The sequence below is a fragment of the Streptococcus sp. 1453 genome, from assembly GCF_013276955.1.
In the GTDB taxonomy this organism is placed as follows: domain Bacteria; phylum Bacillota; class Bacilli; order Lactobacillales; family Streptococcaceae; genus Streptococcus.
The window spans coordinates 1-115,343 of record NZ_VMLZ01000005.1 but is presented as its reverse complement, the minus strand read 5'-3'; the positions used below and the strand labels follow the sequence as shown (position 1 = coordinate 115,343).

Here is a 115,343-nt window from a genome sequence, read left to right as displayed (position 1 = left end):
GGCAGAACATGGTTTACAGGCTTTGCGCTTATCTATTTCTTGGGTTCGTATATTTCCTGATATAGATGGGGAGCCTAATATATTGGCTGTTCAGTATTACCATAGAGTCTTTCAGTCCTGCTTAAAACATAATGTGATTCCGTTTGTTTCTTTACATCATTTTGATTCGCCTCAGAAAATGTTAGAAACAGGGGATTGGTTAAATAGAGGAAATATTGATCGTTTCATACGATATGCTCGTTTTTGTTTCCAAGAATTTACAGAAGTCAAGCATTGGTTTACAATCAATGAACTGATGTCTCTTGCCGCAGGTCAATATATAGGAGGTCAGTTTCCTCCGAATCATCATTTTCAATTATCTGAAGCAATTCAATCGAATCATAACATGTTGTTGGCGCATGCTCTTGCAGTCCTCGAATTTCATCAATTAGGGATTGAGGGAAAGGTAGGTTGTATTCATGCCTTAAAGCCAGGCTATCCTATTGATGGGCAAAAAGAAAATATTTTGGCAGCTAAACGGTATGATGTTTATAATAATAAATTTCTATTAGATGGAACTTTTTTGGGCTACTACAGTGATGACACACTTTTTCACTTAAATCAAATATTGGAAGCTAATAATTCTAGCTTTATTATTGAAGATGGTGATTTAGAAATTATGAAAAGAGCTGCACCTCTTAATACGATGTTTGGGATGAATTATTATCGTTCAGAATTTATTCGTGAATACAAAGGTGAAAATAGACAAGAATTTAATTCAACAGGAATAAAAGGACAGTCCTCTTTTAAATTAAATGCTCTAGGTGAATTTGTAAAAAAGCCTGGTATTCCGACAACAGATTGGGATTGGAATATTTATCCTCAAGGCTTATTTGATATGTTGCTTCGTATCAAAGAAGAATATCCTCAACATCCAGTCATTTATTTAACGGAAAATGGTACAGCCCTTAAAGAGGTTAAGCCAGAGGGCGAGAATGATATTATTGATGACAGTAAAAGAATCCGTTATATTGAGCAACATTTACACAAAGTTTTAGAGGCTCGAGATAGGGGAGTCAATATTCAAGGCTATTTTATATGGTCTTTGCAAGATCAATTTTCTTGGGCGAATGGCTACAATAAGCGATATGGTCTTTTCTTTGTTGATTATGAAACACAGAAGAGATATATTAAGAAAAGTGCTCTTTGGGTAAAAGGGCTAAAACGGAATTAAGGTTAGCGATTTGAATGATGTTCAATATGTTTTAACTATGAGGTTGAATTTTTTATAGGAGGAGTTTTATGGATAAGCTAGTCGCTGCCATTGAAAAGCAACAAGGGAAATTTGAAAAAATTTCTACTAATAACTATATGATGGCTATTAAAGATGGATTCATTGCTACTATGCCTTTAATTATGTTTTCAAGCTTTTTGATGATTATTATTATGATTCCTAAAAATTTCGGAGTAGAGTTACCGAGTCCAGCTATTGCCTGGATGAGGAAAGTGTATATGCTAACCATGGGAGTTTTGGGGGTTATTGTTTCAGGGACAGTTGCAAAGTCATTGGCTGGAAATGTTAATAGAAAAATGCCTCCTGGAAAGGTAATAAATGATACTTCTGCAATGTTGGCAGCCATATGTAGTTATCTGGTATTAACTGTAACGCTTGTAGTTGATGAGAAGACGGGATCTACAAGTTTGTCGACAAACTATTTAGGATCTCAAGGATTGATAACTTCGTTTGTCAGTGCTTTTATTACTGTAAATGTTTACCGGTTTTGTATTAAGCGAGACATTACTATTCATTTACCTAAGGAAGTTCCTGGGGCTATATCACAAGCTTTTAGAGATATTTTTCCTTTTTCTTTTGTTTTACTTATTAGTGGTTTGTTAGATATTGTATCTCGGTTTAGTTTAGATGTTCCTTTTGCCCAAGTATTTCAACAACTATTGACCCCTATTTTTAAGGGTGCAGAATCATATCCTGCTATGATGTTGATTTGGTTTATGTGTGCTTTGCTTTGGTTTGTTGGAATTCATGGACCATCTATTGTCTTACCTGCTGTTACAGCTTTACAACTGAGCAATATGGAAGAGAATGCTCAACTTCTTGCAAGTGGGCAGTTCCCTTATCATTCTTTAACACCTAATTTCGGGAATTATATCGCTGCTATTGGAGGAACGGGGGCTACCTTTGTTGTACCATTTATTTTGATTTTCTTTATGCGGTCTAAACAATTAAAATCGGTAGGTAAAGCTACAATTACTCCTGTTTTATTTGCGGTAAATGAACCTCTTCTATTTGGTATGCCAGTTATTTTGAATCCCTATCTTTTTGTCCCTTTTTTGCTTACTCCACCAGTGAATGTATTTCTAGGAAAGGTCTTTATTGATTTCTTTGGAATGAATGGATTTTATATCCAGTTACCTTGGGCCTTTCCTGGTCCCTTGGGATTGTTAATTGGAACGAATTTTCAACCTATCTCCTTTGTATTTTTATCTTTGATTTTAGTTGTCGACATATTGATTTATTTGCCATTCTGTAGAGCGTATGATAGACAGTTACTGATGAAAGAAGATGTTGCAAGCTCAAATGATATTATTTTAGAGGAGGATACAAGTGAAATAATGCCTGGTGAGTTAGATGTAATAAAAAGTAAGGAGTTGAAAGTACTGGTTCTTTGTGCTGGGTCTGGAACAAGTGCGCAATTAGCCAATGCAATTAACGAGGGCGCTCAATTAGCAGAAGTTAGAGTGATTGCGAATTCAGGAGCGTACGGAGCTCATTATGATATTATGGGTGTTTATGATTTAATTATTCTGGCTCCACAAGTTCGGAGTTACTATAGAGAGATGAAGGTGGATGCAGAAAGATTAGGTATTCAGATAGTTGCTACCAGAGGAATGGAATATATTCATTTAACAAAGAATCCAAGTAAAGCCTTACAATTTGTATTGGAGCATTACCAAGCTGTGTAGTCAGTTTTTCCATCTTTTATTTGAGTAAGGACTTTGCTTACAGACAGGCTTGGATTTAAAAACGTTCCCCCTTTTTAATATAAAAATCCCTCTTTCACAATTGTAAAAAGAGGGATTTTATATTTTATCTCTTAGACCAAGTCCTCTTCATAAAGAGAAGGAGGATTGGATAAATCTCCAATCGTCCTGCAATCATCGCAAAGGAGAGGAGAATTTTTGAGATAGGACTAAAGATTGAGAAGCTAGAAGTTGTTCCTAGAATAGGCCCGATGTTATTGAAACAGCTAAAGACAGCACTGGTCACAACCAGAAAATCATTGCTATCTAGGCTGACAATAAAGATAAGGGATAGCAAAATCATAGCATAGATGACAAAGTACTTGAGAATCTTATGCTGGGTATCCTTATCAATCACCGTTTTATTCACATGGAGAGTCAAAACACGGTGGGGGGATAGAATTGACAAAATTTGATTTTTGGCAATTTTTGAAAGGATAAGACCTCGAATAATCTTGAGTCCACCTGCAGTTGATCCAGCAGAGCCACCGATTACCATGAGGAAGAGGAGGATAAACTGGGAGAAGAGGGGCCAGTTGGTAATATCTCCATATCCAAAACCAGTTGTTGTAATGATGTTGGAAACTTGGAAGAAGGCCATTTCAAAGCTCTTTGAAAATCCTGGGTAGAGATAGAGGGTATTAAGGCTAATCAAGCCTGTAGAAACCAGCACGATGACCAAGTAAGCCCTAAGCTCTTCATCTCTAAAGAAGGCCTTGATGCGACGGAGCATAAGGAAGTAGTAGAGATTGAAATTTACCCCAAAAACCAAAACTCCGATACTAACCAGATAGGTAATCAGTGAGCTACCATAGTGAGCAATTCCGTCGTTATAGACGGTAAATCCTCCTGTACCTGCTGTTCCCATGGCAATGACAAAACTATCAAATAGGGGCATACCAGCTAGATAATAGATGATGACAAAGAGGGAGAAGAGAGCTAGATAAAGGAGATAGAGAATCTGGGCAGTGTTTTTTAGTTTGGATACAACCTTACCGAAGACGGGACCAGGAACCTCAGCCTTCATCACTTCTAGGTGGCTATTCTTGGTATTATCCATAATAGCCAGTGCGAAAACGAGCACTCCCATCCCTCCAATCAAGTGGGTAAAACTTCGCCAAAAGAGGAGGGAACGGCTGAGAACCGAAATGTCGTTCAAGATACTTGCTCCAGTAGTTGTAAACCCAGAACTGATTTCAAAAAAGGCATCGATAACGCTAGGGATTTGTCCAGAAAAGACAAAGGGGAGACCACCAAAGAAAGACCAAAGAATCCAACAGAGGGCAACAATCAAGACTCCCTCCTTGGCATAAATCCGTTGATTTTTGGGCTTTTGTAAAATTCCTGAACCACCTAGTAATACGAGAATCCCAATGGTCGAAAAGAGGGCTGTAAAGACTTGGCTCGATTCGTGGTAATAGACAGCTACAGCTACAGGAACCAAGAGGAGAACAGCTTCAATCAAAAGTAACTTTGAAAGGAGGTAACGAATCATACTTTTATTCATTTCTTACCTCGCAATTAAGTCATAAATCTTGGTGATGTTTGGCAACAAAGTTGTTACTAGGAGCTTGTCTCCAACTTCCAACATATCCTCCCCAGTTGGGAAAATAGTCTTGCCCTTTCGAATGATGGCTGCAATAAGAACCTCTTTTTTTAATTTCAGTTGAGAAAGAGGTTTGGCAGTCATTTTATTGGATTCCTTGATATGGAATTGCAGGGTTTCGATTTGGCCATTGGCTAGATGGTGCATGGCTTGAAGGTCTGAATACTGGGCATTAACACGACCACGAATAAAGTGCATAATCGTATCTACAGCGATACTTTTAGGTGTGATGATACTTGAAAAATCAGGCGCATTGATGATCTCGAGGAGACTGGTACGATTGACCTTGGTAATATTTTTCTGTACACCTACCCTGTCAAGGAACATCGAAGTAATCAGATTTTCCTCATCGACTCCTGTTAGAGTCGCAACGGCATCATAGTGTTGAGCACTTTCTTCTAGCAGGATATCTTTTGCAGTACCATCTCCTTGGACGATATGAAGATTTGGAAATTTCTCGCTAAAGAAGCTAGCGATTTCGGGATTGATTTCAATGACCTTGGTATCGATACGACTGTCTTTGAGAATACCTAGTAGATAATAGGCAATTCTACCTGCGCCGACGATGAGAAGGCTCTTCACGGCACGAGACTTGAAATAATTATGGAAGAGCATCATGTCAACACGGTTACCAGTGACAAAGATTCTATCTTTATCCTGTACAGTCATGTCACCGCTTGGAATGATAATTTGATGATCCCTCTCTATCGCACAGACAATGACATTGCCAAATTTTTTCCGAAAATCAGAAATGGGCATTTGGCAAAGACCGCTGGAGGATTTAACAGTGAATTCCATCAAGCTTACCCGTCCACCAAAGAAACGTTCGACAGACAGGGCGTTGGGGAAGTCAATGATATTGGCGATAGCGCGGGCAGCCAAGAGCTCAGGGTTAACGATAAGAGAAAAACCGAGAATATTCTTTTCCTTGAAATAAGAGTTAGAATATTCAGGGTTCCGCACCCGAACGATGGTCTCTTTAGCTCCCATTTTTTTGGCTAGAACGGCTGCAATCATGTTCACTTCATCATATTCAGTCAGGGCGATAAAGATATCACAATCCTGGACACTGGCTTGCTCAAGGATGGTAAAATCGGCCCCATTACCAAGGATACCCATAATATCAAAACGACTGACGATATGATTGAGAACAGCTTCGTTTTGTTCAATCAGTAAAACATCATGCTTTTCTGCAACCAAGGAGCGACAGAGGGCAAAACCAACTTTTCCCCCTCCGACAAGGATAATTTTCATAATAAAACCTACTTCTTCATTATGTAACTATCATACCTTTTTTCAAGAAAAAATGCACCTACTAGCCAATAAGGGAGAACTTTTAGCGGAAATCTGCTATAAGGTAAAACTATACCCTAACCAATTGAAATAGCTATTAGCACCTTTCTCTGAAATATGGTATGATAAAGGATATACAAGGAGATAAAATGAATAATAATTTACTGGTATTACAATCAGACTTTGGTCTGGTTGATGGTGCGGTATCGGCTATGATTGGAGTGGCTTTAGAAGAATCTCCAACCTTAAAAATTCATCACTTGACGCACGATATCACGCCTTATAATATTTTTGAGGGGAGCTATCGTCTCTTTCAGACAGTGGATTACTGGCCTGAGGGAACGACGTTTGTATCGGTTGTTGATCCAGGTGTTGGCTCAAAACGTAAAAGCGTGGTTGCTAAGACTGCAAAAAATCAATACATTGTCACGCCAGACAATGGGACGCTTTCTTTTATCAAGAAACACGTTGGGATTGTAGCTATTCGTGAGATTTCTGAGGTGGCCAATAGACGTCAAAATACAGAGCATTCTTATACCTTCCACGGTCGTGATGTCTATGCCTATACTGGCGCTAAACTAGCCAGTGGTCACATTACTTTTGAGGAAGTGGGGCCAGAGCTCAGTGTGGACCAGATTGTAGAGCTTCCAGTCGTAGAGACCATCATTGAAGATCATCTGGTCAAGGGAGCTATTGATATTCTGGATGTGCGTTTTGGTTCGCTCTGGACCTCTATCACGCGAGAAGAATTTTACAAGCTGGAACCAGAATTTGGTGACCGTTTTGAAGTAACAATCTATCATGCAGATATGCTGGTCTATCAAAATCAGGTTGTCTATGGCAAATCATTTGCAGATGTGAGAATTGGGCAACCCATCCTTTACATCAACTCTCTCTATCGTTTAGGTCTGGCTATCAACCAAGGTTCTTTTGCCAAGGCTTATAATGTGGGTGTCGGTTCATCTTGGACCATTGAAATAAAGAAAATAGAAGGATAAAATAGGAGAATATAGATGAAAAATCAATCAATTAAACAAGTTGTTGCTATCGGTGTTGGAGCTGCGCTCTTTGTTGTTATCGGGATGATTAGTATTCCGACACCCGTTCCAAATACAAGTATCCAGCTTCAGTATGCGTTACAGAGCCTCTTGTCTATCATTTTTGGCCCTCTAGTAGGACTACTTGTTGGTTTAATTGGGCATGCAGTGAAGGACTCGCTTGCTGGCTACGGTCTATGGTGGACTTGGATTATTGCTAGCGGGCTCTTTGGTCTAGCCGTGGGGCTATTTAGAAAGTACGTTCGCGTGATCAATGGTGTCTTTGACTGGAAAGATATTCTTATTTTTAACCTCATTCAACTACTTGCAAATGCCCTTGTTTGGGGTGTCTTGGCACCACTTGGAGATGTTGTGATTTATCAAGAAGCTGCAGAAAAAGTATTTGCCCAAGGGATTGTTGCGGGAATTGCTAATGGTGTATCTGTAGCTATTGCAGGAACTCTTCTCTTGCTTGCCTATGCAGGAACTCAAACTCGTGCAGGAAGTTTGAAAAAGGATTAAAATGATGGGGAAGGCTGGGCAACCAGTCTTTTTCGATGTTTATAGATTAGTTAGGCAAGTAAGCTAGGATAGGAATTTTTTTGGCGCTAAGATTTTAAGAGAAGAGACTGCAAGAAGGGTTCGATTTATGATAAAATAGAAGTCTAAGAAGCGAATGAAGAGAGTAAGATGAAAGAAGCTATAATTGAGTGGAAGGATTTCTCTTTCCGGTATGAAACACAACAAGAACCGACCTTGCAAGGGATGAATTTGACCATTTACAAGGGAGAGAAAGTCTTAATTGTTGGCCCATCTGGATCAGGTAAATCTACCTTGGGTCAGTGTTTAAATGGAATCATTCCAAATATTTACAAGGGTCAGATGTCTGGAGAATTTTTGATTAAGGGGCAAGCGGCCTTTGATATGAGCATCTACGATAAATCTCATTTAGTCAGTACAGTTTTGCAGGATACAGATGGGCAGTTTATCGGCCTGTCTGTGGCAGAGGACTTGGCTTTTGCTCTGGAAAATGATGTAACAGGACTAGAAGAGATGAAAAGCCGTGTTCATAAATGGGCTGAAAAGCTGGACCTTCTTCCTTTACTGAATCAGCGTCCCCAGGATTTGTCAGGTGGACAAAAGCAGCGGGTCAGTCTGGCTGGTGTCTTGATTGATGAAAGTCCGATTCTTTTGTTTGATGAGCCGCTCGCCAATCTGGATCCCAAGTCAGGTCAGGATATTATCGAATTGATTGACCAGATTCATAAGGAGGAGGGGACGACGACCCTTATTATTGAGCACCGTTTGGAGGATGTTCTGCATCGCCCTGTCGATCGGATTGTCTTGATAAACGATGGTCGTATCCTCTTTAATGGGAGCCCTGACCAGCTACTGGCGACTGATTTATTGACACAAAATGGAATTCGAGAACCTCTTTATCTAACGACTCTCCGTCAATTGGGTGTGGATTTAAAGAAGGAAGAACAATTAGCAGATCTGGATAACTTGTCTATCTCAAAAGGTCAGGTTCAGTTGCGGACAGAACTGGTAAAAGAAACCCCAGAATTGCAGTCACTCTTTAGACTAGAGGACGTGTCGTTTTCTTATGATGATAGACCGATTTTAAAATTCATTCATTTAGATATTAAAAAGGGTGAAAAAATTGCCATTGTCGGAAAAAATGGAGCAGGGAAGTCAACTCTAGCCAAGGCCTTAAGTAGCTTTATCCAGACTGAAGGCCACTATCTTTGGGAAGGACAGGATATAAAAGGAGATTCTGTTGCAGAGCGGGCGGAACGAGTAGGCTATGTACTACAAAATCCCAATCAAATGATTTCGACCAATATGATTTTTGATGAGGTGGCTCTGGGACTTCGTTTGCGAGGTGTGGAAGAGCAGGAAATTGAAACGAGAGTCTATGAAACTTTGAAAATCTGTGGTCTCTATGAATTCCGTAATTGGCCTATTTCTGCCCTGTCATTTGGGCAGAAAAAACGTGTGACTATTGCATCGATTTTGGTCTTAGGGGCTGAAATTATCCTCTTAGATGAACCGACTGCAGGTCAAGACCAGAAGAACTATACTGAGATTATGGAATTTCTCGAAGAGTTACATCAAAAAGGGCATACCATTGTCATGATTACTCATGATATGCAATTGATGCTGGATTATTCAGACCGAGCCCTTGTTATGGTGGATGGGGAATTGATTGCTGATACTGATCCAGCTAGTCTTTTGAGCAATCCTGAGCTGTTAGTAAAAGCCAATCTAAAAGAAACTTCAATCTTCAACTTGGCTAAAAAACTAGACGTGGATCCACTCGCTTTAACGGCATTTTACAAAGAAAGGAGAGAAGGATGCAAGCTAAATTAATTGGTTACCAGCATAGAGATACTGTGATTCATCGCTTGTCAGGAGCTGGGAAACTTCTCTTTTTCATCCTCGTGTCATTGGCGGCCATGATTAGCTATGATACCAGACTGCTTGTTCTGATTGCCATCTTTTCGGTCTTTCTCCTCTATTTGTCAGAAATCCGTTTTAAAGATGTTTCCTTTGTAGCCGTTTTTGCGACGGTATTTGCCGTTTTAAACGTCTTGATGGTCTATCTCTTTTCTCCCGAGTATGGGGTTGGACTTTACGGAGAGAGAAGTGTGATTTGGCAGGGAATCGGTGCCTACACTCTGACCAGTCAAGAGCTCTTTTATCTGCTAAATTTGGCTATTAAGTACCTTTGCACCATTCCTCTGGCTATTATCTTTTTGATGACAACCCATCCTAGTCAGTTTGCTTCCAGTTTAAATCAAATTGGTGTGCCTTACAAGATTGCCTATTCAGTCAGCCTGACTTTGCGCTATATTCCAGATTTACAGGAAGAATTCTTTACCATCAAGATGTCTCAGGAAGCGCGTGGGATGGAATTATCCAAGAAAGCTTCTCTTATGCAACGAATCAAAGGCAATCTGCGCATTATCACTCCCTTGATTTTTAGCTCGTTAGAACGCATTGATACCATCGCGACCGCCATGGAGCTTCGCCGCTTTGGGAAAGAGAAAAAACGCACTTGGTATAGTTATCAAGCCTTGAAAAAAGGAGACTATCTTACCTTGTTCTTGGCAGCTGTGTTTTTAGTAGCTAGTTTACTACTTATCTTGCAGAATCAGGGACGATTTTACAACCCTTGGAAATAGCTTGAAAAAATTGAAAAAAATCAAGTCGTTTCTATTGACAATGATTCTGAAAGTGTTATACTAAGAAAGTAGTTTCGCTGATTTACTTCAAACCTGTTGTGAGGTAAGTTAACGATGCCTTAACCACGCTGTTTGCTGAGCTTGACTCCGGGCAGTGTGGCTATTTTTTTGCAATGGTGAAAGGAAGCAAGTCATGATAAATCACATTGTATTATTTGAACCACAAATTCCACAAAATACAGGCAATATCGCGCGTACTTGCGCTGCGACCAATTCTCCCCTCCACATCATCAAGCCAATGGGCTTTCCTATTGATGACCGCAAGATGAAGAGAGCTGGATTGGATTATTGGGATAAGCTAGAGATTTATTTTTACGAGAGTTTGGAAGATTTTATGTCTCAGATGAAGGGCAAACTCTATCTGATTTCGAAATTCGCGGAAAAAGTCTATTCTGATGTGGATTTATCGACTGACGAGGACCATTATTTTCTCTTTGGACGTGAAGACAAGGGCTTGCCGGAGGACTTTATGCGAGAACATCCTGAAAAGGCTCTCCGTATTCCTATGAATGATGAACATGTCCGCAGTCTCAATGTGTCTAATACCGTCTGCATGATTGTCTACGAAGCCCTCCGCCAGCAGAACTTTGCAGGTCTTGAGCTCGTTCATACCTATGAAGCAGATAAATTGAAATAAAAAATGAAAATGAAAATGAACAAAATGCTTGCGCTTGCAAGCGTTTTTTGTTATGATAAAAGAGTCTTCAGGGCAGGGTGTGATTCCCGACCGGCGGTAAATTTGACTAGCTATTTTAGCATTCTCGTCGTTGTCTTGTCTCGATATACTTTAAGTATTATCTTCGACTGCGACGCCTAGATAAATCTAAAATATCTTAGCCAAATAAGTCCGCGAGCGCAAGCTGATGTGGTGAGATTCCACAACCGACAGTATAGTCTGGATGGGAGAAGACGAAAGAATAGCTTTGTCTGTTCTGATAGATTTATAGCTAAATTGTAACCGCTTGCTTTTGTTTTCTTTAATAGAGTGAGAGGGAACTTTTGGGATATAAAATTGAGAATAGATAGAGGAATCCTTTCTAACTTCTTCTGATTTTATAGAAAATTGGAGGAACCTGTTATGACAAACACACGTCGACTTTCGACCATTGCAATCTTATCAGCCATCTCATTTGTGCTGATGTACTTTGACTTTCCGCTTTTGCCAGCGGCGTCCTTCCTCAAGATCGAATTTAGTATCTTGCCAGTCCTTGTGGGCTTGGTGGTCATGGATTTGCCTGCTGCTCTAGGAATTCTCTTGCTTCGCTCACTCTTGAAATTGCTTCTTAATAGTCAAGGAGTGAATACTTACATTGGTTTGCCGATGAATATCGTAGCTTTGGGAGTTTTTGTCATCGTATTTGCTTTGATTTGGAAAAAGGAACGGACAACCCTTCGTTTCCTACTAGGCTCTCTAGCTGGGACTATTGGTTTAACCGTGGCTATGTTGGTTCTCAACTATGTTTACGCTGTTCCTTTGTACGCTAAGTTTGCTAACTTTGATATTGGAAAAATTTTGGGACTTTCCAACTACCTAATGACTATGGTGTTGCCTTTTAACTTGATTGAGGGTGTAATCTTTTCCGTTTCATTCTGGTTGTTGTATGTCCTTTTGAAACCAACCTTAAAACATTATGAAAGATAAACAAACATTTTTAATGAAGGGCAGTTTTGCCCTTTTACTTTTCGTTATTCTTGGCTACATGGTCAAATTTTACCCTGAAACGCTGGTCGGTTTTGACCAATCGATTCAGACTGCCATTCGAGGAGACTTACCAGATTACTTGACTATTCTTTTCCGAGCCATCACACGCTTGATTGATATTCCAGTGATTATCACTTGGGTTGCCATCGTAGCCTCTATCTTTTATCGTAAGCGATGGAAGATAGAAAGTTTCTTCATGCTGGGAAATCTGGCTTTAGCAGGACTTTTAATCGTGACTTTTAAAAACATCTACCAGCGCCCACGACCAGCTATTTTACACTTGGTTGAGGAGAAGGGATTTTCCTTCCCAAGTGGTCATTCTCTGGCTGTAACCTTGATGGTCGGCTCTCTGATTGTCATTCTCAGTCAACGGATGAAAAATCCGGTCTGGAGAAAAATCATGCAAATTGTGCTAGGTCTCTACCTAGTCAGTGTGCTGGTATCAAGGGTCTATCTGGGAGTTCATTATCCATCAGATGTCCTTGCCAGTCTCTGTGTGGGCTTGGGAGTCTTGTTTATCGAATTTCCCTTCTATGACAAGCTACGCTTCCAATGGCGATTTAAAGGCAAGCAGAAGTGATGAAAAAGATAAAAGATTATATAAATACAAACAGAAGGACATAAAATATATACTTGAAACATGTTTTGGAACTTGATATACTTTAATACATAAAGCAAGGAGGAAGAAAGTGTGGATATGTTGTTAGCGACACGCTTAAAAAATAAGAGAAAGGAATTAAAATTATCTCAAAAGGAATTGGCTGAGGGGATTTGTGAGCAAGGACAGATTAGCCGTATGGAGCAAGGTAAATACTCACCCGGGTCAGAATTACTCTTTCAGCTATCTAAGCGATTGAAGGTGAGTATGAATTATTTCTTTGAAGAGACTGAGGTTTCTAGTTTAGAAAATATTGACAAGTTTAAAGAACTATCTAAGAAGTTTTTGGATGAGAGGGAATATGAATCTCTCAAATACATTTATGAACTTGAAAAATCTAAACGTGCTCGTTTATCTGCTAAAGACCAGATTTATTTAGACTGGATTGATACGTTAGTTCAATTCCGTTATCTAAATCATCAAACAGAGGCAGTTGCGAAATTGGAAAAAATACTGTTATCTCTGAAAAAATCTGATTTTTACTATCTACAACTGGGAAATACCTTGGCTAATTTTTATTTTGATATGGGGCAGGAAGACACATATCAGGAGCTCTATCAACTTTTAAAAGAGAACATCCAGTCATTATCTGTCCATCATTTGGAACAATTAGAACTGATGATTAAATTCCGATATAACTATTGTAGATATTTGTGGTTGAATGAACGAACATCTGAAGCTATAGAAGAGATTACAGCAACAATAGCTATTTGTAAAAGATATAATAGCAGTTATCGATTAGCAGATTTGTATTGTTTATTGGGAAATATAAGCGTGGGCTTTGCTGAAAAGGATAGGATACTAGGTTTTTATCAAGTATCTTACCAGCTTTACAAGCATGAAGACAACCAGAGAATGATGCTGGAAATTGAGAAGGAAATGAAATTATTGGAAAGTGAAGATTAAGAAAAAGATTTGTATTTTTAGATAACTTTAATCCATATTTCTCAAAAAATAAGAAAATGATATAAAACTATTGACAAACTAAAATTGATGTGTTAGAATACCATCAATAGTTAAGGAGGTTTAGAAGATGAAAAGATCCCAAGTTGTCAAGCGATGTATATTAATTGCTTTATTGCTTCTATTTCTATTTAATGTGTTAAGTGGTTCTTTATCTGTAACAACTAGAGGAGTTGATCCAGGACCAGCATATGGAATTTCACTTTAAAGATATCCAATATATCGCTTCATAAACAGGATTGAGTTTTACTTTCAAAAATAAATCAGATTCTGATGGAGGATTTAGCCCTTAAGTGTTGTATTAGTGTATTGAGACTTCATTTATCTGGATGTTGAAGTTTTGCTTGTGAGATTTATCTAAAAAACTTTTTAACTATATTTATAAAGGCTTTATAGAATTTTCCTTTCCGGAAAAAGAATTCTAAATAAAATTAGGAGAATTACCATGGAAACATTGTCAAATCTTGAGATGTTACCAGTTGCACCTCTTCCTACGCAAGTAGAAAGATTATGTGACTTTACATGCTCGGTTACAGTCGGTTAGTCTTAAATGCTTTTAGAACCTCTTCTTATTGAAATGTTGATGTCTGCATATAAAATATTTCATAATTCTTTATAGTTTGACAGTTCATTTTTAAGAAGTTCAAGTTTAACAGGTGCTTTCATGTATTTAATCAATTGTAGATTATTTACGAAAGTTTAAGATAGTTTAAGATAGTTTAAGATAGTTTAATTATATAGGAGAGGTGGGTTAGTCTACTTCTCCTTCTTTATATACGAGGAGTAATTAATGGATGTTCTTGAGAATTCAATACAACAATTTGATTCTAAAGTTAAGTATGTTTCTTCTGACTGGGTTTATTTTAGCTATAATAAGAATTTATCAGATTCGGGATGGAAAATTCACATAAGTTCACAAATGAAAGATGCGGTTAGTATCTTTACACTAGTAGCATCTTTTTTACGCGAAATTGAATGTTCATTTAAAGTTGTTAAGGATATTGAAAGTTTAAAAAAGATTAACTCTCCACGAGAAACGTCACCTATAGCCAATAAATTTATGGCAATTTATCCTGCAAATGACAAGCAAGCTCGTGAAATAATATTAGCGTTACGTGAGAAACTTGCTATATATTTTTCTCCAAGAATATTGTCTGATTTTCAATGTGGAAAATATTCACCACTGCACTATAGATTTGGTTCATTTAAAAAAATACAAGAATATGATGAAAAAAATCACAAAATTATTTATTTGTTGAAAAACGAGGAGGGGAATTGGGTAGAAGATGTTCGTAAAAATTTTCCTGTGATACCTGATTGGAAGGAGGATCTTTTTACTCCAGAAGAGAAGCAGGAGTTATTTGGAGAGATAGGGAAAATACCTGAGAATCATTTAATAAATAACTATAAATTTGAAATAATATTAAAAAAATCTAACAGAGGGAATGTATATAGAGCTAAAAAGAAAGATACTGGGGAAAAAGTTATTGTGAAACAAGTGCGCCCTTTTGTCAGCAACGATGTTGAGGGGAAGCATTTTGCTATCGATGAGATAAAAAATGAAGTTAATATGTTGAAGACATTAGATTCTCAGCTTTATACGGCAAACTTTATAGATGAGTTTGAAGTTGATGGAGACTATTTTGTTGTTCAAAGTTTTATTGAAGGATATAGTTATTTTGATTTAATTGGGGAAGAAAGGTTTTCTTATAGAACAAAATTAAAATTAATAGATAATTTAATATCAATTGTTAATTCTATTCATAGTTTAGGATATAAGATTGTAGACTTATCGCCTACAAATTTTATTTATAGAGAAGATGGTTCTATATTTTTAATAGATTTAGAGAATGTATCTCTGATAAAAGATGTACGACGATATGTAAAAACCCCTTTTATGGTAAATCCAGATAATGACCTATCTGAGAGTTCGATTAATCAAGATTATTTTGCTGTAGCCATGACTAGTTTTGCTATTTTGGTTGGTAGAACATTAGTTTTTTCGTCGGGAGACAATCTATACGATATTAGTTGTATTGATAAAATAAAACAAGCGTTACGAATCGCTAAAAATATGGAATATATATCAGAGAGTGTGTATTACTGGTTGATTTATCTGTTGAATTTAAGTGAAGCGAAAGAATCTACTAATATAATAAAGAAAATTAATGAAATTGAAATTTTGAATATTGATATGTCAGAGGTGGATTTTAATGTTAGTTGTTATGATTTTAAAAAGGAATCTGAGAAAGTAGCACATTTTATTTTATCACAAAATATTGATAGCACAGGTCGTCTTTTACCTTCAAATGAATTTGGAGAATTTGTTAACCCGATATCTTTTCAGCACGGACTGTCTGGTTATATAATATTTGTTACTCAATGTTTATCGTCTTCTGAACTGAAGTTAGTTAAGCAATGGGTTCAAAAGATAGAAATAACAAGAGGTAGCAAGAGTTATCTGTATCAAAATTCATTGTATTTTGGTGTGTCAGGATTTTTATGGGCTTTAATATTATTGTTTGAAAGAACAGGTGATATTTTTTATAAAAATAAAGCTACTAGTCTAGTAAATGAGATATTGTTAGATTATGACAACATTGGTAAGCAGGATTTTGTTTTAGGAAAGGCAGGTGTTTTGCTATCTCTTATGAGGTATTATGAGTTGGAAGAAACCGCCTATCTCGAAGAATTTATCCATACTGCAATTTTTGAACTTGAAGAGGAAATCGGTAAGGATTTTTCACAATATAATTCCTTGTTTGATTATAGTTTTGCTCATGGAAAAGCAGGAATAGCATATGTTTTGAATGAATATAAAATTTTATTTGATAGTAAGAAATATGATTCCATAATAAGTATTTTTACAGAAGAAATTGCAAAAATATTGTCACAAGAAATTTTGAAAAATAAAAATAGCTATAATAATTTAGAGCTATCTTGGTGTGATGGACTATCAGGATTGATTCTATATCTTTGTTTGGTCGAACCTCTAAAATACTCCAAGTTAATTTCGGAGGCTAGAGTGGTGATTCTTAACCACCACCTGAGTATGGAAACATGTTATTGCCATGGCATTGCTAGTCTGTTACAAACTTATGCGTATGTATTTGGATATAAAGATAAGAATGATATAGTTCAGTTGCTTCTTACTAAGTCTTTTAGAAAGTATGATGAACTTCTTGTTTTTCAAAGTGAGAATCGAAATTACGATTATTTTGATTTTGGTATTGGAACTTTGGGAATATATTGGGCACTGTTAGGATTTCAATTTCCTTTTGAACTGAAGAAGGAGGCAAACCAATGAATACTTTTTTGACCAATAAAAGTTATCGAATGTTGCTGATTAATCAATGGGTTTCGTCATTTGGTGATACGCTGTTTTATATTTCCTTTATTTCGTATGTATCGGAATATAAATTTGCTTCATTAGCTGTTCTTTGTATAACAGTTTCGGAGACTTTGCCACAGATTTCTCAGTTGTTCACAGGTGTTATTGCCGATTTTCAAAAAAATCGTGTCGCAAAATATATTGCTATATTGGCAAGTAAGTTTCTGCTTTATACTCTATTGACACTGTTTGTAGCGGATAAGAACTTCTCTATGGGGATGGTTCTCCTTATTTGCGGAATCAATCTTTTATCAGATACCATGAGTTATTTTGCGGGTGCTATGATTTCTCCTTTGTATGTGAGGATTATCGGAGATGATATGACAGATGCTATGGGGTTTAGACAGGCAACTGCTGGTGTAGTTAATATTCTCAGCAACCTTATAGGTGGAGTTTTGATTGGGGTTATCAGTCTTCAGATGTTTGTAGGTTTGAATGCTTTGACCTTTCTTTTTGCACTGTTGGGTGTGGTGCTTATTCGTACTTCTTTGAGAGATATTGAGGGACAGATGGAGGTTGGTAAAAGATTAACCGCAAAATCTTTTGGAGAGCATTTCCTCCATTCAATGAAGATATTGTCAAGTTTTCCAGCAATCATCAAATTAATATTCATTGCAGCTATGAACCAAGTGATTTTAAGTATTATTACCCCTTTAACGACCTTGATGTTGATCCATCATCCATTTATCTTCCTTGACACTGGGCAATCCATTGCAGTCTTGTCCGTGGTTATTTTTTCAGGAACGATTGTGGGAAGTTTTCTGAGCGGAAGTATCTTAAAAAATATTCCCATAAAAATGATTGCTTACTTTGAAGAAATTATGCATCTCTGTATTCTCTTTTCTTGGTTGACCAATCAGTTTCTCCTTTTATTGGCAGTTGTCTTCTTATGCGCAGTTGCTGTAGGAATGATGGGACCTCGGATTTTCAACCTTGTATTTTCGATGGTTCCAGAGGAAGTTATGGGAACCATACAGTCAGTGCTTGGAGTGTTTAATGTTGTTGTACCAGGAATTCTTAGTATGCTCATCGTTGCATTAGCGAGTGCTACAAACCTAAAAACCACAGTGATTCCACTTTTTATTTTTGTGTTGACTGCCTTAGCGATTGTGAGAGCAATGAAAATAGAGTAATAGTAGTATGAACTATTGTCTCTTTTGTGGATGGGAGTCCTGTTTATCGAGTTTCCCTTCTATGACAAACTCCGCTTCCAATGGCGATTTAAAGGCAAGCAGAAGTGAGTATCAAATTCCTTTGAGGAGAAAGAAATGAAAGTCAATATAGCAGATCTTCATCCGACTCAACTATACTTATCAGAAAAGAAGTTGCAAGATATTCAGATGCTTTATCAGTCGGTAGAACTAAACAATGTTGATCCAATTAGTATTCTTGCATTTGGAAATTGCTTGTTGATTACAGATGGGCATCATAGGGCTTATCAGGCTTTATTGGCAGGTTGGGATACGATTTCTGCTGAGTGGGATAGAGATGGTGGTGATGAACTATATCATTTCTATGCGCAAGCCTGCGAAGAAAGAAAAATCTACTCTGTTCTGGATTTAAAAAATCATATCTTAGCTCAAGATGAGTATGAAGCAAAATGGTATAACTGGTGTGATGGTTTTAATCAAGCAGTAACTCTCTTATTGAAAAGGAAAGCAGATGAAACAGATTTTACAAATAGATAATTCACTACGTCTCGTTCCTTATTGTAAGGTCAATCATTGTGAGGAAGCTTTTGCTTGGTATCAGAATGTGGACTTGGTTTACCTCGTAGATGGGGTGAAGCTTCCTTATAGTCAAGAAACTTTGGAAGCCATGTATTCCTATTTGGATCAGCATGGTGAACTTTTTTGGATTGAAGTCAAGGAGAAGGGAGAATGGTTTCCAATTGGGGATGTTACACTATCTCAGGATAATCTCCCCATTGTGATTGGGAATTCCGCTTACCAACATCGAGGACTTGGAAAAAAGATTCTAAGTGCTTTGATTGAATTGGCTCGAGTAAAAGGATGGAAAGAATTGAGAGTCAAGGAAATCTACACCTACAATTATGCTTCTAGGAGGTGTTTCAAGTCGCTTGGATTTGTGGAAAATGGAGCAACAGAAAAAGGAATGAGTTTTATACTGAAATTAGTCTAATCCTGCCACTTTCTCCCCCTTAACCTTTGACTATTCCGCAAAATTATCGTAAAATAAAGAGTAAATGATAAAATGAGGTCAGAGTCTGTTCACTCTGGCGATAGTAGTATAAATGAGGAGAAACGCTTTGGAATTAGAAGTATTTGCTGGGCAAGAAAAAAGTGAACTATCTATGATTGAGGTAGCGCGTGCTATCTTGGAACTTCGTGGTCGCGACCATGAGATGCATTTTAGCGATCTTGTAAACGAAATTCAAAACTACCTTGGAACATCAAACAGCGATATCCGCGAAGCCTTGCCTTTGTTCTACACAGAGTTGAACTTTGACGGTAGCTTCATCTCACTTGGAGACAACAAATGGGGGCTTCGTTCATGGTATGGTGTGGACGAAATCGACGAAGAAATCATCGCTCTTGAAGAAAATGACGACGATGAAGTAGCACCAAAAGCTAAGAAAAAACGTGTCAATGCCTTCATGGATGGCGATTCAGATGCTATTGACTACAATGCAGATGATCCAGAAGACGAAGATGCATACGAAGCAGATCCAGCTCTTTCATATGATGATGAAAATCCAGATGATGAGAAAAATGAAGTGGAAGCTTATGATGCAGAAATCAACGAAATCGCCCCAGATGACTTGGGTGAAGACGTGGATCTCAACGAAGAAGATGACGAGTTCTCAGAAGATGATGCTGAAACCAGCGAGGAATAAAAGTTAGCTATTGACAATTATCCTATTTTTAGGTATCATATTGTTCGGGCACCTCTTTTAGAGGTCGGGGCTCCCTAGTTCTTAGGGAGCTATTTTTGTTTTTTTCAAGAAGTTATCTTCTTGTGTTTTATACTCAATGAAAATCAAAGAGCAAACTAGCCGCAGGTTGCTCAAAACACTGTTTTGAGATTGTAGATAAGACTGACAAAGTCAGGAACACATATCTACGGCAAGGCGACGTTGACGCGGTTTGAAGAGATTTTCGAAGAGTATTAGTTGTGAATCTGGTGCAGTTGTCCCAGATTATTCTTATTAGTAGGGTCTTGTTTTCTATCTCCCCTCGTAGTTAACAAGGCCTTGAGCATTTTAGAAAGAGGAATCTATGTCTACGAAATATATTTTTGTAACTGGTGGTGTGGTATCGTCTATTGGGAAAGGGATTGTTGCAGCGAGTCTAGGCCGTCTCTTGAAAAATCGTGGTCTCAAAGTAACCATTCAAAAGTTTGACCCTTATATCAATATTGATCCGGGAACTATGAGTCCTTACCAGCACGGGGAAGTTTTTGTGACAGATGACGGAGCTGAGACAGATTTGGACTTGGGTCACTATGAACGTTTCATCGATATCAATCTTAACAAATATTCCAACGTGACAACTGGTAAAATTTATAGTGAAGTTCTTCGTAAGGAACGCCGTGGAGAATACCTTGGGGCAACTGTTCAGGTTATTCCTCATATCACAGATGCTTTAAAAGAAAAAATCAAGCGTGCCGCTCTAACGACCGACTCTGATGTCATTATCACAGAGGTTGGTGGAACTGTTGGGGATATTGAGTCCTTGCCATTCCTAGAGGCCCTTCGCCAGATGAAGGCAGATGTTGGTGCGGATAATGTCATGTACATTCATACAACCTTGCTTCCTTACCTCAAGGCTGCTGGTGAAATGAAAACCAAACCAACCCAACACTCTGTCAAAGAATTACGTGGCTTGGGAATCCAGCCAAATATGTTGGTTATTCGTACAGAAGAGCCAGCTGGTCAAGGAATTAAAAACAAACTAGCCCAGTTCTGTGATGTGGCACCAGAAGCTGTCATCGAATCATTGGATGTTGAGCATCTCTACCAAATTCCACTGAACTTGCAGACACAAGGTATGGACCAAATTGTTTGTGATCATTTGAAATTAGACGCACCAGTAGCGGATATGACAGAATGGTCAGCCATGGTGGATAAGGTCATGAACCTCAAGAAACAAGTTAAAATTTCCCTTGTCGGTAAGTATGTGGAATTGCAAGATGCCTACATTTCTGTGGTTGAAGCCTTGAAACACTCTGGTTATGCCAATGACGCAGAAGTTAAAATCAATTGGATCAATGCCAATGATGTGACAGCAGAGAATGTGGCAGAGCTTTTGTCTGATGCGGACGGAATCATCGTACCAGGTGGTTTTGGCCAGCGTGGTACGGAAGGTAAAATCCAAGCCATTCGCTATGCGCGTGAGAATGATGTTCCAATGTTGGGAGTCTGCTTGGGAATGCAGTTGACATGTATCGAGTTTGCTCGTCACGTTTTGGGTCTTGAAGGTGCCAATTCTGCAGAGCTTGCACCAGAAACAAAATACCCTATCATTGATATCATGCGTGATCAGATTGACGTTGAGGATATGGGGGGAACCCTTCGTTTGGGACTTTATCCATCTAAGTTGAAACGTGGCTCTAAGGCAGCGGCTGCTTATCACAATCAAGAAGTGGTGCAACGCCGTCACCGTCACCGCTATGAGTTTAACAATGCCTTCCGTGAGCAGTTTGAGGCAGCAGGCTTTGTCTTTTCAGGAGTTTCTCCAGACAATCGTTTGGTCGAAATCGTGGAAATTCCTGAAAATAAATTCTTTGTAGCGTGTCAGTATCACCCTGAACTGTCAAGCCGTCCAAATCGTCCAGAAGAACTCTACACTGCCTTTGTCACTGCAGCAGTTGAGAACAGCAATTAGCAAAATCAGAACCTTTGAGAAGAATCTCAGAGGTTTTTTGCATACGATGGATATTGCAGTATATCTGAGGTAGGAGTCCTTTGTATGTGCCTGCTACCCTTGAAATCAATAGCGACTCCCTCTTGCCCTGTGCTAGTGAATGGATTTATCAGTATATTGAAATAAGATGTGAACATCTCTATCAGGAAAGCCAAATCAATTTATAGAAATATTTTAGCAGTCAAGGTGTACTGTTATAGATTCAATACACTATACTTTTTTAATTTAATCCACTATATCTGCAGAATACTCTCTCAGTTTCATTCATCCTAGTCTTACTTAGGAAAAAAGTAAAAAGCCATCCCATTCAGGATAGCTTCTTGGTTCTTAGATTTGTTCTGCAAAAACCTTTTCGGCAAGGTTCATAGCGTGGTCTGATACACGGGTGTAGTGTGAGATGATGTCGATAAAGTTGACCCCAGCTTGTGTTGAACATTCGCCCTTGTTGAGGCGTTTGATGTGGGTTTTTCTGAGAACACGCTCTATGTTATTGATTGCTTCATGACGTTCTACAAGACTGCGTGCTTTTTCAATATCATTGTTTTCCACACTGTACAGAGCATCTTTGATAAAGTCACTAGTTTGACGGTAAACTTCCTCTAATTCTTTCAAGGCGGCATCAGAAAATTCAACATTTTTCCGTTGAAGATAGTCAGTCAGATTGAGTAGAGCCTCCGCGTGGTCTCCAATCCGTTCCAAATCACGGGAGGAATCAAGGATATTGGTGAGCACTTCGCTTTCTTTTTGACTGAGAGCTTCGCTTGAAAGGGCAATGAGATAACGTGTTAATTGCTCATCGATGGTGTTAATGGCTTCTTCGGTTTTATGCCCTTTTTCAGCAACTTTTTCATCCAAGTCAATGATATACTTATAGGAAAGGTCAAAGGCTTTGGCAGCGTAGTTTCCTAAGTGCAAGAGCTCTTTCTTAGCATTTCCGAGAGCGATAGATGGGGCTTGTTTGATGAAATGCTCATCAAGATATAAGGGTTCGTATTTGACAACCTCGTCCTCTCCAGGAATAATCTTGGTTACAAAGTAAGCCAGAGCTCCGATAAATGGAAATTGGACAATGGTGTTGGTAATATTAAAGGTTCCGTGAGCAAAGGCGATGGTCATTTCTGGTGCTAGATTTAGCGTAGATTCAAACCAATGAATCAGGGCTGTAAAAGGAACTAGAAAAATAACGCAGACGACTGTTCCGATAACGTTGAAGGCAACATGAGCTCCTGCTACCCGTTTAGCTGCAATATTAGCACCTAAAGAGGCAATGATGGCTGTAATGGTTGTCCCGATATTGTCACCAAATAGAACTGGCAAAGCTCCTTGCAGGTCAATGAGATTGCTGGCGTAGAGGTTTTGTAAAATCCCGATGGTAGCCGAGGAAGCTTGAATCAGTAAGGTCAAGCCAGTACCGACAAAGACACCCAAAACAGGATTCTTACTTAGCTCAATCATATAGTCCTTAAAGACCTGTAAATCTTTGAGTGGAGCCATTGCACCGCTCATGAGATTGAGGGCAAAAAAGATACCACCGACACCAAAGAGGATGCGTCCGATATTATTGACTGTCCGATTTTTCGTAAAAAAGAGACAGACAGCACCGATAAAGAGCATAGGCAGGGCATAGTCACCTAGTTTAAATCCAATAAGAAAGGATGTGACTGTTGTCCCAATATTAGCTCCCATGACAATCCCGATAGCCTGACGTAAGGTTAGGAGACCGGCACTGACCAGGCCGACTGTGATAACTGTTACACCAGAACTAGACTGAATTAGAGCAGTCATCCCAATACCAACCAGAACTCCAAAGAAAGGATTACTAGTATATTTGTCAATGTAAAAACGAAGGCGATCTCCAGCAGCTTGTTGCAAACCGTCTCCCATGGTCTTGATACTATATAAGAATAGTCCCAGACCACCTAAAAAGTGAAATAAAATTTCCTGCCAATTAATGGACATTTCTTTTTCCTCCGAAAAATAATAACGGAATATCTCCTATTCTATTTTAAAGGATAAAAGTAAATCTAACAAGTGTTAAGCTAAGATTTTAGAAAGAAAATTCGTGAGAAAAAGTAAAAATAATAGACTCTAGCATGGCATGAAGATTAAATATCGAAAAATCTTGTGAAATCTTTCCTTATATTTCCAAAGTGTGATATAATAGTTTCGAATAAAATAAATAAAGGGGTTTTTGTAACATGGCAAAACTTACTGTTAAAGACGTTGACTTGAAAGGTAAAAAAGTCCTCGTTCGTGTTGACTTCAACGTACCATTGAAAGATGGCGTAATCACTAACGACAACCGTATCACAGCAGCTCTTCCAACTATTAAATACATCATCGAACAAGGTGGACGTGCAATTCTTTTCTCTCACCTTGGACGTGTGAAAGAAGAAGCTGATAAAGCTGGTAAATCACTTGCTCCTGTAGCAGCTGACTTGGCAGCAAAACTTGGTCAAGATGTTGTTTTCCCAGGTGTCACTCGTGGTGCTGAATTGGAAGCAGCAATCAACGCTCTTGAAGATGGACAAGTTCTTTTGGTTGAAAACACTCGTTACGAAGATGTTGACGGCAAAAAAGAATCTAAAAATGATCCTGAACTTGGTAAATACTGGGCATCACTTGGAGATGGTATCTTCGTAAACGATGCATTCGGTACAGCTCATCGTGCACACGCATCTAACGTTGGTATTTCAGCAAACGTTGAAAAAGCAGTTGCTGGTTTCCTTCTTGAAAACGAAATTGCCTACATCCAAGAAGCAGTTGAAACTCCAGAACGTCCATTCGTAGCTATCCTTGGTGGTTCAAAAGTATCTGACAAGATTGGTGTTATCGAAAACTTGCTTGAAAAAGCTGATAAAGTCCTTATCGGTGGTGGTATGACTTACACATTCTACAAAGCACAAGGTATCGAAATCGGTAACTCACTTGTAGAAGAAGACAAATTGGATGTTGCGAAAGCTCTTCTTGAAAAAGCAAACGGAAAATTGATCTTACCAGTTGACTCTAAAGAAGCTAACGCATTTGCTGGTTACACTGAAGTGCGTGACACTGAAGGTGAAGCAGTTTCTGAAGGCTTCCTTGGTCTTGACATCGGTCCAAAATCTATCGCTAAATTTGACGAAGCTTTGACTGGTGCCAAAACAGTTGTATGGAACGGACCTATGGGTGTATTTGAAAACCCAGACTTCCAAGCTGGTACAATCGGTGTGATGGACGCTATCGTGAAACAACCAGGCGTTAAATCAATCATCGGTGGTGGTGATTCAGCTGCCGCAGCAATCAACCTTGGACGTGCAGACAAGTTCTCATGGATCTCTACTGGTGGTGGAGCATCAATGGAACTTCTTGAAGGTAAAGTATTGCCAGGTTTGGCTGCACTTACAGAAAAATAATTTCAGCCCGTTAGTCTCTACAAAATCCTGATTTTGTAGAAAAAGGGGCTCTTTGTCAACTGTAGTGGGTTGAAGAAAAGCTAAGATCTAGAAAGGACGAAATTCGTCCTTTCTTTTTTGATGTTGAGAGCGATAAAAATCCTTTTTTTGAAGTTTTCAAAGTTCCGAAATCCAAAGGCATTTCGTTTGATAAGTTTGATGAGATTATTAGTTGCTTCTAATTTGGCATTAGAATAAGGTAGTTGAAGGGCATTGACAATCTTTTCTTTATCCTTGAGGAAGGTTTTAAAGACAGTCTGAAAAAGAGGATGAATCTGTTTAAGATTGTCCTCAATGAGTCCGAAAAATTTGTCTGGCTCCTTGTTCTGAAAGTGAAAGAGTAAGAGTTGATAGACATTGTAGTGGTGTTTCAAGTCTTCTGAATAGCTCAAAAGCTTATCTAGAATTTCTTTATTCGTCAAGTGCATACGAAAAGTAGGGCGATAAAATCGTTTATCACTCAATTTACGACTATCCTGTTGAATGAGTTTCCAGTAGCGTTTAATAGCCTTATATTCATGGGATTTTCGCTCAAATTGATTCATGATTTGAACACGGACACGACTTATAGCACGGCTTAAGTGTTGCACAATATGAAAACGATCTAGAACAATTTTAGCACATGGAAAAAGCTGTTTAGCCAAGTCATAATAAGGACTAAACATATCCATCGTAATGATTTTCACCTGACAACGAACGACTCTATCGTAGCGCAGAAAGTGATTTCGTATGATAGCCTGTGTTCTGCCTTCAAGAACAGTGATGATGTTGAGATTATCAAAATCTTGTGCAATGAAACTCATCTTTCCCTTAGTGAAGGCATACTCGTCCCAGGACATAATCTTAGGAAGACTAGAAAAATCAGGCTTAAAACGGAAGTCATTAAGCTTGCGAATGACAGTTGAAGTTGAAATAGCCAGTTGATGAGCGATATCGGTCATAGAAGTCTTTTCAATCAACTTTTGCGCAATTTTTTGGTTGATAATACGAGGGATTTGGTGATTCTTCTTGACGAGAGGGGTCTCTGAGACCATTATTTTAGAGCAATGATAGCACTTAAATCGACGCTTTTTAAGAAGTATTCTAGTAGGCATACCAGTCGTTTCGAGGTAAGGAATTTTAGACGGTTTTTGAAAGTCATATTTCTTCATTTGACTTTCGCAATCAGGACAAGAGGGGGCCTCATAATCCAGTTTAGCGATAATTTCCTTGTGTGTATCCCTATTGATGATATCCATAAATTGGATATTAGGGTCTTTGATATCGAGCAGTTTTGTGATAAAATGTAATTGTTCCATATGAATCTTTCTAATGAGTTGTTTGGTCGCTTTTCATTATAGATCTTATGGGACTTTTTTTCTATACAAAAATAGGCTCCATAATATCTATAGAGGATTTACCCACTACAAATATTATAGAGCCGAAAAAGGAAGAAAACTGAAACGTTAACAAAAAGGTGGCTATGTCACCTTTTTGTGTTAGTGTAGGTATTTGTGACGCGGTGGTGGGGCATCAATGGAGCTTCTTGAAGGTAATACTCTTCGAAAATCTCTTCAAACCACGTCAACGTCGCCTTGCCGTACTCAAGTACAGCCTGCGGCTAGTTTCCTAGTTTGTTCTTTGATTTTCATTGAGTATAAAGTTCTTCCAGGACTTGCAGCCTTGACAGAAAAATAAGATTAACTAAATGAATCAAAGAAGAGAGGGATGAAAGTTCCTCTTTTCTTTTGCTCAAAATAAAAACGCTTCCTCTCAACTATTCCTCATAAAATCACCCAAATTATGATAAAATGGAAATAGAAAGTTGAGATTATGAGTTATTTTAAAAAATATAAATTCGATAAATCCCAGTTTAAACTTGGTATGCGAACTTTTAAAACAGGTATTGCTGTTTTCCTAGTTCTCTTGATTTTTGGCTTTTTTGGTTGGAAAGGTCTTCAAATTGGTGCTTTGACAGCTGTTTTTAGCTTGAGGGAGAGTTTTGATAAGAGTGTCCATTTTGGGACTTCGCGTATTCTAGGAAATAGTATCGGTGGCCTCTATGCCTTGGTTTTCTTCCTAATAAATAGTTTTTTCCACGAAGCCTTTTGGGTAACCTTGGTTGTTGTTCCGATTTGTACCATGTTAACCATTATGACAAATGTAGCCATGAATAACAAAGCAGGGGTTATTGGTGGTGTAGCGGCTATGTTAATCATTACCCTGTCAATTCCGAGTGGTGAGACGATTTTGTACGTGTTTGCGCGTGTATTTGAAACTTTCATGGGAGTTTTTGTCGCAATTCTCGTAAATTACGATATTGATCGCATTCGGCTCTTTTTAGAGAAAAAAGAAAAATAATGTTACATTTTATAACATTATCAATTGACGTTTGTCTTTTTTTAGACTATAATAGACAGAAAGAAGGAAATTGTAAATGAAGGAAAAAGAATTTCGCCGAAATATGGCTGTTTTTCCTATCGGCAGTGTTATGAAGTTGACCGATCTATCGGCGCGTCAGATTCGTTATTATGAAGATCAAGAGTTGATTAAGCCTGATCGAAACGAAGGGAACCGTCGCATGTATTCCTTGAATGACATGGATCGTCTGCTTGAAATCAAAGATTACATCTCTGAAGGTTATAATATCGCTGCCATTAAGAAAAAATATGCTGAACGTGAAGCGAAATCCAAGAAAGCGGTGAGTCAGACTGAGGTGCGCCGTGCACTTCACAATGAACTCCTCCAACAGGGTCGCTTTGCTTCAGTACAGTCACCTTTTGGTCGCGGTTAGGCAACCGCAAGTAGTCATACATTAAGGAGAAAACTCATGCCAATCACAGCTGCAGATATTCGTCGTGAAGTCAAGGAAAAAAATGTTACCTTTATTCGTCTCATGTTTTCAGATATTTTGGGAACCATGAAAAACGTCGAAATTCCTGCTACAGATGAACAGTTAGATAAAGTCTTGTCAAATAAGGCTATGTTTGATGGATCTTCTATTGAAGGTTTTGTACGTATCAATGAGTCAGATATGTACTTGTACCCTGACTTGGATACATGGACAGTCTTCCCTTGGGGAGATGAAAATGGAAGTGTTGCAGGTTTGATCTGTGATGTCTATACAACAGAAGGTGAACCATTTGCAGGTGACCCTCGTGGCAATTTGAAACGAGCTCTTCGTCACATGGAAGAAGTAGGATTCAAATCCTTCAACCTTGGACCAGAGCCAGAATTCTTCCTATTTAAACTGGATGAAAATGGGGACCCAACACTTGAAGTAAATGACAAGGGTGGCTACTTTGATTTGGCACCTACTGACCTTGCGGACAATACACGTCGTGAGATTGTGAATGTCTTGACCAAAATGGGATTTGAAGTAGAAGCGAGTCACCACGAGGTTGCGGTTGGACAACACGAGATTGACTTTAAGTACGATGAAGTTCTCTGTGCTTGTGATAAGATTCAAATCTTTAAACTTGTTGTTAAAACCATTGCTCGCAAACACGGACTTTACGCAACCTTTATGGCCAAACCAAAATTTGGTATTGCTGGATCAGGTATGCACTGTAATATGTCCTTGTTTGATGAAGAAGGAAACAATGCCTTCTTTGATCCAAATGATCCAAAAGGAATGCAGTTGTCAGAAACTGCCTACCATTTCCTTGGCGGTTTGATCAAGCATGCCTACAACTATACTGCCATCATGAACCCAACAGTTAACTCATACAAACGTTTGGTTCCTGGTTATGAAGCACCTGTTTACATTGCTTGGGCTGGTCGTAACCGTTCGCCACTTGTGCGCGTACCTGCTTCACGTGGCATGGGAACTCGTCTTGAGTTGCGTTCAGTGGATCCGATGGCAAACCCATACATCGCTATGGCTGTTCTTTTGGAGGTTGGTTTGCATGGTATTGAAAACAAAATCGAAGCACCAGCTCCTATCGAAGAAAATATCTACATCATGACAGCAGAAGAACGCAAGGAAGCTGGTATTACAGACCTTCCATCAACCCTTCACAACGCTTTGAAAGCTTTGACAGAAGATGAGGTTGTCAGAGCAGCTCTTGGAGAACATATCTATACTAGTTTCCTTGAAGCCAAGCGAATCGAATGGGCTAGCTATGCAACCTTCGTTTCACAATGGGAAATTGATAACTATTTAGACCTTTACTAATCATAGACGAAAGATTGCCTGAGGGCGGTCTTTTTTTCTTGTGTTTTATATCGAGGTGTGATATATTTTATATAACGAAGTGCGATATATCGAACTGAATAGGAGGTGGCTATAAATGGAATTAACAGATAAGATTCGTCGAGTTTATCTTCCCATGACGGAAACAGGTTTTTATATCTTGTTCTGTCTGCAAAAGGAAGGTCATGGTTATAGCATTACGCAAAAGGTCAAGGAGATGACAGATTCTCAAGTTTCGATTAGTCCTGGGACTATGTATGGAACCTTGTCAAAGATGGAAAAGGATGGTTTGATTTCCTTTGTCCGAGAAGAGGAAAAACGGAAAATCTATCAAATCACAGACTTGGGACGAAAAGTCTTAGATATTGAATTGAAACGTATTGAACGGCTCTATAGAAACAGTCGGGAGGAAGGATGATGGAAAAGAAAATTGTTTATCGAATTGCTACCATTGCGGATTATGATAGAGAGGCTTTATATCTTAGAAAAATGCATGCTGAGGGCTGGAAGCTCAAGGAAGTAACCTACTCTAACTTAGTAGTTGCGGTTAAGTATACTTTTGAAAAGTGCCAACCGGAGCAGGTGTCTTATCAGTTGGACTTCTATCCTATGAAAAAATCTGATAGAGCCACCTATTTACAATTGTTTAAAGACTGTGGCTGGGAGCATATTACAGACTTTAATGGGTTTTCCTACTTTAGAAAGCTTCATTCTGGAATTGAGTCGGATGCTTCCTATTTTGCTTCTCTTTTTAGCTCTACTACCGGTTTTCTCAAAGTTTGTCACTGGAGGTAGTTCTTTCAGTTGGGAAATGTTTTTGATTGTTATAATAGATGGTGTTTTATTGATAGTTCATGCGATTCAGATTTCTTATATTTTTTAGAGATTGGGTCAAAAGTGGAAAGAATTATCTAATAAATAACGCCAGGCATGTTTTCTAATTTTGGGGTAAGACAATGAATAGCAGAGTAGAATTTCGGATTTTTACCATTGTTGATTTGGACAAGGAAGAAGAATATTTACATGAGATGCATTTGAAGGGTTGGAGATATAGAACGAGTCGTTTTGGTTTGTTCTATTTTGACCAATGTCAACCAGACGATGTCATCTACTGTATCTATGATTCTAGATTTCTTAAAAAATATAAGCATGAACTGCAAGATTTTAGAAATAGAGGTTGGGAATTGATAGAAAGAGGTTTTTGTTCGATTCTTCGTAAATCGTCTTCTAATTTACTTCCAGAGGATCAAGTCTATATGAGTAAGGGGCTCAGATGGGAAGTTATGCGATATAGATTTCGTTCATGTACAGTTGCTTTCTCAGGCGGTCTTGTTGTTTGTATGAGTTTGTTTCGAGAAGAACTGTCGCAATCTTTCTTTGTCATTTTTGCTCTATATTCCTTTATGATTTCTTATCTAATCCATAGTTTTTTCAGACTTAAAAGGAAATACCAAGTAGATGGGAGGTAGGGTTCTAGGTCTTTAGACTGATTTTTAGCACTCTTGATAAAAGAGTGCTAATTTTTTGAGTTTTTGTCTTGACATTCTCTTTTAAGGGTGTATAATAGAATCATAAGTTAGCACTTGAGTGTGTCGAGTGCTAATCGATCAGACAGAGAGGAGTGATGAGGTGGTTACAGAGCGTCAGCAGGATATTCTAAATCTGATTATTGACATCTTTACCAAAACGCACGAACCTGTCGGATCCAAAGCCTTGCAAGAGTCTATTAACTCTAGCAGTGCAACCATTCGTAATGACATGGCGGCTCTAGAAAAGCAAGGTTTGCTTGAGAAGGCTCATACTTCAAGTGGTCGGATGCCAAGTGTTGCTGGTTTTCAGTACTATGTAAAACACTCACTGGATTTTGACCGACTGGCTGAAAATGAGGTTTACGAGATTGTCAAAGCCTTTGATCAGGAATTCTTCAAGCTAGAAGATATTCTGCAAGAAGCTGCTAATCTACTGACAGACCTGAGTGGCTGTACGGTAGTAGCACTGGACGTTGAGCCGAGCAGACAACGATTGACAGCCTTTGATATCGTTGTTTTGGGGCAACATACAGCCTTGGCGGTATTCACCCTAGACGAGTCTCGAACGGTTACCAGTCAATTTCTGATTCCAAGGAACTTCTTGCAGGAGGATTTGCTGAAACTGAAGAACATTATTCAGGAACGTTTTCTCGGCCACACCGTGCTAGATATTCACTACAAGATTCGGACGGAGATTCCGCAGATTATCCAGCGTTACTTTACAACAACGGACAATGTTATCGATCTCTTTGAACATATCTTTAAGGAAATGTTCAACGAAAACATTGTGGTGGCGGGCAAGGTTAATCTCTTGAATTTTGCCAATCTAGCAGCCTATCAGTTCTTTGATCAACCGCAAAAGGTGGCTCTGGAGATTCGTGAGGGTTTGCATGAAGATCAGATGCAAAATGTTCGTGTTGCGGACAGTCAAGAGTCCTGTCTAGCTGACCTAGCGGTGATTAGTAGCAAGTTCCTCATTCCTTATCGGGGAGTTGGAATTCTAGCCATTATCGGTCCAGTCAATCTGGATTACCAACAGCTAATCAACCAAGTCAATGTGGTCAACCGTGTTTTGACCATGAAGTTGACAGATTTTTACCGCTACCTTAGTAGTAATCATTACGAAGTACATTAAGATTGAAATCATTAAAGGAGGCGAAAATGGTCCAAGATATAAAAAATGAAGAAGTAGAAGAAGTTCAAGAAGAGGAAGTTGTGGAAACAACTGAAGAAACGACTCCTGAGAAGTCTGAGTTGGACTTGGCAAATGAACGTGCAGATGAGTTCGAAAATAAATACCTTCGCGCTCATGCAGAAATGCAAAATATCCAACGCCGTGCCAATGAAGAGCGTCAAAACTTGCAACATTATCGTAGCCAGGACTTGGCAAAAGCGATTCTCCCTTCTTTGGATAACCTTGAGCGTGCACTCGCGGTTGAAGGATTGACAGACGATGTCAAAAAAGGATTGGAGATGGTGCAAGAAAGCTTGATTCACGCTTTGAAAGAAGAAGGAATCGAAGAAATCGCAGCTGACGGTGAATTTGACCATAACTACCATATGGCCATCCAAACTCTCCCAGCAGACGATGAACATCCAGCAGATACCATCGCCCAAGTTTTCCAAAAAGGCTACAAACTCCATGACCGCATCCTACGCCCAGCAATGGTAGTGGTGTACAACTAGGCAATTCTGACGGCAGCTAAAGCAACTCGTCAGAAAACGGCAATCGCTATGGCGTTTGCCTAGCCTCCTTACTAACTCGTCGTCGAAATAAAATCGATTTCGACTCCTCGTGTCGCAATTTACATAATAGAAAACTTGTCCGAAACGACAATAAACTATGAAGAAAGATAAGAGGCAAGCCGGAGGCTTGCAAGGAAGATATTTCCTACCGTGGTGAAAGTTTCAGTAGCAAAAGCTACTGAAACAGGGGATTTTTGAGACAATAGGCTCAAAAATAAGTGATGAAATCCCGTAGGGAGTTGCTCACGTCCCCACCACTTAAGGGAAATATCAAAAAGAAAAAAAGATAAATTTAAGGAGAAAAACACATGTCTAAAATTATCGGTATTGACTTAGGTACAACAAACTCAGCAGTAGCAGTTCTTGAAGGAACTGAAAGCAAAATCATCGCAAATCCAGAAGGAAACCGCACAACTCCATCTGTAGTCTCATTCAAAAACGGCGAAATCATCGTTGGTGACGCTGCGAAACGTCAAGCAGTTACAAATCCAGATACAGTTATCTCTATCAAATCTAAGATGGGAACTTCTGAAAAAGTTTCTGCAAACGGAAAAGAATACACTCCACAAGAAATCTCAGCTATGATTCTTCAATACTTGAAAGGTTATGCTGAAGACTATCTTGGTGAAAAAGTAACCAAAGCAGTTATCACAGTTCCTGCTTACTTCAACGACGCTCAACGTCAAGCAACAAAAGACGCTGGTAAAATCGCTGGTCTTGAAGTAGAACGTATTGTCAACGAACCAACTGCAGCCGCTCTTGCTTACGGTTTGGACAAGACTGACAAAGAAGAAAAAATCTTGGTATTTGACCTTGGTGGTGGTACATTCGACGTCTCTATCCTTGAATTGGGTGACGGCGTCTTCGATGTATTGTCAACTGCAGGGGACAACAAACTTGGTGGTGATGACTTTGACCAAAAAATCATCGACCACTTGGTAGCAGAATTCAAAAAAGAAAACGGTATTGACTTGTCTACTGACAAGATGGCAATGCAACGTTTGAAAGATGCAGCTGAAAAAGCGAAGAAAGACCTTTCTGGTGTAACTTCAACTCAAATCAGCTTGCCATTTATCACTGCTGGTGAGGCTGGACCTCTTCACTTGGAAATGACTTTGACTCGTGCGAAATTTGACGATTTGACTCGTGACCTTGTAGAACGTACAAAAGTTCCAGTTCGTCAAGCCCTTTCAGATGCAGGTTTGAGCTTGTCAGAAATCGACGAAGTTATCCTTGTTGGTGGTTCAACTCGTATCCCAGCCGTTGTCGAAGCTGTTAAGGCTGAAACTGGTAAAGAACCAAACAAATCAGTAAACCCTGACGAAGTAGTTGCTATGGGTGCTGCTATCCAAGGTGGTGTGATTACTGGTGATGTCAAAGACGTTGTCCTTCTTGACGTAACACCATTGTCACTTGGTATCGAAACAATGGGTGGAGTATTTACAAAACTCATCGATCGCAACACTACTATTCCAACATCTAAATCACAAGTCTTCTCAACAGCAGCAGACAACCAACCAGCCGTTGATATCCACGTTCTTCAAGGTGAACGCCCAATGGCAGCAGATAACAAGACTCTTGGACGTTTCCAATTGACAGACATCCCAGCTGCACCTCGTGGAATTCCTCAAATCGAAGTAACATTTGACATCGACAAGAACGGTATCGTGTCTGTTAAGGCTAAAGATCTTGGAACTCAAAAAGAACAAACAATTGTTATCCAATCGAACTCAGGTTTGACAGACGAAGAAATCGACCGCATGATGAAAGATGCCGAAGCTAACGCTGAAGCAGATAAGAAACGTAAAGAAGAAGTTGACCTTCGTAACGAAGTAGACCAAGCTATCTTCGCAACTGAAAAGACTATCAAGGAAACTGAAGGCAAAGGTTTCGACGCAGAACGTGACGCTGCCCAAGCTGCCCTTGATGATCTTAAGAAAGCTCAAGAAGACAACAACTTGGACGACATGAAAGCAAAACTTGAAGCATTGAACGAAAAAGCCCAAGGACTTGCTGTGAAACTCTACGAACAAGCCGCAGCAGCTCAACAAGCTCAAGCAGGAGCAGAAGGCGCACAAGCAACAGGAGACGCAGGTGATGACGTCGTAGACGGAGAGTTTACTGAAAAGTAAGATGAAAGTATTAACAGAAGAGTATCTAAAAAGTACAAGAAAAGTTTATAATGATTTTTGTGATAAAGCTGATAGTTATGAATCTGCAAAAGATTTTATAGATAATATTCCAGCAGTATATTTGGCTAGATATAGAGAAATTATATTAGCTGAACATGAGAGTTGTGTCAAAAATGATGAAGCGGTAAGGAATTTTGTTACTTCAGTATTGTTGTCTGCATTTGTATCGGCGCTGGTATCAGCTATGATATCATTAGAAATACAAACATATAAATTTGTAATACCGTTCATAATTGGTATGATTTGGACAGTAGTTGTATTTCTTATGATCAATTGGAATTATATAGCAGATACTAAGAAGAGACAAAAATATATAAATATTTGTGTGCTTATTGGATATTTAAAATCAAAATAAATTTGATTTAAGTTACTTCACTCATCCACAGAGGTTGCAACCCAGCCTCTGTTTTTCGATAAAAAGGGACGGAACCTGATTTATTTGGGGTTTGTCTCATCAATATGAAATACAGGAATTGAACCCGGACTAAATCGAGGTTTGATTCAAAATATAAATAGAAAGGAACAAATGTGTTCGTAACTGAACACGGGTTCCCAAATTTCTTACTAAATATAACAGAAAGGAATTGAACCCGACCTAAATTCTTGGAAAAAAGATAAATCTGTCGAGGAGCATCGCTCCAGCGTCAGATTTCCTATTTTTCAGTCGAATTTTACGGTCTTGGTATCTTGTATGAACAATACTGAATTTTATGATCGTCTGGGGGTGTCAAAAAACGCTTCGGCAGACGAGATCAAAAAGGCTTATCGTAAGCTTTCGAAAAAATATCACCCAGATATCAATAAGGAGCCTGGTGCTGAGGAAAAGTACAAGGAAGTTCAAGAAGCCTATGAGACTTTGAGTGACGACCAAAAACGGGCTGCCTATGACCAATATGGTGCTGCAGGCGCCAATGGTGGATTTGGAGGCTTCGGTGGTGGAGCTGGCGGTTTCAATGGGGCAGGTGGCTTCGGTGGTTTTGAGGACATTTTCTCAAGTTTCTTCGGCGGAGGCGGTGCTTCACGCAATCCAAATGCTCCTCGTCAAGGAGATGACCTCCAGTATCGTGTGAACTTGACCTTTGAAGAAGCTATTTTCGGAGCTGAAAAAGAAGTTAAATACAACCGTGAAGCAAGCTGTCGTACATGTAATGGCTCAGGTGCTAAGCCAGGAACCAGTCCAGTCACTTGTGGACGCTGTCATGGTGCTGGTGTCATTAACGTCGATACGCAGACTCCGCTTGGTATGATGCGTCGCCAAGTAACCTGTGATGTCTGTCATGGTCGCGGAAAAGAAATCAAAGATCCATGTACAACATGTCACGGAACAGGGCATGAAAAACAAGCTCATAGCGTACATGTCAAAATTCCTGCTGGTGTGGAAACTGGTCAACAAATTCGCCTAGCTGGTCAAGGTGAAGCGGGATTTAACGGTGGACCTTATGGTGACTTGTACGTGGTTGTTTCTGTGGAAGCCAGCGATAAGTTTGAACGTGAAGGAACTACTATCTTCTACAATCTCAACCTCAACTTTGTCCAAGCAGCTCTTGGTGACACAGTAGATATTCCAACTGTTCACGGTGATGTTGAATTGGTTATCCCAGAGGGAACTCAGACTGGTAAGAAATTCCGCCTACGTGGCAAAGGAGCTCCGAGTCTTCGTGGTGGTGCAGTTGGTGACCAATATGTTACCGTTAATGTCGTAACACCAACAGGCTTGAACGATCGTCAAAAAGCAGCCTTGAAAGAATTTGCAGCTGCTGGTGATTTAAAAGTCAATCCAAAGAAAAAGGGCTTCTTTGACCATATTAAAGATGCCTTTGAAGGAGAATAAAAGTAAAAAGAGCCGTTGGGCTCTTTTTTGTTTATAGATTTTTTAAGACTTTCCTTAAGTAATGACGGACGGTAGCGACCTTCTTCGAAGTTCCATACCTAAACTTTGAGCCTAGGTCTCAAAGTTTCCGAACACCTTAAACCAAGCTGTTTCAGGTGTTTTCATTACTGCGGAAAGCCTGAGAAAGTCTTCGATTTAGTTATGAAACGGTGAATAATACTCTTCAAAAATCTCTTCAAACTACGTCAGCGTCGCCTTGTCTACAACCTCAAAACCGTGTTTTGAGCAGCCTGCGCCTAGCTTTCTAGTTTGCTCTTTGATTTTTATTGAGTATGAGTTGCCTAAATTATGATGTATAGTTGATGGGATATAACTTGTTTACGTTTTAAAAAGAGCCGTCGGCTCTTTTTACTTATCTTCGATTTCCTGTGTTTCTTTGATCACAGCTAGTCTAGTCTGGATATCTTTTTCTAAGACTTTAAATTTGTAAGTCAGGTCTTCTTGGTATTCCTTGATGAGTTCTTTTTGCTGGTCGATGATTTGCAGGCTGTTTTGGATAATATCCACATCATCCTTGATAGCTTGAACGCGGTCAGTGGTATTCAAGACTTCATCTGTGATGGTTTGGCGATTTTTTGTGACCAGATAACTTCCGGCTGCAGCTCCTGCAAATAGCAGTAGATTAGATAATTTCATGGCAACTCCTTAGGCATTTTTGATGGTTTCAGCGACTTGAGCGAGTTTGTCAAAGTCTGGTTCGTGGGCGATAAAATCAATCTTGAGGTCATCGTTCGCACTGTAGCGAGGTACGAGGTGAACGTGGGTATGAAAGACTGTTTGCCCTGCGACTTCTTCACAGTTGGCAATGATATTCATACCAGCGGCCTTAGTAGCTTTCATGACTTTTTGAGCCACTTTTGGCACTTGGGCAAAGAGTTGGCTGGCGCTAGTAGCGTCCATTTCCAAAAGATTGCGATAGTGTTCCTTTGGTACGACCAAGGTGTGTCCTGGTGTCACTTGAGAAATATCCAGAAAGGCAAGAACCTGCTCATCTTCATATACTTTTGAAGCAGGAATTTCCCCTGCGATGATTTTACAAAAAATGCAATCTGACATAAAATCTACCTCTACTGTATTGAATTTTGATATAATATAGCTACATTATACCAGATTTGGAGAAAATATGTTAGAAATTAAAAACCTGACAGGTGGCTATGTTCATGTCCCTGTCCTGAAAGATGTGTCTTTTACTGTTGAAAGTGGGCAGCTGGTCGGTTTGATTGGTCTCAATGGTGCTGGGAAATCAACGACGATCAATGAGATTATCGGTCTCTTGACACCTTATAGTGGCTCCATCAATATCAATGGCCTGACCCTGCAAGAAGATGCGACAAGTTACCGCAAGCAAATTGGCTACATTCCTGAGACACCTAGCTTGTATGAGGAATTGACCCTCAGAGAGCATATCGAAACGGTTGCTATGGCTTATAGTATTGAGCAAAAGGTGGCTTTTGAGCGAGTAGAACCTTTGTTAAAAATGTTCCGTCTGGATCAGAAATTAGATTGGTTCCCTGTTCATTTTTCAAAAGGGATGAAGCAGAAAGTCATGATTATTTGTGCTTTTGTGGTGGATCCGAGTCTTTTTATCGTGGATGAGCCTTTCCTTGGTCTTGATCCATTGGCGATTGCGGACTTGATTCAGCTTTTGGAAGTGGAAAAGCAAAAGGGCAAGTCTATTCTCATGAGTACTCACGTGCTGGATTCAGCGGAAAAGATGTGTGATGCCTTTGTCATTCTTCACAAGGGAGAGGTGCGTGCCAAAGGCAATCTCCTGCAACTGCGCGAAGCCTTTGATATGCCTGAGGCTAGTTTGAATGATATTTACTTGGCTCTGACCAAAGAGGAGGAGCTATGAAAGACTTGTTTTTAAAGAGAAAGCAGGCTTTTCGTAAGGAGTGTGTCGGTTATCTGCGCTATGTTCTCAATGACCACTTTGTCTTGTTCCTGCTTGTCCTGCTGGGCTTTCTAGCCTACCAGTACAGTCAACTCTTGCAACATTTTCCTGAAAATCATTGGCCTATCCTTTTATTTGTAGGAATTACCTCTGTTTTACTTTTGCTTTGGGGAGGAATTGCCACCTATATGGAGGCTCCAGACAAGCTCTTTCTCTTGGTCGGAGAAGAGGAAATCAAACTCTATCTCAAGCGTCAAACTGGCGTTTCCCTAGTCTTTTGGCTCTTTGTCCAGACCCTTTTCTTGCTTTTATTTGCGCCCTTATTTTTAGCCATGGGTTATGGCTTGCCTGTTTTTCTGGTCTATGTACTTTTAGTGGGGGTAGGTAAATATTTCCTCTTTCGTCAAAAGGCCAGCAAATTTTTCACTGAAACTGGACTGGACTGGGACTATGTTATTTCTCAAGAAAGCAAGCGCAAGCAAGTCTTGCTTCGTTTCTTTGCCCTCTTTACGCAGGTAAAGGGAATTTCAAACAGCGTCAAGCGCCGTGCTTATCTGGATTTTATCCTAAAGACTGTTCAGAAGGTGCCTGGAAAGATTTGGCAAAATCTCTATCTGCGTTCTTATCTGCGAAATGGAGACCTCTTTGCGCTCAGTCTCCGTCTGCTCTTGCTTTCTTTGCTGGCGCAGGTCTTTATCGAGCAAGCTTGGATTGCGACAGCAGTGGTGGTTCTCTTTAACTACCTCTTGCTCTTCCAGTTACTGGCCCTCTATCATGCCTTTGACTACCAGTATTTGACCCAACTTTTTCCACTGAACAAGGGGCAAAAGGAAAAAGGCTTACAGGTTGTAGTCCGAGGATTGACCAGTTTTGTTTTACTTGTGGAATTAGTTGTTGGGTTGATTACCTTCCAAGAAAAACTGGCCCTTCTAGCCTTACTGGGAGCTGGTTTGGTTTTACTAGTCTTGTACTTACCTTATCAGGTAAAACGTCAGATGCAGGACTAAAACTTGCTTATATGATATTAAAAAAGAAGTTGAGTTCAGTTTGTCTCAACTTCTTTTATTTTCTACAGGATAATGGTTGGTCCGTAGAGACTCAACTTGGTCTTGACTTGGTCAAAGTGGAAGCGGTCATAGGCCCGCCAAGCGGCGCGAGTAGGAGCATCTGGATCAAGAGCGCTGAGTCCCATAAGAAGACTGGAAGTCTGGTAAAATTTTTCCAGTTCAATCAAGACTCGATTATCCATTGTCTCAGCCTTGGCTAGAAAGCCAAGAATAGAGTTTAATTGCTCCTGGAAGCGGACGTCGTCAGCGGTTGCCTGTTTGCATGCTTGGTAGGCTTTGTTTAAGTCAGTTATCAGTGCCTGAGCAGTTTTAATTGGGTCTGTCATTTACGTGACCTCCTATATAATTTATGTTTTAAGGTAAGGGATTGTGTAAATCTCCTAGTGAGGCACCTATATTATTAGCAACATTGCCAACTATGTTGCCCCAATCAATGATACATTTACCATTATCAAGATTAGCTTTATTATATGAATATCCATTTCTACATAGTACATTATCGCTAATCATATGAAACGGAGAATACCATCCATATGGAATACTACCGCCATTTATATGAGAAAGTTCGATTGATGTTAATTGTTTTGTTTTATTTGACTTGGCCATAATTTTCTCCTTGTTATATTTACGTCAATTGCAATAGAGTATATTTATAGGGTGTTAATCATGGTGGATGTGAATAAATCATATGCACCCCTCCTTTTTTGATGATTTTTAAAGTTGTTGCAAACATAGTCTTTCTATAATCATAGTCTATCACTTTTATCTCCTTTTTCACCATCAAATCTTTAATTGTTCTTGAAATTTCCTGAATGGTACTGTTAAGATTTTATGATAAAATAGTGGTAAGCCCATCATGATGTTGTAGAAAAATAATCCTTTTAGGAGCTTTCAAAGACTGTTTAGGATTGGGTGTGCTTGTGCTAGACCTTTTCTGTTATTCTTTTCTTAGGAGGAGAATCCAATGAAACATATGATTATTCAGACACAGAAAACAGTCTATAAAGTAAACGTCGACGATATCTACTATATCCAAACACATCCAACTAAAGCCCATACCGTACAGATTGTTACAGAAGAAGCTAGCTTTAATATGGTTCAAAATTTAAGTAATCTTGAGAACCAATATGGGGAAACCTTGATGAGATGTCATCGAAATTGTTTGGTTAATCTTGATAAATTAAAATCGATTGATTTTCAAGAAAGAATCCTTTTTCTCGGAGAAGAAGGTCAATACGCTGTCAAGTATGCCAGACGTCGCTATAGAGAAATTCGTCAAAAATGGTTGAAAGAAGGAGAGTAAGAAGATGAGAATATTTGTTTTAGAAGATGATTTTTCCCAACAGACTAGGATTGAAACGACGATTGAGAAACTTTTGAAGGAACATCATATCACTCCCAGCTCTTTTGAGGTCTTTGGTAAGCCAGCTCAACTGCTGGCAGAGGTGCATGAGAAGGGGGCGCATCAGCTATTCTTTTTGGATATTGAGATTCGAAATGAGGAGATGAAGGGGCTGGAAGTGGCTAGAAAGATTCGGGATCGGGATCCTTATGCCCTGATTGTCTTTGTGACGACTCACTCGGAGTTTATGCCCCTGTCCTTTCGCTACCAAGTGTCAGCTTTAGACTATATTGATAAGGCCTTGTCAGCAGAGGAGTTTGAATCTCGTATTGAGACAGCCCTTCTCTATGCCAGTAGTCAAGACAGTAAGAGTCTGGCGGAAGATTGCTTTTATTTTAAATCAAGATTTGCTCAATTCCAGTATCCTTTTAAAGAAGTTTACTATCTCGAAACGTCCCCAAAATCTCATCATGTCATTCTCTATACCGAGACGGACAGACTGGAATTTACAGCGAGTTTAGAGGAGATTCTCAAGCAGGAGCCTCGTCTCCTGCAGTGTCATCGCTCTTTTCTCATCAATCCAGCCAATGTGATACATTTGGATAAGAAAGAAAAACTGCTTTTCTTTCCCAATGGTGGAAGTTGTCTAATCGCGCGTTATAAGGTCAGGGAAGTGTCTGAGGCTATCAATAACTTACACTTAGTGAGGTGATGGAATGGAAATAGTTTGGAAAATAGTTTATACATTTTTGGTATCTGGATTGGAGTTGTTTATATTTTTTAAGGTAGATGGAATTGCTCTCACTTTGGAGCGAGTTTTTAAGTCCTTTCTTTTTAAGATACTGTTGGCAGTTGCTTTTGTAACGATTAGCTATATAGTAGGAAATAATTACCTATCTTATTTTGTGGACCCCTTGTACGGCATCGGCTTATCTTTCTTATTATTAAAAGGGCTTCCTAAAAAACTCCTTTTCTTTTATGGTCTCTTTCCAATGATATTGGTGAATCTCTTTTATAGAGGTCTTTCTTATTTTGTGCTTCCATTTTTGGGACAAGGGCAATTACATGATGATTACTCTTTGATTTGGTTGTGTATAATAATTTTCAATTTCTTCATTTCTCTAGCCTTTTTGAAATGGTTGGATTATGATTTTACTAGTTTGAGAAAGGAGATTCTCGATAAAGCATTTCAAAAGTCCCTTACTAAGATTAACTGGATAATGGGGGCCTACTTTCTAGTCATGGAAAATCTGTCTTACTTTGAATATGCATACGATATCCAATCAAAGACTGTTCGTCATCTTATTCTGGTGTTTTACCTGCTCTTTTTTATGGGGGTTATCAAGAAATTGGATACCTATTTGAAACAAAAACTTCAGAAGAAACTGAACCAAGAGCAGACCTTGCGCTACAGAGATATGGAACGCTATAGTCGGCATATAGAGGAACTTTACAAGGAAGTACGGAGTTTTCGCCATGACTACACCAACCTCTTGACCAGCTTACGTCTGGGCGTTGAAGAGGAGGATATGGAGCAGATAAAAGAGGTCTACGACTCGGTCTTAAAGGATTCTAGTGAAAAATTGCAGGACAATAAATATGACCTTGGACGATTGGTGAATGTTCGGGACCGTGCCCTCAAGAGTCTCCTAGCTGGAAAATTTATAAAAGCTAGAGAAAAGAACATTGTTTTTAATGTTGAAGTTCCTGAGGAGATTCAGGTTGAGGGGATGAGCCTGCTTGATTTTCTAACCATTGTGTCTATCCTTTGTGACAACGCTATTGAAGCGAGTATAGAGGCTAGTCAACCTCATGTTTCAATCGCTTTTTTTAAAAATGGGGCACAGGAGACCTTTATCATTGAAAACTCCATCAAAGAAGAGAGCATCGATATTTCTGAAATCTTCTCCTTTGGAGCAAGTTCTAAAGGGGAGGAAAGAGGAGTTGGTCTCTATACCGTTATGAAAATTGTGGAAAGTTATCCTAATGCTAGTCTCAATACCACCTGTCAAAATCAAGTTTTTCGTCAGATGCTTACTGTGATACATACAGCATGATAAAAAATAAGACCGAGAGTACGTTCTCTTGGTCTTGTTTTTTTATAGTTGTATTGGCTGATGAAATCCTTGTGTGATGTGAAGAGGATATCTACGAATGTTATATAAAAGCTCTTCCCACCATCCTCCACCTGTAATCTGGTTGAGTTCGGTAGTTGTTAGTTCTTGAAATGAAGTTAGGTTTTGTTTCTTATCCATGTTATGATTCTCCTGTTTTATAAGATAATAAATAGTTATAGAGTGTTATCTGAAAATTAATCAGAATGGGTTAAAATTTTATCTTTGAAATAATCAAAATATGTTTTCTTTGCAGTTACACTAGTGACGCGACCTTGTAAGCCATATTGGATGAGTTTACTATCCTCATTAGATAGTTTTGCAAGAGCGCTTAGTTTAAAGAGATTGCCTTGCTCTGTTCTGGTAGGAGTTTGATCAATTGTCTGAAGTTGGCCGATGATGGTGGTGCCGTGATTTCCAATCTTCTCCAGTTTTAATCTTACAGTTTGTCCTTTATCTAGTAGAGGTAGATAGTCAGAAGATACGTAGTAAGTGATTAGTACTTCTCTTGTATCTGTGATGATAGGGAATATTTGAGCAATTTCTGTACCAGTTGGAATTCTATTTTTACCTTCAAATTCGCTGTTCAGATGAATGATACCTTTATTTGGGGCGGTTAAGGTATTGTTTTCTAAGCGCTGTGTCGCTTGATCTAGCTGTACTTTTAATTCTGTTAATTGGTTCTCCATGGTTAGTTGTTGCTGAGAAGCTGTTTGTAAAAATTGAGTACGGAGTACTTCAATTTTGGTTGCTAAACTATTATCATAAGTTGCTACACTTCCGATACCAGCTTGCTGAATTTTGAGGCTTGCGATAGATGATTCAAGACCTGCAATACTTTGATTAATTTGAGATAAAAATGGCTCCTCTGCAGTTCCTTGTGTTTGTCCTTGTGAGGCTACAAGATAACGATTCAAAATTGACTGGTGCGGATTGCCAGTTGGTAAGCGAGCCCTTTTATTTATGATAGCATCTCTCAGCTCTTGATATTCTCCAATTTGTTGTTGAACTTTTGTAATTTCTTGTTCGATGGCTGATGAACTGCTATTGGCAAGATTGGCTTGATTTGAAACTTCGGTGTTAGTCTTTGAGATACCTAGCTCAATATCATGAGCTTGTTTAGTAAAATTCCTAAAGGTATTATGGTAGCCAAACTCATCCTCACTAGAAAAAAGATCAGTCGCTTTTTCTAAGCTTTGTTTCAAAATTCCAAGTCCTTCTTTTTGCTTCTCAAGTCTTTGTAATTGAGTTGCTAAGGCAGTTTTCTGACTTTCTTCCATTGTTTCAGAGTATTTGATGAGTAAGTCCCCTTTTTCAACTACTTGATTTGCCACTAAATGATTAGCAAGGATAGGATTATCACTGGTTGACTGAATAGATGAAATGACACTTGTAGGGGCGATTTCTCCTTGGGAAGTAACAGTAATTTCTTTTGTGGCAACAAGGGAGAAAATCAAGATGAAAGTAAATAGTAATGAAAGAGGTATAATTAACATTGTCGCATAGTTATGGTAACGTCTCTGATAAAACTCGACGCTTCTAAAAAGATTAGGATTCATGACATTCTCCTTATTTATTGAATAGATGATGGTAGAAACCTTGCGCCTGCATTAACTCTTGGTGACTACCAACTTCAATGATTTTCCCCTGGTCAAGAACAATGACACGGTTGGTTCGTTCGGCTATACTGAGACGATGGGCTACAAAGAGAATGGTTTTATCAGTGAGGGACATAAGATTATCTATAACCTTTTTCTCAGTCAAGACATCAAGACCGCTAGTAGCTTCATCTAGTATTAAAACAGGAGCTTTAGTTAAAAGAGCACGAGCGAGGGCTATTCGTTGCTTTTGTCCTCCTGATAGACCAGCTCCATCAGAGAGCTGAGTTTGATAGCCCATAGGCATTCTTTCAATGTCTTGACGGATTTCAGCTAATTCACAAGCTCTTAGAATATCTTCTTGGCTAATCATATTATTACCGCCCAAGGTTAAATTTTCCAAGATAGAGCCATTAAAGATATAGGCTTGTTGGGGTAGGTAATTGATATGGCGGCGCAAAACTTTTTTATCAATGTTTTTAATATCCTGATGATTGATGGAAATATGTCCTTTGTAGGGTTCAAAGAAATTGACAATCATTTTGGCTAAAGTTGTTTTACCAGAACCACTGACTCCAACTAGGCTAACCTTATCTCCTTGTTTAATCGTGAGATTAATATCTGTTAAGGTATCTCGTCCAAAACCATACTTATAAGAAAGGTCATCAAATTCAATATCGCCCATCAAAAAATGTGAATGAACAGGGTTTTCTTGAACTTGAAATTCAGATTCGACTAGATAGACTTCGTTCAAACGGTTATTAGCAACCTTCGCAGATTGGAGTTTGGTTTGGAGGTTGATAATATTTTCCATAGGAGTTGTAAAGTAAGAAAGAAGTGTGTTAAAGGTAATCAACTGACCGATAGAAATTTTACTCGACATGACTAATTGAGCGCCAAACCATAGGATAAGGATATTCAGAACTAATTTTGTTCCCTGCTTTAAACTCGTTTGTAAAATAGAATACTTACTGAGCTTAAAGGATTTTTCCAAATAATCTACAAATTCGCTGTCTATATTTTGATAGCGATTTTCTTCACTCGTGAGCGACTTGATAGTTTCAATCCCGTTGATATCTTCGATAATGGCAGAGCTAACCATAGAATTACTTTGCATGACATCATGGTTCATTTTTTCGAAAGGCTTCATAAAAGAAAAGATGATGAACATGTATATAGGAATGGAAATAAGAGAAAGAAGGAAGAGATTAGGGTTTTGTGCCAGTAAGACTCCCCCTACAAGAATCAGAATGGAAACATCCAGAAAAAGAGATAGAATGGTAGAAGCCAAGGCATCTATAATAGAGTTAGCATCTGTGAACCGTGAAATGATTTCTCCTGTACGACGTGTCGCAAAGAAAGACATAGGAAGTTCAAAAATATGGCGAATATAGGATAAAATCACATCGATACTTAATCTCTGACTCAGAACGGTTAGGAGATAATCTCTGGAGAAGCTCATGACTTGTTGGAGGATATAGGTGATAACCAGACCAACTGAGATGATTCCTAAAGTTGATTTCATCTGATTTGGGATGTATTCATCCAAGATTCCTTGGAGATAATAAGAACCACCGATATTGATAATAGTGATCAATAAGCTTGAGAGAACAATGTAAGCAATGAGAGATTTTTGTTTGAAAATCAGAGGAAGGAAGCTTAGTAGACCATTCTTTTTATCTTTATGGGGTTGATAGCTAGGTTTGGGAGCTAGAAAAATAGCTACTCCAGTCCATTCAGAGAAAAAGCGTTCTTTTGACATTTTGGTGATTTTTACAGAAGGGTCAGGATCACCAATAACCAGATAGTCTTTCTTTGTTTGATAGACAACATAGTAATGTTGGAGTTTTCCTTCTTTGTTAACGTGAACGATAAATGGATAGGGGACATCACTCATGTCAAAGAGCGTTTTATCTGCTTGAACAGGTCTTGTTTCAAAGCCCATTTCATCAGCGGCTTTTACAATGCCAAGAGCAGTCGTTCCTTCTTTATTGGTCTTTGCAAGTTCTCTCAAGTGAGCTAGAGAAAAATCTGAACCATAGAATTTAGCAATCGAGGCTAAGGCAGCAACACCGCAGTCTCTAGCATCTATTTGAGGAACAAATGTACGTTTATAAGAAGTCATTGGCAATTCCTTTCATATAGTAGATAGGTATATTATGCCATAAAAATAAGTTCATATTTTATGAAATCTTGAATAGTCATTGAAACTTCCTGAATGGTAAAAAAGTGATTAGAAATTATCTTTTAAAAAAATTTTAGAGGTGGTTTTAAATAAAAAAGCTAATTTAAGACGTTTCGATGACAATTCAAGATTTGGATGAAAAATTTTAAAAAACAATGATATACTAAACTTGTCAAAGTTGCAACAAGACAAAAATTAAAAATAAAAAAGGAGTATTTATCATGAATACAAAAATGATGGAACAATTTGAGATTATGGATACTGATGTGCTTGCTTGTATTGAAGGTGGCGGTTGGATAAGATGTGGACTTGGTGTGGTTGGAGGGGCAGTGACTACAGGAATTGCTGGTAGCGCCTTAGGAACTGTAACGCTACCTATCATTGGTACTGTATCTGGAGCTACTGTTGGTTTTTGGGGCGGAGCGGCAGCTGGTGCTGCTAAATACTGTTAAAAATAGCTCTTCATTACTAAGCTGAATTTAGTTGGAATGGAGTAAATAATTATGAACAAGAAAAAGATAGTTTCAACTATAGTATTTTTAGTATTTATTATAATGTCAGTGGATAATTTTTTTAGAGACTTAACCCCATTGCTATTCATTTTGAATATTATTGGCCTAACTTGTTTTTTAGTGTTAACATACATTAGCATAAAAGACATGATCTTAAATAGAAGTAATAGAAGTAAATGATGATTTGGTTAGTCCTAGAACCAATCAACTTATGTATATCGGCTTGACAGGTTTTATGTCTATTATCTATTTGTATAGAGGTATCACAGTAGCAGAATCCTATCAACAACTAATCGCTTATATTGGCGCTATTCTCTGCTCAACCATCATGCTTCTGCTCATTTGGGGCTTGAAGTATTATAAAAAGTAGAGCTTAATGAAGTATAAAAGAAAAGGGTAAGTGTTTTCGCAATACTTACCCTTTTATAATGAAGTTTTTGCAATTCAAGATGTTTCGATGACCATTTAAGATTTAGATGAATTTGTAATCTTAAATAAGGTAAGATAAAGATAACAAATGTAAAGGAGTATTCTTATGAAGAAACAAAATATAAAATCGCTATTACTTGTACCACTTGTATTTGCATCTATTACTACGGGTGTTGTATATGCAGAAGAACAGCCTACTACTTCATCTATTCGGGCGAATGACAGTTCTCTTGTGGCACCAGATTTGCAATCGGTTAAGGAAAAGATGGAGCATAAACCTTCTGTTGTAACCCCAGAAGAGTATGAGAAGAATGTTACGGACTTTAAAAAGATAGATATTGAAGCTGTTCGTCAATCTTTTACAGAGGATCAATTGGAACATACTATTTATTTTGGTAGAAAAACTTGCTCTCATTGTCGTCAATTTTCTCCTGAATTGAAAGAATTTAATAACTTGATTGAAAAGAAGTTAGAGTATTATGATTTGGATGGTAAGGATTTTGATGGGGAAGCGAGAGAGTTTCTATTTAAAAAAGTCGGTATTCCAGGAACACCAACAATTTTGTATTTAAAAAATGGACATTCGATATCTGGATGGGTTGGTGGCGGAGCAACTGCACAACAGGTGTATGATTATATCTACTCAAGAAACTCACCTAAGCAAACGGAGACAGTGAAATCTTCTGAGGAAACAGTAACTGAAAGTGTCCGTGATGAGAATACTAGAAGTGACAGCATGAATATTAGTGATAAAGTTGTAAGTGACAGCAAAGGTATGAGTGATGAAAAAAGAACTGAAATGAAAATATCCAATGTTAATCCCAATTCTAATAGTGAAAATAGTGGGAAAGTGAAGAGTACAAACTCAACTTCTGAAGCTAAAACTACTCAATCTGACAATTTAGCAATGTTAGACAATAAGAATCAATTGGAAACTCCCAAACCTATTTTTGATGTTGCTCAAGAAAATAAAACTCCTCCAACTGATGTTAAGGGGACTGATTATGTAAGCGAATCTATTACTTCGAATGAAAAATTATTACCGAAAACAGGAGAGGAAGAAAGTTACCAACTGATTTGGCTAGCTGTCGCGTTTTTTATGGCTTCTATAATGATTAAAGTGAAACAAAAAATTCATAAATAAAAATAGATGGTAAACAGGTGAAATGGTACTATTTGTTTGTAATAACATATGGCTAGAATTTTCCTATAGACAAGAGTGAAAGGGCAAGCATGTTTTTAATGCTTGCTTTTTAAATTTTTTAACAATTCAAGACGTTTCGATGACAATTCAAGATTTGGATGAAAAAAATTAATAAACGATGATATACTAAACTTGTCAAAGTTGCAACAAGACAAAAATTAAAATTAAAATTAAAAATAAAAAAGGAGGTATTCCTCATGGAAACAAAAACAACGACTCAATTTGATGTTTTGGATACTGAAATGCTGGCTAGCATTGAGGGAGGAACTGATTGGGGAACAGTAGGAAAAGGGGCTATCTATGGAGCAGGTATCGGAGTTGCTATGTGTGGGGTAGGAGGACTCCTTACTGGTGGTTCCACATGGGCTATGACTGCTGGCTGTGCTTGGGCTGGAGCTAAAATTGGTGGTTCTATTACTGCAATTGCTGATAATATTTGGCCTTAGAAGGGAATAGAAATTATGTTTAATTACAAAATAGTAGATAATCAAGAATTAAGTAATATTTCTGGAGGTGGATTGGGAGGAGATGTAGTTGTAGGAGCCTTGTCGGGTGCATTTCAGGCAGGACAATCTTGTATTGCTGGAGGCCCCCAAGCTTACTTGATTTGCGCAACAGGAGGCGCTATAGTAGGTGGCTTTTTAGCTTATGGATTGAGACCACCAAAATAGTTTTAAAAAGGAACGAGTGTTAATATGTTAAATGAAACTATGATTCAGCTTATACTCATTGCAATTTGTTGTGTGTACATTATTTTTAACACCAAGGCTGATAAAAACCAAAAGAGAGGATATCGTACAGCTTTGTACCTTTTCGTTATGGCTGGTATTATATCCTATATTATGAATTATCTGAACTGGTTAGATTTTTTCTTACTGATAACTCCGATAATGTGCCTATTTAAATTTGAAGATCAATGGAGTTAGCAACGTTTGACACTTCAATAGGTTATTAGCTATCCTTTGGCTCATTGTCAACTGTAGTGAGTTGAAGAAAAGCTAAGATCAAGAAAGGACGAATTTCATCCTTTCTTTTTTGAATACGACGGGCATGTCGTATATCTGAGGTGTAAGTCCTCGGTGGACACCTGCTACTGGTGAACCCAATAATGATTCCCAGGCCTGACTATCGTGAGGTAGCGGGGAAAAGAAGGCATAGCGAAATCGTGGCTTAAAGAACAGGAATGTTATAGTAAGACACGTTTAGAGGATAAAGTGGCTTCACACTCTAAAGCACAAATAGGTATACCTAATCCATATATTTAAATCACGAGAGTGTACGAGAAAAGATGTACGACTTATCTATTGATGTGAGGTTCTGATGAGAGCTGAAAGCATGGTAACAACGAATCATGAGAAGTTAGTCAATCCTACATGCATGGACCTTCTAATGTCCCTTCGTTTATTTTTTATCTACTTGGGGGCTTGTTGCTGGGCTTTGCTTATAAAAAGAGCCAAAACTTATGGGTTTCTACTCTAGTCCACATGTTTTACAACAGTTGGCCACTCTTATATTATTTATAAAAATTATGAAAAGGTAAGCAGAAGACGGTGCTTATCTTTTTCTTTCTATAATGATACCCAAGCCAATCCAGAGGCTTTTCTTTGAGAATTGGGTGTGGAGCGGTTGACGAATAGGTCAAAAACTAGTAGAATAGTAAGGAAACTTTATACGGAGGAAAGAAATGGATTTGGGTGATAATGAGCTAACACTGACTCCCATACCTGGGAAAAGTGGCAAGGCTTATATGGGTAGCTATCCTGATGGGAAGCGCATCTTTGTAAAAATGAACACCTCTCCAATCCTACCTGGTCTAGCTAGAGAACAAATTGCTCCACAATTATTATGGAGTCGCCGTTTGGCAGATGGGCGTGATATGTGTGCTCAAGAATGGTTGACAGGCAAGATATTGACCCCCTATGATATGAATCGTAAGCAAATCGTCAATATTTTAACCCGTCTTCATCGCTCACGTCCTTTGATGACACAGTTAAGTCGTTTGGGCTATGCCATGGAAACACCTGTAGATTTACTACAGTCTTGGCAAGAAACGGCTCCAGATGCTTTGCGTAAAAATCATTTTATCAGTGAAGTGATGGCTGATTTACGTCAGACTATTCCAGGGTTTAGAGAGGACTATGCGACCATTGTCCATGGAGATGTACGACATAGTAATTGGATTGAGACAGATAGTGGCTTGATTTATTTGGTAGATTGGGATTCGGTTCGCTTGACCGATCGCATGTTTGATGTGGCCCATATGCTCTGCCATTATATTCCAGAACATCAGTGGAAGGAATGGTTGACCTACTACGGTTACAAGTACAATCAAACGGTATTAACTAAATTGTATTGGTACGGTCAATTGTCTTACTTGAGCCAGATTTCCAAGTATTATATGAACCAAGATTTAGAAAATGTCAACCGGGAGATTCATGGCTTGCGTCACTTCCGAGACAAGTATGGAAAGAGAAGATGAGAGTTAGAAATCGTAAAGGGGCGACAGAATTACTAGAGGCAAATCCCCAGTATGTGGTCCTCAATCCCTTGGAAGCCAAGGGGAAATGGCGGGACTTGTTTGGCAATGACAATCCCATTCATGTGGAAGTTGGAAGTGGAAAGGGTGCCTTTGTTTCAGGTATGGCCAAGCAAAACCCTGACATCAACTATATCGGGATTGATATTCAAAAGTCTGTTTTGAGCTACGCTTTGGACAAGGTGCTTGAAGTTGGAGTACCTAACATCAAGCTCTTGTGGGTAGATGGTTCTGACTTGACTGACTACTTTGAAGACGGTGAGATCGATCGTTTGTATCTGAACTTTTCAGATCCATGGCCTAAAAAACGCCATGAAAAGCGTCGTTTGACCTACAAGACCTTCTTGGATACCTTCAAGCGTATCTTGCCTGAAAATGGTGAAATTCATTTTAAGACGGATAACCGTGGCTTGTTTGAGTACAGCCTAGTGAGCTTTTCTCAGTATGGCATGAAGCTCAATGGTGTCTGGCTTGATTTACATGCCAGTGATTTTGAAGGCAATGTCATGACAGAATACGAGCAAAAATTCTCCAACAAGGGGCAAGTTATCTACCGAGTTGAGGCAGAATTTTAAGAAAAAGCTTAAAATCAAGCCTTCTGAGTACTTATACTTTACATAAGTAGTAAAAAGTGCTATACTAAGAGTAAGAATATGAAAAGTGAGGCGGGGAAATATCTTCGCCTCTTGCTTATGAGGAGGTGGACGCAATCGCAACAATTGTAGAATTAGTCAGAGAAGTTGTAGAACCTGTCATCCAAGCACCTTTCGAACTTGTAGATATCGAGTATGGAAAGATTGGCAGTGACATGATTCTCAGTATTTTTGTAGATAAACCTGAAGGAATTACCTTGAACGACACGGCAGACTTGACAGAAATGATCAGTCCTGTCTTAGACACCATCAAGCCAGATCCCTTCCCAGAACAATATTTCCTAGAAATCACCAGTCCAGGCTTGGAACGTCCTTTAAAAACCAAGGATGCCGTTGCTGGAGCGGTTGGGAAATACATCCATGTCGGGCTCTACCAAGCCATTGATAAGCAAAAGGTCTTTGAAGGAACCTTGTTGGCCTTCGAAGAGGACGAGTTGACTATGGAATATATGGACAAGACGCGTAAGAAAACTGTCCAAATTCCATACAGTTTAGTATCAAAAGCACGTTTAGCAGTAAAATTATAGAAAAAGAAAGGATAGCTTTTGAGGATTCAAAAGTGAAGAAAACATGAGTAAAGAAATGCTAGAGGCCTTCCGCATTTTGGAAGAAGACAAGGGAATCAAAAAAGAAGACATCATCGACGCAGTAGTAGAGTCGCTTCGTTCCGCTTATCGCAGACGCTATGGTCAATCAGACAGCGTAGCTATTGACTTCAACGAAAAAACAGGTGACTTTACAGTTTATACTGTCCGTGAAGTTGTTGATGAAGTATTTGATAGCCGTTTGGAAATCAGCTTGAAAGATGCTCTTGCCATCAATTCAGCCTATGAACTTGGTGACAAAATCAAGTTTGAAGAAGCGCCTGCTGAGTTTGGTCGTGTAGCAGCCCAATCTGCCAAACAAACCATCATGGAAAAAATGCGCAAGCAAACACGTGCCATTACTTACAATACTTACAAAGAGCATGAGCAAGAAATCATGTCTGGTACAGTAGAACGCTTTGACAACCGCTTTATCTATGTCAACCTTGGTAGCATCGAAGCCCAATTGTCAAAACAAGACCAAATTCCTGGAGAAGTTTTTGCTTCTCATGATCGTATCGAAGTGTATGTCTACAAGGTTGAAGATAACCCTCGTGGCGTCAACGTCTTTGTTAGCCGTAGCCATCCAGAAATGATCAAACGTTTGATGGAGCAAGAAATTCCAGAAGTTTATGATGGAACTGTTGAAATCATGAGCGTGGCCCGTGAAGCTGGTGACCGTACGAAGGTTGCCGTTCGTAGCCACAATCCAAACGTGGATGCTATCGGTACAATCGTTGGACGTGGTGGTGCTAATATCAAGAAGATTACTAGCAAATTCCACCCAGCTCGTTACGATGCTAAAAATGACCGTATGGTGCCAATCGAAGAAAATATTGATGTTATCGAGTGGGTAGCAGATCCAGCTGAATTTATATACAATGCCATCGCTCCTGCTGAGGTTGACCAAGTTATCTTTGATGAAAACGACAGCAAACGTGCCTTGGTGGTTGTTCCTGATAACAAACTTTCTCTTGCTATTGGTCGTCGTGGGCAAAACGTTCGCTTGGCAGCTCACTTGACTGGTTACCGTATCGATATCAAGTCTGCTAGTGAATTTGAAGCCATGGAAGAGGTTGCTTCAGTAGATTTGGAAGCAGAAAACGATACTGTAGAAGAATAAAAGCTGCCAGAGGAGGGAAAGATGAAAACGAGAAAAATCCCTTTGCGCAAGTCTGTTGTGTCCAATGAAGTGATTGATAAGCGTGATTTGCTCCGCATTGTCAAAAACAAGGAAGGACAAGTCTTTATCGATCCGACAGGCAAGGCCAATGGCCGTGGCGCTTATATCAAGCTAGACAATGCAGAAGCCCTAGAGGCGAAAAAGAAGAAGGTCTTTAACCGTAGCTTTAGCATGGAAGTGGAAGAAAGCTTTTATGACGAGTTGATCGCTTATGTGGATCACAAAGTGAAAAGAAGAGAGTTAGGACTTGAATAAGCAAAAGATAAGCAATCTCTTGGGACTTGCTCAGCGAGCAGGGCGGATCATATCGGGTGAAGAATTGGTTGTCAAGGCCATTCAAGACGGCAAGGCCAAGTTGGTCTTTCTAGCTCATGATGCTGGACCTAATCTGACCAAGAAGATTCAAGATAAAAGTCATTATTATCAAGTAGAAATTGTAACCGTGTTTTCAACACTGGAATTAAGCATAGCAGTCGGAAAATCAAGAAAAGTTTTGGCTGTGACAGATGCTGGATTTACAAAGAAAATGAGGTCTCTTATGGAATAGAAGAGGAGGACATGATTTGTCTAAGAAAAGATTGTACGAAATCGCGAAAGAGCTTGGAAAAGAAAGTAAAGAAGTTGTAGCGCGTGCAAAAGAGTTGGGCTTGGATGTGAAAAGCCACTCATCAAGTGTGGAAGAAGCTGTCGCTGCAAAAATCGCTGCCAGCTTTCAGCCTGCAGTTGCTCCGAAAGCAGAAGCAAAACCTGCAGCCCCAAAAGCAAGTGCAGAAAATAAAGCCGAAAAATCTGAGCCAGTTAAACCAGCTGTAGTCAAGGAAGAGGCAAAACCAGCAACACCAAAAGCAAGTGCAGAAAATAAAGCCGAAAAATCTAAGCCAGCTAAACCAGCTGTAGCTAAGGAAGAGGCAAAACCAGCTGAGCCAGTCGCTCCGAAAGCAGAAAAAGTAGCAGCTAAACCGCAAAGCCGTAATTTCAAGGCTGAGCGTGAAGCACGTGCTAAAGAGCAGGCAGAACGACGCAAGCAAAATAAGGGCAATAACCGTGACCAACAACAAAACGGGAACCGTCAGAAAAACGACGGTCGCAATAGTGGAAAACAAGGTCAAGGTAATCGCGACAATCGTCGCTTTAATGACCAAGCTAAGAAGCAGCAAGGTCAGCAAAATCGTAGAAATGAGCGCCGTCAGCAAGAGGATAAACGTCCAAATCAAGCGGCTCCACGTGTTGACTTTAAAGCCCGTGCAGCAGCCCTAAAAGCAGAGCAAAATGCAGAGTACGCACGTTCAAGCGAGGAACGCTTCAAGCAGTATCAGGCTGCCAAAGAAGCCTTGGCTCAAGCTAACAAACGTAAGGAACCAGAGGAAATCTTTGAAGAAGCGGCTAAGTTAGCTGAACAAGCGCAACAAGCACAGCAAGTTCAAGCAGTGGTTGAAGTCGTCCCTGATAAAACAGAACCTGCAGTGGATACACGTCGTAAAAAACAAGCTCGACCAGACAAAAATCGTGACGATTATGATCATGAAGAAGATGGTCCTAGAAAACAACAAAAGAATCGAAGTAGTCAAAATCAAGTGAGAAATCAAAAGAATAGTAACTGGAATAACAACAAAAAGAACAAAAAAGGCAATAACAAGAACAACCGTAATCAGACTCCAAAACCTGTTACGGAGCGTAAATTCCATGAATTGCCAACAGAATTTGAATATACAGATGGTATGACCGTTGCGGAAATCGCAAAACGTATCAAACGTGAACCAGCTGAAATTGTTAAGAAACTTTTCATGATGGGTGTCATGGCCACACAAAACCAATCCTTGGATGGGGAAACCATTGAACTCCTCATGGTGGATTATGGTATCGAAGCCAAACAAAAAGTTGAAGTGGATAATGCCGATATCGAACGTTTCTTTGTCGAAGATGGTTATCTCAATGAAGATGAATTAGTAGAGCGTCCACCAGTTGTAACTATCATGGGACACGTCGACCACGGTAAAACAACACTCCTAGATACCCTTCGTAACTCTCGTGTTGCGACAGGTGAAGCGGGTGGGATCACTCAGCATATCGGTGCCTACCAAATCGTGGAAAATGGTAAGAAGATTACCTTCCTTGACACACCAGGACACGCGGCCTTTACATCTATGCGTGCGCGTGGTGCTTCTGTTACCGATATTACTATCTTGGTCGTAGCGGCAGATGACGGGGTTATGCCTCAGACTATCGAAGCCATCAACCACTCAAAAGCGGCTAACGTTCCAATCATCGTAGCCATCAACAAGATTGATAAACCAGGTGCCAACCCAGAACGCGTTATCGGTGAATTGGCAGAGCATGGTGTTATGTCAACAGCTTGGGGTGGAGATTCTGAATTTGTTGAAATCTCAGCTAAATTCAACCAAAATATCGAAGAATTGTTGGAAACAGTCCTTCTTGTGGCTGAAATCCAAGAACTCAAGGCAGACCCAACAGTGCGTGCGATCGGTACAGTTATCGAAGCGCGCTTGGATAAAGGAAAAGGAGCGGTCGCAACCCTTCTTGTTCAACAAGGTACCTTGAATGTTCAAGACCCAATCGTTGTCGGAAATACCTTTGGTCGTGTCCGTGCTATGACCAATGATCTTGGTCGTCGTGTTAAGGTGGCTGGACCATCAACACCAGTTTCTATCACAGGTTTGAACGAAGCGCCGATGGCGGGTGACCACTTTGCTGTTTACGAGGATGAAAAATCTGCGCGTGCAGCAGGTGAAGAACGTGCTAAACGTGCCCTTATGAAACAACGTCAAGCTACCCAACGTGTCAGCCTTGAAAACCTCTTTGATACCCTTAAAGCTGGTGAACTCAAATCAGTTAACGTTATCATCAAGGCCGACGTACAAGGTTCTGTTGAAGCCCTCTCTGCCTCACTTCAAAAGATCGATGTAGAAGGTGTCAAAGTGACCATCGTCCACTCAGCAGTCGGTGCCATCAACGAATCTGACGTGACTCTTGCCGAAGCTTCAAATGCCTTTATCGTTGGTTTCAACGTACGCCCTACACCACAAGCTCGTCAACAAGCAGAAGCTGACGATGTGGAAATCCGTCTCCACAGCATTATCTACAAGGTTATCGAAGAGATGGAAGAAGCTATGAAAGGAATGCTTGATCCAGAATTTGAAGAAAAAGTTATTGGTGAAGCAGTTATTCGTGAAACCTTCAAGGTGTCTAAAGTGGGAACTATCGGTGGATTCATGGTTATCAACGGTAAGGTTACCCGTGACTCTAAAGTCCGTGTTATCCGTGACGGTGTTGTTATCTATGATGGTGAACTCGCAAGCTTGAAACACTACAAAGACGACGTTAAAGAAGTTACAAACGGCCGTGAAGGTGGATTGATGATCGATGGCTACAATGATATCAAGATGGATGATGTGATTGAGGCCTATGTCATGGAAGAAATTAAAAGATAAGATTTTTGCTCCTTTCTTAGGTGGTGAGGGACGCAAGCAAACCGATGGTTTCATTGCTTATTTTTGAGCCCTAGGGTCTCAAAAATCCCCTGTGATGGGACTGATAAATCAGTTCCATCACTTTCACCACGGCGAAAGAAGCAGATGATTTCAAATTGAACTTCGTTTCAATTTGAATTAAAAATCAAGAAGTTTAAAAATAGCTAGGTCTGCTGGCCTAGCTTTTGGTTCAAAGTAGAGAAAGGAATATCATGGCAAATCATTTCCGTACGGATCGTGTGGGCATGGAAATCAAGCGTGAAGTCAATGAGATTTTGCAAAAGAAAGTCCGTGATCCGCGTGTCCAAGGCGTGACCATCACAGATGTTCAGATGCTGGGTGACTTGTCTGTAGCCAAGGTTTACTACACCATTTTGAGTAACCTTGCTTCAGATAATCAAAAAGCTCAAATCGGGCTTGAAAAAGCAACTGGTACCATCAAACGTGAACTTGGTCGCAATTTAAAATTGTACAAAATCCCAGATTTGACCTTCGTCAAAGACGAATCCATCGAGTATGGAAACAAGATTGACGAAATGCTACGCAATCTGGATAAGAACTAAAGAAGAGGGGCAACCCTCTTTTTTGGTGGGGAAATAAGTGGAATTTGAAATGGAAAAATATTCTTTTAAAAAAGGGATTCTGTATTTTTTAATGTTTATCTAATTAGAAAATGCTTTTTTTTTTAGGAAATATGATATGATGATTTCATAAATAAAAGGAGATTCTATCAATGAATAATGTAAAAAAAGTTTGTCGTTTAGCTTTGCTATGTCTTTCCGTCTCTACTCTAGTTGCTTGTAGTTCTCTTTCTGAAAAAACAAGTAGCTCTTCTAGTGAGAATCAAACAGAAGCTTCATCTAGTAGTTCTGAAAAGAAAGGGTTGTTTGCCAAAGCAAAAGAAAAACTCAGTTCAAGCGATTTCAATCCACAAGATGTTAGTGATACGACAATTGAGTCTATAAAAACCTATGAAGATTACTTGATTATGAATGAGAAAATAATCGATAATTACTATACAGAAGCAGACGAAGCCTTTAAAGGAACTGTTTTAGAAGATAGCGCTGCTATTCAAGAACTAAAAGATAGCACTAAAAAAGAAATGGAAGATTTGAAAAAACAATATGGTCCGTTAAAGAAAGCACCGATTCAAGGGAAAGAAGAAGTGATTAAGACTCTAAAAGATTATCGTGATAATCTACATGAACAAGTGGAGCAGTGGAAAGCTAGTCTTTAATAGGAAGAGTGGAGTTCAATATGGATTATCAATTATTGCCACATGAATATATGGTTATGAATAGTGACCATGTGAGTTTTGGGAAAAATGGTTTGTCTACAGATGAATTAATTTTAACGAATCTACACTTAATATATATCAAAAAAGGTTTGTGGGGAGGAAAAAAAGACCAAGTTACCATTCCTATTAACCAGATTAAAATTTTTGAAGGGAAACCTCAAGTTTCAGTAACCAAAACCAATGGTGTGAAACGGCTGGAAATTTATTATAATGGCGGACAAGCTATCTTTGCATTTAATAATACTAAGGATACTGACAAGTGGGCTAGGAACATTATTAAATTGATTTCAGGGGATACAAGTAATTTTGAAACCTTGGGGGATAGTAGCTTGTTTGGAGCAGATGTTTTGGCAGAAACATTTAAGGATACATTTGACACTTTTAAAGCAGGGCTTGGGATTAAGGATGCAGAGCCAGAAAAGATTTCAACCAAGTGTAGCTTTTGTGGAGCACCTTTGTCAGGTCAAGTGAAGCAAACAGTAAGATGTGCCTATTGTGATATGGAGCAGAGTTTATAAGGGGGCAATTAAATGGGGTTGATAAAAGCCATCACAGATTCTATTGGTGGGACATTTGCAGACCAGTGGAAAGAAATTATCACAGTTCAAGCTTTTGATGAACATACAGCTGTAAGTCCAGGTATTGTTCAAGAAAGTAATAATGGTAGGGGTGTCAATACGAAGGGATCTGTAGGTATTATTTCCAACGGATCCAAGATTTTTATTCCAGAAAATACTGCTGCCTTTATCTTTAGTCAGTCTGGTATCGAGGAAATTATTACAGAACCAGGTGGATATGAATATCAAAATGGTGAGAGCAGTGTTTTTAACGGTGATGGATTGAAAAAGTCACTGTTTGACAATGTTGTTAATCGTGTTGGATTCGGTGGTCAAAGTGATCAGCAAAAACAGATTTGTTTTGTTAATTTGAGAGAAATTCGTGATATTAAATTTGGGACTCGCGGTCCAGTCATGTATAATGATTTGTTTTATGGGACAGATTTAGAAGTACGTGCTTTTGGAACATTTTCTATCCAAATTACAGATGCTAAGCAATTTATCAGAAACTTTCTTCCTGCCAATGTGACTTATTATACCTTTGATAGCGCTCAAGCTAGATCACAAATAGTGACAGAGTTTCTTCAATCTTTTATTGTTGCACTTAATTCCTTGTCAACAACTTATCGTATTTCACAATTACCCTCACAAGCTGCAGTTCTTGCGGAACAGGTATCAAATGATGGACAGTATGCAGGGACTTGGAAAGAACGTTTTGGATTTGAGATTGTAAAAGTTGCCATTGCTAATATTGAGTTCTCACCAGAATCTAAGGAATTGGTTAAACAATTTTCATCAAATAAGATGAATTTAAAAGCTTATGATGATGTATCGCAGAAATCTTCTAATATTGCAGCACAACAAAAAATTGCATCAGGAGTGGAGCAACATGGTCTAGGTGATAGTGCTGGAATGATATTTGGAATGAATATGGCTCAAAGTTTAGATGAAAAAGCCATGAAACCAAGTCTATCATTAGATGAGCAAATCGAAGCACTTACAAAACTAAAATCTCTTTTAGATGCAGGGATATTATCTCAGGAAGAATTTGATCGAAAGAAAAAAGAAATTATGGATTTATAAAATGAAACTCGAAAGTTCATAGTTATACTCAATGAAAATCAAAAAGCAAACTAGGAAGCTAGCCGCAAGCTGTACTTGGGTACGGTAAGGCGACGCTGACGTGGTTTAAAGAGATTTTCGAAGAGTATTAGTGTGTATTCAAGGAACATTTTAGGTGAAACAATAATAGACTATCGTTCACAGATAGAATATCATGTTGTAAAGGTAGGAGTTGAATATTCTAGCTGTCTCTACAAAGACTATTAAAAATCTTTAACAAATAAGTTGCTAAGGAGTTTTTGAAAATTTTTGAGGAGAATTTGAAACATACTTTAAAAGAGTATGCTATCATGGAATATAACTTACAGAAGTAAAAGGAGTTTGTATATGGCTGAACAAGACTTAGCTATGCAAGTATTGCAACAAGTGGTAAAACTACCAGTTGTTAAGGTTGATCGTTCGAAATTTTTAGTGGATAAGTTTTCCAAAGAATTGGATCCACAGGACATTCCTACCTTATTGGAACAAGGTCCAACGACTCTTCTATCTCAAGAAATCTTAGATCGTGTAGCTAATGCTTGTATTCGGGATAATGTTTTATTGGCGAGTGGAACGTCTGTTGTTGCAGGATTACCAGGAGGGATTGCTATGGCAATTACCATTCCAGCGGATGTGGCTCAATTTTATGCTTTTTCTCTAAAATTAGCCCAAGAATTAGGTTATATTTATGGTTATGAGGATCTTTGGACTTCACGCTATGAGTTGAGTGAAGATGCTCAAAATACCCTCTTGCTTTATCTAGGTGTCATGTTGGGGGTGAATGGAACCGCTGCTTTGCTACGTGCAGGTGGTATAACAATTGCCAAACAGGTAATGAAAACAGTACCTAATAAAGCTGTAACAAAGACGCTTTGGTACCCTATTTTGAAAAAAGTCTTAAAAATATTTGGTGTGAATCTGACCAAGGGAGGGCTGGCCAAAGGAATGGGGAAATTTATTCCTATTTTGGGAGGTATCATTTCAGGTGGTTTAACCTTTGCAACTATGAAACCGATGGGTGAAAGCTTGCAGAAAGAATTATCCAAGCTAGTCAACTATAGTGAAGTTCAATATCAAGAAGATGTTGAAACAATCCGAAAAGAGGCTGAAATCATCGAAGGAGAGTAATATGGGACTCATAAAAATTCTAGCTAAAACTTATGGGAATTACTTTTTGACCATGCAAGGTGTAAAAGTAATGAAAACGATAAAGAAAGATGACCACGCCGTTGTCGGTCTGGGAAAACTTTTTATTGCAGATAAGCTAATGGATACGGCTCGGTGGCTCATCAAGCCAGAGGAGAGAGAATGAAATTTTTTTGGGGTCTTCTTGCTATTATTTTTATTAAACCGATTATTGGGATTGTGAAATTCTTTTGGATGATTATCTCTTTTGCAGTCCAATTGCTGTTTTACAATCTATTATTTAAGATATTGGATTGGCTCTTTAAACTTTTTTAGGTCTTAATTCATATTTCAGAGAACTAGCAAGGTATGTACTGCTAGTTTTTTAATCTCTCTCCATATGGTATAATATAAGCAGTAAAATCATTTTAGAACATACAATGGAGGTCGTCATGGACAATATCATCGATGTGTCAATTCCCGTTGCAGAAGTGGTGGACAAGCATCCAGAGGTCTTAGAGATTCTAGTGGAGTTGGGTTTTAAACCCCTTGCTAATCCCTTAATGCGCAATACAGTTGGTCGTAAAGTATCGCTCAAACAGGGTTCTAAGCTTGAAGGAACCCCTATGGACAAGATTGTCCGCACGCTGGAAGCAAACGGCTACGAAGTGATTGGGTTAGACTAATGGCAGATGAACGGATTCATATCCTACGGGATATTTTGTTAGAATTGCACAATGGCGCCTCTCCTGAGTCGGTTCAGGAGCGTTTTGATGCGACCTTTACGGGTGTGTCAGCCATCGAGATTTCCCTTATGGAGCACGAACTGATGAACTCAGACTCAGGTGTCACCTTTGAAGATGTCATGGAACTCTGTGATGTCCATGCCAATCTTTTTAAAAATGCTGTTAAGGATGTCGAAGTAGAGGATACCGAGCATCCAGGTCACCCAGTTCGGGTCTTTAAGGAAGAAAATCTGGCCCTCCGTGCGGCCTTGATTCGCATTCGGAGATTGTTAGATACCTATGAGTCCATGGAAGATGAAGAAATGCTGGCGGAGATGCGTAAGGGTTTGGTGCGTCAGATGGGACTTGTGGGGCAATTTGACATCCATTACCAACGTAAAGAAGAACTCTTCTTCCCTATCATGGAGCGCTATGGACACGATTCACCTCCGAAAGTTATGTGGGGAGTGGATGATCAGATCAGGGAACTCTTTCAAACAGCTCTAATGACGGCTAAGTCACTACCTGAAGTGCCGATTTCCACTGTAAAAGAAGATTTTGAAGCCTTTGCGACAGAGTTTGAAAGTATGATTTTCAAGGAAGAGTCCATCCTTCTCATGATTCTCCTTGAGTCCTTTACTCAGGATGACTGGCTTCAGATTGCGGAGGAGAGCGATACCTACGGCTATGCCATCATCCGTCCGTCTGAGAAATGGGTGCCAGAACGCCAGAGTTTTGTTGAGGAAAAGAGTACAGAGGAGTCTGTACAGCTAGATACGGCAGAGGGGCAAGTTCAGCAAGTTATCGATACGCCAGAAGGCCAGTTTACCATTACCTTTACCCCTAAGGAAAAGGAAGCAGTGTTGGACCGCTATAGTCAACAGATTTTTGGGAATGGCTATCTCTCGGTCGAGCAGGCCAATCTCATCCTCAATCACCTCCCTATGGAGATTACCTTTGTCAATAAAGATGATATTTTCCAGTATTACAATGACAATACGCCAGCTGATGAGATGATTTTCAAACGGACGCCGTCCCAAGTCGGACGCAATGTTGAACTTTGTCATCCACCTAAGTACTTGGACAAGGTCAAAACCATCATGAAGGGACTTCGTGAGGGAAGCAAAGACAAGTATGAAATGTGGTTCAAGTCTGAGTCGCGAGGCAAGTTTGTCCACATCACCTACGCAGCAGTACACGATGAGAACGGGGAATTCCAAGGCGTGCTGGAGTATGTTCAGGATATTCAGCCCTACCGTGAGATTGATACGGATTATTTCCGTGGATTAGAATAAGGAGAAAAAATGAGTTACGAACAAGAGTTTATGAAGGAATTTGAAGCTTGGGTCAATACCCAAATCATGATCAACGACATGGCGCATAAGGAAAGCCAAAAAGTCTACGAAGAGGACCAAGACGAGCGTGCCAAAGATGCCATGATTCGCTACGAAAGCCGCTTGGATGCTTATCAGTTCTTGCTTGGCAAATTTGAAAACTTCAAAGCAGGCAAGGGATTCCATGATTTGCCAGATGGATTGTTTGGTGAGCGAAATTATTAAACGAGATAGATTCTTGATTTTTTACTAAAATCTTGATAGAATATTTATATTAAATCCTTGTCAGAGCAGGGGTTTTTTATTGAAAGGATTTTATCATGTCAAAGAAACTCAATCGTAAAAAACAATTACGAAATAGCCTCCGTCGTGCAGGTGCTTTTTCAAGTACTGTGACTAAGGTTGTAGAAGAGACAAAAAAAGTCGTAAAACGTGCAGAACAGTCAGCAAGCCAAGCTGGTAAGGCTGTTTCTAAAAAAGTTGAACAAGCAGTAGAAGCTACCAAAGAGCAAGCTCAAAAAGTAGCCAATTCTGTAGAAGATTTTGCAGCAAACTTGGGTGGACTCCCACTTGACCGTGCCAAAACTTTCTATGATGAAGGCATCAAGTCTGCTTCAGATTTCAAAAACTGGACTGAAAAAGAACTCCTTGCCTTGAAAGGAATCGGCCCAGCTACCATCAAGAAATTGAAGGAAAATGGCATCAAGTTCAAGTAATCTTTCTTGTGCCTTGCATTTCCATCAAAATCTTGCTACAATAGAGCCATTAGAGGTGTTTTGAATCCCACATTTTACAGAAAGTGGCGGAGCTGAGAAGTCCACAAATGTGTCAAAACTGGTTGCTAATGGATGAAAAATTGAAATAAAAGTGTCTTTTTGTTTTAAAGACGAGAGTTGCGGGCGCTGCCCGAAATTGGGTGGTACCGCGGATAAACACATTCGTCCCTGTCATGTGATGGCAGGGGCGATTTTTTGTAGAAAGCGAGGTATAAGGATGACAAGAACTGAACTGCCAGAACGATTAGAAACAGAACATCTCGTTTTACGAGTCCGTACTGTGGCGGATGCTGAGGATATCTTTGACTATGCTAGTTTGCCAGAGGTCGCCTATCCAGCAGGTTTTCCTCCAGTCAAGACCTTGGAAGATGAGATTTATTATCTGGAGCACATTCTTCCGGAGCGTAATCAAAAGGAAAATCTCCCAGCAGGCTACGGGATTGTCGTCAAAGGAACGGATAAGATCGTTGGCTCTGTCGATTTCAACCATCGCCATGAAGATGATGTGCTGGAAATCGGCTATACCTTACACCCAGACTATTGGGGGCGAGGTTATGTGCCAGAAGCTGCGCGTGCCTTGATTGATCTAGCTTTTAAAGAACTGGGGCTTCATAAGATTGAGCTGACTTGCTTTGGTTACAATCTTCAAAGTCAACGAGTCGCGGAAAAGCTTGGCTTTACCCTCGAAGCTCGCATAAGAGACCGCAAAGATGCTCAAGGCAACCGCTGTGATGATTTGAGATATGGCTTGCTGAGGAGTGAGTGGGAGGTGATTTGATGCATCTTTTCATCATTGGGGCTCCGGCTTCTGGGAAAATGACGATTGGTCAAGAGTTATCTCGACTGACAGATGCTACCCTCTTTTATAACCATCAAGCCATCGATTTTGCATTAGAAATCTATCAGGATTTTACAGAGGAAATGTGGGAATTTGTTCGTGGAATCACCTTTTCTTTCCTTGGAGCAAGTGCAAGAAATCAGCGATCAGTAATTTTAACTGACGTAATTGATTTTTCAAATCAGTACCAGCTGATGTATTTAAAGCAAATTCAGGATTTATTGGATAAGTTTCATCAAGAGATTCTGTTTGTTGAGTTGGAAACAAGTCTTGAAGAGTGTTTACGTCGAAATCGAACGGAGAACCGGTTGAAGCACAAGCCCTTGAAACGGCATATTGAGATATCTGAAAGAGAAATTTTGGAGACCACTGAAACACTTCAATTAAATTCCCGATGTCAACCTAATGAGTTGTACTACTACCTTAAAATAAATAATACGAATCTGTCTGCAGAAGAAGTTGCTAAGCAAGTTCAAAATAAAATGAACAAAATAGAGAAAGGACAAACACATATCTAAACAACTTCATGAAGACGTTCTCAAGACTCAAGAAGTTCAAAAGTCTCAACCTTTTTCGTTCGTGATTCCACCACCAAACGTAACTAGAAAACTCTATCTTAATCAAGCTTGGGGTACAACCTTCAAAGCAAACGAATCACAAAGAAGCTTAGATTCCCGTTCAAGCCTGTAGCTGAGTCCTGAAGGATATCTAAGGCAGTTGAGTCGAATCTATTGAAGAATGAGTTAGAGGAGAAAATAGATGGCTAAAAAGAAAAATAGAAAAAAGAATTAAAACGCCAGCAGAAGTTGGATATTAAAGTTATTTCTGAAGAAGAGGCTACCTGGACAGAACTACTAGCTACAAACCCAACTTTTGTAGAACGTCGTACCATTCAAAATTTCGATGAACTACATACAGCAGTGATGCAATATGCTGATGAACACGGAGAGTATCCAGATGTTCAGCTAATCAATTACCAACTGAAAAATAGGACTTTTGATTGGAATCAGGATCATGCTTTATTTAGAGAAGCTATGCATACTCCGAATACACAGAAGCGAAATAAATTGTTAAAGCAAGTTTTAAAAATAAATCCAGATTATTTTGCTGCTGATTTTCATTTATTCTTATCCGAGGTTGAAAGTTTTGATTTGTCAACCTTTAAAAAAGTATTGGATTTTGAAATTCTAGTTTTAGAAAAATGGAAAATGAATGGCTACAATAGTTGGAATTATTTTGAAGCCCGCCCTATCCTGTCTGCTCTGATGTTTCTGATTGAGTATTATATGAAGGAGAACTTCAATTCTAAGGCTATAGAATTGATTAACCTATATTTGAGTAAGCGACCAGACCGTTTTCCTCCTAATTTTGTCTTCTGTATGCTTTCCTTGTATCATATTACTGGTCAGGAACTAAAGGTTGAACGTTTCTATCGTGAAGAATTAAATAAAGGGAAACGGGATGATACCATTCTTATTCATGCCATCATCTCTGCTTTTTCTCAAGGAAAAATTGAGGAAGCAAGTCAGCTATTTGCAAAATTAGTGGAAATCAATGATGAAGCAGTTGAATTCTTTATAGAGGAAGATTGGCAATTCAAAGTTATAGACATTGAAGAACAAGAATGCTATTGTCCAAATTCAGTTGAATCGCTACAAGCTAGTTTGTATCCTCTGCTTGACTATTTACAAGAAAATATTATCTTAACAGAATTTTTAACAAAAGAAGCCAAGAAATTCCGTCGTAAACCAGTATTTTCGAATCATTCCAGTGTGTTAAGAAATCTATCCCAGGTCACAGACTGGTACTCCTTTATGAGCGAGGAAAAAATGAAGGGAATCCGGATGGATCTTGTTCGCATCTTTGTTGAAAATGGGATTCGTACATCTTCAGATTTCAAAAAATGGACTGAAAAAGAAGTTCTCGCTTTGAAGGGAATTGGTCCCGTAACCGTTAAAAAGCTGAAGGAAAACGGCATAGAGTTTAAGAACGAGAAGTAATTATTTATTGAAGGGAGGAGGTGGAATTGTCTTGAATGAAGTTTCTAATTTCATCCTGTATACTACACCCAATGGCCATGTTCAGCTAGATATCCTTTTACAGGATGAAAATCTTTGGTTGACTCAAAAAGGTCTTGCAGAGCTCTTTGGAGTTGAACGAAGTGTCATTACAAAGCACTTGAGAAACATTTATGATAGTGGTGAGTTGGATAAGGTGTCAACTTGTGCAAAATTTGCACAGATTCAACAAGAGGGAAATAGAACTGTTCGGCGTGAACTTGAATATTACAATCTGGATGCTATCATTTCAGTTGGCTATCGCGTAAATTCCAGCAAGGCTACTCAATTTAGAATTTGGGCAACCAAGACTTTGAAAGAATTTATCATCAAAGGTTTTGTTTTGGATGATGAACGCTTGAAACAAGGACAGACAGTTTTCGGACAAGATTATTTCCGTGAACTTTTAGAACGAATTCGCTCTATTCGTTCTAGCGAGCGCCGAATCTATCAACAAATCACGGATATCTTTGCTGAATGTGCCATAGATTATGATCAAAACTCAGATATTACTAAAAATTTCTATGCTATGGTGCAAAATAAATTTCATTATGCAATTACTGGAAGTACTGCTGCAGAAATTATCTATCAGCAAGCCGATGCTAGTAAAGAAAAAATGGGATTAACGTCTTGGAAGAATGCACCTGATGGACGAGTGCTCAAGTCAGATGTAACGGTGGCTAAAAACTATTTGCAAGAAAAAGAAATTCGACAACTAGAGCGAACTGTTACAGCCTATTTTGATTATATCGAGGGTTTGGTTGAGCGTCGTAATACTTTTACAATGCGAGGATTGGCAGATAGTATTGATCGCTTTCTATCTTTTAATGAGTACGAAATTTTAGAAGGAAAAGGAAGTATTTCCAAGAAACAAGCAGACTCAAAAGCCATCCAAGAGTATGAAAAATTTAACCGAACTCAAAAAATCATATCAGATTTTGATAAGCATATTATGAAGATAATGAGAGAAAGTTAATGTAAAATTTTTACACAGTTTCTTTGCTTATAGAAGATAGTGAGAAAAACAAGATGAGTTGAATCAAAGCCTATCTCCTACATACTAATTTTATTTAAAGATATTAACTAGAAAGGACAAACACATGTCTAAAGAACTTTCACCTAAATACAATCCAGCCGAGGTTGAGGCTGGTCGTTACCAAAAATGGCTTGACGCTGATGTTTTCAAGCCTTCAGGAGACCAAAAGGCTAAGCCTTATTCTATCGTTATTCCACCACCAAATGTAACTGGTAAGCTTCACCTTGGTCACGCTTGGGATACGACTTTGCAGGATATCATTATCCGTCAAAAACGTATGCAAGGTTTTGATACCCTTTGGCTTCCAGGGATGGACCACGCGGGGATTGCCACTCAGGCTAAGGTTGAGGAGCGCTTGCGTGGAGAGGGCATTACACGTTATGACCTAGGTCGTGAGAAATTCCTCGATAAGGTCTGGGAATGGAAAGACGAATATGCCACTACTATCAAGGAACAATGGAGCAAGATGGGGCTCTCTGTCGACTACTCTCGCGAGCGTTTCACTCTTGATGAAGGCTTGTCAAAAGCTGTTCGCAAGGTCTTTGTGGACCTTTACAAGAAAGGCTGGATCTACCGTGGTGAGTTTATCATCAACTGGGATCCAGCAGCTCGCACAGCCCTTTCTGATATCGAGGTGATCCATAAGGATGTCGAAGGTGCCTTCTACCACATGAACTATATGCTAGAAGACGGCTCACGCGTCCTTGAAGTTGCCACAACTCGTCCTGAGACCATGTTTGGAGACGTTGCGGTTGCGGTCAACCCAGAAGATCCCCGATACAAGGACTTGATTGGTAAAAATGTCATCCTTCCAATCGCTAATAAACTGATTCCAATCGTTGGAGACGAACACGCAGACCCTGAGTTTGGTACTGGTGTCGTGAAAATCACGCCTGCCCACGATCCAAACGACTTCTTGGTTGGTCAACGTCATAACTTGCCACAAGTCAACGTGATGAACGACGACGGAACTATGAATGAGCTTGCCTTCGAGTTTGCAGGTATGGACCGTTTTGAAGCTCGTAAGGCAGTCGTTGCCAAGTTGGAAGAAATTGGTGCCTTCGTTAAAATCGAAAAACGTGTCCACAGTGTTGGTCACTCAGAGCGTACAGGTGTTGTGGTTGAACCACGCTTGTCTACTCAATGGTTCGTTAAGATGGACCAATTGGCTAAGAATGCTATTGCCAACCAAGACACAGAGGACAAGGTAGAATTCTACCCACCTCGTTTCAACGATACCTTCCTCCAATGGATGGAAAATGTTCACGACTGGGTAATCTCTCGTCAGCTCTGGTGGGGTCACCAAATCCCTGCTTGGTACAATGCTGAGGGTGAAATATATGTCGGCGAAGAAGCTCCAGAAGGCGACGGTTGGACTCAGGACGAAGACGTCTTGGATACTTGGTTCAGTTCTGCCCTTTGGCCATTCTCTACCATGGGCTGGCCGGATGTCGACTCAGAAGACTTCAAACGTTATTATCCAACATCAACTTTGGTGACTGGTTATGATATTATCCCGTTCTGGGTATCTCGAATGATTTTCCAAGGTTTGGAATTTACTGGCAAATCGCCATTCAAAAATGCCTTGATTCATGGTCTGATTCGTGACGAGGAAGGCCGTAAGATGTCTAAATCACTGGGCAATGGGATTGATCCGATGGATGTTATTGATAAGTACGGAACAGATAGCCTTCGTTGGTTCCTTTCAAACGGTTCTGCACCAGGTCAAGACGTGCGCTTCTCTTACGAGAAAATGGATGCTTCATGGAACTTCATTAACAAGATCTGGAACATCTCTCGCTACATCCTCATGAACAATGAAGGCTTGACCCTTGAGCAAGCAACTGCCAATGTGGAAAAAGTTGTCAACAAGGAAGCTGGTAATGTCACAGACCGCTGGATTCTCCACAACCTCAATGAAACCATCGGAAAAGCAACTACCAACTTTGACAAGTTTGAATTTGGTGTAGCTGGTCACATCCTCTACAACTTCATCTGGGATGAATTTGCAGACTGGTACGTTGAGTTGACCAAGGAAGTCCTTTACAGCGATAATGAAGAAGAGAAAGTCATCACACGCTCTGTTCTCCTTTATACTTTGGACAAGATCCTTCGTCTCCTCCACCCAATCATGCCATTTGTGACAGAGGAAATCTTTGGACAAATCTCAGAAGGCTCTATCGTGACAGCAGCATACCCAACTGTCAACCCAGCCTTTGAAGATCTTGCTGCTCACACTGGTGTTGAAAGTCTCAAAGACTTGATCCGTGCCGTTCGTAATGCGCGTGCGGAAGTAAACGTTGCTCCAAGCAAGCCTATCACTATCCTTGTTAAGACAAGCGATAGCGACTTGGAAGCCTTCTTTAACAGCAATGTCAACTACATCAAACGTTTCACAAATCCTGAACACTTGGAAATCGCATCAACCATCCCTGCACCTGAACTGGCTATGTCAAGCGTCATCACAGGAGCAGAAATCTACTTGCCACTGGCAGACCTCCTCAATGTCGAAGAAGAACTAGCTCGCCTCGACAAGGAACTCGCTAAATGGCAAAAAGAACTGGACATGGTCGGTAAGAAACTCTCTAACGAACGCTTCGTAGCCAACGCCAAACCAGAAGTCGTCCAAAAAGAACGCAACAAACAAGCCGACTACCAAGCTAAGTACGACGCGACCGTAGCACGTATTGATGAGATGAAGAAGTTGGTGAAATAAACACAGAAACACGGTGTAATGCCGTGTTTTTTGGTATAATAGGACGAATGGAGGTTTATATGAGAAGCTTTAAAATACAAGGATTACATGATTCTAAGACGGTAAGTATACATTTTAATAATGCTGTTAATATTTTTGTAGGAGAGAATGGTGTTGGTAAGACTACTGTTTTAAATATTTTATATTATTTACTAAGTGGTAACTATATTGAACTTAAAAAATTTGATTTTACAACAATCTCTATTGAATTTAATGATAATGAGATAATTGAATTCTCTAAAGATGAAGTATTGGATTATATTGATTCTCCTTATGAAGATGAGATTTATTTGAAGTATTCATTATGGCAATTTAGAAATCTAGATTTCAGTAGAGTACTAAAAGCAAAAAGTACCCGTGGTAATGATATTGTATTTGAGAGATGGGTAAGTGATATAGATGAATCAATTATTGACGAAGTAAGAAATGCTACTAATTTTAAAGATTTAAATCTCAGAGAATTGCACTTTAAAAATAGAGTTACATCTAATATGCCTTATAATTATTTTGTATATTGTATAGCCACTATATATGATAGTTCACATATAAGTCATTCAAGTATTAGTGAGTATGAGAATCCTTTTAAAACTTTTGTTAGTAGAATAGAGGCTTTTAAAAAAGATAAAAAAATATTGTACTTCCCAACTTATAGGCGAATTGAAGAAGAGATTTTTGCAAGCAATGATATTACCGACCTGCCATTCCGTGAAGAAATAAAAGAAAATTTGATAAATTTTGGAATGGAAGATGTAAAAAAACAGATTGATAATATTTTATACGGTATAAAAACAGTTACAAGCCAAAACTATGAACAAATGACAACAGGTTTGTTAAATGAATATACTACTGACAATGCTTTTGAATTTTCAGAACTTAAAAAATCTGATTCCGAAACAATTAGAATTGCATTGAGTCGTTTAGGGAGTAAAGTTGAAGAGAGAACAATTGATATTATTATAGATAAATTTGAAAAAGATAGTTTTTCAGAGGATAAAGATAAGTATCTTATGAATCTATTAAACAAAATTTTGGAAAATTATTCAAAATTAAGTGATATAGATAATAGAATTAAACGATTTGTTGATGTTGTGAACAAATACTTCATTAACAAAGAGTTTGTTTACGATCAGTCCTCTTTAGACATAGCTATTTATTCCAGAGAGAAGAAAAAAATTGAATTAAATCAATTATCTTCTGGTGAAAAACAATTGGTATCTATTTTTTCAAAAATACTATTGGAAGATAAAGAAACTATTGTATTATTTGATGAACCAGAGTTGTCATTGTCAATTGAATGGCAAAAGGAATTCCTAGTGGACATCTCCAATTCTAATTCCTTATTCTTTCTAGTTGCAGTTACACATTCTCCTTTCATATTTGAAAACCTATTTGATAATGTTTCTGATTTTGAAGTTTTTAGTGGGGATAAGAATTATGACGAAGAATAGTCGAGCAGAGAAGATGAGAGAAAAATCTAAAAATGCATCATCTGCATGGTTGGAGTTTTCTCAGAAAAAAAATAACTTGGATCAATACCACTTCTTTTTTGAAGGTTATGACAGATTCTATTATCTTAATAAATTTAAAGAAATCTATTATAGATTAATGAATGATTATCCTTCATATAATCAGTATGAATGTGGTGGAAAAAAAGAAGTTTTAAAAGTACATAAAAAAATTTGTGAAGAGAAATCAATTTTTCCAAAAAAGCAATTGTTATTTTTGATAGATAAAGATTACGAAAATATCGGTTCATTGCAACATCATTATGAAGGAGTATATCAAACCGATTGTTATTCAGTAGAGAATTTTTATACTTTTACTCAAGTCATTGAGAAAATTTTGATGGATGAAATTGGATATAATCAGGGAAGTACTGAGTTTGATGAAATAATATCTAAATATAATATTTTACATCAGATATTTATTGATAAATTAACAGATTACAATCTGTTTAATATGCTATGTCTAAAATATGATTTTCAGTTAAAATTTGATGAGTTTAATATTTTCAGTTGTCTAAAAATGAATAATTTAACTATTGAATTTATGAATGCAGGTATTAATGGTAAACAATTAGATAACGTAGATATTGAATATTTGATTTCTCGATTTGAAATACAATTAGAAAGAAAAATATGTAAATTAGAAGAGAAAAACGAAGATACTGATTATCACAGGAAAATATTAAGTCGTTTTAGTTCTAGAAAAAAAGGAATTATTAGAATTATACAGTACTATAAAAGAATAGAGTGTATAGATATTAATTATTTTTTTAGAGGAAAAGAAGATTTTAAATTTTTAATTTATTTTCTTAAACAGGTTGAGTATGTTTATAATTGTAAGACAAATTTAAATCTAAATTCCTCTGATGAAATATTATTATCCCATCTTGCAAAGCATGCAAGTATTTTTCCTAGTTTGATATCTTATTTTGAGGGGAAAATTTCCAACTAATGTTTTTAAATTAAAAAAAAAAAGTTTTTAACAAATGTATATACTTAAAAAAGTTAGAATTAATACTGATTTCAAGTAATTCATAGACTATATTATTTTGTTAAAAATCCATACCCAGTATAATAGACGATATAATTTGGCAAAAGAATTAAATTATAGTTCAAAGCTTATAACATAAAAGTATACATCGTATTTTAGTAAGTATTATTTTATATTCTAGAAAGCGGATTACTACATAACAACCGCTCTTAGAAGTACAAGTTTGCAGCATTCTCCTCAGGTGTTGGGGGAATTGAGTTGGGATTTGAACAGACCAACGAGTTCAGAGTGGTGTATGCCAATGAGTTTGATAAGTATGCGCGTCAGACTTATTAGTTCATTTATCCAGAGATATCTCGATAATCATATCATTCAGTCAAAGAACATTCCAGATGACCGCATGAAATACTGAGTATAACTTGTTCACTATTAAGCTGAAGTATATATATTTCATAGAACTTATTGTGAAAGATTTTTATAAATTACGCCAATTCCATACCCATTTCACCATTTGCCGATGACACAGAAAAACAATTGAAAGGATATTTCTATGCAACCAACTTACAACATTGACAATCCAAACTTGTCTTATGAAGCTAAGCGTGATTTATGGCGGATAGGTTTTGGTCTGCAGAAAGTTGACAATCTAGTGCCATCAGCTTATATGGAATCTTTGGCTGAGAAACAGGCTCGGGGTGAACTGACTTATGAGCAGGTTTATGAGGATGCAACGGCTTATCACCATACTATTGATGCAAGTACGGAGGAGGCAGACTTGGTTTCTCTACGCATTGTAGAACTATTGTCTCGAAGAGGCTTTAGCTTCAGTCCTGCGACCTTACTTGCTATTCATAAGGAGTTGTTTCAAGATATATTTGAAACCTCTATTCCGGTGGGGCAATTTCGTCAGACTAATATCACAAAGAATGAACCTGTTTTGAATGGTGAAAGTGTTGTGTACTCTGATTACTCCATGATTCAAATGACATTGGATTATGATTTTAATCAGGAAAAACAAGTTGCATATGCGACACTAACCCAGGCGGATATGGTTAAAAAAATCCAGCATTTTATTTCAGGAATCTGGCAGATTCATCCATTTCGCGAAGGAAACATTCAGACGGTAACGGTATTTTTGATTCAGTATCTTCGTGAGTTTGGTTTTGATATTGATAATACACCATTTCAGCAACATTCCAAGTATTTTCGTGATGCCTTAGTATTAGATAATGCAAAGATTTTACAGCGACGTCCTGAGTTTTTAACAGCTTTTTTTGAAAATCTCTTGCTCGGTGGTCAAAATGATTTGTCTTCAGAAAAAATGTATCTAGATTTAGACCTCGATCTTTCATAATCCTAATACTGAGTAAACATTGAATTTTAGGAAAAAATGAAGTAAATATTCTCACAAGAAAACGTATATCATCAAAGTTTTAGGTCGCTTGATAATATGCGTTTTTTGAATTTTATAGATTGCTCGTTTAAACTCTATTTACCTCGTACCTTCTGGAGCGAGACGGAATATTAGTCACATACAAAATGAGTGCTATTCGGATTTTGTTTTCGTGTACAATTTCAGCCATTCTTGTTATAATCAGCCTATAGGAATCAAGGAGGGAACTCTTATGGCTGTTTTGTGTCTTTGGATGGAATTGTGGTAGAAGTTCTTGATGTCTTTTCTTCTTTTAATGGGGATAGTGAGTTTTTCTTGTGTAAACGTCTTAAAGACAAGAGTCAGTTTGTGATGGAACGCTTTCGGTTCGAAGAGATGTTCCAACTTAAACGTAGTCACTTGACGACGCAAGAAAAATTACAATTGTTTACCTCCGTGTTTGCTGACCGTTATGATGTTTATGCTAAGAGTTTTATCAATGAACAAGGGAAAATTCAGTATTTTCCTTCCTATAATTATGGTTGGAAGCAGTTATCACCTGAAAAACGGAGTTTCCAGACATTGACGGACTCCGTTTTGAAATCTCATTTTCGTGGGGAGACAGCTATCGGTATCTTTCCTATGCACTTAGATGATAGCTGTTATTTTTTGGTACTGGATTTTGATGAAGGAGATTAGAAAGAAGCTGGTTTAACCATTCGAAGAATAGCCAGGGAACGCCAGATGGAAGCCCATTTAGAGATTTCTCGTTCGGGTCACGGACTCCATATTTGGTTCTTCTTTGAGGAAGCGATTCCGAGTCAAGAGGCTCGCTTATTTGGAAAGAAACTATTAGAATTGGCTATGCAGGAAAGTATGCAACTGTCCTTTGATTCTTTTGATCGCATGTTTCCAAATCAGGATGTCCTTCCTAAAGGTGGATTTGGTAATTTGATTGCCTTACCTTTTCAAGGAGAAGCTTATCATCAAGGGCGAACGGTCTTTGTGGATGAACACTTTCAACCTTATGAAGACCAGTGGAGGTATCTGCAAGAAATTCATAGGATTTCAACTGCTAAAGTGGCATTGTTAATCCAAGAGGAGTTAGGCAAGCAAGAATTGGACAAGGAGTTGCAGGTCGTCTTATCCAATATGATCCAACTTGAAAAATCGTCTGTGATACCCAAGACACTTTTTTTCTTGAAAAATATGGCTTCGTTTTCTAATCCCGAATTTTATTTAAAGCAGGCTATGCGACAACCAACCTATCAAATTCCTGAGAGAATGTATTTATTTGGAGAATCCGAACATTATTTATGGTTACCAAGAGGTTTGCTGTATCCATTGCAAGATAAATTTAATACTCTTCGAAAATCTCTTCAAACCACGTCAGCGTCGCCTTACAGTACTCAAGTACAGCTTACGGCTAGCTTCCTAGTTTGCTTTTTGATTTTCATTGAGTATGAGCAGGGATCTGTGGAAGATAGGAGAAAGGTACAAAGGTCTATTAGCGTGGAATTTAAGGGAGAACTCACTTTTGAGCAAGAGTTAGCCCTGTCAGATATGACTTCTAAAGAAAATGGTTTACTCTATGCAGAGACTGGTTTTGGGAAGACCGTTTTAGGTGCTGCTCTCATCTCTGAACGTAAGACAAAAACAATTATCCTAGTTCATAATAGGCAACTCTTAGACCAATGGCTGGATCGTTTAAACCATTTTTTTGACTTTCGAAGAGGAAGAAGCTACCCGTTATACGGCATCAGGTCGTGAAAAGGTAATCGGCTATGTCGGGCAGTACGGTGGGACTAAGAAATGGCTGAGTAAACTGGTTGATGTTGTTATGATCCAATCTCTATTTAAGTTGGAAAATAGTCAAAGTCTTTTGGATGAGTATGAGATGATGATTGTGGATGAGTGTCATCATGTCTCTGCCTTGATGTTTGAAAAAGTTGTTGCACAGTTTAGAGGGAAGTATCTTTACGGTTTGACGGCTACGCCTGAGCGTAAGAATGGTCATGAGCCTATCGTTTTTCAGAGAATTGGTGAGATACTCCATACTGCTGATAAGAGGGAAACGGATTTTAAACGGCAATTGCAAGTAAGATTCACTTCCTTTGGTCATTTGGAGATTGAAAAGACCAAAGCAAGTAATTTTATACAGCTTAGTGATTGGATTGCTACTGACTCAGTGAGGAATCAGTTGATTCTCAAGGATATTCTAGTCCAAGTGGCAGAAGGGCGGAATATCTTGGTTCTAGTCAATCGAATTCAACAGATAGATGTCTTTGAAAAGTTATTGAAAGAGAAAGAAGTTGATGATTTTTATATTATTAGTGGCAAAACCAAAGTCCGAGAGAGAACAAGTTTACTGGAGACGTTAGAACAATTAGATAAAGGGTTTGTTTTATTGTCTACTGGAAAATACATTGGCGAAGGTTTTGACTTGCCTCAGCTAGACACGCTTATATTGGCAGCACCCTTTTCTTGGAAAAATAATTTAATTCAGTATGCAGGTCGGATTCATAGAAACTACAAGGATAAGTCTTTGGTGCGGATTTTCGATTATGTGGATATTCATGTTCCTTATTTAGAAAAGATGTTTCAGAAACGACAAGTAGCTTATCGAAAGATGGATTATCGTGTCATCGAGGGTGAGGAGAAACCATTCGTTTATGTTGATAGTAGATATGAGAATGTGCTGAGAGAGGACTTATACTCTTCGAAAATCAAATTCAAACCACGTCAGCGTCGCCTTACCGTACTCAAGTACAGCTTGCGGCTAGCTTCCTAGTTTGCTCTTTGATTTTCATTGAGTATTAGCGGGGGAAAGACAGGAGTGTATGCTTATTTTACCTTATGTGCACCAGACAAAACTGATGAATTTTCTAAAAGAATTTAGGATTAGTCAAATTGAGATATGTATACCAGAGACGGTTGCAAATAAAGCATGGCTAGACCAGTTGAAGAGCCAGAAAATTAAAGTATCTTTTACTCAATCAAAAATAGTCACGCCTATTCTTTTGGTAAACAAGACCATTGTTTGGTATGGTGCAATGCCATTATTAGGGAAGGTAGATGAAGTGACCATATTACGTTTGGAATCAGCTAGTATAGTTTCTGAACTAGTGGCAGGTTTACGATAGAGAAAATTTTTAAAAATTTCTATGTATGATTTTCATTTCTTTAGTGAGAGTGATGACATTTTCACATTCGAATCACACAAAATAAAAAAATTTCTACAAGTACTTGACAAATAGATTGAAATATCTTAAAATGAAAATGGTTACAGAGTTATTAATTATTTAAGCTTCATGTCACTATTAAAAATTGAAATAAAAGGATGTTATCACTAATACAAGTGAGCAGGAACCTATTTAATCACATCGGAAGAAGTTTCTTGATGTTTTTAAGTAGGTTCCTTTTATTTTAAAAGGGAAATTTTATGATCATAAAACGAATACTAAACCACAATGCTGTAATTGCGCAAAGTAAAAAAGATATCGATATTCTTCTTTTTGGAAGGGGAATAGCTTTTGGAAGAAAAATTGGAGATAAAGTAAATCCAATTGATATTGAGAAAAGTTTTTTTCTCAAAAATAGAGATAATATGACCCGTTTTACAGAGATGTTTATTAACGTTCCTTTGGAGTTGGTGTACATCACCGAAAAAATAATTAATCTAGGTAAAATAACATTGGGTAATAATTTTGATGAGATTATCTATATAAATCTAACGGATCATATTTCTTCGAGTATAGAACGTTATAAAGAAGGAGTTATTATTTCGAATCCCCTACGTTGGGAAATTTCGAAATATTATAAAGAAGAATTTGAGCTTGGGAAAAGGGCTTTACAAATAATAAAAAAAGAGTTAGGTATTGAACTTCCAATTGACGAAGCTGCATTCATAGCGCTACATTTTGTTAATGCTAATTTAGAAAATAATTTTCAAGAGTCGTATAAAATCACTGAAATAATTATGGGAATTGAGAAAATCATTCAAGATTTCTATTGTACTGAGTTTAACCAAGATTCTATTGATTATTATAGATTCATAACTCATATAAAATTATTTGCCCATCGTTTGGTTGAAAATATAACTTATTGTGACGATGATGATGAAGACTTGTTAGCATTAATGAAAAATAAATATCCTAGGGAATATGAATGTGGTAAACAGGTGGCAATGTTTATACAAACTGAGTACAATTATTTGCTGACTTCTAGTGAATTAGTTTATTTGATGGCTCATATTCGTCGCTTAACAAAAAATTTAGATTAATAGAATAGGAGAATACCATGAGTTATAAAGATACGGTACAAAAAATCCTCGATGTAATTGGAGGCGAAAAAAATGTCAATAGAGTTACCCATTGTGTAACACGTTTAAGATTAGAATTAAAAGATGAAAATTTAGTCAATGATGATGTGAAGAAGATACCAGGTGTAATAGGTATTATGAAAAAGAATGGGCAATATCAAATTATACTTGGTAATGATGTAGCCAATTATTATAAAGAATTCATTAAACTTGGCAATTTTGAAACAGATTCAGTTGATCAAGGGCACAAAGGGAATATTTTAGAAAGAATCATTGAATATATCGCTGGTTCCATGACTCCAATCATTCCAGCAATGTTAGGGGGAGGTATGTTGAAAGTCTTGGTAATCATTTTACCAATGCTTGGTATATTGCAATCAGATTCTCAGACTATTGCTTTTTTGACATTTTTTGGGGATGCTCCATATTATTTCTTACCGCTGTTATTAGCTTATTCTGCATCACAAAAATTAAAAGTAACATCTACATTAGCTATGTCTGTAGCAGGTGTACTTCTCCATCCAAATTTTGTTCAAATGGTGCAATCAGGGAATCCTCTTAGTTTATTTGGTGCACCTGTGACACCAGCTAGTTATGGTTCATCAGTCATTCCAATTCTTATTATGGTTTGGTTGATGAAATATATTGAAAAAATGATTGCTAAATTAACACCAGCTGTTACTAAGAGTTTTTTGCAACCTACGCTAGTATTATTAGTATCAAGCTTTATTGCCTTAGTTGTAGTCGGACCTATTGGAGTAATTGTTGGTGAAGGATTATCAAATCTAGTTGGACACATGTATGGTGTAGCTGGATGGCTTACATTAGCTATTCTTGGTGCTATTATGCCATTTATTGTTATGACTGGAATGCATTGGGCTTTTGCACCTATTTTTTTGGCGGCATCTATTGCTACTCCAGACGTATTAATTCTTCCAGCAATGTTAGGGTCAAACTTAGCTCAAGGGGCTGCTTCGATGGCTGTTGCATTAAAGAGTAAAAATAATAATACAAAACAAATTGCTTTTGCAGCAGGTTTCTCAGCCTTACTTGCAGGAATTACCGAACCTGCATTATATGGTGTGACTTTAAAATATAAAAAACCGCTTTATGCAGCTATGATTGGTGGTGGATTAGCGGGATTATTTGCAGGTCTTACTAGTGTTAAAGCGTATCTATTTGCTGTCCCATCTTTGATAGCGTTGCCTCAATTTATTTATTCTGATGCACCATCAAATATTGTAAATGCTTTAATTGTGGCGGTCATTTCAGTTGTTATTACCTTTGTATTAGTTTATATATTTGGAATCGATGAAGAAGAGAGTTCTAGTAATTTAGAAGTTGAAGCTGGAGTTTCAAATAAAAAAATGATATTTTCTCCTATATCAGGAGAAATCATTCCGTTAAGCGATGTCCAGGATAAAACATTTTCAGATAAACTGATTGGAGACGGAGTAGCGATTATCCCAAGTGAAGGTAAGGTTTATGCGCCATTCGATGGGAAAATTACAAATATTTTTCCGACTAAGCACGCAATTGGATTGAAGAGTGATGAGGGTGTTGAGTTACTAATTCATATTGGATTAGATACTGTTGAGCTAAAAGGTCAAGGTTTTATTAGTCATGTAGAAGAAGGAGACAGAGTTTTCAAAAATCAGTTGATTTTTGAAATGGACTTAAATTTAATCAAGAGTAAAGGCTACGAAACAGTTACACCAGTAATTGTAACGAATACCAACGATTTTCTAGATGTATTAGTATTACCTAATAATCAGACAATCGAGCATTCTAAGGAATTACTGGTAATATTATAATGGAGGAAAGTTATGGCCATTTTTCCAGATGATTTTCTTTGGGGTGGAGCTGTTGCAGCTAATCAAGTAGAGGGAGCATATAATGAAGGTGGTAAGGGATTATCAGTTCAGGATGTGTTACCCAAAGGTGGATTAGGAGAAGCAACAGAAAATCCTACAGAAGATAACTTAAAATTGTTAGGTATTGATTTTTATCATAAATATAAGGAAGATATATCCTTGTTTTCTGAAATGGGCTTTAATGTTTTTCGTACTTCTATTGCATGGAGTAGAATTTTTCCAAAAGGAGATGAGGAAGAACCTAACGAAGCTGGTTTGAAATATTATGATGAATTGTTTGATGAGCTACATGCTCACGGGATAGAACCACTTGTAACTCTTTCACACTATGAGACTCCATTATATTTAGCAAGAAAATATCATGGATGGGTTGATAGGAGAATGATTCATTTTTATGAAAAATTTGCTCGAACAGTTTTAGAAAGGTATAAAGATAAAGTTAAATATTGGCTTACATTTAACGAAGTAAACTCTGTTTTGGAATTACCATTTACTAGTGGAGGAATAGATATACCTAAGGAGAATCTTTCGAAACAAGAATTATATCAAGCTATACATCATGAATTAGTTGCCTCGAGTTTGGTTACAAAAATTGCTCGTGAGATTAATTCAGAGTTTAAGGTGGGATGTATGGTATTAGCTATGCCAGCTTATCCAATGACTCCAAATCCAAAAGATGTATGGGCGACTCATGAGTATGAGAATCTAAATTATCTATTTTCAGATGTGCATGTTAGAGGTTATTATCCGAATTATGCAAAAAGATATTTTAAGGAAAATGACATTAACATAGAGTTTGCAGCTGAAGATGCAGAGTTATTAAAAAATTATACTGTAGATTTTTTATCGTTTAGCTATTACATGAGTGTGACTCAATCTGCTCTTCCAACACAGTATAATTCAGGAGAAGGGAATATTATTGGTGGTTTAGTAAATCCTTATTTAGAGTCTTCAGAGTGGGGATGGCAAATTGATCCAATTGGACTACGTATAATTTTAAATAGATATTATGACCGTTATCAAATCCCATTATTTATAGTAGAAAATGGATTAGGTGCTAAAGATCAACTAATAAAAGATGAATTTAATAACTTAACCGTCCAAGATGATTATAGAATTCAGTATATGAAAGAACATTTATTGCAAGTAGCTGAAGCTCTACAGGATGGTGTTGAAATTATGGGCTATACGTCTTGGGGATGTATTGACTGTGTTTCTATGTCCACTGCACAACTTTCTAAAAGGTACGGTCTCATTTATGTTGATCGAAACGATGATGGAAGTGGTACATTAAATCGATATAAGAAAATGTCTTTTACTTGGTATAAAGAAGTGATTGAATCAAATGGAGAATCCTTATTCAAATAGTTTTTTATTGATGACTAGCTATTATCACGGTTAAGGCAACATCTCATTAAATATAAAATAAAGAGGTTTGGAAGACATCAAATTCTAAACCTCTTTATTTTATAGGGGGATTAATTAATTTAATTTTGTTACAGAAATTATAAATAGTTGATTTAGATAAGAATAAGCTAACAAGCAGAAGTGAGATAGGTCTTGCAAGAATGCTAAAAATCTGATAAACTATGTAGTAATTGAATAGAAATCTGCAAGACTAGTAACTCAAGGGAAGTATATCAGGGAGGAGAGCCGTGACTGCAAGCTCTCTATATGAAAGCTGGGTGAATTCACTTGCGCATGGATTTAGAAATGAAGGTCTGACTTGTCAGATGAAAACGGATGGTACCGCGTGTCAACGCTCCGAGTGGAGTTTTTGGCATGTGGTTTTCTTTTTATCTTATGAGAGACTGATGGAGGAATTATGTCAACTATTGAAGAACAATTAAAAGCGCTTCGCGAAGAAACGCTGGCTAGCTTGAAGCAGATTACTGCTGAAAATGAAAAAGGGATGCAAGAATTGCGTGTCTCAGTCCTTGGTAAAAAAGGGTCACTTACGGAAATCCTCAAAGGGATGAAAGATGTCTCTGCTGAGATGCGTCCAATCATTGGGAAACATGTCAATGAAGCGCGTGATGTCTTGACAGCAGCGTTTGAAGAAACAGCTAAGCTTTTGGAAGAAAAGAAAGTGGAAGCTCAACTGGCTAGCGAGAGCATCGATGTGACACTTCCAGGCCGCCCAGTTGCGACTGGTCACCGTCATGTTTTGACACAAACCAGTGAAGAAATCGAAGATATTTTCATCGGTATGGGGTATCAAGTCGTGGATGGTTTTGAAGTGGAGCAAGACTACTACAACTTTGAGCGTATGAACCTTCCAAAAGACCACCCAGCTCGTGATATGCAGGATACTTTCTATATCACTGAAGAAATCTTGCTCCGTACCCACACGTCTCCAGTTCAGGCGCGTGCTATGGACGCCCATGATTTTTCAAAAGGTCCTTTGAAAATGATCTCACCAGGGCGTGTCTTCCGTCGTGATACGGACGATGCGACCCACAGTCACCAGTTCCACCAAATCGAAGGCTTGGTTGTTGGGAAAAATATCTCTATGGCTGACCTTCAAGGAACCCTTCAGTTAATTGTGCAAAAAATGTTCGGTGAAGAGCGTCAAATTCGTTTGCGCCCCTCTTACTTCCCATTCACAGAGCCATCTGTTGAGGTGGATGTTTCTTGCTTCAAGTGTGGTGGAGAAGGCTGTAACGTATGTAAGAAAACTGGTTGGATCGAAATTATGGGAGCTGGTATGGTTCACCCACGTGTCCTTGAAATGAGTGGTATCGATGCGACTGTTTACTCTGGATTTGCCTTTGGTCTTGGTCAAGAACGTGTAGCTATGCTCCGTTACGGAATCAATGATATTCGTGGCTTCTACCAAGGAGATGTCCGCTTCTCAGAACAGTTTAAATAATGATTAGAAAAGTAGAAAAGGCAGATGTTGAGGTGTTGGCTAAAATTGCCAAACAAACCTTTCGTGAAACATTTGCTCATGATAATACGGAAGAGCAGTTACAGGAATACTTTGAAGAGGCTTATAGTCTGAGAACTTTGTTAACTGAGTTGGGAAATCCAGAATCCGAAACCTATTTCATTATGCATGAAGAGGAGATAGCTGGTTTTCTTAAAGTCAACTGGGGAAGTGCTCAAACTGAGAGAGAATTAGAGGACGCTTTTGAAATTCAACGCCTCTATGTGCTACAAAAATTCCAAGGATTTGGATTCGGTAAGCAACTGTTTGAATTCGCTCTGGAACTTGCTACCAAAAATAGTTTTTCTTGGGCTTGGCTAGGTGTTTGGGAGCATAATACAAAAGCTCAAGCGTTTTATAATCGATATGGTTTTAAAAAATTTAGCCAACATCATTTTATGGTTGGTCAAAAAGTAGATACGGATTGGTTACTGAGAAAGAAATTAAGGTAAGAAGATGATTCTTCTATTGAAATGATAGGAAAGGAAAAGAACTAGAGTGACAACTGTCATTCTGGAGAACTAAATTATGCTTGTATCTTATAAATGGTTAAAAGAATTGGTGGACATTGATGTGCCATCACAGGAGTTGGCTGAAAAAATGTCAACTACAGGGATCGAGGTAGAAGGTGTCGAATCACCAGCTGCCGGTCTCTCAAAAATTGTCGTCGGTGAGGTCTTGTCTTGCGAAGATGTGCCAGAAACTCACCTCCATGTTTGTCAGGTTAACGTTGGCGAAGAAGAAGCACGTCAAATCGTCTGTGGTGCCCCAAATGTGCGTGCTGGTATCAAGGTTATGGTGGCTCTTCCAGGAGCTCGCATCGCTGACAACTACAAAATCAAAAAAGGAAAAATCCGTGGTTTAGAGTCACTTGGGATGATCTGTTCGCTTGGCGAATTGGGAATTTCTGACTCAGTTGTGCCAAAGGAATTCGCAGATGGCATCCAAATCTTGCCAGAAAATGCCGTTCCAGGTGAGGAAGTCTTCTCATATCTAGACTTGGATGATGAAATCATCGAACTTTCTATCACACCAAACCGTGCAGATGCCCTTTCTATGCGTGGAGTGGCTCACGAAGTGGCAGCTATCTATGATAAGGCAGTCAACTTTAAAGAATTTACTCTAACAGAAACAAATGAAGTTGCAGCAGACGCTCTTTCTGTAGGGATTGAAACAGACAAGGCACCTTACTATGCAGCCCGTATCTTGGACAATGTGACTATTGCACCAAGTCCACAATGGTTGCAAAACATTCTTATGAATGAAGGTATCCGTCCAATCAATAACGTAGTGGACGTGACAAACTACATCCTGCTCTACTTTGGTCAACCAATGCATGCCTTTGACTTGGATACTTTTGAAGGAAATGACATCCGTGTGCGTGAAGCGCGTGCTGGTGAAAAATTGGTGACTTTAGATGGTGAAGAACGTGACTTGGACGTGAATGACTTAGTTATCACTGTCGCAGACAAGCCAGTAGCCCTTGCAGGTGTCATGGGAGGTCAAGCAACAGAAATTTCTGAAAAATCTAGTCGTGTCGTCCTTGAAGCTGCAGTCTTCAACGGAAAATCAATTCGTAAGACTAGTGGTCGCCTCAACCTTCGTTCTGAGTCATCTTCTCGCTTTGAAAAAGGCGTCAATGTGGCAACTGTTAACGAAGCCCTTGATACGGCGGCTAGCATGATTGCAGAGCTTACAGGTGCAACAGTACGTAAGGGTATTGTTTCAGCGGGTGAGCTTGATACCTCTGATGTGGAAGTTTCTTCAACCCTTGCTGATGTTAACCGCGTCCTTGGTACAGAACTTTCTTACGCGGATGTAGAAGACGTCTTCCGTCGTCTTGGCTTTGGCCTTTCTGGAAATGCAGATAGCTTTACAGTCAGCGTCCCACGTCGCCGTTGGGATATCACAATCGAGGCAGATCTCTTTGAAGAAATCGCTCGTATCTACGGTTATGATCGCTTGCCAACCAGCCTTCCAAAAGATGATGGTACAGCTGGTGAATTGACTGTGACACAGAAACTCCGTCGTCAAGTTCGTACGATTGCTGAAGGAGCAGGTTTGACAGAAATCATCACCTATGCTCTGACAACTCCTGAAAAAGCAGTTGAGTTTACGGCTCAACCAAGTAACCTTACGGAACTTATGTGGCCAATGACAGTGGACCGTTCTGTCCTCCGTCAAAATATGATTTCAGGTATCCTAGATACAGTTGCTTACAACGTGGCTCGTAAGAACAAAAACTTGGCCCTTTACGAGATTGGAAAAGTCTTTGAACAAACTGGCAATCCAAAAGAAGAACTTCCAAATGAAATCAACAGTTTTGCCTTTGCCTTGACAGGCTTGGTTGCTGAAAAAGATTTCCAAACAGTAGCAGTTCCAGTTGATTTCTTCTATGCTAAAGGAATCCTAGAAGCGCTCTTTACTCGCTTGGGACTTGCAGTGACTTATACAGCAACAGCTGAAATTGCTAGCCTTCATCCAGGTCGAACAGCCGTGATTTCACTCGGTGACCAAGTTCTTGGTTTCCTTGGCCAAGTGCATCCAGTCACTGCTAAGGCTTATGATATTCCAGAAACGTATGTAGCTGAGCTTAACCTTTCAGCCATCGAAGCTGTACTTCAACCTGCTAGTCCATTTGTGGAAATCACCAAATTCCCAGCAGTCAGCCGTGATGTTGCCTTTCTACTCAAGGCAGAAGTGACTCATCAAGAAGTTATGAACGCTATCCAAGCTGCCGGCGTGAAACGTTTGACAGATATCAAACTCTTTGACGTCTTCTCAGGCGAAAAATTGGGACTAGGTATGAAGTCAATGGCTTATAGCTTGACTTTCCAAAATCCAGAAGATAGCTTGACGGACGAAGAAGTCGCACGATATATGGAAAAAATCCAAGCTTCTCTCGAAGAAAAAGTGAATGCAGAAGTGCGTTAAACGATAGTATGATACAAATTCCCCCTCTAGTTTATGAACACTAGAGGGGTGATTTTATATAATACTCAATGAAAATCAAAAAGCAAACTAGGAAACTAGCCGTAGGTTGCTCAAAACACTGTTTTGAGGTTGTAGATAAGACTGACGAAGTCAGTAACCATATGTCTAAGGTAAGTCGACGCTGACGTGGTTTGAATTAGTATAAAATAATTAAAATGTGATTTCTGTAAAAATACATCTATGATCAGAGTTTTGAAAACTTACAATGTCTAAATTTTTAACATAGTAGTGGTTTTTAGGCAATAAAATATGATCTATTGTTGCATTAAAAAGTTTTGGACTTTGGCTATTCCAAGTTCCTCTTTCAAAAGGTGGAAGTGCATTTAATGCGTCCCTATGAGAGCTTATTTTTGCAAGTGCTCCATGACGCATAGTTGCATTAAAGTCACCTGCAATAATAGCCTTTGGATATTTTGAAGCCAGTTGATTATGAATGATGTTTAAGTCTTGCTTCCAGATTTCCATTAAACCTGGCAGAGGAGGAGCAGTATGCAAGGCAATGATATCTGGTATATTTTGTTTTCTCGAATGTAATACAATTGTCCCGAACCGTGTTGTATGAAAAGTTTTAGCTTCTGTATAGAAACCATAACTTTTCTTGACAATCACAGTCACAGGAGCTATTCCACTGTCAGTAGGTGGAGAAGTGAAAATATCATAGTTGGCTATAGAAAGTCCAACTTGATGAAACAATAGTTTGATTCTCTGGTTTTCTTGCTCACCTCTGATATTGGTAGCTAGTTCAGGGAATATAGCAATATCGGCATCAAAATGGCTAAAAATTCGTTCAATATGTTGTGCTTCTATTTTATTTGCGACGTTCCAAGTTACTAACTTTAAGGTTTTAGTCTTATTTGATGCGGAAGAAAGGGTTTTATCTGTTCCGAATAATAGTAATATGAACGATAGTAAGAGCAAGATGCTAGAATAAAACCGTATTTGTTTATTTTTCTTGTAAAAAGATAGGGAAAAAAATACGAAACTTAAAATAGAAGCCATAGTTGCAGTAGCTAAGGGGAAGGCATAAATCTGTGCCAAGATAGGTCTGGTAGATAGCCAAATATTAAGATTAGAAGATGGGAAAAAAGAATAAGCTATGATAGGGATAGCGAAGAGAATGACAGAAAGGGCAGAAAGAAATGTTTTAATCATTGTATGAGTACCTCAATTTGCAATGCTTGCTCGGAGCTAATGTGATTTTGTGACTTTACTTGATTGATATTCTTTTTCTTGTCTTCCTCATAGATTAAGTACAACCCAAGTAAAAAAAGTCCAATTTAAGATTGAAATGATTAAAAGGCACAGAAATGCAAGACAATTATACTACAAAAGGCAAACATTAAAAGGCAAACATTTGACAATCGATAGCCGTCGCTTAATCGAACGATGGAAAAAAGAAGGAAAATCAAATAGAGAAATTGCCTCTCTACTTGGAAAAGTTTCTCAAACTATCCATACTGAAATCAAGCTTGACTAAGGAACTAAAGGAAAAGATTCTCCACTATCATAACCAAAAATTTTCGCCTGAAATGATGGTGATGGCTAAAGGGGTTAACGTGGGAATTTCTACCATCTACTACTGGATTCATCATGGAAAATTAGGATTGTCAAAACAGGATCTGCTTTATCCTAAGAAAAGGAAAAGCGCTTAAGAAACAAGCTAGCACCAATTTTAAACCCGCTGGTCAATCCATCGAATCATAATTCGATCATTTTTTCAAAAAATACATAGACGTAAAAGAAAGAGGGCTAAGTGATGGAGAATAGTGCTATTGGAAGTAACTGGAAGGATGTTCGGTCAGCACTCTTCACCAAGGAGGAAATCCTTGAAAGTGATATGCGAGTGACTATCATGAGCGAGTTGATTGAGGCTAGGCATGAACAAGGAATCAGCCAGAAAAAGCTAGAAGAACTTAGTGGAGTAAGTCAGCCTGTCATAGCTAGGATGGAAACAGGAAAGACTAGTCCTCAGTTGGATACATTTAGCCAGTTTAGGAAAGACACTAGCAGTCGTCCCCCTCGAACAGGAAAAGAGTTGATTAGAGTAGACTCATACTCAATGAAAACCAAAGAGCAAACTAGGAAACTAGCCGTAGGTTGCTCAAAACACTGTTTTGAGGTTGTAGATAAGACTGACGAAGTCAGTAACCATATGTCTAAGGCAAGGCGACGTTGACGCGGTTTGAATTTGATTTTCGAAGAGTATTATAGTCTTTTCTAATAACAAGTCATAGTCACTTATAAGAATTACTAATAACGCGTTTGAATCGTCTAACTGAAATAAAGCTATAAAACAAGCTACACAAAGGATTTGAGGCATTTTTCTCAGGTCTTTTTCTTTTGTCTAAAATAGAGATATAGTTTCAAACTATATCAAAGCCTAATTTTTTACAATTATACAGACGCTTTCTTTTCTGTTAAGATAGTTTCAACAACAAATTTTGGAGGACACATCATGTCAACTACAATCATCGGTTTCCCTCGTTTGGGAGAATTCCGCGAATTAAAATTTATAACTGAAAAATACTTTAGAAAAGAAATCTCAGAAGAAGAACTCTTGGCAGCCGCAAAAGACTTGCGTGCTAAGCACTGGAACATTGTCAAAGAAAAAGGCATCACTGAAATTCCATCAAATGACTTTTCTCACTATGACAACTTCCTAGATGCAGCATTCCTCTTCAACGTGGTACCTGCTTCAGTTCAAAACTTGGACTTGTCTGACCTTGAGCGCTACTTCGCTTTGGGTCGTGGTTACCAAGGAGAAAAAGGGGACGTTCGCGCCCTTCCAATGAAGAAATGGTTCAACACCAACTACCACTACATCGTTCCTAAATTTGAAAAAGACACTCAAGTCAAACTTGCAGGTCACAAAATCTTTGATGAATTCCAAGAAGCAAAAGAACTTGGATTGAACACTCGCCCAGTTCTTGTAGGTCCATTTACTTTCCTTCAATTGTCAGACTTTGAAGAAGGCGTGAAAGCAGAAGACTTCGTAGATAGCTTAGTGGCTGCTTACCAAGAAGTTTTTGCTAAATTGGCAGAACTTGGTGCGACTCGTATCCAACTCGACGAAGCTGCTCTTGTAAAAGATTTGACAGCTGAAGAAAAAGCTCTCTTCTTGAACCTTTACAACAAACTCTTGGCTGACAAAAAAGGTCTTGAAGTCTTGCTTCAAACTTACTTCGGAGATGTTCGTGACGTCTACGCTGACCTTGTGAAATTGCCAGTAGATGCCATCGGTCTTGACTTCGTTGAAGGTAAGAAAACTCTTGAATTGGTTAAAGGTGGTTTCCCAGCTGATAAGACTCTTTATGCAGGTATTGTCAATGGTAAAAACATCTGGCGTAACAACTACGAAAAGAGCTTGGCTGTTCTTGAACAAATCCCAGCTGAAAACATTGTCTTGACAAGCTCATGCTCACTTCTTCATGTGCCATTTACAACTGCTAATGAAGAATTTGAACCAGCTATCTTGAACCACTTTGCCTTTGCAGTTGAAAAATTGGATGAGATTCGTGATTTGGATGCTATCCGCAATGGTCAAGGTGAAGAAGCTCTTGCAGCCAACAAAGCACTCTTTGCGACTGAGCGTGTTGGTGAAAATGCGGAACTTCGTGCGCGTATCGCTGGATTGACGGACGCAGACTACACTCGTTTGCCAGCCTTTGCAGAACGTGAAGCTATCCAAGAAGAAGCTTTCAAACTTCCAGCTCTTCCAACAACAACTATCGGTTCATTCCCTCAAACTAAGGAAGTTCGTGCGAAACGTTTGGCTTACCGTAAAGGTGAATTGTCTCAAGAAGAGTACGATGCTTTCCTTGCTGAGACTATCGACGAATGGATCAAATGGCAAGAAGATATCGACTTTGATGTCCTTGTTCACGGTGAATTTGAGCGTAATGACATGGTTGAGTACTTCGGTCAAAACTTGTCAGGTTACCTCTTCTCTAAAAATGGTTGGGTACAATCATACGGTATGCGTGGGGTGAAACCACCAATCATCTGGGGTGATGTCACTCGTCTTAACCCTATCACTGTTAAATGGTCTAGCTATGCACAAAGCCGTACAAACAAACCTGTTAAAGGTATGTTGACTGGACCTGTTACCATCCTCAACTGGTCATTCCCACGTGAAGACATCTCTATCAAGGATTCTACTCTTCAAATCGCCCTTGCTATCAAGGATGAAGTGCTTGACCTTGAAGCTGCTGGTGTGAAAATCATCCAAATCGATGAGGCTGCTCTTCGTGAAAAATTGCCACTCCGTCGTAGCGACTGGTATGAAGACTACCTTGACTGGGCAATTCCTGCCTTCCGCTTGGTACACTCAACAGTAGCACCAGACACACAAATCCACACTCACATGTGTTACTCAGAATTTACAGATATCATCCCAGCTATCGATAACATGGATGCAGACGTTATTTCCTTTGAAGCTAGCCGTTCAAACCTTGAAATCTTGGACGAACTCAAAGCGAAAAACTTCCAAACAGAAGTGGGACCTGGGGTTTACGATATCCACTCTCCTCGTGTGCCAAATGAAGGCGAAATCGATAACACAATCGAAGCCATCCTTGCTAAAGTGCCAAGCAAGAAAGTTTGGATCAACCCTGACTGTGGTTTGAAAACACGTGGTATTCCAGAAACAAAAGAAAGCTTGATCCGCCTTGTTGAAGCAGCTAAAGCTGCGCGTGAGAAATTGTAAGATAAGGATTTCTCCAGAAGCGCTGTTTGGTCAATCTGCCTGTTTCACTTAGATTCTAGGAATCCAGCTAACAAAAAAATCAACTAGAAAAGGTTATTACATATGTCACGCCAAACACCGTCGCTCTCATTTGAAGTGTTCCCTCCAAACCCAGCAGTGGGTAATGATAACATTATTTCTGCTCTTCAAGATATGCAGGAGTTGGCTCCCCACTTTATCAGTGTTACTGCCAGCAATAACAAATTTAATATCAAGGAAACGACGGTCCGTTTGGCTGATTTTATCCAAAATGACTTGGCGATTCCGACTATTGCCCACTTGCCAGCTATCTATTTGACTAAGGACAAGGTTGCTGAAACCATTGCTGACTTGGACAAGGTTGGGGTGCAGAAAATCTTGGCTCTTCGTGGGGATATTATTCCAGACGTGGAACCACAAAAGGATTTCCGCTACGCAACTGACTTGATTGAGTTCATCAAGGAGCAAGCTCCTCACTTTGATATTGTTGGTGCTTGTTATCCAGAAGGCCATCCAGATTCACCAAATCAGATTTCAGATATTCAAAATCTTAAGAAGAAAGTGGATGCAGGCTGTTCGAGCCTCGTAACCCAGCTTTTCTTTGACAATGAACGCTTCTATGATTTCCAAGACAAGTGCATCTTGGCTGGGATTGATGTTCCAATTCATGCAGGGATTATGCCAATTCTGAATCGAAATCAGGCTCTCCGCCTCTTGAAGACTTGTGAGAATATCCATCTTCCACGCAAATTTAAAGCCATCTTAGACAAGTATGAGCATGACCCTGAGTCGCTCAGAGCAGCAGGACTTGCCTATGCGGTGGACCAAATCGTGGACTTGGTAACTCAGGATGTGGCCGGTGTGCATCTCTATACTATGAACAATGCGGATACAGCAAAATACATCCACCAAGCAACCCATGCTTTGTTTAATCACCAGTCTCTAGGATAATAAAAAGTAAACCATTCTTCTCAGCTGAGGGGAATGGTTCCTTTTTAATGGTAAAGACCGCACTTTTTAAGAAAAATATGATAAAATAGACTCTGTACGTACTTGATACAAAGATGAGGATATTTAGGTTGTAGAAGTTTGTTTAAAGTTGATTATTTTTTAAACAAAATCTGATAATGTGTGTCTCAAAAAACACGAACGGAGTGAGTATTTAAAAGATATTTCACGCTATCGTGATATCCTAGATGATAACAATATTATTATCTAAGACGGGATTTTTGAGAGCAAAATAGTTCGGGAAACTATTTTAGCCTGAGCATAGAAATGAAAAGGCGAAGTAATTAAAAATTACCATTGAAATTCCATTAGATTTCTAAAATCATCCACTGGATAATTTCACCTCCCGTCCGCACTATTTCAGGGAAATATCAAAAAGATACTTAATTGAATTTTGGCCTCATTTCTTAGGAAAAAAGATAAACTGTCTTGTCTTCATCGAAGACTTCGTCAGTTTCCTATTTTTACTTTGCTTTTGACGTCCTTGGTATCTTGAGAATTGAACACGCCTACAACTCTTTGGAAAAAGATAAATCTGCCTAGGAGCAGTCGCTCCGTCGTTCGATTTCCTATTTTCCTTTGAGTTGCTTGACGGCTTAGTATCTTGATCTTTGTAGGCAAGGCGTATAATTTCATCAATCCAAAGGGGATTAAAATGACAAAACAAGTGTTTCAAACGACTTTTGCGGGTCGTGAGTTAATTGTAGAGACTGGTCAGGTTGCCAAGCAGGCAAATGGCTCTGTTGTCGTGCGTTACGGTGAGTCAACTGTCTTGACTGCGGCCGTTATGTCTAAGAAAATGGCAACTGGGGATTTCTTCCCTCTTCAAGTCAACTACGAAGAAAAAATGTATGCAGCTGGGAAGTTTCCTGGTGGCTTTATGAAACGTGAAGGACGTCCTTCAACAGATGCGACCTTGACAGCGCGTTTGATTGACCGTCCAATCCGTCCTATGTTTGCGGAAGGTTTCCGTAACGAAGTCCAAGTCATCAACACCGTGCTTTCTTATGACGAAAATGCTTCTGCACCAATGGCAGCTATGTTTGGTTCATCCTTGGCTCTTTCTATCTCAGATATTCCATTTGACGGGCCAATCGCTGGGGTACAGGTGGGCTATGTAGATGGTCAAATCATCATTAACCCAAGCCAAGAACAAGCAGAGCAATCTCTTCTTGAATTGACAGTAGCTGGTACCAAACACGCTATCAACATGGTTGAGTCTGGTGCCAAAGAATTGTCAGAAGAAATCATGTTGGAAGCTCTTCTGAAAGGGCACGAAGCAGTCAAAGAATTGATTGCTTTCCAAGAAGAAATCGTTGCTGCAGTCGGTAAGGAAAAAGCAGAAGTGGAATTGCTTCATGTAGATGCAGAATTGCAGGCTGAAATTATCGCAGCCTACAACAGTGACCTACAAAAAGCTGTCCAAGTAGAAGAAAAATTAGCTCGTGAAGCTGCAACTCAAGCAGTTAAGGACCAAGTGACTGCTGTTTATGAAGAAAAATATACAGACCATGAAGAATTTGACCGTATCATGCGTGATGTGGCTGAAATCTTGGAACAAATGGAACACGCTGAAGTGCGTCGCTTGATTACAGAAGACAAGGTTCGTCCTGATGGTCGTAAGGTCGATGAAATCCGTCCTTTGGATGCGGTTGTTGACTTCCTTCCTCGTGTGCACGGTTCAGGTCTTTTCACTCGTGGACAAACTCAGGCTCTTTCAGTCTTGACCTTGGCTCCGATGGGAGAAACTCAAATCATTGATGGTTTGGATCCAGAGTACAAGAAACGCTTTATGCACCACTATAACTTCCCACAATACTCTGTAGGGGAAACAGGTCGTTACGGTGCGCCAGGTCGTCGTGAAATCGGTCACGGTGCTCTTGGTGAGCGTGCCCTTGCTCAAGTCTTGCCAAGTTTGGAGGAATTCCCATACGCTATCCGTTTGGTAGCAGAAGTCTTGGAATCAAACGGTTCTTCATCTCAGGCTTCTATCTGTGCGGGAACTCTTGCCCTTATGGCTGGTGGGGTGCCAATCAAGGCGCCAGTAGCTGGTATTGCTATGGGACTTATCTCAGATGGAAACAACTACACAGTATTGACAGATATCCAAGGTTTGGAAGATCACTTTGGAGACATGGACTTTAAGGTTGCAGGTACTCGTGATGGGATTACAGCCCTTCAAATGGATATCAAGATTCAAGGGATTACTGCAGAAATCCTGACTGAGGCTCTTGCCCAAGCCAAGAAAGCGCGTTTTGAAATCCTTGATGTGATTGAAGCAACCATTCCAGAAGTTCGTCCAGAATTAGCTCCAACTGCTCCGAAAATTGATACCATCAAGATCGATGTGGACAAGATTAAGATTGTCATCGGTAAGGGTGGAGAAACCATCGACAAGATTATCGCTGAAACAGGCGTTAAGATTGATATCGACGAAGAAGGAAATGTGTCTATCTACTCTAGCGACCAAGATGCTATTAACCGTGCCAAAGAAATTATTGCTGGTCTGGTTCGTGAAGCTAAGGTGGACGAAGTTTACCGTGCTAAAGTCGTTCGTATCGAGAAATTTGGTGCCTTTGTCAACCTCTTTGATAAGACAGATGCCCTTGTTCATATCTCTGAGATGGCTTGGACGCGTACCAATAATGTCGAAGACTTGGTAGCAATCGGGGATGAAGTTGATGTTAAGGTTATCAAGATTGATGAAAAAGGACGTGTGGATGCTTCTATGAAAGCCCTTCTTCCTCGTCCTCCAAAACCTGAACGTGATGAAAAAGGTGAAAAATCAGAGCGTCCTCACCGCCCACGTCATCACAAAGACCACAAACCTAAGAAAGAATTTACAGAAACACCAAAAGATTCAGAATAAGAAAAGGAGAAATGTATGGGATGGTGGCGCGAAACCATTGATATCGTAAAAGAAAATGATCCAGCGGCCCGCACCACTTTGGAGGTTTTGCTGACCTATCCAGGTGTCAAGGCCTTGGCGGCCCACCGTCTCTCGCATTTTCTCTGGAAGCATGGCTTCAAACTCCTGGCTCGTATGCACAGTCAGTTTTGGCGCTTTTGGACTCAGATTGAGATTCATCCAGGTGCCCAGATTGATTCAGGTGTCTTTATCGACCACGGTTCTGGTCTGGTGATTGGGGAAACAGCGATTGTTGAAAAAGGTGTTCTTCTCTATCATGGGGTGACTCTTGGGGGAACAGGGAAAGACTGTGGCAAACGCCATCCTACCGTTCGCAAAGGAGCGCTTATATCCGCTCATGCCCAAGTCATTGGACCCGTTGAAATCGGTGAAAACGCCAAGGTCGGTGCAGCAGCAGTTGTTGTGGCAGACGTACCTAGTGATGTGACGGTTGTCGGTATTCCTGCTAAGATTGTCCGTGTACATGGTAAAAAGGATGAGCCGGTCATTCACGAAGTCGAAGAAAAACGAGAGTACTACGTTAATAAACTCGAGCAGTCTAAAGAAGCCAGTCACAGATCGTCTGGTTTGTAGAGGGTAGCTATATGATTCAAGCAAGAAACAAGTTAAGCCAAGAGGAGCTATCTGAGGCGAAAAAACTAATTAACTGTTGCCAAAACTATGACGGTACCTATCGTGATCCCTATCTCTCTAACATGCTTAATTTTGCTCCAAACATGCCCGCCTTTTTCCTTTATTATGAAAAAGGCAAACTTGTTGGTTTATTAACTGTCTATGCAGATGACCAAGATGTAGAAGTGACGATACTGGTTCATCCAGATCATCGCCGTCAGGGAATTGCGCGTGCATTGTTTACGAGTTTTGAGAGAGAAACAGCTTCTTTTCCTATTTGTTCAGTCACTTTTCAGACAGAGCGTGTTTTTCTAGACCGCCATCCTGATTTTGTCAGCAACTGGGGATTGGTCGAGGATGAAGAGACAGAAACTTGGTTAGGTAAGGATAGAAGACCTTATCCGTTAGCAACTGTTTCCAATCTTGAAATTTTGTTAGCAGATAGTTCGTTTCAGGAGCAAATTAGTCAGTTAAAATTTCAGGCATTTTCAGAGGAACATGAATCTAGAGAAGTTGTGGATAGATATGTCGCTGAAGCTCTGAAGGATCCAGAAAGTCGCTTATATATTTTATTAAAAGACGGTCAGGTTATTGGAACTTGCACGGTAGATTTATCGACTAATACGAATTACTTCTACGGTTTAGCAATATCTGAACCTGAACGTGGGAAAGGCTATGGGAGCTACTTAGCAAAATCCCTTGTCAACCAACTAATTGAGCAAAATGATAAGGAATTTCAGATTGCAGTGGAAGATAGCAATGTAGGTGCCAAACGTTTGTATGAAAAAATTGGCTTTGTCAAACAGACTCAGGTGGTTTATCTGAATGAGAAAGGAGCAAGGGATTCCGAAGTGTAGAGACATTCGGACTGAAATTCAATTGAACTCTTAGTGATGAAACTAATTGTTCTTGGATTTTGGTTTTCCTGACTATGATTTATGATTAAAATCTATGACACCATGCACCGGAAGTAGACAGGAGAGGCGCTTGAATGTTTAAGAATGAACCTTTCTGCTGCAGATTGGTATAGCTGTTGTCTGGCTTATTTTTCTTGTCCAGCAAGGATTTTGCTGAATACTTTGATTAGCTGAGGTCTAATCATTTGGGTCTATCCAGCTAAGTGAAGGCGAAGCAGAACTAGAAAGGAAACTACAAGAATGGCAGTATATTTTTACGGCTGTATCACCATGGATGGCTACTTGGCAGACAGCCAGCACAGGATAGACTGGCTGCATCAGCTTGGTTCTGTAGAGGATACAGGCTATGATGACTTTTACAGGCAAATGGATATCACCATCATGGGCAAGCGGACCTTTGAGGAAATCCAAGATTTGCAAGATGTAGAAAGTTTTTATCAAGCTACGGAAAACTATGTCTTTACGCATGATAGGCACCTGCCTGTCAGCAATTACCAGCCAGTAGCTGGGGATGTGGTGGACTTTGTTCACCAGATTGACAAAGGCAAAAATGTCTTTGTGATTGGTGGTAATTCTTTAGTAGGGCCGCTCTTGGATGCGGATCTTTTCGACCACCTCATTATTCAGATAGCGCCCCTTATCCTAGGAAAGGGGGTTCCCCTCTTTACCCAAGAGGAAGGGCAGCGCTTTTACCAACTGGATAGCCTCAGACAATTTGGTCCTTTTGCAGAGCTGGTTTTCAGCCGAAAAAGTCAGAAATAGAGAAGGGAGTGGACCGCATGATTAAAATCTACGACACCATGTCTCGTGATTTGCGAGAATTTGTCCCGATTGAGGACGGCAAAGTAAAGATGTATGTTTGTGGGCCAACGGTGTACAACTATATCCACGTGGGGAATGCCCGTTCAACGGTGGCTTTTGATACCATTCGTCGCTACTTTGAGTATCGTGGTTATGAGGTTGCCTATATTTCCAATTTTACGGATGTGGATGATAAGATTATCAACCGTGCCAAGGAAGAAGGGATCACGCCTCAGGAGGTTGCGGACAAGTACATCGCTGCCTTTCGTGAGGATGTGACGGCCTTGGGCGTGAAACCTGCGACTCGCCATCCGCGTGTGGTGGAGTTTATGATTGACATCATCCGCTTTGTGGAAGACTTGATTGGAAAAGGCTTTGCCTACGAGAGTCAAGGGGATGTTTACTTCCGTGTGGAAAAATCCCACAACTATGCCAAATTGGCTAATAAAACCTTGGAAGATTTGGAGCTGGGTGCTTCAGGTCGTACCGATGAAGAAACGGCTCGCAAGGAAAATCCTGTAGACTTTGCCCTATGGAAATCTTCCAAACCAGGTGAGATTTCTTGGGACAGTCCTTGGGGACCTGGTCGTCCGGGCTGGCACATCGAGTGTTCGGTTATGTCGACAGAGATTTTGGGCGATACTATTGATATCCACGGTGGTGGAGCCGATCTGGAGTTTCCGCATCACACCAATGAAATTGCCCAGTCGGAAGCCAAAACAGGCAAGACCTTTGCTAACTACTGGATGCACAATGGCTTTGTCAATATCGATAATGTCAAGATGTCCAAGTCCTTGGGTAACTTTATCACCGTACATGATGCCCTTAAAACTCTTGATGGGCAAGTGCTTCGTTTCTTCTTTTCGACTCAACATTATCGCAAGCCTATCAACTTTACGGAAAAGGCAGTGCGTGATGCAGAGACTAATCTCAAGTATTTGAAGAACACTTATGAGCAACCATTTTCTGGAACTGTAGATGCTCAAGAGTTACAGGCCTTTAAAGATAAGTTTGTAGCTGCTATGGATGAGGATTTCAACTCTGCCAACGGTATTACAGTAGTCTTTGAAATGGCCAAATGGGTCAATTCAGGAAACTATGATACAAGTGTTAAGGAAGCTCTTGCAGATATGTTGGAAGTCTTTGGAATTGTCTTTATTGAGGAAGTTTTGGATGCAGAGATTGAAGACTTGATCCAAAAACGCCAAGAAGCGCGTGCCAATCGTGACTTTGCGACAGCGGACCAGATCCGTGACCAATTGGCTACTCAAGGGATTAAGCTCCTTGACACCAAAGATGGAGTGAGGTGGACTCGTGATTGATGTCAATCTCATTAACGGGATTGCGCTGGCCTTTGAAGGAGATGCGGTGTATTCTATGTATATTCGCCGTCACCTCATCCTCAAAGGTATGACCAAACCCAATAAACTCCACCAAGAAGCGACCAAGTATGTCTCAGCCAAGGCTCAGGCTCGCCTGATTTCCCTCATGTTGGAGGATCAAGTCCTGACGGAAAAAGAAGAAGAAATCTACAAACGTGGTCGCAATACCAATAGTCACACCAAGGCTAAAAATGCTGATGTGGTGACTTATCGTATGTCCACAGGTTTTGAAGCAGTCATGGGCTATCTCCATATGACTGAAAATCTAGAACGTCTTGAGAGCTTGATTTCGTGGTGCATCCAAAAAGTGGAGGGCTAGGACATGATGGCAAAAGAACTACAAGACTGGTTTCCTGAAGCTCAGATTTCAGACCAACCAGTAGAGAAAGAGGGTTATCTCACTCTTCCTTTAGCTTCTCAACAGTGGATTTTGCTGGAAGAAACTGGGCTCAGTGAGCGTGAAAAGCAGTTGATTTCCCTTTTGACCCAGCAGGAGCAGGCTCGTTCGCTCAATCCTTGGTATTCTTTTCTGATTGAGGGCAAGGGACAAGCACCACAAACTTTTAAAAAGATTCAGTTGGCCTATTGTCATCTTTCCTATTTTCAGCAGGAAAATCTAGCTTCTTGGCTAGATATGATGCGGACCCTTTTTCCTAACTGTCAGACAGTGCTACAGGTGGGAGCGCAGGATTACATTTTTGTTCTCCAACAAGATAAGTACACCTCTGTACGAGCTATTTTAAGTGATACGATTGAAGCAGTGGAGTATGACTTTGGACTGCGTCTGTCAATCATGTTGGGTCAGGTTTGGTCTCAGACAGGCCATCAAGCCCTATCAGACTTGATTAAAGCAGAGCGAGATTTGTTTAAGACTTGGTGGCGTCAGGGTCATCAAGGTGTTCATACTTTTTCTCAGCTCTATCTTTGGAGTATGGGAGAAAGACTCGTGGACTTGAGAGTAATCAAGGAATGTCTACACCAGATGATTTTGGATCAAGATCAGATTCAGGAAATCATCCTCTCTCTTTGGGAAAATAGTGCTGTTCTCACTAAAACAGCCCAGAAACTCTATCTGCACCGCAATTCTCTCCAATACAAAATTGATAAATGGGAAGAATTGACAGGCCTACAGTTGAAGGAGTTGACCGACCTGACTCTGTGTTATCAATTGATTTTAGGTTCTTTGTCAACTATAGTTGGTTTGTAAAGAAGTTAATATTTGGAGAAGAGGATTGCCATCTTCTCCATTTTTATGTGCAGAGTTATAGTGGATTGAGGCTGGGAAAGTACACTGCGACTGCTAAAACATTCCTAGAAGTTGCTTTGATTCTCCTAATCTATTTATGCAAATTTTATGTTATTTTACTATAGTTGTTTGATTTTTGTTTAGTATTAGAAGATTGAAAATCAATGAATAAATCTACCAGCAGATGACTCAAAACATCCTTTTGAAGCTCTAGATAAGGCAAAGTTGACGTGGTTTGAAGAGGTTTTCGAATAGTAGGAACATCCAATTTTGGTGTGTTTACTTATGGAGTTTTTCCTAGTGATACTTATATCTAGACACAAAGCTATAGCTTGAGAGCTAGTCATTTTCAGATAAGATTTAACTCTTCCTAATACTGGGTTTTGTTTGCTTTTCAGAGTCCTTTTCTGCTAGAAACTGGGATGTATCCTATTTATAGGAGTAATCGCTAGAAATATGGTAGAATCAAAAAAAGAATCAGCTGCTTTTTATGTAACTTTCAACCTGTGAAGTCTAAAAATTTTTAACTTTCTCCTTTCTTTTCCGAATAAATAGATAGTAGCAGTGAATCTAGTAAATTAGATTAAAAAATGTGCTATAATGAAAGGAGAAGAAATATGACTGTACGTCATCCGGGCATCAGCCCAACCAATGATTTGGTTGCTAAGAAGATTTTTAGTAATCCAGAGATCACTTGTCAATTTATTCGCGATATGCTGGACTTGCCAGCAAAAAATGTAACTATTTTGGAGGGAAGCAATATTCACGTCTTGCCTTCCATGTCCTATTCAGCGCAGGATTTCTATACCAGTATAGACGTCTTGGCGGAGTTGGACAATGGGACACAGGTTATCATTGAGATTCAGGTTCATCATCAGAATTTTTTCATCAATCGCCTGTGGGCTTACCTGTGCAGTCAGGTTAATCAAAACCTTGAAAAAATCCGTCAACGTGAAGGTGATACCCACCAGAGCTACAAATACATTGCACCAGTTTACGCAATCGCAATTGTAGATAGCAACTACTTCTCGGACGATTTGGCTTTTCACAGCTTTAGTATGCGAGAAGATACGACAGGTGAGGTTTTAACTATCACAAATAACGGACAAGAAAACCATCTGGTTAAGATGGCGTTCTTGGAATTAAAAAAATATAGAGAAACCAGCAAAGACGAGGTTCGCAAGCCGTGGTTGGAGTTTTTCGGGAATAAACCCTTTACCCAAGAACCCGAGCGAGCCATCAGCCAAGCAGACCAACTGCTAGACTATAAGAGCTGGTCCGAGGAGGACAGGAAAATGTTTAGCCAACTACGTATGCGAGAAGAACAAGCCTTGTTAGCGCAGGACTATGCTTTGGAGCAAGCTGAAGAAAAAGGCTTAGAACGAGGTCGAGCTGAGGGTCTTGAACGTGGTCGCGCAGAGGGTTTAGAGCGTGGACGAGCTGAGGGAGTTGAACAAGGACTTGAACGTGGGAAAGTTGAAGGAAGTTTGTCCATGCTACTAAATCTAGTCCGTCAAGGTATTCTAACTTCCGAGATTGCCAGTAAGCAGTTGGGTATGACTGTTGCTGAATTTGAGTCACTATTGAAAGATCATCATAAATAAGATCTAACAAATACAGAGAAACCAGCAAAGATAGCATTCGCAAACCGTGGTTGGAGTTTTTCGGGAATAAACCCTTTACCCAGCAACCTGAGCGAGCCATCAGCCAGGCAGACCAACTGCTGGACTACAAGAGCTGGTCCGAGGAGGACAGGAAGATGTTTAGTCAACTACGTATGCGAGAAGAACAAGCCTTGTTGGCACAGGACTAAGCCTTGGAAACAGCTAGGGCGGAAGGTATCGAACAAGGACTTGAACGCGGGAAAGCTGAAGGAAGTTTGTCTATGCTACTAAATCTCGTTCGTCAAGGTCTTCTAACATCTGAAGTTGCCAGTAAGCAGTTGGGAATGACCGTGGCTGAGTTTGAGGCGCTTTTGTAAGTTAGGGGATGTATCTAGCTTTTCTCTTAAAATATTATCAGAGTGCTAGGAAACTTACATCGTATTTCACTATTTTCAGCAGAATGCTTCTGTTGATTTTATATAGAAAAAATGTCAGATTTTATCTTTCTATAGATAGGGTCTGTTTTTTATTTATATTAAATTTAAAATATTATCCATAATAAGATTGATAGATAAGGGTGTGCATATATATACAATCACGAGAAAATACTGTTATATCGGCTTTTTTGCTACTTTTTTAATCTTATCTTCATCTAGGTTTATACTTGATGTCTTTCCGTAAAAGTATTACTATAAAGTTGACATATTATGTGTTACGGGTTTTTGTGTACTCTTTTGAGGAAAGTTGGCCTGTGATACAATGAAAGGATGCTATGCTCATGTTTGGAAAAAAACATAGTGACAATGGTGAAAAAATTTACCGTTACTCAATAAGGAAATACCATTTTGGAGCTGCTAGTGTTGCGGTGGCGGCTCTGATGTTCTTTGCGAATGGGGTGCAAGCGCAGGCCCCTGCAGTGTCTCCAGTAACAGCTAGTGATGTAGTTGCTGGACCTTCTGGAAATTCAGATGGGGATCCACAGGACTCAGATGAGGAGAGTCCTGAGAAAAAGGCAGTAGTTGAACAGCCTGTTGAGCTCAAATCAGAAGGAGAATCTAGCGCTCCAGAAGCTAAAACTGAAGAAGGAAGTCAAGAAGAATCAGAAGCTGAAGTTAAAAGTCCTCAGCCCGAGACTAAGATAGATGAGAACGCAGAAGCTCCTCAAGTGACGAAGGAAAAGGATCAGGAAGTATCAGCGCCAGTAGCTGACACAAGTGCAGCCAAATCGACACAAAGCACCCTAGAAGCTTTGTTGGCAAATCTGACCCTAGACTCCATGAAGGCTCTCCGCGCTGAAGTCGAAGAAGATCTCGCAAAGGCTAAGGCGGTCTTAGAGAATCCAAAAGCGACGCAAGCACAGGTTGATGAGCAAGTCAAACTCATGGAAGACCTGACTCGTCGGGTCAAGGAAGCTTTTTTGCTTCGTTTTTTTGAAACACAATAGATTGAGACTAGAACCGTACACACGCCACACCATACCACTATTACTAAAACATTGCTAGAAATGAATGTGTTTGTTACAATCGCTTTATCTAGTTCTTATTTTTGATATAATTTTTAGGCTTGAGTCACTTGATTTTGTTCAGTTGGCTTTTTTTGCTGTCCTTTTTCATGTGATAAACCTTTCAAGCCGTTTTTAGTATAGTAGATTGAAACTAGAATAGTACACACGCCAAACAACTACTGCCAAAACATTGTTAGAAATTACTTTGACTTTCCTACTCAATTTGTTCACATCTTATTTCAATCTGCTATAAGAGTTACAATACCAGGAGGGAGAGCACTGATAGAGGGTGTTTTGCTGTTTTCTTGAAGACTTCTTAATCAGTTTTTTTCTGAAATAGAATCTCAAAAACCACCTATAAAAATAAGTGATAATATGGCTAAAAAAGTTCGCATTTTGCTGTTCAAATTTGTAAAAATAGGATATAATAATACTGTCTCGAAATTTGTCTTTTTATACTCAATGAAAATCAAAGAGCAAACTAGGAAACTAGCCGCAGGCTGTACTTGAGTACGGCAAGGCGACGTTGACGTGGTTTGAATTTGATTTTCGAAGAGTATGACAAGTGTCGGAATAAAAAGAAACATATCCTTTCTTAAATACCTAAAATATTTAAGGGGGGGGTATTTTTTAGTACCTCCAGAAAGGAAAAATGAGAGGTAATTCAATCATGAAAAAATCATATCGTGATGATAACGGGGAAAAGATTTTCCGTTACTCGATTCGTAAATATCATTTTGGTGCAGCCAGCGTTGCTGTTGCGGCCTTGATGTTTTTTGCGAATGGGGCTGTGGCGGCGAGTGAGACAATTACTCCAGCTACGACAAGTGATGTCGTTACGACAGGTTCTGATGGCAATGCAGATGGGGATCCAGAAGCCTCGGATGAGGGAGACTCCAAGAAAGCTCTGACTGACCAGCCAGCTGAACTCAGATCAGCCGACCAGCTAAAAGCAAAAGAAGCGCCAGCTGAGGAAGCTGAACAAGGTAAGGCTGTGTCTAAGCCTGCTGAGGTAGACTCTAACTCTAGCCAGCCAGACTCTGCTCAAGAAACTCCTCAAGCAGAGGGAGAAAAAGAGCAAGACCAGCCAGCTGCTGCTAATACAGAGGCAGCCAAATCGACTCAAAGCAATCTACAAGCTTTGTTGGAAAAACTAACGCTTAGCTCAATGCAGGAACTCCATGCTGAAGTGGAAGCGGGTCTAGCAGCAGCTAATGCAGTTTTGAGCGACCCTAAAGCGACACAAGCGCAAGTTGACGAGCAAACAAGAGCTATGGAAGCCCTAATCAGCCGTGTCAACCAAGCCTTGACACCTGCCCTAGAAAATCCAACAATCTTGGAAAAAGCAGGCCTAGCATCTACCGGTCTGACCACTACCGGACTCGCCACTCCAGACGGAGCTGTAACGAATCAAGAAAGTGGAGGGAAACGTCATAGAAGAGGAGGCTTGAGCGCGTCAGAACCAGCTGCAACCCAAGTTGCTCCGTCTGCTGGAGGAAACACAACAGCTGCTGGGACGAACTCTCAAACGACTCCACAGACGCTCCCAACCTACACTAACACGACAGAAGGTAAAAACGGGGTCTGGGGACTAAAAGATGAGCTAGAGTTCATCACTGAGCAACTCCGAGCTAACGGAGCATCAGCAGATAAAATCCAAGCAGCCAAGGCAGCTGCTGATAAGTTCAATGAAGCCTTCTCTAAAGGCAACACCATCAGTCAAGAAGACTTTAGTGCTGCTTTGGCAGACCTGAAAAAATCTCGTGGACTGATCGAAGGGGTACTTCGTGAAAATGATGTGAATGCAGGAGAAGTAACAGGCCCTGTAAATCCAGCCGAGTCTGCAACCCCAAGCGAAAACAATGTAACTATCCAACCGCGCACCAGCACTAGAGGATGGTCAGGTTTCCGCAATGTGTCAGCAGGAGTACGAACACGTAATGCACGTTCGGCTGAACGTGTAGGGCCAGGAAGTTACTTTATTGATAAGTATACGAGTTACTTTGATAAAGGTGATGACTCAACATCTCCATACGATAAGTACACTTATGTTTACTATAATGTTAAGAGACAAACTTCTGCAGGTAAAGATGACCCTGTGGTAGACATCTTGAAGTATTTGCGTGAAAAAGTTACTAAAGTAACGGCAGATCCATCTAAAGGCGTTAAAAACGGAATTGACTGGGAAATCACACTTAATCCTGATCGTAAAAATCTCCAAAACATGAGTTTCTTCTTTACTCTTCCTAAAGGGCAAAGTTTGGTTAGAAATAGCTTTACCATTACTAGGGTGACGTCTACTGAAACTCGTTCCTTTTCATCTCCTGGAAACGGGAATGATGATGAGATAACTGCCAGCTTGAAAGCTGCAGGTCTGACCGATGTAAGTAAAGGGACTCCGGATAGAACAAATGCTCCGAGGCCAACTAAATTCCTGAATTCTGTGTATGATTATGAGGTATCAACCCTCAATGGTTTGGCTAAACAAGGTGTTTTTTTCAATAGGAACAGTGAAACCTCAGATGAAATAAAACTAGGAGACAAAAAGTTTGACCAAATTGAGAAAGATACGCAAACCGTCTACTATGGTCAACTAGGGGCTATAGAAAATGGTGTTTACTCTGCAGACCCAACTGCTGCTTATAAAATCACCTTTAGAACGGAAGGTAATAACCGAATCACTAATCTAAGCTACCTATCTGGTCTCAAGGGGGTGGATGTAAACAGTGGAGGGAACCCACGTAGACTATTAACCCAACAATGGTATGCTCGGACGCCGGGAGAAGTAGATGCTACGGATAAGTTTAAATTTGACTTGACAGGGAATCACTATTACCCTGTTAATCAAAATACAGTAAACTCCAAGTTTTTATCAGGGTACAATACTTATCAAGTGACTAAGGATGGTATCACCTATAAAAATAGACGTGATGAGTCTGACCAACCCTATAACTCACGAATTGACGGGGTAATATCTGCAGAAATAGCTGGCGGACAACCGATTACAGAGTACAAATATTTTGACATTACTTCATATGGAGATTATTTTAACGAACATGGTGTTAAGTTAGACAAAGAGCGAGACGGGAAACCTGAAGCTAAAAGACAAGGTCAAACGTGGCACTTATATAAAATCAATGAGAAGACTGAAATTAGTAATGAAGCCTTGACCCGAGATGCTATTTTGACTCCGGGTGTTCATAGCTATAAGTATGTCAGAACCTTTGACGATGGTTCTACAGATTCTGATACTTTCCACTTTGTGACCAAGCCGAAAACGCCAATCTTGGATACAGACTTAAGTCGCCAAGACGAGGGGGCAGCTAGGATTACTGCTAGCGGAGGTACAAAAGGATTTGACTTAGTGCTGTACAAAAAAGAGCCTAACGGCACCTTGACAAAGGTAGCAAGTGAAAAAGCTGATGATAATGGCCGTGCTACCTTTAATGTGCCTGACCTAAAACTAGGGGAGTACGTTGTTAAGACTGTTGTTGAAGGAGAATGGTTTGATTTCCGTGTTCCAGATCAACATGGACAGCCTACTAGGCATAATACGGTTGAGTCTGATGAGTCAAATGTAAGGAAAACACTTCCAGCTAAAATCGGACCTGCCAATACTAAAGATGGTGATCAACTTGATTTTGCGTCAAATAACAAACCATATATCGGTTATCCTCAAAATCAGCATATAGGACCTAAGAGTATTCGTTTCCTAGTGAAAGGTGCAACCAATATCACCAACCTTGAAGTTGATAGTGGTGGTGGCTATGGACAGCCTGGACGCTTCGCAACAAACTTCTGGAGAGTAGATGGGCTAAACTCTCAAAAAGCAACAGTTAGAGCGTGGGTATCCGACGGTATCAATAACGGTATTACAGATAATAGTAAAGCTGGTATTACGAATCTAAAAATTAGAGCTACGCTAGCTGATGGAACTAAAAAGGAACTAACTACAAGTCTGATTATTCCACCAAACAAACAGAACTTAGCCGATAACCAAAATCCTGGCTTAGTAGATAAAGCAAATGAAAAACCGACGATTCGAACCAAGAGTTTTGGAAACAATCTCAACGGAACCTACACAGTTGGAGATCAAACATTGGTCTGGAAAGCCTTGTTAGTAAAAGGTGGAAGTGATGACTACGATGGACCTCAACCGATTACAAAAGGTTATGATGTTGTAGCGGAAACTGGCTTGAATCCTGACGGAACTGCAACCTTTACAGCGGATAGCTATAAGAAAGATAAAATTGGAACGGATCCATTAAGAGTAACGCTTGCGTTAGTAAACTCTAAGACAAATCAGGTTTTTGAAAACCTAGTCCTTCGGAGAAGTGACAATAGCGTTCAAGCGACTGCTCCTCGTACGGACTATGTCCAAAAACCAGGACGCTTAACCTTTATCCAAGGGGAAACACCTACATGGGGAGATCCTAAGAGCTACTTCACCTATGGAGATGGCTCTGCTATCGGAACTGATAGAACCTTCCTATGGTCAAATTCTTTAAATCAGACAGCACCAAGCAACCCTGACTTGTCTGTAGGAACTGGAAAAACTATAGAAGTTCTGGCTTCTAACCCTGGACAAACCCCTAAGAGGATAAATCTTACCTACGATGTCGTCGCACCTGTGACTCCTAACAACAGCATGTATACGGTCAAAGGGAAAGATTTTGTCAAACCAAACACTACGACTGCGGCAGTAGCATCAGACTTCTATAACAACACCGATGGTAAGACCATCGCGTGGAAAACCAACTCAGCACCAGATAAAAATGCAGCTGTAGGTCAAAACCATACAGCAACCGCTACTGTGACCTACCCAGGAGTGGACCGAAACGGTCAGGCTATTACCCGTGATGTTACGGTTACTTATGGTGTTGTGGATTCAAGCTTAACCAAGCATACATGGGCAACTGACTACAATGGCAAACTAACAACAGGGACAGGAACTAATCCCGATGCTGATGCAAGAAACTACCTCAGCAAGGATAGCTATACAAATGGCAAGATTCAAACTGCCGAGTTTGTAGCAACGTCTAGGACAAGTGCAGAGGCACCATCAACAACCAAACCAGGTAGTGTCAATAAAGAAATCAAGGTAACCTATGACAATGGTCAAACGCAAAACTTTGGTCTTCTTGTCCAAGTGAAACCGGATAAACCTCGTGTGACAGATGATTTGGGAGAAAAAGCAGGACTCAACAACCAAACTGTCACAGTCACCAATGTCCCAGCCAATGCTGGTACAGTCAATGTAACTCTCAAGGCAGATGGACAGGTGATAGCAGGCACTCGAACAACTGTAAATGGCTCAACAGCAACCGTTACAGTTCCTGGCGTCCTACCAAAAGGAGCAATCACAGCCACTGTAGCATTGACAAATGCTAGCCACGACTACCAAACAAATCGAGATAATAACTACACACTCAACTCAGACGAGAGTGATGCAGTGAACAGTAGAGGTCGTAAACCGCAAAAACCAGAGATTCGTCAAGATAAGGAAGGTGATTTAGCGGTTACAGCGACAATTGGTCAAGATGGTGCCAATAAAGCGATTTTCAGCTACACCACTACAGGAAATCAAAGCAAAGAGATTACCTTTGAAAAAGGAAGGGACGGTACTTGGAGTAAGGTCGGAGCAACTGCAGATTCAACAGTTGCCATCCGTAATAACAACAATGGAACAGCTGAAATTCACATGACGGGTGGAACTGCTAATGCGGGAACTCCTGTCTCTGTCAAGCAACAAACAGCCTATTCAGACTACACTGATGCTGCAGAATTGACTGCTTATGGTCGTATGACAACACCTAACCTCAATGCAAGAGAGGATACAAGTGTTACCATTACACCAGCTTCAGATGCCAATAAGTTGACCGTTACCTATACACCAAGCAACCAAACTGCAGCTACAACTGTCACATTGACCAAAAACAATGCAGGTCAGTGGCAAGGGCAAGCAGGATTTAGCGTATCAGGCAATACGGTAACCTTGGCAGCAGGAACTGCTAAAGCAGGAACAGAAGTTTCTGCTAAGGCTGAAAGTTCAAACACCATTAGTTTGGCAGGAACAACTAATGCTAAGCCTGCTGTACCGACAGTCAATGGCAGTGGCGCTTATGCAAATGCGCTAGACTCAACCAGTCGAACCATTACAGGTACAGGTTTGGTAGGTGCAACTATTAAGATTACCCTTCAAGATGGGTCGTCAGATAAAATAACAACTGTTGCATCTGATGGTAGCTGGAGCTACACACTTGCAGCTAACGAAACCTTGACTCAAAACAAACTGGCAGACAACACGAGCGGTTATAGTAATCAAGCTGTGCGTGTGAAACAGGTTGTCAATGGTGTAGAATCTGGTAGTGCCAGCAAAGATGTTTTGATTGGATTCCCTACCTTGGACAATCCTGTTGCTGCAGGTCGTGACATTACCTTCTCTTTACCGAAAGACGTTGGATTGAGCTATATTCAATTTGGCGGTAGTTATAATGAAGAAGTAACCGTTAAGAAGGATAATGGTGCTTGGAAGCTTGATGGACGTTTTGCAGATAAATTGAGTATAGAGACAGTGACTCAAGACAATCCATCCATCACTAAGCTTAAAATTAGCGTTAAAAATCCGACTACTGAAAGTGCTATTCCTTTCCGTCTGGTAGAGGGAGATCGAAAGATTCGTCTACGGATGCATAAAGCGAATGCTTCAGGAACTGCTGCTTCTGGTACTTCTCAAATTACTGTAGGTGAAGGTTCTGTCCGTGCTGACTGGATTTACGCCAACGTAACAAATGAAAAACCAAGCATCACTGCTAAAGCTACTATTAAAGACACTTACGTTGCCAATGAGAAATTAACAAAAGCAAAACTGCTTGATCTTGTGAATGTCACAGATGCAGAGGACGATGCTGCTAAAACAGTTGGTCAAACTGCAAAACAAAAAGTAACAGTAGCGATTACTAAAGGTGGTCAAGCCTTTACATTAGCTGATGGTGATTATCTCAAAGAAGGTGACTACAATCTGGTGTATAGCACCAGTGACGCTGCTGGAAAGGCTGCGGACAATCTGACACGTACCATTCATGTTCAGTCTATAAAAGACGCCACAAGCATTACCCTTACTCAAAAAGAAGAGTTCACATCAGCGGATATTTCAAACAATAGCTTTACAGATCAAGCAAAAGATCGGTTTGTTGCCAAAATCAAACAACAAAATCCAAACTTACCAGCCAATACTCGAGTAGAGAAAGTGACAGATCCTGGATTAGGCAATGTTGTCAAACTGACTTTTGAAGATGGTTCTGAAAAGCTTGTGACTGGATCCGATATTGCTGTACCAGCAATGCCAACAGTAACACCAGAATCAGGATACGGACAAAACTTGAGTTCAACGACCCGTAGCCTATCCGGTACAGGTATTCCGGGTGCAACGATTAAGATTACCTTACAAAATAACAAGGAAGTTTCAACAACAGTTGGAACGACTGGTGCCTGGACCTATGACTTGCAAGATGGGGAACTGCTCTCGCAAAATGAAAAACAAGATGCGACAACTAAGGTAGCTAACCCTGTTTCAGTCAAGCAAGAAATTGGTGGCATGATTTCTGCACCACAAAATGTTACCGTTAGCTTAGGAAAAGCCGAATTTGCAGAAACTCCAGTTCAAGCAGGACGTGATATTGTTGTTCGTGTACCTCATGATGCCAGTCGTTTCTATGTTGTTATTGCAAGTAAAGATGGAAGTAAGTATCAGTATGGAGTTAGTAAGACTGCTGCTGGAGGATGGCAGGTAGTAGAAGAACGTGCAACAAGTGGTGGCAGTTTCACAGCTACTGGAAACAGCACAACTGACTTAACAGAGGAACAAAGCAATAATCCATCAGAAAAACTACTGAAACTACACATTAAAGATGCCAATACGAAGGCAGATATTCCTTTCACGATTCCTTCGTCTAATAATAGTGTAATTGCTCGTGTTCATTATGATAATGAGGCAAATAATCCTTCTGGTGATTTTGCACGAGCAACTGCAACCAATACAGGTCCAAACATTGCTGTAAACGAGCCAAATACGCACGATTACACAGCAGATGGTAGCTTGACGCTGGCAGGATTGAAATCTCTTGTCACAGTAACGGACGCAGAAGATGATGCCAACAAGACCGTAGGAAGTCCAGCGCGTGAGAATGTAAGTGTCACCATTCAAAAAGATGGACAAGCAGTTGCCTTAGCAACGAATGACTATCTCAAAAAGGGAAATTACACAGTAACCTACACCGTACGAGATGCGGCAGGTGCAACAGCAACTAAAACCTATACCTTAACGGTTTCTTCATTAGCAGAGTCTAAAGGTGGATCGATTGTTTATCCATCAGATGACCAAAAAGTAGTGTATGGAAATAGCGATATAGTGAATGGAAACTTCACAGATTCTGCTAAAACTGGTTTTGCTACTAAATTGCAAGATCTAAATAAAACGAATACCAATCTACCAACAATCAATGGTCAGGGTGTGACATTTACAGCAGGCGCTACTGATGATAAAAACAAGGTTGTAACAGTTAGATTCCCAGATGGTTCAAGCTTGGATGTGCCAAGTGATAAGTTAGCTAAACGCCGACCAACTCAACCAGAGATAACGTCTGATAACAACGGAGATGTTACAGTAACTCCAGTGAATGAACCAAATGTTAATTCACTAAAAGTAACTTATACTCCAGCAGATAACCATCAGCTTCAAGAAGACGGTACTGTAACAACAACCCCTCAAACTGAGACGGAAGTAATTGCTACTAAAGGTGCTGATAACCAATGGACGATTACAAGGGGTCAAAAAGACGGCATTAGTATTGATGCAACTACTGGTGCAATCACACTGAGAGACGAAGTGGTTAAAGACCAAACAGATGTGAAAGCTAAGGATATTGCTCAAACTATTGAAGGTGATGAAGCTAGAAGTCAGGCAGCTAATGGAGATCAAACCAAGCCAGTTATTGGAGCTTCATCGAGACTTGTGGAAGTTGGAAAGCCGGTTAATATTCCTCTTAACCTAACAGATACTGGAGTCGGTGTTGATAATGCGAATATTAAGGTTACAGACCTACCAACAGGTCTAAGTTATGATACAGCTACTAAATCAATCAAAGGGACACTAAGTTCAGTCACTAAACATGATATTACAGTAAGAGCCCTAGACAAGAATGGTAATAAAGCTGAGGAAGTAATCTCTGTAATTGCTGTGAAGCCTAAACCGATTTATGCGATTAAAGACGGAAATATTCCAAATGTAGACACGGCAAGTAATTTTGTGGAAGTTCCTACAGGGGTAACAAGTCCAAGTGTTGCTTGGAAGGATGGTCAACCAACAACAACGACAGTAGGAAATTCGACTAAAACTGTAACGGTTAGTGCGCAAGGTTATACTTCGGCAGAAGTCGATGTTCCGGTGACGGTATATCCAGGAGTAACTTATCGTACGGTTAAAAATAAAGAAGTAACAGAGTACGATGAGATTGTTGGGCAACCATTGACGTCAAGTTTAGTTCCCGGAGGAGGTAGATTTAACCCTGTAACCCCAGATTACTATATAGCCTTTGAAAATGGGACAAAACCCACAGGAACAATGGTCGAATTTGAAGGCGGAACACCAGCAGAAAGAAGTACAGCTGCAGGAGTAACGACTAAAACAATCGTTGTGACCTATCCACATGGAGCTGGAATTGTTAAGAAAACAGTTACATTCAAGACTTATGGTAATGAAGCAAATTATGAGACTGGAAAAGACTCTATCGAGACAACGGTCGGTACAGAATTTAGTAAGCTTACTGCGAGAAACTCTGTCAAGTTAAGTGATCCGAATGTGCCAAATCCAAGCGGCACTTTCATTGGTTGGTGGAAAAATGGGGGATACGCTCCTGAAAATAAAATCGGAAAACGTGAAGAAAATATCAATGTATGGTATGGAAGTAATGTTGAAAACAAACGTGGAGATGACACTCACAATTATAGTGATCAAAATGTTTCAGTAACGCTAGCTGTCAAACCGCAAGCACCAACACTTCAAGGTCAAGCAGGTACAAAACCAGCCGTTACGGTATCTAACCTACCAGAAGCTTCGCAGTTAGCGACAGGAGCAACTGTAAAAGTTCAACTTAAAGATGCTCAAGGCATTGTTGTAGCAAAAAAAGAAGTTACAGCAGGAGCGACAACAGTAACATTCGATAAAGCTGACTACAAGAAAGACTTAACATTAGGAGAGAAGCTAAATGCTAATGTCCTTGTCTCTGGAACATACAAGAAAACAGTAAAAACAGACGATAGAACTGAACAAGTAGATACACCTTATGCATTATCTTCAGCTAATAGTAATCAGGAAACTGTTAAAACGTATGCTGATTTCTATAGAAATCAAGTGAAATATCCAACTGATGCTGAAAAAGTGACTTATGGTGCTAGTGATATCGTTAATGGTAACTTTACAGATGCAGCGAAAGACCGCTTTGCAGCTAAACTTCAAGAAGTTAATGCAAGTAATAGCAAACTACCTACTGGAGTGACTTATACTAAGGGTACTACGGACGATAAGGAAAAAGTAGCTGTGATTAACTTCCCAGATCGTTCTACTATTGATATTTCACATGCGGTTGTAGCCAAACCAGAAGTTCCGACAATTACTCTTACACACGATGATAAAGTATCGGATGCGGATCGCACGATTTCTGGTACAGCGCTTCAAAACGCGACAAAAGTAACCATTCAATTCCAAGATGGACGAGGAGCACAAGGTCGAGTAGATGTTACACCTGTTAATGGTAAATGGACTTATACTCTTCCACCAGGACGTTACCTTCGTCAAACAGAACAATCAAGTTTACCAGGTTCTTCAACTGTACCATTATCTGTAACACAAACAGTATTTGATGCAGTTAGTGACGCTAAGAAAGTATATGTTGCAAAAGACCGTAACTTTGCAGGGAAGACAATTACGGGTGTGAGAGGTAGTGCAGAACTTGAACAGTTGAAGTCAAATCCGAAAGTTGGAATTTCTTATACCGAAAGAGGTACTGAACAGACGTTCCCAAGTGATTTTGACGCTGCGTGGAAAACGACACCAGATGTGACAAGTATTGGTACCCGTACTTACATTGCAAATGTCTTTGAGAAAGATAGAACCGATAGAGTTAGCCAAGAAGTTCCAGTTAAAGTTGTTGTCAAACCAAGCACTCCAAGTCTTGTAAGTGCAGTCGGTAAGAAAGATGCAGGCAGCGTTACCGTTAATGGCGTGAATAGTGGTACCACGGTAGCCCTTTATGACATGACGGATCCAACTAACCCAATCGAATTGGGACGCACAGATGTACCAAAAGATGGTGACTTTGCGCTCAAAGATGGAGTAGCGATTAACCTAGCACCAGGCAAGAAATTGACGAAGGATATGCCGATCGCGGTTCGCAGTATCTACAAACCAACCGTA

The 115,343-nt window shown here is 39.4% G+C and carries 93 protein-coding genes, 11 pseudogenes and 1 riboswitch (1 of these 105 running past the window's edge); of the genes and pseudogenes, 92 read left to right on the top strand and 12 right to left on the bottom strand.

All coding sequences use genetic code 11. The annotated features are described in order from the left end of the window. Positions 1–1,213 carry the 3' portion of a 6-phospho-beta-galactosidase gene (gene lacG, locus HW098_RS04085; protein ID WP_176139374.1) on the top strand. 200 nt of this gene lie to the left of the window's left edge, so only the last 1,213 of its 1,413 coding nucleotides appear in the window; its start codon lies beyond the left edge, outside the window; its stop codon occupies positions 1,211–1,213. A gap of 68 nt (positions 1,214–1,281) precedes the next feature. Beyond that, positions 1,282–2,961 carry a PTS transporter subunit EIIC gene (locus HW098_RS04080; RefSeq protein ID WP_176139373.1) on the top strand — a complete coding sequence of 560 codons (1,680 nt, stop codon included), beginning with the start codon at positions 1,282–1,284 and terminating at the stop codon, positions 2,959–2,961. 124 nt (positions 2,962–3,085) lie between these two features. Here the strand turns inward: HW098_RS04080 and HW098_RS04075 are convergent, their stop codons facing one another. Both HW098_RS04075 and trkA read right to left on the bottom strand, forming a co-directional pair. Then, positions 3,086–4,525 carry a TrkH family potassium uptake protein gene (locus tag HW098_RS04075; RefSeq protein ID WP_176139372.1) on the bottom strand — a complete coding sequence of 480 codons (1,440 nt, stop codon included), beginning with the start codon at positions 4,523–4,525 and terminating at the stop codon, positions 3,086–3,088. A gap of 3 nt (positions 4,526–4,528) precedes the next feature. Next, complete coding sequence (gene trkA / locus HW098_RS04070; protein ID WP_176139371.1) at positions 4,529–5,878, bottom strand: Trk system potassium transporter TrkA; 1,350 nt, start codon at positions 5,876–5,878, stop codon at positions 4,529–4,531. A gap of 188 nt (positions 5,879–6,066) precedes the next feature. Between trkA and HW098_RS04065 the strand changes: the two genes are divergently transcribed. From HW098_RS04065 to HW098_RS03995, 15 genes and pseudogenes are all read left to right on the top strand, one after another. Next, the gene (locus HW098_RS04065; protein ID WP_176139370.1) at positions 6,067–6,915 is read left to right on the top strand and encodes an S-adenosyl-l-methionine hydroxide adenosyltransferase family protein; all 849 of its coding nucleotides are present in this window, start codon (positions 6,067–6,069) and stop codon (positions 6,913–6,915) included. A gap of 15 nt (positions 6,916–6,930) precedes the next feature. After that, positions 6,931–7,476, top strand: a complete 546-nt coding sequence (locus HW098_RS04060) for an ECF-type riboflavin transporter substrate-binding protein (protein ID WP_176139369.1) — start codon at positions 6,931–6,933, stop codon at positions 7,474–7,476. Positions 7,477–7,644: 168 nt separating this feature from the next. Continuing rightward, on the top strand, positions 7,645–9,327 hold the full coding sequence (locus HW098_RS04055) for an ABC transporter ATP-binding protein (RefSeq protein ID WP_176139368.1): 1,683 nt from the start codon (positions 7,645–7,647) through the stop codon (positions 9,325–9,327). Beyond that, complete coding sequence (locus tag HW098_RS04050) at positions 9,312–10,142, top strand: energy-coupling factor transporter transmembrane component T (RefSeq protein WP_176139367.1); 831 nt, start codon at positions 9,312–9,314, stop codon at positions 10,140–10,142. The genes HW098_RS04055 and HW098_RS04050 overlap by 16 nt, the downstream gene beginning before the upstream one ends. A 193-nt stretch (positions 10,143–10,335) precedes the next feature. Further along, positions 10,336–10,839 (top strand): tRNA (cytidine(34)-2'-O)-methyltransferase, encoded by a 504-nt coding sequence (locus tag HW098_RS04045; RefSeq protein WP_176139366.1) that lies wholly within the window; start codon positions 10,336–10,338, stop codon positions 10,837–10,839. 59 nt (positions 10,840–10,898) lie between these two features. After that, a riboswitch (FMN riboswitch) is annotated at positions 10,899–11,117 on the top strand. A 163-nt stretch (positions 11,118–11,280) separates the two neighbouring features. After that, the gene (locus HW098_RS04040) at positions 11,281–11,844 is read left to right on the top strand and encodes an ECF transporter S component (protein WP_000185823.1); all 564 of its coding nucleotides are present in this window, start codon (positions 11,281–11,283) and stop codon (positions 11,842–11,844) included. After that, positions 11,834–12,484, top strand: a complete 651-nt coding sequence (locus tag HW098_RS04035) for a phosphatase PAP2 family protein (protein ID WP_240149456.1) — start codon at positions 11,834–11,836, stop codon at positions 12,482–12,484. The genes HW098_RS04040 and HW098_RS04035 overlap by 11 nt, the downstream gene beginning before the upstream one ends. 111 nt (positions 12,485–12,595) lie before the next feature. Then, positions 12,596–13,468, top strand: a complete 873-nt coding sequence (locus HW098_RS04030) for a helix-turn-helix transcriptional regulator (protein WP_078748231.1) — start codon at positions 12,596–12,598, stop codon at positions 13,466–13,468. A gap of 847 nt (positions 13,469–14,315) precedes the next feature. Further along, positions 14,316–16,832, top strand: a complete 2,517-nt coding sequence (locus HW098_RS04025) for a lanthionine synthetase LanC family protein (RefSeq protein WP_176139365.1) — start codon at positions 14,316–14,318, stop codon at positions 16,830–16,832. Beyond that, complete coding sequence (locus HW098_RS04020; RefSeq protein ID WP_176139364.1) at positions 16,829–18,049, top strand: MFS transporter; 1,221 nt, start codon at positions 16,829–16,831, stop codon at positions 18,047–18,049. The genes HW098_RS04025 and HW098_RS04020 overlap by 4 nt, the downstream gene beginning before the upstream one ends. A gap of 9 nt (positions 18,050–18,058) precedes the next feature. Next, positions 18,059–18,157: pseudogene (locus HW098_RS04015) on the top strand (phosphatase PAP2 family protein); the annotation flags it as partial. Positions 18,158–18,184: 27 nt separating this feature from the next. After that, positions 18,185–18,604 carry a chromosome partitioning protein ParB gene (locus HW098_RS04010; RefSeq protein WP_176139363.1) on the top strand — a complete coding sequence of 140 codons (420 nt, stop codon included), beginning with the start codon at positions 18,185–18,187 and terminating at the stop codon, positions 18,602–18,604. Next, positions 18,579–19,058, top strand: a complete 480-nt coding sequence (locus tag HW098_RS04005) for a GNAT family N-acetyltransferase (RefSeq protein WP_176139362.1) — start codon at positions 18,579–18,581, stop codon at positions 19,056–19,058. The genes HW098_RS04010 and HW098_RS04005 overlap by 26 nt, the downstream gene beginning before the upstream one ends. 127 nt (positions 19,059–19,185) lie before the next feature. Next, positions 19,186–19,773, top strand: a complete 588-nt coding sequence (gene rpoE, locus HW098_RS04000) for a DNA-directed RNA polymerase subunit delta (protein ID WP_049512146.1) — start codon at positions 19,186–19,188, stop codon at positions 19,771–19,773. A 382-nt stretch (positions 19,774–20,155) separates the two neighbouring features. Beyond that, positions 20,156–21,763, top strand: a complete 1,608-nt coding sequence (locus tag HW098_RS03995; RefSeq protein ID WP_176139361.1) for a CTP synthase — start codon at positions 20,156–20,158, stop codon at positions 21,761–21,763. Between the two features lie 366 nt (positions 21,764–22,129). On the opposite strand, the gene HW098_RS03990 is transcribed toward HW098_RS03995, so the two are convergent. Next, complete coding sequence (locus HW098_RS03990; protein WP_176139360.1) at positions 22,130–23,761, bottom strand: Na/Pi cotransporter family protein; 1,632 nt, start codon at positions 23,759–23,761, stop codon at positions 22,130–22,132. A 239-nt stretch (positions 23,762–24,000) separates the two neighbouring features. On the opposite strand from HW098_RS03990, the gene HW098_RS03985 reads away from it, so the two are divergent. Next, the gene (locus HW098_RS03985) at positions 24,001–25,197 is read left to right on the top strand and encodes a phosphoglycerate kinase (protein WP_001096743.1); all 1,197 of its coding nucleotides are present in this window, start codon (positions 24,001–24,003) and stop codon (positions 25,195–25,197) included. Between the two features lie 80 nt (positions 25,198–25,277). On the opposite strand, the gene HW098_RS03980 is transcribed toward HW098_RS03985, so the two are convergent. Continuing rightward, the gene (locus tag HW098_RS03980) at positions 25,278–26,534 is read right to left on the bottom strand and encodes an ISL3 family transposase (RefSeq protein ID WP_050213065.1); all 1,257 of its coding nucleotides are present in this window, start codon (positions 26,532–26,534) and stop codon (positions 25,278–25,280) included. A gap of 217 nt (positions 26,535–26,751) precedes the next feature. Between HW098_RS03980 and HW098_RS03975 the strand changes: the two genes are divergently transcribed. The 12 genes and pseudogenes from HW098_RS03975 (at position 26,752) to dnaJ (ending at position 36,708) form a co-directional block, all read left to right on the top strand. Next, positions 26,752–26,913, top strand: coding sequence for a hypothetical protein (locus HW098_RS03975; protein ID WP_173229513.1), 162 nt, complete (start codon positions 26,752–26,754; stop codon positions 26,911–26,913). A gap of 135 nt (positions 26,914–27,048) precedes the next feature. After that, positions 27,049–27,576, top strand: coding sequence for an aromatic acid exporter family protein (locus HW098_RS03970; RefSeq protein ID WP_176139359.1), 528 nt, complete (start codon positions 27,049–27,051; stop codon positions 27,574–27,576). 76 nt (positions 27,577–27,652) lie between these two features. After that, complete coding sequence (glnR, locus tag HW098_RS03965; RefSeq protein ID WP_000659547.1) at positions 27,653–28,009, top strand: transcriptional repressor GlnR; 357 nt, start codon at positions 27,653–27,655, stop codon at positions 28,007–28,009. Between the two features lie 36 nt (positions 28,010–28,045). Further along, positions 28,046–29,392: a type I glutamate--ammonia ligase gene (gene glnA / locus HW098_RS03960; RefSeq protein WP_176139358.1), complete on the top strand. Its 1,347-nt coding sequence runs from the start codon at positions 28,046–28,048 to the stop codon at positions 29,390–29,392. A 115-nt stretch (positions 29,393–29,507) separates the two neighbouring features. Then, the gene (locus HW098_RS03955; protein ID WP_000423972.1) at positions 29,508–29,828 is read left to right on the top strand and encodes a PadR family transcriptional regulator; all 321 of its coding nucleotides are present in this window, start codon (positions 29,508–29,510) and stop codon (positions 29,826–29,828) included. Next, positions 29,828–30,293, top strand: a pseudogene (locus tag HW098_RS03950) (DUF2812 domain-containing protein). The gene HW098_RS03955 and the pseudogene HW098_RS03950 overlap by 1 nt, the downstream one beginning before the upstream one ends. 73 nt (positions 30,294–30,366) lie before the next feature. Continuing rightward, on the top strand, positions 30,367–30,879 hold the full coding sequence (locus tag HW098_RS03945; RefSeq protein ID WP_176139357.1) for a DUF2812 domain-containing protein: 513 nt from the start codon (positions 30,367–30,369) through the stop codon (positions 30,877–30,879). 160 nt (positions 30,880–31,039) lie between these two features. Continuing rightward, positions 31,040–32,074, top strand: a complete 1,035-nt coding sequence (hrcA, locus tag HW098_RS03940) for a heat-inducible transcriptional repressor HrcA (RefSeq protein ID WP_000255756.1) — start codon at positions 31,040–31,042, stop codon at positions 32,072–32,074. A gap of 26 nt (positions 32,075–32,100) precedes the next feature. Beyond that, positions 32,101–32,625, top strand: coding sequence for a nucleotide exchange factor GrpE (grpE, locus tag HW098_RS03935; protein ID WP_176139356.1), 525 nt, complete (start codon positions 32,101–32,103; stop codon positions 32,623–32,625). Between the two features lie 368 nt (positions 32,626–32,993). Then, positions 32,994–34,817 (top strand): molecular chaperone DnaK, encoded by a 1,824-nt coding sequence (gene dnaK, locus HW098_RS03930; protein ID WP_050252337.1) that lies wholly within the window; start codon positions 32,994–32,996, stop codon positions 34,815–34,817. Position 34,818: 1 nt separating this feature from the next. Further along, positions 34,819–35,232, top strand: coding sequence for a tRNA (guanine-N7)-methyltransferase (locus HW098_RS03925; RefSeq protein ID WP_176139355.1), 414 nt, complete (start codon positions 34,819–34,821; stop codon positions 35,230–35,232). A 336-nt stretch (positions 35,233–35,568) separates the two neighbouring features. Beyond that, complete coding sequence (gene dnaJ, locus HW098_RS03920; RefSeq protein WP_050275809.1) at positions 35,569–36,708, top strand: molecular chaperone DnaJ; 1,140 nt, start codon at positions 35,569–35,571, stop codon at positions 36,706–36,708. A 408-nt stretch (positions 36,709–37,116) separates the two neighbouring features. Here dnaJ and HW098_RS03915 read toward each other — a convergent pair whose 3' ends face one another. Both HW098_RS03915 and HW098_RS03910 read right to left on the bottom strand, forming a co-directional pair. Continuing rightward, positions 37,117–37,404, bottom strand: coding sequence for a hypothetical protein (locus tag HW098_RS03915; RefSeq protein WP_000777754.1), 288 nt, complete (start codon positions 37,402–37,404; stop codon positions 37,117–37,119). A gap of 9 nt (positions 37,405–37,413) precedes the next feature. Further along, entirely contained in the window at positions 37,414–37,824 is a 411-nt protein-coding gene (locus HW098_RS03910; RefSeq protein ID WP_176139354.1) for an HIT family protein, read from the bottom strand. A 67-nt stretch (positions 37,825–37,891) separates the two neighbouring features. Here HW098_RS03910 and HW098_RS03905 point away from each other — a divergent pair, with 67 nt between their 5' ends. Beyond that, positions 37,892–38,623, top strand: coding sequence for an ABC transporter ATP-binding protein (locus HW098_RS03905; protein WP_176139353.1), 732 nt, complete (start codon positions 37,892–37,894; stop codon positions 38,621–38,623). Beyond that, positions 38,620–39,669: an ABC transporter permease gene (locus tag HW098_RS03900; RefSeq protein ID WP_176139352.1), complete on the top strand. Its 1,050-nt coding sequence runs from the start codon at positions 38,620–38,622 to the stop codon at positions 39,667–39,669. The genes HW098_RS03905 and HW098_RS03900 overlap by 4 nt, the downstream gene beginning before the upstream one ends. Positions 39,670–39,731: 62 nt before the next feature. Here the strand turns inward: HW098_RS03900 and HW098_RS03895 are convergent, their stop codons facing one another. Both HW098_RS03895 and HW098_RS03890 read right to left on the bottom strand, forming a co-directional pair. Further along, complete coding sequence (locus tag HW098_RS03895) at positions 39,732–40,055, bottom strand: helicase BlpT (RefSeq protein WP_176139351.1); 324 nt, start codon at positions 40,053–40,055, stop codon at positions 39,732–39,734. A gap of 28 nt (positions 40,056–40,083) precedes the next feature. After that, positions 40,084–40,335, bottom strand: a complete 252-nt coding sequence (locus HW098_RS03890; RefSeq protein WP_001130045.1) for a hypothetical protein — start codon at positions 40,333–40,335, stop codon at positions 40,084–40,086. A 358-nt stretch (positions 40,336–40,693) separates the two neighbouring features. Between HW098_RS03890 and HW098_RS03885 the strand changes: the two genes are divergently transcribed. Genes HW098_RS03885 through HW098_RS03875 form a run of 3 tightly spaced genes read left to right on the top strand, consistent with a single transcriptional unit; the run spans position 40,694 to position 43,128 of the window. Continuing rightward, on the top strand, positions 40,694–41,032 hold the full coding sequence (locus HW098_RS03885; RefSeq protein WP_049521288.1) for a LytTR family DNA-binding domain-containing protein: 339 nt from the start codon (positions 40,694–40,696) through the stop codon (positions 41,030–41,032). Positions 41,033–41,036: 4 nt separating this feature from the next. Next, complete coding sequence (locus HW098_RS03880) at positions 41,037–41,783, top strand: response regulator transcription factor (RefSeq protein ID WP_176139350.1); 747 nt, start codon at positions 41,037–41,039, stop codon at positions 41,781–41,783. A 4-nt stretch (positions 41,784–41,787) separates the two neighbouring features. After that, on the top strand, positions 41,788–43,128 hold the full coding sequence (locus HW098_RS03875; protein ID WP_172928312.1) for a sensor histidine kinase: 1,341 nt from the start codon (positions 41,788–41,790) through the stop codon (positions 43,126–43,128). A 42-nt stretch (positions 43,129–43,170) separates the two neighbouring features. Here the strand turns inward: HW098_RS03875 and blpC are convergent, their stop codons facing one another. From blpC to blpA, 3 genes are read right to left on the bottom strand one after another with little or no spacing between them, the layout of a single operon-like run. Continuing rightward, positions 43,171–43,326, bottom strand: coding sequence for a quorum-sensing system pheromone BlpC (blpC, locus tag HW098_RS03870; protein WP_172928310.1), 156 nt, complete (start codon positions 43,324–43,326; stop codon positions 43,171–43,173). A gap of 56 nt (positions 43,327–43,382) precedes the next feature. Beyond that, positions 43,383–44,744 (bottom strand): bacteriocin secretion accessory protein, encoded by a 1,362-nt coding sequence (locus tag HW098_RS03865; RefSeq protein WP_176139349.1) that lies wholly within the window; start codon positions 44,742–44,744, stop codon positions 43,383–43,385. Positions 44,745–44,754: 10 nt separating this feature from the next. Further along, positions 44,755–46,908 (bottom strand): peptide cleavage/export ABC transporter BlpA, encoded by a 2,154-nt coding sequence (gene blpA, locus HW098_RS03860; protein WP_176139348.1) that lies wholly within the window; start codon positions 46,906–46,908, stop codon positions 44,755–44,757. 281 nt (positions 46,909–47,189) lie between these two features. On the opposite strand from blpA, the gene HW098_RS03855 reads away from it, so the two are divergent. The 42 genes and pseudogenes from HW098_RS03855 (at position 47,190) to pheT (ending at position 87,084) form a co-directional block, all read left to right on the top strand. Further along, positions 47,190–47,420 carry a bacteriocin class II family protein gene (locus HW098_RS03855; protein ID WP_176139347.1) on the top strand — a complete coding sequence of 77 codons (231 nt, stop codon included), beginning with the start codon at positions 47,190–47,192 and terminating at the stop codon, positions 47,418–47,420. A gap of 144 nt (positions 47,421–47,564) precedes the next feature. Further along, positions 47,565–47,850, top strand: a pseudogene (locus HW098_RS10810) (hypothetical protein); the annotation flags it as partial. Between the two features lie 165 nt (positions 47,851–48,015). Then, positions 48,016–49,053: a thioredoxin domain-containing protein gene (locus HW098_RS03840; RefSeq protein ID WP_176139345.1), complete on the top strand. Its 1,038-nt coding sequence runs from the start codon at positions 48,016–48,018 to the stop codon at positions 49,051–49,053. 257 nt (positions 49,054–49,310) lie between these two features. After that, positions 49,311–49,559, top strand: coding sequence for a Blp family class II bacteriocin (locus HW098_RS03835; RefSeq protein WP_176139344.1), 249 nt, complete (start codon positions 49,311–49,313; stop codon positions 49,557–49,559). A 15-nt stretch (positions 49,560–49,574) separates the two neighbouring features. Then, on the top strand, positions 49,575–49,784 hold the full coding sequence (locus HW098_RS03830) for a Blp family class II bacteriocin (RefSeq protein ID WP_176139343.1): 210 nt from the start codon (positions 49,575–49,577) through the stop codon (positions 49,782–49,784). A gap of 696 nt (positions 49,785–50,480) precedes the next feature. Beyond that, positions 50,481–50,636, top strand: a pseudogene (locus HW098_RS03825) (CPBP family glutamic-type intramembrane protease); the annotation flags it as partial. 161 nt (positions 50,637–50,797) lie between these two features. Further along, on the top strand, positions 50,798–51,592 hold the full coding sequence (locus HW098_RS03820) for a phosphotransferase family protein (protein ID WP_033683107.1): 795 nt from the start codon (positions 50,798–50,800) through the stop codon (positions 51,590–51,592). Continuing rightward, the gene (trmB, locus tag HW098_RS03815) at positions 51,589–52,224 is read left to right on the top strand and encodes a tRNA (guanosine(46)-N7)-methyltransferase TrmB (protein ID WP_001266094.1); all 636 of its coding nucleotides are present in this window, start codon (positions 51,589–51,591) and stop codon (positions 52,222–52,224) included. The genes HW098_RS03820 and trmB overlap by 4 nt, the downstream gene beginning before the upstream one ends. A 125-nt stretch (positions 52,225–52,349) precedes the next feature. Further along, a complete protein-coding gene (rimP, locus tag HW098_RS03810; protein WP_050230440.1) occupies positions 52,350–52,829 on the top strand; it encodes a ribosome maturation factor RimP in 480 nt (159 codons plus the stop codon). A gap of 43 nt (positions 52,830–52,872) precedes the next feature. Next, a complete protein-coding gene (gene nusA / locus HW098_RS03805; protein ID WP_172921841.1) occupies positions 52,873–54,009 on the top strand; it encodes a transcription termination factor NusA in 1,137 nt (378 codons plus the stop codon). A 21-nt stretch (positions 54,010–54,030) separates the two neighbouring features. Further along, positions 54,031–54,324, top strand: a complete 294-nt coding sequence (locus HW098_RS03800) for a YlxR family protein (protein ID WP_000857562.1) — start codon at positions 54,031–54,033, stop codon at positions 54,322–54,324. Next, positions 54,317–54,616 carry a YlxQ-related RNA-binding protein gene (locus tag HW098_RS03795; RefSeq protein WP_001041390.1) on the top strand — a complete coding sequence of 100 codons (300 nt, stop codon included), beginning with the start codon at positions 54,317–54,319 and terminating at the stop codon, positions 54,614–54,616. The genes HW098_RS03800 and HW098_RS03795 overlap by 8 nt, the downstream gene beginning before the upstream one ends. Before the next feature lie 16 nt (positions 54,617–54,632). Then, on the top strand, positions 54,633–57,518 hold the full coding sequence (infB, locus tag HW098_RS03790) for a translation initiation factor IF-2 (RefSeq protein WP_176139342.1): 2,886 nt from the start codon (positions 54,633–54,635) through the stop codon (positions 57,516–57,518). Between the two features lie 251 nt (positions 57,519–57,769). Next, positions 57,770–58,120: a 30S ribosome-binding factor RbfA gene (rbfA, locus tag HW098_RS03785; protein WP_001273601.1), complete on the top strand. Its 351-nt coding sequence runs from the start codon at positions 57,770–57,772 to the stop codon at positions 58,118–58,120. A 170-nt stretch (positions 58,121–58,290) separates the two neighbouring features. Beyond that, the gene (locus HW098_RS03780; RefSeq protein ID WP_001067003.1) at positions 58,291–58,794 is read left to right on the top strand and encodes a hypothetical protein; all 504 of its coding nucleotides are present in this window, start codon (positions 58,291–58,293) and stop codon (positions 58,792–58,794) included. 20 nt (positions 58,795–58,814) lie between these two features. After that, positions 58,815–59,372, top strand: a complete 558-nt coding sequence (locus HW098_RS03775; RefSeq protein ID WP_000386258.1) for a hypothetical protein — start codon at positions 58,815–58,817, stop codon at positions 59,370–59,372. Between the two features lie 12 nt (positions 59,373–59,384). Beyond that, positions 59,385–60,494 (top strand): SPFH domain-containing protein, encoded by a 1,110-nt coding sequence (locus HW098_RS03770; protein ID WP_176139341.1) that lies wholly within the window; start codon positions 59,385–59,387, stop codon positions 60,492–60,494. Between the two features lie 366 nt (positions 60,495–60,860). Beyond that, on the top strand, positions 60,861–61,640 hold the full coding sequence (locus HW098_RS03765; RefSeq protein WP_176139340.1) for a hypothetical protein: 780 nt from the start codon (positions 60,861–60,863) through the stop codon (positions 61,638–61,640). Between the two features lies 1 nt (position 61,641). After that, positions 61,642–61,824: a hypothetical protein gene (locus tag HW098_RS03760; protein ID WP_000522922.1), complete on the top strand. Its 183-nt coding sequence runs from the start codon at positions 61,642–61,644 to the stop codon at positions 61,822–61,824. Further along, on the top strand, positions 61,821–61,973 hold the full coding sequence (locus tag HW098_RS03755) for a hypothetical protein (protein ID WP_176139339.1): 153 nt from the start codon (positions 61,821–61,823) through the stop codon (positions 61,971–61,973). The genes HW098_RS03760 and HW098_RS03755 overlap by 4 nt, the downstream gene beginning before the upstream one ends. A gap of 116 nt (positions 61,974–62,089) precedes the next feature. Continuing rightward, a complete protein-coding gene (locus HW098_RS03750; protein WP_000368739.1) occupies positions 62,090–62,323 on the top strand; it encodes a DUF1858 domain-containing protein in 234 nt (77 codons plus the stop codon). Then, a complete protein-coding gene (locus tag HW098_RS03745) occupies positions 62,323–63,657 on the top strand; it encodes a DUF438 domain-containing protein (RefSeq protein ID WP_176139338.1) in 1,335 nt (444 codons plus the stop codon). The genes HW098_RS03750 and HW098_RS03745 overlap by 1 nt, the downstream gene beginning before the upstream one ends. A gap of 9 nt (positions 63,658–63,666) precedes the next feature. Beyond that, the gene (locus tag HW098_RS03740) at positions 63,667–63,921 is read left to right on the top strand and encodes a DUF1912 family protein (RefSeq protein WP_000119706.1); all 255 of its coding nucleotides are present in this window, start codon (positions 63,667–63,669) and stop codon (positions 63,919–63,921) included. 95 nt (positions 63,922–64,016) lie between these two features. Continuing rightward, a complete protein-coding gene (locus HW098_RS03735; protein ID WP_000038635.1) occupies positions 64,017–64,412 on the top strand; it encodes a helix-hairpin-helix domain-containing protein in 396 nt (131 codons plus the stop codon). Positions 64,413–64,689: 277 nt separating this feature from the next. Next, entirely contained in the window at positions 64,690–65,250 is a 561-nt protein-coding gene (locus HW098_RS03730; RefSeq protein WP_188110802.1) for a GNAT family protein, read from the top strand. Then, positions 65,250–65,828 (top strand): AAA family ATPase, encoded by a 579-nt coding sequence (locus HW098_RS03725; RefSeq protein ID WP_175880216.1) that lies wholly within the window; start codon positions 65,250–65,252, stop codon positions 65,826–65,828. Before HW098_RS03730 ends, HW098_RS03725 begins: the two co-directional genes overlap by 1 nt. Positions 65,829–66,069: 241 nt before the next feature. Continuing rightward, positions 66,070–67,310, top strand: a pseudogene (locus HW098_RS03720) (hypothetical protein). A 31-nt stretch (positions 67,311–67,341) separates the two neighbouring features. After that, positions 67,342–68,343 (top strand): virulence RhuM family protein, encoded by a 1,002-nt coding sequence (locus HW098_RS03715; RefSeq protein WP_176139337.1) that lies wholly within the window; start codon positions 67,342–67,344, stop codon positions 68,341–68,343. A 124-nt stretch (positions 68,344–68,467) separates the two neighbouring features. Next, positions 68,468–71,119, top strand: coding sequence for a valine--tRNA ligase (locus HW098_RS03710; protein ID WP_176139336.1), 2,652 nt, complete (start codon positions 68,468–68,470; stop codon positions 71,117–71,119). Positions 71,120–71,178: 59 nt separating this feature from the next. Further along, positions 71,179–72,606 carry an AAA family ATPase gene (locus HW098_RS03705; protein WP_049511362.1) on the top strand — a complete coding sequence of 476 codons (1,428 nt, stop codon included), beginning with the start codon at positions 71,179–71,181 and terminating at the stop codon, positions 72,604–72,606. Beyond that, a complete protein-coding gene (locus tag HW098_RS03700; protein WP_176139335.1) occupies positions 72,593–73,615 on the top strand; it encodes a DUF4435 domain-containing protein in 1,023 nt (340 codons plus the stop codon). Before HW098_RS03705 ends, HW098_RS03700 begins: the two co-directional genes overlap by 14 nt. 213 nt (positions 73,616–73,828) lie before the next feature. After that, a pseudogene (locus HW098_RS10490) lies at positions 73,829–74,057 on the top strand (DNA cytosine methyltransferase); the annotation flags it as partial. 147 nt (positions 74,058–74,204) lie between these two features. Further along, positions 74,205–75,008 carry a Fic/DOC family protein gene (locus HW098_RS03690; protein ID WP_176139334.1) on the top strand — a complete coding sequence of 268 codons (804 nt, stop codon included), beginning with the start codon at positions 74,205–74,207 and terminating at the stop codon, positions 75,006–75,008. A gap of 390 nt (positions 75,009–75,398) precedes the next feature. Continuing rightward, a pseudogene (locus HW098_RS10805) lies at positions 75,399–76,385 on the top strand (DEAD/DEAH box helicase); the annotation flags it as partial. Between the two features lie 99 nt (positions 76,386–76,484). Then, a pseudogene (locus tag HW098_RS10725) lies at positions 76,485–77,817 on the top strand (DEAD/DEAH box helicase); the annotation flags it as partial. 49 nt (positions 77,818–77,866) lie between these two features. Continuing rightward, positions 77,867–78,169, top strand: a complete 303-nt coding sequence (locus tag HW098_RS10475) for a hypothetical protein (RefSeq protein ID WP_240149454.1) — start codon at positions 77,867–77,869, stop codon at positions 78,167–78,169. 299 nt (positions 78,170–78,468) lie between these two features. Beyond that, complete coding sequence (locus tag HW098_RS03670; RefSeq protein WP_176139333.1) at positions 78,469–79,308, top strand: PRD domain-containing protein; 840 nt, start codon at positions 78,469–78,471, stop codon at positions 79,306–79,308. Between the two features lie 17 nt (positions 79,309–79,325). Beyond that, a complete protein-coding gene (locus HW098_RS03665) occupies positions 79,326–81,161 on the top strand; it encodes a beta-glucoside-specific PTS transporter subunit IIABC (protein ID WP_176139332.1) in 1,836 nt (611 codons plus the stop codon). 12 nt (positions 81,162–81,173) lie between these two features. Next, positions 81,174–82,589 (top strand): glycoside hydrolase family 1 protein, encoded by a 1,416-nt coding sequence (locus HW098_RS03660; RefSeq protein WP_176139331.1) that lies wholly within the window; start codon positions 81,174–81,176, stop codon positions 82,587–82,589. A 457-nt stretch (positions 82,590–83,046) separates the two neighbouring features. Further along, the gene (gene pheS / locus HW098_RS03655; protein ID WP_176139330.1) at positions 83,047–84,093 is read left to right on the top strand and encodes a phenylalanine--tRNA ligase subunit alpha; all 1,047 of its coding nucleotides are present in this window, start codon (positions 83,047–83,049) and stop codon (positions 84,091–84,093) included. Beyond that, a complete protein-coding gene (locus HW098_RS03650; protein WP_176139329.1) occupies positions 84,093–84,602 on the top strand; it encodes an N-acetyltransferase in 510 nt (169 codons plus the stop codon). The genes pheS and HW098_RS03650 overlap by 1 nt, the downstream gene beginning before the upstream one ends. A 76-nt stretch (positions 84,603–84,678) precedes the next feature. After that, positions 84,679–87,084, top strand: a complete 2,406-nt coding sequence (gene pheT, locus HW098_RS03645; RefSeq protein ID WP_176139328.1) for a phenylalanine--tRNA ligase subunit beta — start codon at positions 84,679–84,681, stop codon at positions 87,082–87,084. 210 nt (positions 87,085–87,294) lie between these two features. On the opposite strand, the gene HW098_RS03640 is transcribed toward pheT, so the two are convergent. Further along, complete coding sequence (locus HW098_RS03640; RefSeq protein ID WP_176139327.1) at positions 87,295–88,296, bottom strand: endonuclease/exonuclease/phosphatase family protein; 1,002 nt, start codon at positions 88,294–88,296, stop codon at positions 87,295–87,297. Between the two features lie 155 nt (positions 88,297–88,451). Here HW098_RS03640 and HW098_RS03635 point away from each other — a divergent pair. From HW098_RS03635 to HW098_RS03565, 15 genes and pseudogenes are all read left to right on the top strand, one after another. After that, positions 88,452–88,842, top strand: a pseudogene (locus HW098_RS03635) (helix-turn-helix domain-containing protein); the annotation flags it as partial. Between the two features lie 58 nt (positions 88,843–88,900). Then, positions 88,901–89,183: pseudogene (locus HW098_RS03630) on the top strand (helix-turn-helix transcriptional regulator). 416 nt (positions 89,184–89,599) lie between these two features. Then, on the top strand, positions 89,600–91,849 hold the full coding sequence (gene metE, locus HW098_RS03625) for a 5-methyltetrahydropteroyltriglutamate--homocysteine S-methyltransferase (protein ID WP_176139326.1): 2,250 nt from the start codon (positions 89,600–89,602) through the stop codon (positions 91,847–91,849). 102 nt (positions 91,850–91,951) lie between these two features. Then, on the top strand, positions 91,952–92,818 hold the full coding sequence (gene metF, locus HW098_RS03620; protein WP_000089966.1) for a methylenetetrahydrofolate reductase [NAD(P)H]: 867 nt from the start codon (positions 91,952–91,954) through the stop codon (positions 92,816–92,818). Between the two features lie 712 nt (positions 92,819–93,530). Then, positions 93,531–95,744 (top strand): polyribonucleotide nucleotidyltransferase, encoded by a 2,214-nt coding sequence (gene pnp / locus HW098_RS03615; protein WP_176139325.1) that lies wholly within the window; start codon positions 93,531–93,533, stop codon positions 95,742–95,744. 15 nt (positions 95,745–95,759) lie between these two features. Then, positions 95,760–96,377 carry a serine O-acetyltransferase gene (gene cysE / locus HW098_RS03610; protein WP_176139324.1) on the top strand — a complete coding sequence of 206 codons (618 nt, stop codon included), beginning with the start codon at positions 95,760–95,762 and terminating at the stop codon, positions 96,375–96,377. Between the two features lie 11 nt (positions 96,378–96,388). Then, positions 96,389–97,273 (top strand): GNAT family N-acetyltransferase, encoded by an 885-nt coding sequence (locus HW098_RS03605; protein ID WP_176139323.1) that lies wholly within the window; start codon positions 96,389–96,391, stop codon positions 97,271–97,273. A 300-nt stretch (positions 97,274–97,573) separates the two neighbouring features. Further along, positions 97,574–98,095 (top strand): dihydrofolate reductase family protein, encoded by a 522-nt coding sequence (locus HW098_RS03600; RefSeq protein WP_000301974.1) that lies wholly within the window; start codon positions 97,574–97,576, stop codon positions 98,093–98,095. 17 nt (positions 98,096–98,112) lie between these two features. Beyond that, positions 98,113–99,456: a cysteine--tRNA ligase gene (gene cysS, locus HW098_RS03595; RefSeq protein ID WP_176139322.1), complete on the top strand. Its 1,344-nt coding sequence runs from the start codon at positions 98,113–98,115 to the stop codon at positions 99,454–99,456. Beyond that, a complete protein-coding gene (locus tag HW098_RS03590) occupies positions 99,449–99,835 on the top strand; it encodes a Mini-ribonuclease 3 (RefSeq protein ID WP_176139321.1) in 387 nt (128 codons plus the stop codon). The genes cysS and HW098_RS03590 overlap by 8 nt, the downstream gene beginning before the upstream one ends. Before the next feature lie 3 nt (positions 99,836–99,838). Beyond that, positions 99,839–100,723 (top strand): PucR family transcriptional regulator, encoded by an 885-nt coding sequence (locus HW098_RS03585; RefSeq protein WP_176139320.1) that lies wholly within the window; start codon positions 99,839–99,841, stop codon positions 100,721–100,723. 656 nt (positions 100,724–101,379) lie between these two features. Next, positions 101,380–102,366, top strand: coding sequence for an Rpn family recombination-promoting nuclease/putative transposase (locus HW098_RS03580; protein WP_176139319.1), 987 nt, complete (start codon positions 101,380–101,382; stop codon positions 102,364–102,366). 8 nt (positions 102,367–102,374) lie between these two features. Further along, a pseudogene (locus HW098_RS03575) lies at positions 102,375–102,743 on the top strand (hypothetical protein); the annotation flags it as partial. 401 nt (positions 102,744–103,144) lie between these two features. After that, positions 103,145–103,810 carry a YSIRK-type signal peptide-containing protein gene (locus HW098_RS03570; protein WP_176139318.1) on the top strand — a complete coding sequence of 222 codons (666 nt, stop codon included), beginning with the start codon at positions 103,145–103,147 and terminating at the stop codon, positions 103,808–103,810. Between the two features lie 730 nt (positions 103,811–104,540). Then, on the top strand, positions 104,541–115,343 hold a 10,803-nt coding region (locus HW098_RS03565), incomplete at its 3' end, for a YSIRK-type signal peptide-containing protein (RefSeq protein WP_176139317.1).

Bases quoted from the DNA above. Each gene is read 5' to 3' on its own strand.
- HW098_RS03820 (WP_033683107.1), top strand. From the start codon at position 50,798: ATGGATTTGGGTGATAATGAGCTAACACTGACTCCCATACCTGGGAAA.
- HW098_RS03985 (WP_001096743.1), top strand. From the start codon at position 24,001: ATGGCAAAACTTACTGTTAAAGACGTTGACTTGAAAGGTAAAAAAGTC.
- HW098_RS03975 (WP_173229513.1), top strand. From the start codon at position 26,752: ATGGAGCTTCTTGAAGGTAATACTCTTCGAAAATCTCTTCAAACCACG.
- blpA (WP_176139348.1), bottom strand. From the start codon at position 46,908: ATGACTTCTTATAAACGTACATTTGTTCCTCAAATAGATGCTAGAGAC.
- HW098_RS03990 (WP_176139360.1), bottom strand. From the start codon at position 23,761: ATGTCCATTAATTGGCAGGAAATTTTATTTCACTTTTTAGGTGGTCTG.
- HW098_RS03895 (WP_176139351.1), bottom strand. From the start codon at position 40,055: ATGACAGACCCAATTAAAACTGCTCAGGCACTGATAACTGACTTAAAC.
- HW098_RS03885 (WP_049521288.1), top strand. From the start codon at position 40,694: ATGAAACATATGATTATTCAGACACAGAAAACAGTCTATAAAGTAAAC.
- HW098_RS03735 (WP_000038635.1), top strand. From the start codon at position 64,017: ATGTCAAAGAAACTCAATCGTAAAAAACAATTACGAAATAGCCTCCGT.
- HW098_RS03925 (WP_176139355.1), top strand. From the start codon at position 34,819: ATGAAAGTATTAACAGAAGAGTATCTAAAAAGTACAAGAAAAGTTTAT.
- HW098_RS04060 (WP_176139369.1), top strand. From the start codon at position 6,931: ATGAAAAATCAATCAATTAAACAAGTTGTTGCTATCGGTGTTGGAGCT.
- metE (WP_176139326.1), top strand. From the start codon at position 89,600: ATGTCAACTACAATCATCGGTTTCCCTCGTTTGGGAGAATTCCGCGAA.
- HW098_RS03775 (WP_000386258.1), top strand. From the start codon at position 58,815: ATGGATTATCAATTATTGCCACATGAATATATGGTTATGAATAGTGAC.
- HW098_RS04035 (WP_240149456.1), top strand. From the start codon at position 11,834: ATGAAAGATAAACAAACATTTTTAATGAAGGGCAGTTTTGCCCTTTTA.
- HW098_RS03980 (WP_050213065.1), bottom strand. From the start codon at position 26,534: ATGGAACAATTACATTTTATCACAAAACTGCTCGATATCAAAGACCCT.
- HW098_RS03765 (WP_176139340.1), top strand. From the start codon at position 60,861: ATGGCTGAACAAGACTTAGCTATGCAAGTATTGCAACAAGTGGTAAAA.
- HW098_RS04005 (WP_176139362.1), top strand. From the start codon at position 18,579: ATGAAACAGATTTTACAAATAGATAATTCACTACGTCTCGTTCCTTAT.
- HW098_RS03755 (WP_176139339.1), top strand. From the start codon at position 61,821: ATGAAATTTTTTTGGGGTCTTCTTGCTATTATTTTTATTAAACCGATT.
- HW098_RS03865 (WP_176139349.1), bottom strand. From the start codon at position 44,744: ATGAATCCTAATCTTTTTAGAAGCGTCGAGTTTTATCAGAGACGTTAC.
- HW098_RS03730 (WP_188110802.1), top strand. From the start codon at position 64,690: ATGACAAGAACTGAACTGCCAGAACGATTAGAAACAGAACATCTCGTT.
- HW098_RS03570 (WP_176139318.1), top strand. From the start codon at position 103,145: ATGTTTGGAAAAAAACATAGTGACAATGGTGAAAAAATTTACCGTTAC.
- HW098_RS03995 (WP_176139361.1), top strand. From the start codon at position 20,156: ATGTCTACGAAATATATTTTTGTAACTGGTGGTGTGGTATCGTCTATT.
- HW098_RS03760 (WP_000522922.1), top strand. From the start codon at position 61,642: ATGGGACTCATAAAAATTCTAGCTAAAACTTATGGGAATTACTTTTTG.
- HW098_RS03770 (WP_176139341.1), top strand. From the start codon at position 59,385: ATGGGGTTGATAAAAGCCATCACAGATTCTATTGGTGGGACATTTGCA.
- HW098_RS03700 (WP_176139335.1), top strand. From the start codon at position 72,593: ATGACGAAGAATAGTCGAGCAGAGAAGATGAGAGAAAAATCTAAAAAT.
- HW098_RS03780 (WP_001067003.1), top strand. From the start codon at position 58,291: ATGAATAATGTAAAAAAAGTTTGTCGTTTAGCTTTGCTATGTCTTTCC.
- glnA (WP_176139358.1), top strand. From the start codon at position 28,046: ATGCCAATCACAGCTGCAGATATTCGTCGTGAAGTCAAGGAAAAAAAT.
- cysS (WP_176139322.1), top strand. From the start codon at position 98,113: ATGATTAAAATCTACGACACCATGTCTCGTGATTTGCGAGAATTTGTC.
- HW098_RS03605 (WP_176139323.1), top strand. From the start codon at position 96,389: ATGATTCAAGCAAGAAACAAGTTAAGCCAAGAGGAGCTATCTGAGGCG.
- dnaK (WP_050252337.1), top strand. From the start codon at position 32,994: ATGTCTAAAATTATCGGTATTGACTTAGGTACAACAAACTCAGCAGTA.
- HW098_RS03970 (WP_176139359.1), top strand. From the start codon at position 27,049: ATGAGTTATTTTAAAAAATATAAATTCGATAAATCCCAGTTTAAACTT.
- nusA (WP_172921841.1), top strand. From the start codon at position 52,873: ATGAGTAAAGAAATGCTAGAGGCCTTCCGCATTTTGGAAGAAGACAAG.
- pheS (WP_176139330.1), top strand. From the start codon at position 83,047: ATGTCAACTATTGAAGAACAATTAAAAGCGCTTCGCGAAGAAACGCTG.
- HW098_RS03835 (WP_176139344.1), top strand. From the start codon at position 49,311: ATGGAAACAAAAACAACGACTCAATTTGATGTTTTGGATACTGAAATG.
- HW098_RS03905 (WP_176139353.1), top strand. From the start codon at position 37,892: ATGTTAGAAATTAAAAACCTGACAGGTGGCTATGTTCATGTCCCTGTC.
- HW098_RS04050 (WP_176139367.1), top strand. From the start codon at position 9,312: ATGCAAGCTAAATTAATTGGTTACCAGCATAGAGATACTGTGATTCAT.
- HW098_RS03800 (WP_000857562.1), top strand. From the start codon at position 54,031: ATGAAAACGAGAAAAATCCCTTTGCGCAAGTCTGTTGTGTCCAATGAA.
- grpE (WP_176139356.1), top strand. From the start codon at position 32,101: ATGGTCCAAGATATAAAAAATGAAGAAGTAGAAGAAGTTCAAGAAGAG.
- HW098_RS03830 (WP_176139343.1), top strand. From the start codon at position 49,575: ATGTTTAATTACAAAATAGTAGATAATCAAGAATTAAGTAATATTTCT.
- HW098_RS04040 (WP_000185823.1), top strand. From the start codon at position 11,281: ATGACAAACACACGTCGACTTTCGACCATTGCAATCTTATCAGCCATC.
- HW098_RS03955 (WP_000423972.1), top strand. From the start codon at position 29,508: ATGGAATTAACAGATAAGATTCGTCGAGTTTATCTTCCCATGACGGAA.
- HW098_RS04065 (WP_176139370.1), top strand. From the start codon at position 6,067: ATGAATAATAATTTACTGGTATTACAATCAGACTTTGGTCTGGTTGAT.
- metF (WP_000089966.1), top strand. From the start codon at position 91,952: ATGTCACGCCAAACACCGTCGCTCTCATTTGAAGTGTTCCCTCCAAAC.
- glnR (WP_000659547.1), top strand. From the start codon at position 27,653: ATGAAGGAAAAAGAATTTCGCCGAAATATGGCTGTTTTTCCTATCGGC.
- HW098_RS04075 (WP_176139372.1), bottom strand. From the start codon at position 4,525: ATGAATAAAAGTATGATTCGTTACCTCCTTTCAAAGTTACTTTTGATT.
- HW098_RS03750 (WP_000368739.1), top strand. From the start codon at position 62,090: ATGGACAATATCATCGATGTGTCAATTCCCGTTGCAGAAGTGGTGGAC.
- HW098_RS03890 (WP_001130045.1), bottom strand. From the start codon at position 40,335: ATGGCCAAGTCAAATAAAACAAAACAATTAACATCAATCGAACTTTCT.
- HW098_RS04045 (WP_176139366.1), top strand. From the start codon at position 10,336: ATGATAAATCACATTGTATTATTTGAACCACAAATTCCACAAAATACA.
- HW098_RS03660 (WP_176139331.1), top strand. From the start codon at position 81,174: ATGGCCATTTTTCCAGATGATTTTCTTTGGGGTGGAGCTGTTGCAGCT.
- cysE (WP_176139324.1), top strand. From the start codon at position 95,760: ATGGGATGGTGGCGCGAAACCATTGATATCGTAAAAGAAAATGATCCA.
- HW098_RS03880 (WP_176139350.1), top strand. From the start codon at position 41,037: ATGAGAATATTTGTTTTAGAAGATGATTTTTCCCAACAGACTAGGATT.
- HW098_RS03640 (WP_176139327.1), bottom strand. From the start codon at position 88,296: ATGATTAAAACATTTCTTTCTGCCCTTTCTGTCATTCTCTTCGCTATC.
- HW098_RS03945 (WP_176139357.1), top strand. From the start codon at position 30,367: ATGAATAGCAGAGTAGAATTTCGGATTTTTACCATTGTTGATTTGGAC.
- HW098_RS03710 (WP_176139336.1), top strand. From the start codon at position 68,468: ATGTCTAAAGAACTTTCACCTAAATACAATCCAGCCGAGGTTGAGGCT.
- trkA (WP_176139371.1), bottom strand. From the start codon at position 5,878: ATGAAAATTATCCTTGTCGGAGGGGGAAAAGTTGGTTTTGCCCTCTGT.
- HW098_RS03900 (WP_176139352.1), top strand. From the start codon at position 38,620: ATGAAAGACTTGTTTTTAAAGAGAAAGCAGGCTTTTCGTAAGGAGTGT.
- HW098_RS03690 (WP_176139334.1), top strand. From the start codon at position 74,205: ATGCAACCAACTTACAACATTGACAATCCAAACTTGTCTTATGAAGCT.
- HW098_RS04080 (WP_176139373.1), top strand. From the start codon at position 1,282: ATGGATAAGCTAGTCGCTGCCATTGAAAAGCAACAAGGGAAATTTGAA.
- HW098_RS03580 (WP_176139319.1), top strand. From the start codon at position 101,380: ATGACTGTACGTCATCCGGGCATCAGCCCAACCAATGATTTGGTTGCT.
- HW098_RS03600 (WP_000301974.1), top strand. From the start codon at position 97,574: ATGGCAGTATATTTTTACGGCTGTATCACCATGGATGGCTACTTGGCA.
- HW098_RS03915 (WP_000777754.1), bottom strand. From the start codon at position 37,404: ATGAAATTATCTAATCTACTGCTATTTGCAGGAGCTGCAGCCGGAAGT.
- HW098_RS03740 (WP_000119706.1), top strand. From the start codon at position 63,667: ATGAGTTACGAACAAGAGTTTATGAAGGAATTTGAAGCTTGGGTCAAT.
- HW098_RS03650 (WP_176139329.1), top strand. From the start codon at position 84,093: ATGATTAGAAAAGTAGAAAAGGCAGATGTTGAGGTGTTGGCTAAAATT.
- blpC (WP_172928310.1), bottom strand. From the start codon at position 43,326: ATGGATAAGAAACAAAACCTAACTTCATTTCAAGAACTAACAACTACC.
- HW098_RS03745 (WP_176139338.1), top strand. From the start codon at position 62,323: ATGGCAGATGAACGGATTCATATCCTACGGGATATTTTGTTAGAATTG.
- HW098_RS03705 (WP_049511362.1), top strand. From the start codon at position 71,179: ATGAGAAGCTTTAAAATACAAGGATTACATGATTCTAAGACGGTAAGT.
- HW098_RS03725 (WP_175880216.1), top strand. From the start codon at position 65,250: ATGCATCTTTTCATCATTGGGGCTCCGGCTTCTGGGAAAATGACGATT.
- dnaJ (WP_050275809.1), top strand. From the start codon at position 35,569: ATGAACAATACTGAATTTTATGATCGTCTGGGGGTGTCAAAAAACGCT.
- HW098_RS03585 (WP_176139320.1), top strand. From the start codon at position 99,839: ATGATGGCAAAAGAACTACAAGACTGGTTTCCTGAAGCTCAGATTTCA.
- HW098_RS10475 (WP_240149454.1), top strand. From the start codon at position 77,867: ATGCTTATTTTACCTTATGTGCACCAGACAAAACTGATGAATTTTCTA.
- HW098_RS03910 (WP_176139354.1), bottom strand. From the start codon at position 37,824: ATGTCAGATTGCATTTTTTGTAAAATCATCGCAGGGGAAATTCCTGCT.
- HW098_RS04020 (WP_176139364.1), top strand. From the start codon at position 16,829: ATGAATACTTTTTTGACCAATAAAAGTTATCGAATGTTGCTGATTAAT.
- rbfA (WP_001273601.1), top strand. From the start codon at position 57,770: ATGGCAAATCATTTCCGTACGGATCGTGTGGGCATGGAAATCAAGCGT.
- HW098_RS03670 (WP_176139333.1), top strand. From the start codon at position 78,469: ATGATCATAAAACGAATACTAAACCACAATGCTGTAATTGCGCAAAGT.
- HW098_RS04055 (WP_176139368.1), top strand. From the start codon at position 7,645: ATGAAAGAAGCTATAATTGAGTGGAAGGATTTCTCTTTCCGGTATGAA.
- HW098_RS03875 (WP_172928312.1), top strand. From the start codon at position 41,788: ATGGAAATAGTTTGGAAAATAGTTTATACATTTTTGGTATCTGGATTG.
- trmB (WP_001266094.1), top strand. From the start codon at position 51,589: ATGAGAGTTAGAAATCGTAAAGGGGCGACAGAATTACTAGAGGCAAAT.
- HW098_RS03665 (WP_176139332.1), top strand. From the start codon at position 79,326: ATGAGTTATAAAGATACGGTACAAAAAATCCTCGATGTAATTGGAGGC.
- pheT (WP_176139328.1), top strand. From the start codon at position 84,679: ATGCTTGTATCTTATAAATGGTTAAAAGAATTGGTGGACATTGATGTG.
- HW098_RS03855 (WP_176139347.1), top strand. From the start codon at position 47,190: ATGAATACAAAAATGATGGAACAATTTGAGATTATGGATACTGATGTG.
- HW098_RS04010 (WP_176139363.1), top strand. From the start codon at position 18,185: ATGAAAGTCAATATAGCAGATCTTCATCCGACTCAACTATACTTATCA.
- HW098_RS04025 (WP_176139365.1), top strand. From the start codon at position 14,316: ATGGATGTTCTTGAGAATTCAATACAACAATTTGATTCTAAAGTTAAG.
- HW098_RS03840 (WP_176139345.1), top strand. From the start codon at position 48,016: ATGAAGAAACAAAATATAAAATCGCTATTACTTGTACCACTTGTATTT.
- pnp (WP_176139325.1), top strand. From the start codon at position 93,531: ATGACAAAACAAGTGTTTCAAACGACTTTTGCGGGTCGTGAGTTAATT.